The 115343-nt window shown below is 71.9% G+C and carries 96 protein-coding genes, 1 pseudogene and 1 riboswitch (1 of these 98 only partly in view); of the genes and pseudogenes, 34 read left to right on the top strand and 63 right to left on the bottom strand.

What is annotated here, in order from left to right; all coding sequences use genetic code 11:
- The 3 genes from IO20_RS0110980 to IO20_RS0110970 all read right to left on the bottom strand — a co-directional run.
- Positions 1-13, bottom strand: partial view of an alpha/beta fold hydrolase gene (locus IO20_RS0110980; RefSeq protein ID WP_030548394.1) — the beginning only. The gene continues 821 nt to the left of window position 1, outside the view; the window shows 13 of its 834 coding nt (coding positions 1-13); it begins with the start codon at positions 11-13; its stop codon lies off the left edge, out of view.
- 304 nt (positions 14-317) lie between these two features.
- On the bottom strand, positions 318-1154 hold the full coding sequence (locus tag IO20_RS0110975; RefSeq protein ID WP_030548393.1) for an alpha/beta fold hydrolase: 837 nt from the start codon (positions 1152-1154) through the stop codon (positions 318-320).
- A gap of 792 nt (positions 1155-1946) precedes the next feature.
- Positions 1947-2825 carry an SGNH/GDSL hydrolase family protein gene (locus IO20_RS0110970; protein ID WP_030548391.1) on the bottom strand — a complete coding sequence of 293 codons (879 nt, stop codon included), beginning with the start codon at positions 2823-2825 and terminating at the stop codon, positions 1947-1949.
- Positions 2826-3509: 684 nt separating this feature from the next.
- Here IO20_RS0110970 and IO20_RS41285 point away from each other — a divergent pair.
- The 5 genes from IO20_RS41285 (at position 3510) to IO20_RS0110950 (ending at position 7349) form a co-directional block, all read left to right on the top strand.
- On the top strand, positions 3510-3806 hold the full coding sequence (locus tag IO20_RS41285; RefSeq protein WP_245684924.1) for an AfsR/SARP family transcriptional regulator: 297 nt from the start codon (positions 3510-3512) through the stop codon (positions 3804-3806).
- Positions 3785-4411 carry an AfsR/SARP family transcriptional regulator gene (locus IO20_RS42320; protein ID WP_051874351.1) on the top strand — a complete coding sequence of 209 codons (627 nt, stop codon included), beginning with the start codon at positions 3785-3787 and terminating at the stop codon, positions 4409-4411. Before IO20_RS41285 ends, IO20_RS42320 begins: the two co-directional genes overlap by 22 nt.
- A gap of 732 nt (positions 4412-5143) precedes the next feature.
- A complete protein-coding gene (locus IO20_RS42525; protein ID WP_483855134.1) occupies positions 5144-6037 on the top strand; it encodes a tetratricopeptide repeat protein in 894 nt (297 codons plus the stop codon).
- 45 nt (positions 6038-6082) lie between these two features.
- Positions 6083-6358, top strand: coding sequence for a hypothetical protein (locus IO20_RS41275; RefSeq protein ID WP_051874349.1), 276 nt, complete (start codon positions 6083-6085; stop codon positions 6356-6358).
- 409 nt (positions 6359-6767) lie between these two features.
- Positions 6768-7349, top strand: a complete 582-nt coding sequence (locus IO20_RS0110950; RefSeq protein ID WP_030548387.1) for a sigma-70 family RNA polymerase sigma factor — start codon at positions 6768-6770, stop codon at positions 7347-7349.
- Between the two features lie 816 nt (positions 7350-8165).
- On the opposite strand, the gene IO20_RS0110945 is transcribed toward IO20_RS0110950, so the two are convergent.
- From IO20_RS0110945 to IO20_RS0110935, 3 genes are all read right to left on the bottom strand, one after another.
- Positions 8166-8639: a Dps family protein gene (locus tag IO20_RS0110945; RefSeq protein ID WP_030548384.1), complete on the bottom strand. Its 474-nt coding sequence runs from the start codon at positions 8637-8639 to the stop codon at positions 8166-8168.
- A 631-nt stretch (positions 8640-9270) separates the two neighbouring features.
- Complete coding sequence (locus IO20_RS0110940) at positions 9271-10602, bottom strand: class I SAM-dependent RNA methyltransferase (RefSeq protein WP_030548382.1); 1332 nt, start codon at positions 10600-10602, stop codon at positions 9271-9273.
- Positions 10603-10715: 113 nt separating this feature from the next.
- Positions 10716-12764, bottom strand: a complete 2049-nt coding sequence (locus tag IO20_RS0110935) for an APC family permease (RefSeq protein ID WP_030548380.1) — start codon at positions 12762-12764, stop codon at positions 10716-10718.
- Positions 12765-12998: 234 nt separating this feature from the next.
- On the opposite strand from IO20_RS0110935, the gene IO20_RS0110930 reads away from it, so the two are divergent.
- Together IO20_RS0110930 and IO20_RS0110925 are read left to right on the top strand one after the other, a co-directional pair.
- Positions 12999-13667 (top strand): potassium channel family protein, encoded by a 669-nt coding sequence (locus IO20_RS0110930; protein WP_030548378.1) that lies wholly within the window; start codon positions 12999-13001, stop codon positions 13665-13667.
- Entirely contained in the window at positions 13667-14344 is a 678-nt protein-coding gene (locus IO20_RS0110925; RefSeq protein ID WP_030548376.1) for a potassium channel family protein, read from the top strand. Before IO20_RS0110930 ends, IO20_RS0110925 begins: the two co-directional genes overlap by 1 nt.
- 269 nt (positions 14345-14613) lie before the next feature.
- Here IO20_RS0110925 and IO20_RS0110920 read toward each other — a convergent pair whose 3' ends face one another.
- The 8 genes from IO20_RS0110920 to IO20_RS0110885 all read right to left on the bottom strand — a co-directional run bounded on the left by IO20_RS0110920 (position 14614) and on the right by IO20_RS0110885 (position 22194).
- Positions 14614-15399: a DUF3159 domain-containing protein gene (locus IO20_RS0110920; protein WP_030548373.1), complete on the bottom strand. Its 786-nt coding sequence runs from the start codon at positions 15397-15399 to the stop codon at positions 14614-14616.
- Positions 15400-15402: 3 nt separating this feature from the next.
- Entirely contained in the window at positions 15403-15801 is a 399-nt protein-coding gene (locus tag IO20_RS0110915; protein ID WP_078623332.1) for an OB-fold nucleic acid binding domain-containing protein, read from the bottom strand.
- A 58-nt stretch (positions 15802-15859) separates the two neighbouring features.
- Positions 15860-16546 carry a response regulator gene (locus IO20_RS0110910; RefSeq protein ID WP_030146949.1) on the bottom strand — a complete coding sequence of 229 codons (687 nt, stop codon included), beginning with the start codon at positions 16544-16546 and terminating at the stop codon, positions 15860-15862.
- A gap of 148 nt (positions 16547-16694) precedes the next feature.
- The gene (locus IO20_RS0110905; RefSeq protein ID WP_030548370.1) at positions 16695-19241 is read right to left on the bottom strand and encodes a sensor histidine kinase; all 2547 of its coding nucleotides are present in this window, start codon (positions 19239-19241) and stop codon (positions 16695-16697) included.
- A gap of 154 nt (positions 19242-19395) precedes the next feature.
- Positions 19396-20124, bottom strand: coding sequence for an ABC transporter ATP-binding protein (locus tag IO20_RS0110900; RefSeq protein WP_030548368.1), 729 nt, complete (start codon positions 20122-20124; stop codon positions 19396-19398).
- Between the two features lie 198 nt (positions 20125-20322).
- Positions 20323-21096 (bottom strand): DUF3710 domain-containing protein, encoded by a 774-nt coding sequence (locus tag IO20_RS0110895; RefSeq protein WP_030548366.1) that lies wholly within the window; start codon positions 21094-21096, stop codon positions 20323-20325.
- 1 nt (position 21097) lies between these two features.
- Positions 21098-21610: a dUTP diphosphatase gene (gene dut, locus IO20_RS0110890; protein ID WP_030548363.1), complete on the bottom strand. Its 513-nt coding sequence runs from the start codon at positions 21608-21610 to the stop codon at positions 21098-21100.
- Positions 21610-22194, bottom strand: a complete 585-nt coding sequence (locus IO20_RS0110885; RefSeq protein WP_030548361.1) for a PaaI family thioesterase — start codon at positions 22192-22194, stop codon at positions 21610-21612. The genes dut and IO20_RS0110885 overlap by 1 nt, the downstream gene beginning before the upstream one ends.
- Positions 22195-22252: 58 nt before the next feature.
- Between IO20_RS0110885 and IO20_RS0110880 the strand changes: the two genes are divergently transcribed.
- Positions 22253-22756, top strand: a complete 504-nt coding sequence (locus IO20_RS0110880; RefSeq protein WP_051874348.1) for a DUF3093 domain-containing protein — start codon at positions 22253-22255, stop codon at positions 22754-22756.
- 92 nt (positions 22757-22848) lie between these two features.
- On the opposite strand, the gene IO20_RS0110875 is transcribed toward IO20_RS0110880, so the two are convergent.
- The 4 genes from IO20_RS0110875 to IO20_RS0110860 all read right to left on the bottom strand — a co-directional run bounded on the left by IO20_RS0110875 (position 22849) and on the right by IO20_RS0110860 (position 26492).
- Entirely contained in the window at positions 22849-23889 is a 1041-nt protein-coding gene (locus tag IO20_RS0110875; RefSeq protein WP_030548357.1) for a hypothetical protein, read from the bottom strand.
- A 12-nt stretch (positions 23890-23901) separates the two neighbouring features.
- Positions 23902-24198, bottom strand: coding sequence for a DUF4193 domain-containing protein (locus IO20_RS0110870; protein ID WP_003955561.1), 297 nt, complete (start codon positions 24196-24198; stop codon positions 23902-23904).
- A gap of 397 nt (positions 24199-24595) precedes the next feature.
- Positions 24596-25834: a sensor histidine kinase gene (locus tag IO20_RS0110865; protein WP_030548354.1), complete on the bottom strand. Its 1239-nt coding sequence runs from the start codon at positions 25832-25834 to the stop codon at positions 24596-24598.
- Positions 25835-25838: 4 nt separating this feature from the next.
- Positions 25839-26492, bottom strand: a complete 654-nt coding sequence (locus IO20_RS0110860; protein WP_030146958.1) for a response regulator transcription factor — start codon at positions 26490-26492, stop codon at positions 25839-25841.
- Between the two features lie 376 nt (positions 26493-26868).
- Here IO20_RS0110860 and IO20_RS40695 point away from each other — a divergent pair, with 376 nt between their 5' ends.
- Complete coding sequence (locus IO20_RS40695; RefSeq protein WP_169749507.1) at positions 26869-27042, top strand: hypothetical protein; 174 nt, start codon at positions 26869-26871, stop codon at positions 27040-27042.
- 156 nt (positions 27043-27198) lie between these two features.
- On the opposite strand, the gene IO20_RS0110850 is transcribed toward IO20_RS40695, so the two are convergent.
- Positions 27199-27999, bottom strand: a complete 801-nt coding sequence (locus IO20_RS0110850) for an inositol monophosphatase family protein (protein WP_030548351.1) — start codon at positions 27997-27999, stop codon at positions 27199-27201.
- A 36-nt stretch (positions 28000-28035) separates the two neighbouring features.
- Complete coding sequence (locus IO20_RS0110845) at positions 28036-29163, bottom strand: ferrochelatase (RefSeq protein ID WP_030548349.1); 1128 nt, start codon at positions 29161-29163, stop codon at positions 28036-28038.
- A 151-nt stretch (positions 29164-29314) separates the two neighbouring features.
- On the opposite strand from IO20_RS0110845, the gene IO20_RS0110840 reads away from it, so the two are divergent.
- Both IO20_RS0110840 and IO20_RS0110835 read left to right on the top strand, forming a co-directional pair.
- On the top strand, positions 29315-30577 hold the full coding sequence (locus IO20_RS0110840; protein WP_030548347.1) for an MFS transporter: 1263 nt from the start codon (positions 29315-29317) through the stop codon (positions 30575-30577).
- Positions 30519-31856, top strand: a complete 1338-nt coding sequence (locus IO20_RS0110835) for a D-arabinono-1,4-lactone oxidase (protein WP_030548345.1) — start codon at positions 30519-30521, stop codon at positions 31854-31856. Before IO20_RS0110840 ends, IO20_RS0110835 begins: the two co-directional genes overlap by 59 nt.
- 3 nt (positions 31857-31859) lie before the next feature.
- Here the strand turns inward: IO20_RS0110835 and IO20_RS0110830 are convergent, their stop codons facing one another.
- The gene (locus IO20_RS0110830; protein ID WP_063761384.1) at positions 31860-32741 is read right to left on the bottom strand and encodes a hypothetical protein; all 882 of its coding nucleotides are present in this window, start codon (positions 32739-32741) and stop codon (positions 31860-31862) included.
- Positions 32742-33227: 486 nt separating this feature from the next.
- On the opposite strand from IO20_RS0110830, the gene sepH reads away from it, so the two are divergent.
- Positions 33228-34268: a septation protein SepH gene (sepH, locus tag IO20_RS0110825; RefSeq protein WP_030548341.1), complete on the top strand. Its 1041-nt coding sequence runs from the start codon at positions 33228-33230 to the stop codon at positions 34266-34268.
- 74 nt (positions 34269-34342) lie between these two features.
- On the opposite strand, the gene IO20_RS0110820 is transcribed toward sepH, so the two are convergent.
- On the bottom strand, positions 34343-35170 hold the full coding sequence (locus IO20_RS0110820) for a sulfurtransferase (protein WP_030548338.1): 828 nt from the start codon (positions 35168-35170) through the stop codon (positions 34343-34345).
- Positions 35171-35343: 173 nt separating this feature from the next.
- Between IO20_RS0110820 and IO20_RS0110815 the strand changes: the two genes are divergently transcribed.
- Positions 35344-36138, top strand: a complete 795-nt coding sequence (locus IO20_RS0110815) for a VOC family protein (RefSeq protein WP_037635140.1) — start codon at positions 35344-35346, stop codon at positions 36136-36138.
- Positions 36139-36157: 19 nt separating this feature from the next.
- Here IO20_RS0110815 and IO20_RS0110810 read toward each other — a convergent pair whose 3' ends face one another.
- The 4 genes from IO20_RS0110810 to IO20_RS0110795 all read right to left on the bottom strand — a co-directional run bounded on the left by IO20_RS0110810 (position 36158) and on the right by IO20_RS0110795 (position 42032).
- Complete coding sequence (locus tag IO20_RS0110810) at positions 36158-37555, bottom strand: polysialyltransferase family glycosyltransferase (protein ID WP_051874347.1); 1398 nt, start codon at positions 37553-37555, stop codon at positions 36158-36160.
- A 3-nt stretch (positions 37556-37558) separates the two neighbouring features.
- Positions 37559-38524, bottom strand: coding sequence for a glycosyltransferase family 2 protein (locus IO20_RS0110805; protein WP_030548332.1), 966 nt, complete (start codon positions 38522-38524; stop codon positions 37559-37561).
- Positions 38525-38677: 153 nt separating this feature from the next.
- Entirely contained in the window at positions 38678-41221 is a 2544-nt protein-coding gene (locus IO20_RS0110800; RefSeq protein ID WP_030548330.1) for a YfhO family protein, read from the bottom strand.
- Positions 41222-41402: 181 nt separating this feature from the next.
- The gene (locus IO20_RS0110795) at positions 41403-42032 is read right to left on the bottom strand and encodes an isochorismatase family protein (RefSeq protein ID WP_030548329.1); all 630 of its coding nucleotides are present in this window, start codon (positions 42030-42032) and stop codon (positions 41403-41405) included.
- Positions 42033-42165: 133 nt separating this feature from the next.
- On the opposite strand from IO20_RS0110795, the gene IO20_RS0110790 reads away from it, so the two are divergent.
- Entirely contained in the window at positions 42166-42888 is a 723-nt protein-coding gene (locus IO20_RS0110790) for a TetR/AcrR family transcriptional regulator (protein ID WP_245684921.1), read from the top strand.
- 30 nt (positions 42889-42918) lie between these two features.
- On the opposite strand, the gene IO20_RS0110785 is transcribed toward IO20_RS0110790, so the two are convergent.
- From IO20_RS0110785 to pgfA, 9 genes are all read right to left on the bottom strand, one after another.
- Positions 42919-44091 carry a twin-arginine translocation signal domain-containing protein gene (locus tag IO20_RS0110785; protein WP_051874346.1) on the bottom strand — a complete coding sequence of 391 codons (1173 nt, stop codon included), beginning with the start codon at positions 44089-44091 and terminating at the stop codon, positions 42919-42921.
- 137 nt (positions 44092-44228) lie between these two features.
- On the bottom strand, positions 44229-44435 hold the full coding sequence (locus tag IO20_RS0110780; protein WP_030548322.1) for a Trm112 family protein: 207 nt from the start codon (positions 44433-44435) through the stop codon (positions 44229-44231).
- Positions 44432-45337 carry a DMT family transporter gene (locus IO20_RS0110775; RefSeq protein ID WP_030548320.1) on the bottom strand — a complete coding sequence of 302 codons (906 nt, stop codon included), beginning with the start codon at positions 45335-45337 and terminating at the stop codon, positions 44432-44434. Before IO20_RS0110775 ends, IO20_RS0110780 begins: the two co-directional genes overlap by 4 nt.
- A 3-nt stretch (positions 45338-45340) precedes the next feature.
- On the bottom strand, positions 45341-46177 hold the full coding sequence (locus tag IO20_RS0110770) for a class I SAM-dependent methyltransferase (protein WP_245684920.1): 837 nt from the start codon (positions 46175-46177) through the stop codon (positions 45341-45343).
- Positions 46174-47541: a condensation protein gene (locus tag IO20_RS0110765; protein ID WP_245684919.1), complete on the bottom strand. Its 1368-nt coding sequence runs from the start codon at positions 47539-47541 to the stop codon at positions 46174-46176. The genes IO20_RS0110770 and IO20_RS0110765 overlap by 4 nt, the downstream gene beginning before the upstream one ends.
- A gap of 152 nt (positions 47542-47693) precedes the next feature.
- Positions 47694-52034, bottom strand: a complete 4341-nt coding sequence (locus tag IO20_RS0110760; protein WP_030548314.1) for an alpha-(1->3)-arabinofuranosyltransferase domain-containing protein — start codon at positions 52032-52034, stop codon at positions 47694-47696.
- A 22-nt stretch (positions 52035-52056) separates the two neighbouring features.
- Complete coding sequence (locus IO20_RS0110755; protein WP_051874361.1) at positions 52057-52734, bottom strand: class I SAM-dependent methyltransferase; 678 nt, start codon at positions 52732-52734, stop codon at positions 52057-52059.
- A 136-nt stretch (positions 52735-52870) separates the two neighbouring features.
- A complete protein-coding gene (locus tag IO20_RS0110750) occupies positions 52871-54097 on the bottom strand; it encodes a glycosyltransferase family 4 protein (protein ID WP_030548312.1) in 1227 nt (408 codons plus the stop codon).
- Between the two features lie 324 nt (positions 54098-54421).
- On the bottom strand, positions 54422-55378 hold the full coding sequence (pgfA, locus tag IO20_RS0110745; protein WP_030548311.1) for a cell envelope lipid trafficking protein PgfA: 957 nt from the start codon (positions 55376-55378) through the stop codon (positions 54422-54424).
- Positions 55379-55615: 237 nt separating this feature from the next.
- Between pgfA and IO20_RS0110740 the strand changes: the two genes are divergently transcribed.
- The 11 genes from IO20_RS0110740 to IO20_RS0110690 all read left to right on the top strand — a co-directional run bounded on the left by IO20_RS0110740 (position 55616) and on the right by IO20_RS0110690 (position 71339).
- Positions 55616-55798, top strand: a complete 183-nt coding sequence (locus tag IO20_RS0110740; protein ID WP_030548309.1) for a hypothetical protein — start codon at positions 55616-55618, stop codon at positions 55796-55798.
- Positions 55799-55899: 101 nt separating this feature from the next.
- A complete protein-coding gene (locus IO20_RS0110735) occupies positions 55900-57165 on the top strand; it encodes a PucR family transcriptional regulator (protein ID WP_245684918.1) in 1266 nt (421 codons plus the stop codon).
- Positions 57166-57601: 436 nt separating this feature from the next.
- Complete coding sequence (locus tag IO20_RS0110730) at positions 57602-57772, top strand: plantaricin C family lantibiotic (RefSeq protein ID WP_030548305.1); 171 nt, start codon at positions 57602-57604, stop codon at positions 57770-57772.
- Between the two features lie 102 nt (positions 57773-57874).
- On the top strand, positions 57875-60877 hold the full coding sequence (locus IO20_RS0110725; protein WP_030548303.1) for a type 2 lanthipeptide synthetase LanM family protein: 3003 nt from the start codon (positions 57875-57877) through the stop codon (positions 60875-60877).
- Positions 60874-63015: a peptidase domain-containing ABC transporter gene (locus IO20_RS0110720; protein WP_030548301.1), complete on the top strand. Its 2142-nt coding sequence runs from the start codon at positions 60874-60876 to the stop codon at positions 63013-63015. The genes IO20_RS0110725 and IO20_RS0110720 overlap by 4 nt, the downstream gene beginning before the upstream one ends.
- Before the next feature lie 55 nt (positions 63016-63070).
- Positions 63071-63985, top strand: coding sequence for an ABC transporter ATP-binding protein (locus IO20_RS0110715; RefSeq protein ID WP_030548299.1), 915 nt, complete (start codon positions 63071-63073; stop codon positions 63983-63985).
- An 11-nt stretch (positions 63986-63996) separates the two neighbouring features.
- Positions 63997-64722, top strand: coding sequence for an ABC-2 transporter permease (locus tag IO20_RS0110710; protein ID WP_157850762.1), 726 nt, complete (start codon positions 63997-63999; stop codon positions 64720-64722).
- Positions 64723-64953: 231 nt separating this feature from the next.
- The gene (locus tag IO20_RS40690) at positions 64954-65115 is read left to right on the top strand and encodes a class II lanthipeptide, LchA2/BrtA2 family (protein ID WP_169749506.1); all 162 of its coding nucleotides are present in this window, start codon (positions 64954-64956) and stop codon (positions 65113-65115) included.
- 234 nt (positions 65116-65349) lie between these two features.
- A complete protein-coding gene (locus tag IO20_RS0110700; protein WP_030548295.1) occupies positions 65350-67515 on the top strand; it encodes a peptidase domain-containing ABC transporter in 2166 nt (721 codons plus the stop codon).
- Entirely contained in the window at positions 67512-70331 is a 2820-nt protein-coding gene (gene lanM, locus IO20_RS0110695) for a type 2 lanthipeptide synthetase LanM (protein ID WP_078945915.1), read from the top strand. The genes IO20_RS0110700 and lanM overlap by 4 nt, the downstream gene beginning before the upstream one ends.
- A 51-nt stretch (positions 70332-70382) precedes the next feature.
- Positions 70383-71339: an LLM class flavin-dependent oxidoreductase gene (locus tag IO20_RS0110690; protein ID WP_030548290.1), complete on the top strand. Its 957-nt coding sequence runs from the start codon at positions 70383-70385 to the stop codon at positions 71337-71339.
- Positions 71340-71348: 9 nt separating this feature from the next.
- Here IO20_RS0110690 and IO20_RS0110685 read toward each other — a convergent pair whose 3' ends face one another.
- Positions 71349-71912 (bottom strand): hypothetical protein, encoded by a 564-nt coding sequence (locus IO20_RS0110685; protein ID WP_245684917.1) that lies wholly within the window; start codon positions 71910-71912, stop codon positions 71349-71351.
- Positions 71909-72694: an AfsR/SARP family transcriptional regulator gene (locus IO20_RS0110680; protein ID WP_030548286.1), complete on the bottom strand. Its 786-nt coding sequence runs from the start codon at positions 72692-72694 to the stop codon at positions 71909-71911. Before IO20_RS0110680 ends, IO20_RS0110685 begins: the two co-directional genes overlap by 4 nt.
- A 346-nt stretch (positions 72695-73040) precedes the next feature.
- Here IO20_RS0110680 and IO20_RS0110675 point away from each other — a divergent pair, with 346 nt between their 5' ends.
- The gene (locus tag IO20_RS0110675) at positions 73041-74036 is read left to right on the top strand and encodes a helix-turn-helix domain-containing protein (RefSeq protein ID WP_245684926.1); all 996 of its coding nucleotides are present in this window, start codon (positions 73041-73043) and stop codon (positions 74034-74036) included.
- An 86-nt stretch (positions 74037-74122) separates the two neighbouring features.
- On the opposite strand, the gene IO20_RS0110670 is transcribed toward IO20_RS0110675, so the two are convergent.
- The 6 genes from IO20_RS0110670 to IO20_RS0110645 form a co-directional block, all read right to left on the bottom strand.
- A complete protein-coding gene (locus tag IO20_RS0110670) occupies positions 74123-74920 on the bottom strand; it encodes a phospholipase D-like domain-containing protein (RefSeq protein ID WP_051874345.1) in 798 nt (265 codons plus the stop codon).
- Positions 74921-75034: 114 nt separating this feature from the next.
- Positions 75035-75235: a hypothetical protein gene (locus IO20_RS0110665; RefSeq protein WP_030548279.1), complete on the bottom strand. Its 201-nt coding sequence runs from the start codon at positions 75233-75235 to the stop codon at positions 75035-75037.
- Positions 75236-75415: 180 nt separating this feature from the next.
- Positions 75416-76066 (bottom strand): thymidine kinase, encoded by a 651-nt coding sequence (locus IO20_RS0110660; protein ID WP_030548277.1) that lies wholly within the window; start codon positions 76064-76066, stop codon positions 75416-75418.
- Between the two features lie 48 nt (positions 76067-76114).
- Positions 76115-77320: an alkaline phosphatase family protein gene (locus IO20_RS0110655; RefSeq protein WP_030548275.1), complete on the bottom strand. Its 1206-nt coding sequence runs from the start codon at positions 77318-77320 to the stop codon at positions 76115-76117.
- Positions 77320-77916 (bottom strand): DUF5998 family protein, encoded by a 597-nt coding sequence (locus IO20_RS0110650; RefSeq protein WP_030211761.1) that lies wholly within the window; start codon positions 77914-77916, stop codon positions 77320-77322. Before IO20_RS0110650 ends, IO20_RS0110655 begins: the two co-directional genes overlap by 1 nt.
- A 31-nt stretch (positions 77917-77947) precedes the next feature.
- A complete protein-coding gene (locus IO20_RS0110645) occupies positions 77948-80902 on the bottom strand; it encodes a bifunctional acetate--CoA ligase family protein/GNAT family N-acetyltransferase (protein ID WP_078945914.1) in 2955 nt (984 codons plus the stop codon).
- Positions 80903-81139: 237 nt separating this feature from the next.
- On the opposite strand from IO20_RS0110645, the gene IO20_RS0110640 reads away from it, so the two are divergent.
- Positions 81140-81421, top strand: coding sequence for an HPr family phosphocarrier protein (locus tag IO20_RS0110640; RefSeq protein ID WP_030222698.1), 282 nt, complete (start codon positions 81140-81142; stop codon positions 81419-81421).
- Positions 81422-81565: 144 nt separating this feature from the next.
- Here the strand turns inward: IO20_RS0110640 and IO20_RS0110635 are convergent, their stop codons facing one another.
- The 4 genes from IO20_RS0110635 to IO20_RS0110620 form a co-directional block, all read right to left on the bottom strand.
- Complete coding sequence (locus IO20_RS0110635; protein WP_030548270.1) at positions 81566-82249, bottom strand: GntR family transcriptional regulator; 684 nt, start codon at positions 82247-82249, stop codon at positions 81566-81568.
- 183 nt (positions 82250-82432) lie between these two features.
- Positions 82433-83203 (bottom strand): M23 family metallopeptidase, encoded by a 771-nt coding sequence (locus IO20_RS0110630; RefSeq protein ID WP_030548268.1) that lies wholly within the window; start codon positions 83201-83203, stop codon positions 82433-82435.
- 12 nt (positions 83204-83215) lie between these two features.
- Positions 83216-83381: riboswitch (cyclic di-AMP (ydaO/yuaA leader) on the bottom strand.
- A gap of 203 nt (positions 83382-83584) precedes the next feature.
- Positions 83585-84952 carry a M16 family metallopeptidase gene (locus tag IO20_RS0110625; protein ID WP_030548265.1) on the bottom strand — a complete coding sequence of 456 codons (1368 nt, stop codon included), beginning with the start codon at positions 84950-84952 and terminating at the stop codon, positions 83585-83587.
- 26 nt (positions 84953-84978) lie between these two features.
- Complete coding sequence (locus IO20_RS0110620) at positions 84979-86334, bottom strand: M16 family metallopeptidase (RefSeq protein WP_030548263.1); 1356 nt, start codon at positions 86332-86334, stop codon at positions 84979-84981.
- Positions 86335-86515: 181 nt separating this feature from the next.
- On the opposite strand from IO20_RS0110620, the gene IO20_RS0110615 reads away from it, so the two are divergent.
- On the top strand, positions 86516-88972 hold the full coding sequence (locus IO20_RS0110615) for a DNA gyrase/topoisomerase IV subunit A (protein WP_030548260.1): 2457 nt from the start codon (positions 86516-86518) through the stop codon (positions 88970-88972).
- 28 nt (positions 88973-89000) lie between these two features.
- On the opposite strand, the gene IO20_RS0110610 is transcribed toward IO20_RS0110615, so the two are convergent.
- The gene (locus IO20_RS0110610) at positions 89001-90050 is read right to left on the bottom strand and encodes a CobW family GTP-binding protein (RefSeq protein WP_037635131.1); all 1050 of its coding nucleotides are present in this window, start codon (positions 90048-90050) and stop codon (positions 89001-89003) included.
- Between the two features lie 133 nt (positions 90051-90183).
- On the opposite strand from IO20_RS0110610, the gene IO20_RS0110605 reads away from it, so the two are divergent.
- Both IO20_RS0110605 and IO20_RS0110600 read left to right on the top strand, forming a co-directional pair.
- Entirely contained in the window at positions 90184-91854 is a 1671-nt protein-coding gene (locus tag IO20_RS0110605) for a sensor histidine kinase (RefSeq protein WP_030548256.1), read from the top strand.
- Entirely contained in the window at positions 91851-92555 is a 705-nt protein-coding gene (locus IO20_RS0110600) for a DUF7342 family protein (protein ID WP_030548254.1), read from the top strand. Before IO20_RS0110605 ends, IO20_RS0110600 begins: the two co-directional genes overlap by 4 nt.
- A 170-nt stretch (positions 92556-92725) precedes the next feature.
- Here IO20_RS0110600 and IO20_RS0110595 read toward each other — a convergent pair whose 3' ends face one another.
- The 5 genes from IO20_RS0110595 to IO20_RS0110575 all read right to left on the bottom strand — a co-directional run bounded on the left by IO20_RS0110595 (position 92726) and on the right by IO20_RS0110575 (position 99111).
- Complete coding sequence (locus IO20_RS0110595; RefSeq protein WP_030548252.1) at positions 92726-94318, bottom strand: solute symporter family protein; 1593 nt, start codon at positions 94316-94318, stop codon at positions 92726-92728.
- Positions 94315-94758, bottom strand: a complete 444-nt coding sequence (locus IO20_RS0110590) for a DUF485 domain-containing protein (RefSeq protein ID WP_106978547.1) — start codon at positions 94756-94758, stop codon at positions 94315-94317. Before IO20_RS0110590 ends, IO20_RS0110595 begins: the two co-directional genes overlap by 4 nt.
- Positions 94759-94896: 138 nt before the next feature.
- A complete protein-coding gene (locus tag IO20_RS0110585; protein ID WP_051874358.1) occupies positions 94897-95649 on the bottom strand; it encodes a response regulator in 753 nt (250 codons plus the stop codon).
- A 29-nt stretch (positions 95650-95678) separates the two neighbouring features.
- Positions 95679-96896, bottom strand: coding sequence for a sensor histidine kinase (locus tag IO20_RS0110580; protein ID WP_030548246.1), 1218 nt, complete (start codon positions 96894-96896; stop codon positions 95679-95681).
- Between the two features lie 97 nt (positions 96897-96993).
- Positions 96994-99111: a DNA gyrase/topoisomerase IV subunit B gene (locus tag IO20_RS0110575; protein ID WP_030548244.1), complete on the bottom strand. Its 2118-nt coding sequence runs from the start codon at positions 99109-99111 to the stop codon at positions 96994-96996.
- 433 nt (positions 99112-99544) lie between these two features.
- Between IO20_RS0110575 and IO20_RS0110570 the strand changes: the two genes are divergently transcribed.
- The gene (locus IO20_RS0110570; protein ID WP_030211728.1) at positions 99545-99775 is read left to right on the top strand and encodes a DUF7455 domain-containing protein; all 231 of its coding nucleotides are present in this window, start codon (positions 99545-99547) and stop codon (positions 99773-99775) included.
- Between the two features lie 113 nt (positions 99776-99888).
- On the opposite strand, the gene IO20_RS0110565 is transcribed toward IO20_RS0110570, so the two are convergent.
- The 9 genes from IO20_RS0110565 to IO20_RS41265 all read right to left on the bottom strand — a co-directional run bounded on the left by IO20_RS0110565 (position 99889) and on the right by IO20_RS41265 (position 111083).
- The gene (locus IO20_RS0110565; RefSeq protein ID WP_030548241.1) at positions 99889-100710 is read right to left on the bottom strand and encodes a serine protease; all 822 of its coding nucleotides are present in this window, start codon (positions 100708-100710) and stop codon (positions 99889-99891) included.
- A gap of 157 nt (positions 100711-100867) precedes the next feature.
- Positions 100868-102415 (bottom strand): RNA polymerase sigma factor, encoded by a 1548-nt coding sequence (locus IO20_RS0110560; RefSeq protein ID WP_030548239.1) that lies wholly within the window; start codon positions 102413-102415, stop codon positions 100868-100870.
- 371 nt (positions 102416-102786) lie between these two features.
- Positions 102787-103674 (bottom strand): FadR/GntR family transcriptional regulator, encoded by an 888-nt coding sequence (locus IO20_RS0110550; RefSeq protein WP_063761383.1) that lies wholly within the window; start codon positions 103672-103674, stop codon positions 102787-102789.
- A 159-nt stretch (positions 103675-103833) separates the two neighbouring features.
- Positions 103834-105633: an ABC transporter ATP-binding protein gene (locus tag IO20_RS0110545; RefSeq protein WP_030548235.1), complete on the bottom strand. Its 1800-nt coding sequence runs from the start codon at positions 105631-105633 to the stop codon at positions 103834-103836.
- A 121-nt stretch (positions 105634-105754) separates the two neighbouring features.
- Positions 105755-106651 carry an NUDIX hydrolase gene (locus tag IO20_RS0110540; protein ID WP_030548233.1) on the bottom strand — a complete coding sequence of 299 codons (897 nt, stop codon included), beginning with the start codon at positions 106649-106651 and terminating at the stop codon, positions 105755-105757.
- Between the two features lie 109 nt (positions 106652-106760).
- Positions 106761-108845: an amylo-alpha-1,6-glucosidase gene (locus IO20_RS0110535; RefSeq protein WP_030548231.1), complete on the bottom strand. Its 2085-nt coding sequence runs from the start codon at positions 108843-108845 to the stop codon at positions 106761-106763.
- A gap of 115 nt (positions 108846-108960) precedes the next feature.
- Positions 108961-110367 (bottom strand): DUF4192 domain-containing protein, encoded by a 1407-nt coding sequence (locus tag IO20_RS0110530; RefSeq protein WP_030548229.1) that lies wholly within the window; start codon positions 110365-110367, stop codon positions 108961-108963.
- Positions 110368-110544: 177 nt separating this feature from the next.
- Positions 110545-110748, bottom strand: a complete 204-nt coding sequence (locus IO20_RS41270; RefSeq protein ID WP_245684916.1) for a hypothetical protein — start codon at positions 110746-110748, stop codon at positions 110545-110547.
- The gene (locus IO20_RS41265) at positions 110745-111083 is read right to left on the bottom strand and encodes a hypothetical protein (protein WP_245684915.1); all 339 of its coding nucleotides are present in this window, start codon (positions 111081-111083) and stop codon (positions 110745-110747) included. Before IO20_RS41265 ends, IO20_RS41270 begins: the two co-directional genes overlap by 4 nt.
- A 123-nt stretch (positions 111084-111206) precedes the next feature.
- On the opposite strand from IO20_RS41265, the pseudogene IO20_RS42315 reads away from it, so the two are divergent.
- The 3 genes and pseudogenes from IO20_RS42315 to IO20_RS37510 all read left to right on the top strand — a co-directional run.
- Positions 111207-111437: pseudogene (locus tag IO20_RS42315) on the top strand (RHS repeat-associated core domain-containing protein); the annotation flags it as partial.
- Positions 111438-111976: 539 nt separating this feature from the next.
- A complete protein-coding gene (locus IO20_RS0110515) occupies positions 111977-112228 on the top strand; it encodes a hypothetical protein (protein ID WP_030548225.1) in 252 nt (83 codons plus the stop codon).
- Between the two features lie 47 nt (positions 112229-112275).
- Positions 112276-112818 carry an SMI1/KNR4 family protein gene (locus IO20_RS37510; protein WP_030548223.1) on the top strand — a complete coding sequence of 181 codons (543 nt, stop codon included), beginning with the start codon at positions 112276-112278 and terminating at the stop codon, positions 112816-112818.
- A gap of 109 nt (positions 112819-112927) precedes the next feature.
- Here the strand turns inward: IO20_RS37510 and IO20_RS0110505 are convergent, their stop codons facing one another.
- A complete protein-coding gene (locus IO20_RS0110505; RefSeq protein WP_030548221.1) occupies positions 112928-115087 on the bottom strand; it encodes a RecQ family ATP-dependent DNA helicase in 2160 nt (719 codons plus the stop codon).
- Between the last annotated feature and the right edge of the window lie 256 nt (positions 115088-115343).

The following is a 115343-nucleotide window of genomic DNA, read 5'->3' as shown; positions in this document are numbered from 1 at the left end:
TGATGAACGACATGGTGGTTTCTGCCTCTCGATGTGGGTTGTGGTGCGAGGTGGTGGCTCGGGGCGGTCGGCGGTCCATACAGGCCCCGACCTGGGGTGTCCGATGTCGGCGCCTCGTCACCTGGGAAACGGTGACGGGGTGAGCGCGGTTCACCGTCTGGCCGAAAGGGACTACTGACGCGGCCGGAGGGCAAGGGGTGTGGGTGACCTCCTGGGTGCGGATCCGCAGCGGGCCGTGCGTGGCGTGCTCGGCCGGGTGCTCGGCCTGCGGAAGCGCCCGTCGGAGCGGCTCCCCTGCCTGGATCGACAGGTCCCGGTCAGCGGACCGTACGGGCCGCCTTCTCCACGATGCGGGCGACGGCGTCGGGACGCGAGACGGTCACCGCGTGCGAGGCGTCGATCTCAGTCGTGCGGGCGTGTGCCCTGGCCGACATGAAGCGCTGGGCCGCCACGGGGATGTTCCGGTCTTCGGTGGTGACCAGCGACCAGGAGGGAATCGCCTTCCAGGCGGCACGGGTGGAGTTCTCCTCCAGCGCGGCGGCGGCGATCGGACGCTGTCCGGTGGCCATGAGCCTCGCCTTGTCCGCAGGGCCGTCCGCGGCGAACTGCTGGTGGAACTTGTCCGGCTTGATGAAGACGTCAGCTCCCGAGGCTCCGTCGGGAAGCGTGTAGTTCACCGGGACGATGACCTGGCCAAGGGTGCTGCCGGGGAACTTGTTCGTCAGCCCCAGCGAGCTCTCACCCGTGTCGGGCAGGAACGCGGCGATGTAGACGAGAGCCTTGACCTTTTCCCCCAGGCCCGTGGCGGCCTGGCTGATGACGGTGCCTCCGTAGGAATGGCCGACCAGGACCACCGGGCCGTCGATGTGCTCGACGACGCTGCGCAGGTAGGCGGCGTCGACGGCCGGTCCGCGCAGCGGGTTGGCGGCGGCCACCACCGGGTAGCCGGCCCGCTGCAGCCGCTCGACGACTCCGTCCCAGCTGGAGGCGTCGGCGAACGCCCCGTGCTCCAGCACGATCGTCGGCCGGACCGGCTGGCGGGGCGTCGCGTCGGCCGTGCCGGGCAGGGTGACGGCCGTGACGGAAAGGCCCACGGCTGCGACGCCGAGCAGGGTGACCAGACGGGCGGGCCTGGTCGGTCGGGTGATACGCATCTTCAATGTCCTTCTTCATGAGGGTTGACGCCCTGATGTGGCGGGGCCGGCAAGGCGAACCCGGCTCCGACGAGAAACACAGCCCAGTGTTGAGTTGCAATCAATTGAATTGCGTGCAACTGAAATTGCCATGAGGCCCCGCCTTGACTGATCGAACGGTGGCGGCCCGGGGCACGAACGGCTCTGCCGCCCTGCCGGCTGCCGCCACAACAGCCGACAGGGCTGACGTCCGGTCAGGGCTCTCATGTGCCCGGACGTCACTGCTTCCTACGAGGAATCCCGCACTGCGGTTCACCGACGGTGGTGAACTCGACCCCTGTTCCGGTCCGAGTGGTCATGAGGGGAACTCGGCGGAGCAAGGAGCCTCCGCGCCCGGGCGCGCGAGGACCCTCCGGCCGTCAGCCCTGCCGCATGTCGTGTCGGCGACCGGCAGGCCGGCCGGGCCGACCCTCGGATCCGCCCGACCCGCTTCCTCCCGGGCCACCGCTCTCCGGGCGGCACGGGCACGGGACGGAGTCATCAGGCGCCGAGGGTCAACGGGTGACGTCGAGCGTGGCCGCACGGGGAACGAACTTCGTGCCGCCGTCCTTCTCGTGGCGATCCTCGTCGCCGGGACGGTGACGGCTGCGCTCTGCCTGCGCCGTTCGAAACCGGTGACCGCCCTCGTCGGCCCCATGCTCGGCACCGCCTGTCGCCGAACTGCCGCAACGGCCGTTCCGTAGGTACAGGCTCGGCGCCCATGTCCCGATCTCCGGGGCCCGGAGAGACGCTCCGACCCCGGAGGGGCGATGACTACTTCTTGAGCCTCTCGTACACCTCGACGGCTGTCATCAGGTGGCCGACGGCGTTGGGGTGGGCGGATCCGGACGTCCGCGGCAGCAGCGGGTTGATCCACTGCCCGGACGGGGGCCGGCACATGTCGTGACCCCGGAACACCGAGGAGGTGTCGACGAACTCGACCTGCCTCAGGAGGGCCGACATCTCCAGCATGAGGTTCAGCCGGTTCGTGGTCTGGTGGAGCCAGGTGACGTCACCCTTGGCCAGCGGCACCGAGGAACCGCAGGCGCTCCCGTCGACGGGGAACGGGTTGGGGTAGCCGACCACGACGACACGCGCCCGGGGGCTGCGCCGCTTGATGTCGGTGAGCATGTCGGGCAGACGCGTGCTCAGCCTCGCGAAGCCCGCGTCGACCTCCTTGGCCGCCACGTCCCGGCAAGGAGTTCCCTCCCGGGTGGTGAGACCGACCAGGACGCATCTGGTGAGCACGTCGGAGAAGCCGAGGTCGTTGCCGCCGAGCGTGACGGTCACCAGGTCGGTGTCCTGGGTGAGGGCATGGACCTGGGGTGCGGCCGACCCCTCGTTGTTCCACAACGAGCGCGTGGTCGCTCCACCGCACGTGACGTCCTTGAAGACGGCGGGCTTGTACGTCTCGGCGATCCACGCCGGGTAGCTGCCCGTGGAGCGCATGCACGTCGCGTCCGTCTGCCCGGGCAGGCCCGTTCCTGCGGCGTAGGAGTCACCGAGGGCGACGTAGTGCTTGAGGGCTCCCTGCCCGGAGACGTCGGTCGCGGCGGCCGGAGCAGCCCCGGACGTCAGCAGCGAGACGGCGAGGGCAGCGGCCGTGGCTACCCCCCCTCTACGGATCTTCGAGTACGGGTGAGAATGAGCCATGAAGTCCCCTTGAGGTGGAAAGAGGCCGCACGAGTCGGCGGCCCGTCCTTGGGCACGCGACGCGTACGGACGTGTCCTTCGCCTCTACGACCGCGGCACGCACCGGGTTCAGGTCTGGCGAACTCCCTCCGCCACTACGTCCTTCTCCGCCAACAGCCACCCCGGGTAAGGCCGTTCTCCAAGAAATCACCTGCTGCCAGACCCTGGCCGGCGCCTTTCATGATCCGCTTCGGTTCGGCACGGCACCCGGCGATCCTGCGGCCGGCAACCGGACGCACGGCATCCGACCAGCGGCGGACGTGCTCCTCCGTGTACCGGTGGGCCCGGTGGTGTAGGCGCTACGGCCGGAGGCGGCGTCCGCCGCAGCGCTGAATCGTCCTGCCCACGCAGTCCTTCAGGCCGGTTGACGCCCTGCTAATGTCCCGATCGGTAGGCGGGAGGTGGACGACGGGGTCCTCCGCTCCGATCACCCGCACCGCTCCTCGTTCTCCGTTCCGGCGAACTGCGCGGACGCGGCAGAGGTGGCAGCGGTCGCGCGGGGCGCGGACGGGGTGGCGTCCGGTGTGGGTCATCGAGCCCACGGCGCATCTGTCCGCGCGGGAGCGGACCGCTCATGTGCCTACGGACATGTGCGTGTGAGGAGCGCCGCCGTCGGGCGGCTCTTCCGGGAGTACGGTGACCGCTGTGGGGGAGTCGCTTGACTTCGCGGTGCTGGGTCCGCTGGTGGTGCGGCGGGCGGGCGCGGTGCTGGACATGGGGCGGCGCAGGCAGCGACTGCTGCTGATCCGACTCCTGCTCGCCGAAGGCCACACGGTCGCTCCCGAGACGCTGTGCGAGGAGTTGTGGCCACAGCCGTCAGGGCGGGAACCGGGTGGGGCGATGGCGTCCCTGCACGCCCACGTCAGCAAGGTCCGCGCGATTCTGGAACCCGGCATCTGCGCGGGCGGCGCTCGTTCGAAGTGCTGGTCACCGAGCCCCTGAGCTACGCCCTGCACATCCCGCCGGACAGCCGGGACACCGTACGCTTCGAGCGAGAGCCCTGGCCCAGGCGCGCCGGTCGATGGACCGGGGCCGGTCCTCGCGCGTCGTGGAGGACCGAAAGGGCTCTGGAGATGTGGCGCGGTGCCGCGCTCGCCGACGCCGCCCCCTATCTGTTCGCCACTCCTGAGGCCGCCCGCTTGGAGGAACTGCTACAGACCGCCCGGGAGCTCCGCACCACCGCCCTGCTCCTGGACGGACAGACGCAGAAGGCCGTGGACGCCGCGCGGGAACTGACGACGCAGCATCCTTTGCGGGAGACCGGCTGGGATCTGCTGTTGCGTGCCCTGTACCTGGCCGAACACGACGGGCACGGCGACCGCCCTCGCGGGCAGCCGTGGTTCGGGTCATCCGGCCGGGGCCGCGGCCGTGGACGACCCAGACGAGACGGCATCCGTCGGCGCACCGCAGTCAGGCGCGGTCCACGATGTCACGCGGTCCGGGCCGAACACCGGTGTGACACCGTCCGGTGCGAGGAGAGATCCGGTCGCGGGCGACGGCAGGAGCAGGTCTCCACGGGCTGTACGTCCGGCGCAGTTGCCCGGTGATCTGGCGGTTTTCGCGGGGCGGGAGACGGAGGGCGCCTGGCTGTCCGCCGTGAGCGGAGACCCAGGTCCGACCGGTGCTCCCGTCGTCGTCATCGGCGGTGCTCCTGGTGTCGGCAAGACCACCTTCGCAGTCCACCACGCCCACCAGATCGCCTCCTCCTTCCCCGACGGACAGCTCTTCGTCAACCTGTGCGGGTTCCACCCCCACGCACCCGCCGTCGAACCCGGTGACGCCCTGCACGGCTTCCTCACCGCCCTCGGCGTCCCCGCCCAGGACATCCTTGAGGACATCCCCGGCCGCAGCACCCTCTTCCGCAGCCTCCTCGCCGACCGGCGGATCCTCCTCGTCCTGGACAACGCCCGCGACGAACAGCAGATCCGTCCCCTGCTGCCCGCCTGCGACGGCTGCTTCACCCTGATCACCAGCCGCAACCGACTCACCGGCCTGATCGCGTCGGAAGGCGCCAAACCCCTCACCCTCCCCCTGCCCTCTCAGTCCGAGGCCCACGAGACGCTGGCACGGCGGCTGGGGACGGAACGGCTCGCCGCCGAGCCCGCCGCCGCGGCCGACATCATCCGCCTGTGCGGACGACTGCCCCTGGCACTGGCCGTGGCCGCCGCCCACGCCGAGTACGAACCCGCCTTCCCCCTCCGCGCCATCGCCGACGATCTGCGGGCGCACAGCGGCCTGGACGCGTTCACCGCCTCCGCGCCACCACCGACGTCCGCACCGTGTTCTCCTGGTCCTACCGGCCCCTGGACGGACCCGCCGCACGCCTCTTCCGCCTCCTCGCCCTCCACCCCGGCCCCCACATCACCGCCCCGGCCGCCGCCGGCCTCACCGCACTCCCCCTCCACCGGACACGCCGTCTCCTCGCCGACCTGACCCGGTCCTGCCTCGTCGAACAGCCGCTGCCCGGCCGCTACACCCTCCACGACCTGCTGCGCGGCTACGCCACCGAACTCACCCACACCCACGACGACACCGACAAACGCCACGCCGCCACCCTCCGGGTCCTGTACCACCACATGTTCACGGCCTACGAAGCCAACCTGCTGTTCAAGCAGGACTCGCTGCCCGGACTCGACCTCGGCTCCCCCGCCACGGGCGTCGTCCCGGAGACGTTCGCCACCATCGAACAGGCACGCCGATGGTTCACCGCCGAACACCGGTTACTGGCCGGCTTGCTGCAGACCGCCGTCAGCCAGAAGCTGGACCACCGGGTCACAGGCCTCGCGTGGACGAGGCGGGCTCTGGATCACCTGGAACGCGCTTCCGCCCTCTTCGAGGAACTCGGCGTGGCCGGCGAACAGGTTCGCGCCCTGTTCGTGACGGCCATGGCGCTGTTCCGATTCGGCCGACACCGGGAGGCGTTGGCTCCCGCCGAGCAAGGACTCGCGCTGGCCCGATCTACGGGGAACAAGCTGTGGACGGCCGAGTGCCTCAACGGGCTCTCCTGGCTGCACTCCAACCTGGGGCGGCCCGGGAGAGGCCTCGTGTACGGCGAGGAGGGCATCGCCCTCTACCAGCGCCTGGACGCCCCGTGGCAGGAGGCCCAGTGCTGGGACAGCGTGGGCTACGCCCTCCATCGACTCGGCCGGTACGAGGAGGCGGCAGCCACCTAGCGGCGGGCGCTGGACGCCTTCGAGGAACTGGAGGACCACAGGAACGTGGTCGGCTCGCTGATGCGACGGGGCAACACCCGTCTGGCCATGGGCGACCGGGAGGCCGCACGCACGGACTGGGTCAACGCGCTCGCCGATGCCGAACGACAGGATCTGTCCCACAGCGCCCGGGAGATCCGAGACCGGCTCACCGCCCTAGACATGGATGCGGGCTCCGTACCCGTCCCGCCGCAGAAGGACGTCGGCAATCGCACGGCGCCGGTTCCGACAGGCGCTGATTCTGCGCACCAGTCACCCGGGGCGGAGATTCACCGGCAGTAGGAGCTGTCTCCGTCCGAACTCGGCGAGCCATCGCTTCACCAGGTTCAGCCAGCAGGACACCGTCGGCGCGGAATGCCGAGGGGAATCCGGAAGACCGGTGTGTCCTCTCACGACTACCTGTTCTCGGCGGACGCGCAGGACGTCATCGACGCCGAACTCGTCGGCTCGCGACGCGAACGCCCTGATCCGGTCGTTCCCGTCGGGTCCGAGAGGCCTACGCGCCGTCGGCGCCGCGGAGCGCCCCCTGGCGGACACGAGGACGTGCCGGGAGCGGGCGGCATGGGTCGGCAAGCGGCGCGACAAGGAGACGACAAGGTTTGGCGAAGGGGTCCCGCCGAGTGTTGAGCCACTCACCCGCGCAAGTGGGAGAGCACGCCACGGAACACTCGAACAGAATTGAGCACCACCCATGAACGGGACCATGGAGGCGGGGGCGGCCACCCTCGCCTCGACTCGGGCACATGCCCGGCACGTCGCTTCGGACACCGACTGCGACGCCTTCATACGAGACATCTACGAGCAGTACGGCCCTCTGCTCATCCGGTACGCCGCGCGGCTGCTGGACGGCGACTGGCACAGGGCTGAGGACATCCTCCAGGAGACCGCGGCGCGCGCCTGGAAACACGCCCGGCTCTTGAGCACCCGCGGCGAACACATCCGGCCGTGGCTGTTCACCGTGGCCAGGAACCTGGTCATCGACCACCACCGGGCCCGGCAGGTCCGGCCACTGGATCTGATGGCGGTCGAGGATCTGGACGCCTCCTGGGACGGCACGGAGTCCACGATCACCTCCCACGCGGTGCTGGAGGCACTGCGGGAGCTGAAGGAACAGCACCGGACCGTCATCCGCCTCATGTACTCCCTGGAATGCAGCGTGGCCCAGGTGGCCGAGCACCTCGGCATCCCGCCCGGCACAGTCAAGAGCCGTGCCTTCTACGCCGTGCGGGCGCTGCGCAGGTCCTTGGAGAAGCAGGGCGTACTCGGCGTGTAGTCACGGCACGGACGGGCGATGCGGGCCCGGTCATCCACGGTCCGCGGCGCCGCCGGATGGGTCCTGACGTCACCGTCCCGTCCGGTGCCGCTCCCCGGGCGGTTCCGCTCGGCCCCGGGGTGTCGGCATGTCGGGGATGGTCCGTCGCCACCGAAGTCGAGGGGAGGAACCCGGAGAGTCCGGTCTCACGACGATGGCGCATGAACTCGTCAGGCACCGCTGCCGGGCTCCACCCACCTGGTGGGAATCGTGAACCGCCCCCGGAGGGTTCTGCTCGGAAAGCAGTGACACCCAGGCACTCAAACGCCCTTGTCGTCTTGCCCTGCTTCTGTCCGGAGCCGTTCGAACGACATGGGCGTCTCGATGATCAGCCCCACTACGGATCGACTCGCGACCAGCGGCGCACGAGGTCGCCACGGACCCGATACACGCCCGTCGTCTTCTTCGCTCGCCCTCGCCAGAGAGGTCGTGATCGCCTCACCCTGCCCCCGGACCCCGCGGAACCGGATGGTCGGGAGTGATCTCCGGACTCGTTGCCGAGGAAAGCCCGCTGCGGCAGGAACGGCACGGGACAAACTGCGTCCCGGCCCCGGACCGCCCCCTGCCGCCACCTCTCCGTGCCGAGTGGATGCCGGTCCCCAGGCCTTTCGCGATCACCGAGCTCCGCCTCGTCCAGGAAGGACCGCTCAGCCTCTTGGCGACAGCTCCTCGGCCGCCGTTCTCATCCGGCAGCCAGCCCGTCCCTGCGGATACCGCAAGCCTCCAGTGACACCGCAGTCGGCGGTCACCCCATCCGACAGCACGAGTCCAACCTCGTCAGGCCCTGTTCTCCGCCTGGAACATCCACGCATGCTTCTCCAGTTCGGCCGTCAGCCCGATGAGGAGATCCTGGCTCACGGCGTCCACCGGACCAGTCTCCTCGATCCGCTGCCGCACCCTCCCGATGACCGCGGAGAACGTACGCACCAGGGCATCGACAGCGTCGCCGTCCTTCGTCCAGCCTGACGGGAAAGCAGGCACGCCGCTGGTGCCCGCGATGGTGACCGCCCGTCCGTCCGGACTCACTCCCAGCGCAGCCGCGCGTTCGGCCACCGTGTCCGCGTGGTCACGTGCGATCGAGGCAACCTCGTCGAGCTGGACGTGGACTGATCGAAAACGCGGGCCGTACAGGTTCCAGTGCGCCTGCTTGGCCACCAGGGACAGGTCGAGCAGGTCGACCAGGGTCGCCTGGAGGGCCGCGCCGGCGATCTCGCGGTCGCCCTCCGGCAGCGGGCTGTTGATCATCGTCATAGGTCTGTGGTCCTTCGGGAATGGCGCTGGCATCCTGGCAAGGAGGCCGACGGGTTGCCGTCTAGATGAACCGGCCATCGCACGCACCCGTCTGGAGCTCCGATGGCCTCGACGCTATGTACGGCCGCAGGCCCCGAGGGGTTCAGCTCCTCCGGCATACGGTCGTGCATGTCGCACGACGCCCGGTCATCACCGATGCCGCCGGACCGACCGGCGCGCGCTCCACCGCTGCGGCCACGCAGCACCGATCACGAGTCCGGCCGTGCTCGAGAACCGCCCTCCGCCCCATCGGGAGCGGCGACGACCTCAAGCCTTTTCACGAGCGCCGGAGCCATGGCGGCCCCTGACACAACACGCACCGGACACCCCACCTAGCGTCACGGAACGTCACTACCGAGAAGCGGATGGGGCAGGGGCAGCTGCCAGCTCGGCAGCCAGCGCCCCAGCCACCGCAACGTGCCTACGACCACACGCCCGAGGGGCCCATTCGGCGGTCGCCAATCACGCATGACGACCCATCAGAAACCATGCCGTTCGTGCGTCAAACATGCGCCGCGCACGTCGAACATGCGTCAAGATATCGCACCTAACGCATGTAACGCCCATAACGCACACTCGAAGAAACAGCAGCTCAGGCGTCCTTCTTCACCGGCTCCAGGATCGCCACGCACTCCACGTGGTGCGTCATCGGGAACAGGTCGAACGCCCTCAGGGTCCGGACCTTGTAGCCGCGGTCCGCGAAGTAGGCCAGGTCTCGGGCCAGGGCTGCCGGGTCGCAGGCCACGTAGGCGATGCGGCGGGCGCCGAGGCCGGCGAGGTGGTGGACGGTCTGCTTGCCGGCGCCGGCGCGGGGCGGGTCGAGGACGATGAGGTCGACCTCGGTGATGCCCGTGCGCGGGAGGACCGATTCGACCTTGCCCTGTTCGATGCGGACGCGCGGGAAGGCGGCCAGGTTGTGGCGGGCGTCCTCCACCGCGCGCTTGCCGGATTCGATGCCGAGGACCGCGCCCTGGTCGCCGACGCGGTCGGCGAGGGCGCCCGCGAAGAGGCCGACGCCGCAGTAGAGGTCGAGGGCCGTTTCGCCCTTGCGGGGCGTCAGGCCCTGCATGACGGCGAGCATGAGGGTCTGGGCGGCCTTGGGGTGGACCTGCCAGAAGCCGCCGCTGCCGACGCGGTAGGTGCGCTCGTCGGCGCGCTCGCGGACGAAGGCGCGGCCGTGGACGCGGTGGACGCCGCCGTCCTTCTCGTCGACCCGCATCACCGAGACCGGCTTGTCCAGCTCGACCAGCGGGAGGCGCGCGCCGGGGCGCGGCGTCAGGATGACCTGGCGGTCGCCGGAGCCGGAGGCGGCGATGGCCTCGATGGAGGCCATGCCCTCCCAGCTGCGCTTCTCGATGCCGAGTTCCGAGACGCCCTGGGCGGCGATCATGCAGTGGTCGATGTTCTCGACCTCGTGGGAGCGGTGCTTGCGCAGGCCCGCGTTGCCCTCGGCGTCGACCGCGTACTGCACGCGGGTGCGCCACTGCGGGACCTCGCCCGGCGGGAGCTTGTCGCCCTCGGCGGGCATGACCGTGCCGTCCCAGCCCGCCTCCTCCGGGGTGAGTCCGGCGAGCCGCAGGAGCTGCTCGGCGATGACCTCGCCCTTGAGGCGGCGCTGGGCGCCGGGCTTGGCGTGCTGCCAGTCGCAGCCGCCGCACTTGCCGGGTCCCGCGAAGGGGCAGGGCGCTTCGACGCGGTCCTTGGACGGGTCGAGGATCGTGACCGCGTCGGCGCGCAGGAAGCGGGAGGTCTCCTCGCCCTCGGTGACGCGGGCGACGACCTTCTCGCCGGGGAGCGCGTGGCGGACGAAGAGGACGCGGCCCTCCTCGGTGCGGGCGATGCAGTGGCCGCCGTGGGCGACCGGTCCGACCTCGACCTCGTACTCCTCCCCGATGAGCGACGACTCAGGTGCGTTCTGCTGCATGACGGGGAGGCTCCAGAGGATGTGAGGGACGGAGGATGCGAGAGGTGGGCTGCCGCACCGCGGCAGCCCACCAGTCTACGTGCCGGTCGGGGCGGAATGCGCCTTCAGCGGCCTCAGCCCTTGGCCGCCGGTTCCTTCTGGCGCTTCTCGACGGGGCCCCGGCGGACCGAGCCCGGCGCGTTCCAGTCCTGGCGCTTGCGGGCCCGCTTCTTCGCGGCCTCGGAGGACCGGAGCTGGTACGGGACGGAGGTCACCATGACGCCCGGGGTGAAGAGCAGCCGGCCCTTGAGCCGCAGGGCGCTCTGGTTGTGGAGCAGGTGCTCGTACCAGTGGCCGACGACGTACTCCGGGATGTAGACGGAGACGGCGTCGCGCGGGCTCTCGCGGCGGATGTTCTTGACGTACTCGACGACCGGGCGGGTGATCTCGCGGTACGGCGAGTCGAGGATCTTGAGCGGGACGTTGATGCCGCGCCGGGTCCACTCCTCCTTGAGCGCCTTGGTCTCGGCCGGGTCGACGCTGACGGTGAGCGCCTCCAGCTCGCTGGCGTGGAGCAGCTTGGCGTACGCGAGGGCGCGCAGGGTCGGCTTGTGGAGCCGGGAGACCAGGACGACGGAGCGGACCCGGGAGGGGCGTACGTACTCGTCGGGCCGTTCCTCCGCGGCGGCGATCTCGGCGGCGACCGAGTCGTAGTGCTTACGGATCGCGGTCATCGTCCCGTAGAAGATCACCATGCCGAGCAGGGCGACCCAGGCGCCGTGCGTGAACTTGGTGGCGAGGACGACGACGAGGACGAGGCCGGTGAAGAAGGCGCCGAAGGCGTTGATCGCGCGGGAGCGGATCATGTGGCGGCGCTTGGCCGGGTTCCGCTCCGTCTTCAGGTGCCGGTTCCAGTGCCGGACCATGCCGGTCTGGCTGAGCGTGAAGGAGACGAAGACGCCGACGATGTACAGCTGGATCAGCTTGGTCGAGTCGGCTCCGTAGACCCAGACGAGGAGGGCGGCTGCGCCGGCGAGGAGCACGATGCCGTTGGAGAAGGTCAGGCGGTCGCCGCGGGTGTGCAGCTGGCGCGGCAGGTACCGGTCCTGGGCGAGGATCGAGCCGAGGAGCGGGAAGCCGTTGTACGCGGTGTTTGCGGCCAGGAAGAGGACGAGCGCGGTGGCGGCGGCGAGGACGATGAAGAAGAACGTTCCGTCGCCGAAGACGGCGGCCGCGACCTGGGAGATGACCGGGTCCTGGACGTAGCTCTCGCCGACCGGCACGCCGTTGAGGAGCAGGTCGTGGGCGGGCTTCTCGGCCATCCGGACGTCGGTGGCCATGGCCAGGAAGATGATGCCGCAGAACATGGTGACGGCGAGGCCGCCCATGAGGGCGAGCGTGGTGGCGGCGTTCTTCGACTTCGGCTTGCGGAAGGCGGGGACGCCGTTGGAGATGGCCTCGACTCCGGTGAGTGCGGCACAGCCGGAGGAGAACGCGCGGAGCAGCAGGAAGACCAGCGCGAAACCGGCCAGGCCCTGGTGCTTGGGCTTGATCTCGAAGTCCGCGGTGGGGGCCTTCATCGTCTCGTCGAGGACGATCCCCTTGTACGCGCCCCAGGCGATCATGAGGAAGACGCCGGCGACGAAGACGTACGTCGGGATCGCGAAGAGGGAGCCCGACTCCTTCACCCCGCGCAGGTTCATGACGGTGAGCAGCACGATGACGCCGACCGCGCAGGCCACCTTGTGCTCGACGACGAACGGGATGGCCGAGCCGAGGTTCTCGATGCCCGAGGAGATGGAGACGGCGACGGTCAGGACGTAGTCGACGAGCAGGGCGCTCGCCACGGTGAGTCCGGCCTTCGGCCCGAGGTTGGTGTTGGCGACCTCGTAGTCGCCGCCGCCGCTCGGGTACGCGTGGACGTTCTGCCGGTAGGACGCGACCACCGTGAACATCAGGACGACGACCGCGAGCGCGATCCAGGGGCTGAAGTGGTACGCCGACAGACCGGCGACGGAGAGAACGAGCAGCACCTCGCCGGGTGCGTACGCCACCGAGGACAGCGGGTCGGAGGCGAACACGGGGAGGGCGATCCGCTTCGAGAGGAGGGTCTCTCCCAGCTTGTCGCTGCGCAGAGCCCGCCCGATCAGGATCCGTTTGGGCACGTCGGTCAGTTTGGACACGGAGAGGATCGTAAGCGTTCGAAAAGAGCCAAGCTCACCGCGACCCCCTATCCATACGGAATCTTTCCGTCTACCACCTCTGATGCGGTCCCGTTCGGGGTTGCCGCTTAAGCTCGGACCGGGTGACCCGGCAGGGCGTCGCCCGCCGCGACCCGGGCGCATCGGGTGGAGAAAGTTGTGAGCAGGGTGTTTTCGCAGGTCAGCAGGGCGATCAGGAGTGCGGGGTAAGGGGACGTGCACATCGTCATCATGGGCTGCGGGCGAGTGGGAGCCGCTCTCGCGCAGACCCTGGAGCAGCAGGGGCACACCGTCGCGGTCGTGGACCAGGACCCGACGGCGTTCCGTCGTCTGGGGTCGGGTTTCGGCGGTCGGCGCGTCACGGGCGTGGGCTTCGACCAGGACACGCTGCGTGAGGCGGGCATCGAGGACGCCGGCGCCTTCGCCGCGGTGAGCAGCGGCGACAACTCGAACATCATCGCCGCGCGGGTCGCGCGCGAGATGTTCGGCATCGAGAACGTGGCGGCGCGGATCTACGACCCGCGCCGTGCCGAGGTCTACCAGCGTCTCGGCATCCCGACGGTCGCGACGGTCCGCTGGACCGCCGACCAGATGCTGCGACGGCTGCTGCCCTCGGGTGCGGAGCCCCTGTGGACGGACCCGAGCGGTGGGGTGCAGCTCGCCGAGGTGCACACCTCGCCGGCCTGGATCGGCCACAAGATCAGCCGGCTGCAGGACGAGACCGGGGTGCGCGTCGCGTTCCTGACCCGGCTCGGCGAGGCGGTCATCCCCACGTCGCAGACGGTGCTCCAAGAGGGCGACCTGGTGCACGTGATGATGCGTACGGACGAGATCGCGAAGGTCGAGGAGGCCTTCGCCGAGGGTCCCGAGGAGGGCGGTCACTGATGCGTGTCGCTATTGCGGGCGCGGGTGCGGTGGGCCGTTCCATCGCGGGCGAGCTCCTGGAGAACGGGCACGAGGTCCTGCTCGTCGACAAGGCGCCGACCGCCATCTCGGTGGAGCGGGTGCCGCAGGCGGAGTGGCTGCTCGCCGACGCGTGCGAGATCACGTCGCTCGACGAGGCGGCGCTCCAGCGCTGCAACGTGGTGATCGCGGCGACCGGCGACGACAAGGTGAACCTCGTCGTCTCGCTGCTCGCCAAGACCGAGTACGGCGTGCCGCGGGTCGTCGCCCGGGTGAACAACCCGAAGAACGAGTGGCTGTTCACCGAGGCCTGGGGCGTGGACGTCGCCGTGTCGACGCCGCGCCTGATGTCGGCCCTGGTGGAGGAGGCGGTGAGCGTCGGCGACCTGGTCCGGCTGCTCCGCTTCAGTCATGGCGACGCGAACCTGGTCGAGCTGACCCTTCCGCCGGAGTCGGCGCTCGCCGGCACCTCGGTCGGGGACGTGGCCTGGCCGCAGGACACCTCGCTCGTGACGATCATCCGCGGTTCGCGGGTGCTCACGCCGAGCGCCGAGGAGACCCTGGAGGCGGGCGACGAGCTGCTGTTCGTGGCCGCGCAGGCCCGCGAGGAGCAGTTGGAGGACCTGCTGCAGGTCCGCCGCGAGGACGCGGACTCCTAGGGTCTTTCGTTCGGATCAGGCCGGATCAGGGAGCGGGTCCGGTGCATGGGGTCTCCCCAGGCCCGCAGGGGCCAGGGGACGCCTCCCAGGCGGAGGAGGGCGTCATGGCGGAGCCGTGGCAACCGACGACGACGCGGCGAGGTGCGGCACCAGACCCCACGAGCCCGGCATGATCCAAACGAGAGGCCGTGGTTCCGCAGCACTCCGTACGGGGAAGGGCCCGGACCTGTTCGTCAGGTCCGGGCCCTTCCGCGTGCCGTCCTCGGGCCTCAGGCCTCAGGGTTGCTCTGCCGGGCGGCGGCGGCCGCCTTGCGCTCCTTCTCGGCGCGCTCCTCGGCCTCCATCTCGGCGAAGACGTCGATCGGCGGCGGAGCCTTCGCGAGGAACATCCAGGTGAGGTACACCGCGAGCAGGAACGGCGGGATCTTGAGCGCGACGAGGACCCAGCCGAACTTGGTCGTGTCGGCCCACCAGTACATCGGGAAGAGGATCGCGCACTTGCCGAGCAGGATCAGGCCCCAGGCCCAGCTGGCCTTCGCGTACGCCTTCTTCCGGCCCGGGTTACGGGTGCGCCAGGAGAGGTTCTCCTTGAAGACCGGGCCCAGGATCAGACCGATCAGCGGGACCCCGGCGATCGTGGTGATGATGTACGCGAGGGCGAGGCCGAGCGTGTAGAGCATGCCCGGCAGGTAGAAGTCCTTGGCGTTGCCGGTCATCATCGCGAAGACCACGCCGAAGGCGACACCGAAGACCCCGCTGAACGCGTGCTTGACGGTGTCCCGCCGGATCAGCCGGACGGCGACCAGGACCAGCGAGACCGCGAGCGCGGCGATCGCCGAGATGTGCAGGTTCTTGTTGATCGTGAAGATCGTGACGAACAGCAGGCCGGGCAGGACCGTCTCGACCATGCCCCGCAGACCGCCGAAGGCCTCGAACAGCGCGGCCTCGGTGACCTCCTTCGCGGCCCTGGCGTCCTGGTCGGCGACCGGGCCGACCTGGCCGGCGGTCGCGCCGTCCTGGTCCGTGGTCGTGGTCGGCTTGTCGAGGGACGTCACCGGCTACTCCTGTCCGAGCGGTCGGAGCTCGTATTTGGGGTTGAAGAGGACCCGCCGGCCATGACTCATGGAGACGCGGCCGGAGGCGATCAGCTTGCGGCCCGGCTCGATGCCCACGATGGAGCGCCGTCCGAGCCACACGACGTCGAGCGGTGCCGTGCCGTCGAAGAGTTCGGCCTCCAGCGCGGGCACACCGGCCCGGGGGCGCAGCGTGACCGTGCGCAAGGTACCAGTCACCTTGACTATCTGGCGGTCGGAGCAGTCGCAGATGCGCGTGCACCCCGAGGCTTCGGCGTCCTCCTGGAGCTCCTCCGACTCCAGGTCCTCCGGGGAGGAGGAGAGCCGGTCGAGCATCCGGCGGAACCTACCGGCCGGCTTCTCTGTACGCGGTGCAGCACTCATACAGAAAGCGTACCGGCCACCACTGCCACCGAGACCGGTCCTCCGTACGGCATTCGGTTCAGCGTTCGAAGCGGTAACCCATGCCCGGTTCGGTGACGAAGTGGCGCGGGTGCGAGGGGTCGGTCTCCAGCTTGCGCCGCAGCTGTGCCATGTACACCCGCAGGTAGTTGGTCTCCGTGCCGTACGAGGGTCCCCAGACCTCCTGGAGCAGCTGCTTCTGGCTCACCAGACGCCCGCAGTTGCGCACCAGGACTTCGAGGAGGTGCCACTCGGTGGGGGTGAGCCGGACGTCCCGGCCGTCGCGGTGGACCTTCTTCGCCGCCAGGTCGACGGTGAAGCCCGCGGTCTCGACGACCACCACCCCGTCCTCGGCGCCACCGACCGGCTCGGCACGGCGCACGGCCGCGCGCAGCCGGGCGAGCAGCTCGTCCATGCCGAAGGGCTTGGTGACGTAGTCGTCGGCGCCCGCGTCGAGCGCCTCGACCTTCTCGTCGGAGGTCTGCCGGGCCGAGAGGACCAGGATCGGCACCCGCGTCCAGCCGCGCAGGCCCTTGATGACCTCGACGCCGTCCATGTCGGGCAGGCCGAGGTCGAGGACGACGACGTCGGGGTGGCGTTCGGCGGCGAGCCGGAGGGCGGTGGCACCGTCGGGCGCGGCGTCGACCTCGTACTTCCGCGCCTTGAGGTTGATCACCAGGGCGCGCACGATCTGCGGCTCGTCGTCGACCACGAGGACCCGGGTCATGGAGGGGGCCTTCCTTCTGCTGGGGTGCCGGGACTGCCGGCGCCGCTGGGACTGGCGTACGGGACGGGGAGCGGACGGCGGAGGTACGGGGACGGGGACGGGCGGGCGTACGGCCGCGGGGGCGGCGTACGGCGGGCCGGCGCGGCGGTCAGGTCACGGCGTGGGCCGGGAGTTCGGCGGCCGGTGCCGGGGAGCCGCCCGGCGCGGCGCGGAGGGTGAGCACCATGGTCAGTCCGCCGCCCGGGGTGTCCTCGGCGCCCAGCGTGCCGCCCATGGCCTCGACGAAGCCGCGGGCCACCGCGAGGCCGAGGCCGACGCCGGACCCGCGCGGGGCGTCGCCGAACCGCTGGAAGGGCTCGAAGATGCCGTCCTTGGCCTCGTCGGGCACGCCCGGCCCGCGGTCCACGACCCGGACTTCGACCCGGTCCCCCAGGGTGCTGGCGGCGACGGCCACCGGCACGCCCTCGGGGCTGTACTTGACGGCGTTCTCCACGATGTTGGCGACGGCCCGCTCCAGGAGGCCCTTGTCGACCTCGACCATCGGCAGCGTCTCGGGGATGTCGAGTTCGGCGCTGCCGTCGGGCACTCCCCCGAGCGCCATGGGGACGACCTCGTCGAGGTCGACGACCCGGATCAGGGGTGTGACCGTGCCGGTCTGGAGCCGGGACATGTCGAGGAGGTTCCCGACGAGGTGGTCGAGGCGATCGGCGCCGGCCTCGATGCCCTCCAGGAGTTCGGCGCGGTCCTGCTCGGACCATTCGACGTCGTCGGAGCGGAGGGAGGAGACGGAGGCCTTGATGCTCGCGAGCGGGGTCCGCAGGTCGTGGCTGACGGCGGCCAGCAGCGAGGTCCGGATCTTGTTGCCCTCGGCCTGCTTCCGGGCCTCCTCCGCCTCGCCCACGAGCCGCTGGCGGTCGAGGACGACCGCGGCCTGGGCGGCGAAGGCGCCGAGGACCCGGCGGTCCTCGGCGGGCAGGACCCGGCCGGACAGCGCGAGGGCCAGGTGGTCGCCGACCGGCATGTCCACGTCCGCGTCCTCGGGCCGGGCCGCCGGGTGGGGTCCCACGCTCGCCGCCCGCGTCCAGGGCTCGATGCCGTCCGCCCGCTCCAGGAGGGCCACGGACTCCATGGAGAAGGTCTCGCGGACCCGTTCGAGGAGTGCGTCGAGGCTGGTCTCGCCGCGCAGCACGCTGCCGGCCAGGTAGGAGAGCACCTCGGACTCGGCGCGGAGCCGGGCGGCCTGGTGGGTGCGCCGGGCCGCCAGGTCCACCACCGAGGCGACCGCCATGGCGACCCCGAGGAAGACGGCTATGGCGACGATGTTCTTGGGGTCGGCGATGGTGATCCGGTGGACGGGCGGGGTGAAGAACCAGTTGAGGAGGAGGGAGCCCGCGGCGGCGGAGGCGAGCGCCGGCAGGAATCCGCCGAGCAGGGCCGCGGCCACGGTCAGGGCGAGGAAGAGCAGCATGTCGTTGGCGAGCCCGAGGTCGGCGTCGACATGGGTGAGGAGGAGGGCGAGGGTGGCCGGCCCCCCGACGCCGACCGCCCAGCCGCCGATGATCCGGGAGCGGCCGAGGCGGGCGCCGCGGGCGACGGGCAGACCGCGCCCCTTGGCGACCTCGTCGTGGGTGACGATGTGGACGTCGAGGTCGGTCCCGGAGTCGCGGGCCACGGTCTGGCCGACGCCGGGGCCGAGGACGTACTGCCAGGCGCGGCGGCGGCTGGAGCCGAGGACGATCTGGGTGGCGTTGACCCCGCGGGCGAACTCCAGGAGCGCGGAGGGGATGTCGTCGCCGATGACGTGGTGGAACGTTCCGCCGAGGTCCTCGACCAGGGTGCGCTGGACGGCCAGCTCCTTCGGCGAGGCGGCGGTGAGGCCGTCGCTGCGGGCTATGTAGACCGCGAGGACCTCGCCGCCCGCGCCCTTCTCGGCGAGCCGGGTGGCGCGCCGTATGAGGGTGCGGCCCTCGGGGCCGCCGGTCAGACCGACGACGATGCGCTCGCGGGCCTGCCAGGTGGAGCGGATGTTGTGCTCGCCCCGGTACTGCCGGAGGTACTCGTCGACCCGGTCGGCGGTCCAGAGCAGCGCCAGCTCGCGCAGGGCGGTGAGGTTGCCGGGACGGAAGTAGTTCGACAGGGACGCGTCGATCCTGTCCGGCTTGTAGATGTTGCCGTGCGCCATCCGGCGGCGCAGGGCCTCCGGGGACATGTCGACCAGCTCGATCTGGTCCGCCCGGCGCACGACCTCGTCGGGGACGGTCTCCCGCTGCCGTACGCCCGTGATCGCCTCGACGACGTCGCCGAGCGACTCCAGGTGCTGGATGTTGACGGTGGAGATGACGTCGATCCCAGCCGCGAGCAGCTCGGCGACGTCCTGCCACCGCTTGGGGTTGCGGGAGCCGGGGACGTTCGTGTGGGCCAGCTCGTCGACGAGGGCTACGGCGGGGCGGCGGGCCAGGACGGCGTCGATGTCCATCTCGGTGAAGGTGGCGCCCCGGTGCTCCAGGGTGCGGCGCGGCAGCTGCTCCAGGCCGTGCAGCATGACCTCCGTGCGCGGCCGCTCGTGGTGCTCCACGAACGCCACGACGCAGTCCGTGCCGCGCTCCACCCGGCGGTGCCCTTCGGAGAGCATCGCGTAGGTCTTGCCGACGCCCGGCGCAGCGCCGAGGTAGATCCGAAGCTTGCCGCGTCCCATGGGACGACCATACGTCCAGCCAATCGGACATTCCGTACGCGGGGAGAGGGGCCGGGGTGGTCTTGACGTGATTCTGATGTCAGGACCCGCCGGGTCCGCGGCCCCGGCCCGACGGCGCGCGGACGCCCGGTCCCACCCGGCCCGTACGTCGCCGTCAGTGCTCGACGATCTCGCCGTCGCTCAGTTCGAGGACCCGGTCCGCCAGGCCCACCAGCTGCGGGTCGTGGGTGGCGACCAGGGCCGTGCACCCCTCGCTGCGCACCACCGCGCGCAGCAGCTGCATGACGGCGAGGCCGGTCTCCGCGTCCAGCTGGCCGGTGGGCTCGTCGGCTATCAGCAGCGCCGGCCGGTTGGCGAGGGCGCGGGCGATGGCGACCCGCTGCTGCTGGCCGCCGGAGAGCTCGCCGGGCCGCTGGGCCGCGTGGTCGGCGAGGCCCACGAGGCCGAGGAGCAGGGCCACCCGCTCCTCGCGCTCCTTGGGGTCCGCCTTGCGCAGGCGCATGGGTACGCCGACGTTCTCGGCGGCGGAGAGGATCGGAAGGAGTCCGAAGGACTGGAAGATGAAGCCGATCCGGTCGCGGCGCAGTTCGAGGAGACCGCTCTCACCGAGGGTGGCGAGGTCGACGCCGTCGATGACGATCGAGCCGCCGTCCGCGGTGTCGAGGCCGCCCACCAGGTTGAGCAGCGTCGTCTTGCCGGAGCCCGAGCGGCCCTTGAGGGCCACGAGCTCGCCGCGCGGGATGTCGAAGGAGACGCCGCGCAGGGCGTGGACGGCGGCCTCCCCCGTGCCGTACGAGCGGCGCAGGTCCCGGACGCTGACCATCGCGGGGGCCGCGGGGTCCTCGGCGACGGCCGTCGCGGACCTCGTGCTGCTCTCACTCATCCGGTGCTCCCCCTCCTCGAACATGTGAGCCGTCAGTATGGTCCGCGGCCCGGCCACGAGGCCAGAGCCCGCCGCCGCACCTGTGGAAAACGGCCCCTGGGCCCGCTGCCCGTACCTGTGGAGAACGGCCGGTGGGCCGCCCCCGGGCGTACGGGAAGCGGCCCACCGGCCGTTCGTGCCTGCGACGGCACCGTCGGGTCAGCGGATCTCGGAGATCTCCGGACCGCGCTGGAGCTGGCCCATGCCACCGGAGAAGCGGGAGTTCTCCTGCTCCTCCTGCTGGACGCCGTCCGGCACCATCTGCGCGTCGTTCGGCAGCTTGAGGACGATCGGGTCGCGCGGGGCCATCGGCCCGTCGCCGCGGACGACCACGGTGTCCCGGACGATCTGCTCCAGGAGCCCGGCGGCCTCGGGCTGGACCGCACCCTGCCCGGAGATCACTCCGCGCAGGAACCAGCGGGGTCCGTCGACACCGACGAAGCGGACCAGCTGCACGCCGCGGTTGCCGTCCGGCAGCTGCACGGGGACCTGGGCACGCAGCTCCCAGCCCAGCGGGCCCTCGACCTCGTCGATGACGCCGCCCTGCTGGGTGATGCCCGTGGCGATCTCGTCGCGGACCTCGCCCCAGATGCCCTCGTTCTTGGGGGCGGCGAACGCCTGGAGCTGTACGGCGCTGTCGCGCAGGACGACGGTGGCCGCGACGATCGCGTCGCCCGCCACCTCGACCCGCAGCTCCATGCCCTCGACTCCGGGCACGAAGACGCCGCCCAGGTCCACGCGGCCCTCGTCGGGCCTGGTGACCTCGGAGACGTCCCAGGGTCCGTCGGGCCGGGGCGCCGGCGGAAGGTTCATCCGGCGCGGAGCCGCGTCGTCCGCGTCCTCGCCGTCCACCGCGTCGACGACCTGCTCGGCCTCGCCCGCCGCGTCCGCCGCGCCTTCAGCGGAACCACTCTTCTTGCGACGTCCGAACACGTCACTGTCCTTCCCGGTCGGATACGACCGAAGCGTATCGATTCCCACCCGTTGTGCCGTCCACCTCGGCGTGACCGCCGGTGGACCCGAAGCCCCCCTCGGCCCGCGCCGAGCCGGGAAGCTCCGCCACCTCGTGGAAGCGCACCTTCTCGACCTGTTGGACGACAAGTTGGGCGATCCGGTCGAATCGTTCGAACCGCACGCTCTCGCGCGGGTCGAGATTGACCACGATCACCTTGATCTCTCCACGGTACCCGGCATCCACCGTCCCCGGGGCATTCACGAGCGCCACTCCGCAACGGGCGGCGAGTCCCGAACGCGGGTGCACGAAGGCCGCGTACCCGTCCGGGAGGGCGATGGAGACCCCGGTGGGGAGCACGGCGCGCTCCCCGGGGGCCAGTACGGCGGCCTCGGTGGTCACGAGGTCCGCTCCGGCGTCGCCGGGGTGTCCGTAGGCCGGGATCGGCACGTCCGGGTCCACTCGCCGGATGAGTACGTCGACAGGGTTGGGCATCAGGGGTTCACCTCGAAGGCGCGGGCGCGCCGGACCTGGTCGGGGTCGGACATGGCGGCCTGGATCTCCTCCGGGCGGCCGTTGTCGATGAAGTGGTCGACCTTGACCTCGACGAAGAGGGCGTCGGCGCGGACGGCGACGGGGCCCTCGGGCCCGCCGATCCGGCCGACGGCGGTCGAGAAGATCTTGCGGCCGTGGACGGCGGTGACCTCGGCCTCCAGGTGGAGCACGGTGCCCACCGGGACGGGCCGGACGAAGTCGGTCTCCAGGCGTCCGGTCACGGCGATGACCCGCAGCAGCCAGTTCAGGGAGCCGAGGGTCTCGTCGAGCGCCGTGGCGAGCACGCCGCCGTGCGCGAGGCCGGGGGCGCCCTGATGGTCGGGGGTCACCGTGAACTCGGCGGTGACGGTCACGCCCTCGCCCGCGCGCGCCTCCAGGTGGAGGCCGTGGGGCTGCCCGCCGCCGCATCCGAAGCAGTACGCGTAGTGCGCGCCGAGCAGCTCGCCGGGAGCCGGGGCTTCGGGGTGGCGTACCGGCGGTATGGCGTCGGCCGGCGGGGTGAGGGCGGCAGATGTTGCAGTCACAGGCGCAGACCTTACCCGCGCGGATGGGCGCAGGTCGCGCCGTGCCAAGCTTGGACGCATGCAGCCTTCCGTACCGTCGCCCGACGCCGCCCCCGTGCCCTCCGCCGTAGCCTCCGCCGCGCCGCGGTTCGACGAGCGGCTGACGGCGCCCCGGTCGTGGTGGGTCATCGTGTGCCTGCTGGGTCTTTCCGGCGGCCTGGTCATGTTCCCGCTGGGTACGGTCCCGACGCTCGGCGGTCTGGTCGTGGCGGCGGTGCTCGCCGGCGCGGCGGTCTCCTCGTACGGCTCCGCACGGATCCGGGTGGTGGCCGGTTCGCTGGTGGCCGGTGACGCCAGGATCCCGGTCTCGGCCCTCGGCGCGGTCGAGGTGCTCGACGCGGAGGAGGCGCGCGCCTGGCGCACGCACAAGGCCGACCCGCGCGCCTTCATGCTGATGCGCAGCTATGTGCCGCGGGCGGTGCGGGTCGTGGTGACGGATCCCGCGGACCCGACGCCGTACGTGTACCTGTCCAGCCGCGAGCCGGAGGCGCTGGCGGCCGCCCTGGGGGCCGAGCGCGCCTGACCGGCACGCGCCGGGGGGCAGACCCGAGAAGCGTCGCGGGCTGAGGGCCCGGAACGCCGGGGGGGAGGCCGTGGAAGCGCCGGAGTCAGGCCCTAGAAGCCCAGTTCCTTCGGGTTCTCGGGCTGGTCCAGTGGGGGAAGTTCCCCGAGGGTGTCCCAGGGGACCTGGCGGCGGCGCAGGTCCGCGCGGATGTGCGCGGCGAGCTTCTTGGTGTCGCGGCGGTTCATGACCGCGCCGACGGCGGCGCCCACCATGAAGGGCATGAGGTTCGGCAGGTTGCGCACCATGCGTTTCATGATCTGCTGGCGCAGCTCGCGCTTGAGCTGCCCGCCGAGCGCCGCGTTGACGGTGGTGGGCCTGGTGGGGTCGACGCCCCGCTCCTCGGCCCAGGAGGTCAGGTAGGCCGTCGAACGCTGGGTGAGCCGGCCGGGGGGCCGCAGCCCGTAGACCTCGTGCAGTTCGGCGATGAGTTTGAGTTCCACGGCGGCGACACCGGTGATCTCGGCCGCGAGCTCCGCCGGCATGGCCGGGGGTACGGGGAGCATGGCGGCGGCGCCGACGCCCGCGCCCACGGTGGAACTCGCGTTCGCCGCGCCGGCGACGAGTTTGTCGGCGATCTCCTCGGGGCCGAGCCCGGGGAAGTGTCTGCGGAGGGTCGCCAGGTCGCGGACGGGGATCCGCGGGGCGAGGTCGATCAACCGGTCGGCCAGGTGGCCGATGCCCGCCTTCGCGCTGTCTCCGCCGCGCTTCACGCCCTGACGGACGCCCTGCGCGACGCCGCGCCGGACGGCGTCGATCCGGTCGGAGTCGATCTTGATCTTGTCGAGCTGGGCACGCGCCGGGTTGGCAAGCCGCCTGACGGCGCCGAAGCGCCCGTCCTGCCGTGCCCGGGCCGGCACGTCCCCCTCTCCCGCCTCCACCGGCAGGTACGCCGGGTCCGGCTCGGTGACCGCATCGAGCGAGGCCGGGAGGCCCCGCTCGTCGTCACGTGCGCCGGGGGAGGGCAGGGAGGCGGTGTGCTCGGCTTCAGGAGCCTCCTGGGCACCCTCTGCCGGGCCTGAGTCGCCCTTGTGCGTCCAGGGGCTCCCGGGGAGCCTCGGACGCCGCTTCCGGGACGGTGTGTCGCCTGCCACGGCCGTGCGTTCTCAGTCGCAGTCGCGGCAGATCGGCTGGCCGTTCTTCTCCCTGGCCAGCTGGCTGCGGTGGTGCACGAGGAAGCAGCTCATGCAGGTGAACTCATCGGCCTGCTTGGGCAGGACCCGGACGGCCAGCTCCTCGTTCGAGAGGTCTGCACCGGGAAGCTCCAGGCCTTCGGCGGCCTCGAACTCGTCGACGTCGACGGTCGAGGTCGACTTGTCGTTCCGGCGGGCCTTCAGTTCTTCAAGGCTGTCCGAATCGACGTCGTCGTCGGTCTTGCGTGGGGTGTCGTAATCCGTTGCCATGTCGCTCTCCCCCTCTGGGTGGTTGCGGTGTCTCCAGCGCACGTAACGCGTGAGAGGTCGGACTTGTGCCCGACCTGAGGCGGAGATTTTGCCTCACATCAAGGTCTGTTACTCAATCGACACCCGTCCTGTCCTCTCGCGAGGTGATCGGCTTGGGGTGGCGAACCGGACCGTACACGGTCCTGGGGGCATCCCTTGCAGGCGCCACCCCGTGTACTTCCCGTCATCACGGGTCCCGGAAACCCGGACTTTTCCGGGTTTTCGGAGGGATTTCCCGGTCACGGAGAGTGGAGGCCGGGACACCCTCCCCTGTGATCGATCACACAGGAGCGTCTCAGAATCAGGGCCCCGGAATTCCGCGCAAAGCGAACGGAACCGGGTCGGCTCAAGCAGTCTGTCAGATCGGCAGAGTGACGCGCATCACGAGACCTCCGCCCTCACGGGGCTCCGCGATGATACGGCCGCCGTGGGCGCGGGCCACGGACCGGGCGATCGACAGGCCGAGACCGACACCCTTGTCGCTGCCGGTCCGCTCCTGCCTGAGCCGCCGGAACGGCTCGAAGAGGTTGTCGATCTCGTACGCGGGGACCACAGGACCTGTGTTCGACACCACCAGGACCGCCTGACCGTCCTTGGTCTCGGTCGTGACCTCCACCCAGCCGCCCTCCGGCACGTTGTACCGGACGGCGTTCTGGAGCAGGTTCAGGGCGATCCGCTCGAGCAGGACGCCGTTGCCCTGGACGACCGCCGGAGCGCGCTCGCCCCGGATCTCGACGCCCTTGGCCTCGGCCTCGGCGTGCACCTGGTCCACGCCCCGCGAGGCGACCTCGGCCAGGTCGACGGGTTTGCGCTCGATGATCTGGTTGTCACTGCGGGCGAGCAGCAGCAGGCCCTCGACGAGCTGCTCGCTGCGCTCGTTGGTGGCGAGCAGGGTCCTGCCGAGCTGCTGGAGCTCCACCGGCGCCCCGGGGTCCGAGAGGTGCACCTCCAGGAGGGTCCGGTTGATCGCGAGCGGGGTCCGCAGCTCGTGCGAGGCGTTCGCGACGAACCTCTGCTGGGCGGTGAAGGCCCGCTCCAGGCGGTCCAGCATCTCGTCGAAGGTGTCGGCGAGCTCCTTGAGCTCGTCGTCGGGGCCGTCCAGCTCGATCCGCCGGGACAGGTCGGAGCCGGCCACCTGGCGGGCGGTCCGGGTGATCCGGCCGAGCGGGGAGAGCACCCGCCCCGCCATGGCGTAGCCGAAGGCGAAGGCGATGATGCTCAGGCCGAGGAGGGCGAAGAGCGAGCGGCGCAGCAGGTCGTCGAGGGCCAGGTCGCTCTGCTTGCGCAGGCAGACCGAGACGGCGTCGTTGAGCTGCTCCCCGGTGCCCTGGACCGGCAGCTGACACCAGTGGGTGGTGGGCTGGACCTTGCCCTCGACGACCTTGAACGGCAGTTCGGAGACGCTGTGGGTGAGCGCCTGCGCCGTGAAGAGGTAGATGATCGAGAGCAGCAGGATGCCCGCGATCAGGAACATGCCGCCGTACAGCAGCGTGAGGCGTATCCGGATGGTCGGGCGCAGCAGGGGACGGACCGGGTCCCTGGGGTCCCAGGTCGGCTTCGGTGGCGCCTGGGGGTGGGGCGCGGGGGTGGTGGCCATCAGGTCAGATCCGGTACCCGGAGCCGGGGACCGTGACGATGACCGGCGGCTCGCCGAGCTTGCGGCGCAGGGTCATCACCGTGACGCGCACGACGTTGGTGAACGGGTCGGTGTTCTCGTCCCAGGCCTTCTCCAGGAGCTGCTCGGCCGAGACGACGGCCCCCTCGCTGCGCATGAGGACCTCGAGGACGGCGAACTCCTTGGGGGCGAGCTGGACCTCCTTGCCCTCCCGGAAGACCTCGCGGCGGTTGGGGTCGAGCTTGATGCCGGCGCGCTCCAGGACGGGCGGGAGGGGCACGCTCGTGCGACGGCCGAGGGCGCGTACGCGCGCGGTGAGCTCGGTGAAGGCGAAGGGCTTGGGCAGGTAGTCGTCCGCCCCGAGCTCCAGGCCCTCGACGCGGTCGCTGACGTCACCCGACGCGGTGAGCATCAGGACGCGGGTGGGCATGCCCAGCTCCACGATCTTCCGGCAGACGTCGTCGCCGTGGACGAGGGGCAGGTCGCGGTCGAGGACGACGACGTCGTAGTCGTTGACTCCCACGCGCTCCAGGGCCGCGGCGCCGTCGTACACGACGTCGACGGCCATGGCCTCCCGGCGCAGTCCGGTGGCCACCGCATCGGCGAGCAGCTGCTCGTCCTCGACGACGAGTACGCGCACGTCGTACTTCCTTCCCGTTGAGCCTCGGTCCGGGGTGGAGCGGGCTGAAGACCTGAGCACTGACTGTGCGTGTCCATCCTGCCCCGTACGCGCGTAAACCGGCTGTAAGGCGGCGGTGCGGGGGTGGGGGCGGGCAGGTGGTGAGCCGGGGGGCGCGGGGCGGGGCGCGGGGCGGGAGCCGAAGAATTCACCGGATTCACGGGCCAGTTGAGGTTTCTGTGAGGAAAGGGCTGGGGAGGACGACTGCACACCCCGTGATCACGCCCTGTATGTGGCGCGCCACCTACCGCTCTCCGTCTCCGGGAGACCGCAGTGCGTGATCCACCCACCCTCGGCACACCCCCGTGCCACCGGACCCATGACGAGGGGGCGCACGATGGACGCTTTCACCGCTGGCCTGCTGCACCGCATCAGGACCACACAGACGGACCTCACGCGGGCTCGTGAGACCGGCGACGACTACCTGGCGGAGGTGGAGCAGGCGGAGCTGGAGGACCTGCACCGGCTTGCCGCCGAGCACGGCGTGGAAGTCGCCGCGCAGGGCGTCTGACCCGTCCCGACCGCGCACGACCCGAACGACCCGTACGACCGGCAGGACCCGCACGGCCCGTACGACCCGCACCATCCCACCCGCCCGACCGACCCCGTACACGTGCGAGGGCCCCGGCGCCGTCCCGGCACCGGGGCCCTCGCGTGTCCCGACCCGTCAGTCGTGCCAGGCGCCCAGGTCCTCCAGGAGCTCCTGGAGGGGCCCGAAGAGGCCCGGAGAGGCCGCCAGGGTCAGTTCACCCGACTCCGGCTCCCCGGGGCGCCCTCCGGTGAGCCCGCCGGCCTCGCGGGCGATCAGGGCGCCCGCCGCGAGGTCCCAGGGGTTGAGACCGCGCTCGTAGTACGCGTCGAGGCGGCCGGCGGCGACGTCGCAGAGGTCGATGGCGGCCGAGCCGCCGCGGCGGATGTCGCGGACCCGCGGGATCACCCGCTGGGCGACGTCCGCCTGGCGGGCCCGCCGGGACTGCACGTAACCGAAGCCCGTACCGAGGAGGGCCTGGTCGAGGGCGGGCGAGGGCCGGACGGCGAGGCGCCGGTCCCCCTCGTGGGCTCCGCCGCCGAGGACGGCACGGTACGTCTCGCCACGCATCGGTGCCTCGACGACGCCGACCACGGTCTCGCCGTCCCGTTCGGCGGCGATCGAGACGGCCCAGGTGGGCAGCCCGTAGAGGTAGTTCACGGTGCCGTCGAGCGGGTCGATGACCCAGCGGACTCCGCTCGTGCCGGGGCTGGAGGCGCCCTCCTCGCCGAGAACGCCGTCATGGGGTCGGTGCTCGGCGAGGAAGCCGGTGATCAGCTTCTCGGCGGCGATGTCCATCTCGGTGACCACGTCGATGGCGCTCGACTTGGTCCTCGCCACGGTCAGGTCGTCCGGCCTGCCGTCGCGCAGCAGCGCTCCGGCCCGCCGCGCGGCCTCCAGGGCGAGGTCGAGCAGTTCGGTGAGAAGCGGGTCCGTCACAGGGTCTCCTTGGGCGTACGGGGGCGTACGTACGGGTCAGGCGTACGGGCTGTCGGCGCCGGCTGCCGCGGGGCGTTCCGCCCTGGCCGGGCAGCAGCCGATCGGGCACAGGTCGTGGGAGGGCCCGAGCGCCCCCAGGGCGCACCGTTCGGTCCTGGTCCCCCGCTCGCGCGCGGCCCGTTCCAGGAGGAGCTCGCGGACGGCGGCGGCGAACCGGGGGTCGGCGCCCACGGTCGCCGAGCGCCGGACGGGCAGTCCGAGCTCGGCCGCCTTGGCCGTGGCCTCGGTGTCGAGGTCGTAGAGGACCTCCATGTGGTCGGACACGAAGCCGATCGGGACCATGACGACCGCGGGCACCCCCGCGCCGTGCAGCGTCTCCAGGTGGTCGCAGATGTCCGGCTCAAGCCACGGGATGTGGGGGGCGCCGCTGCGGGACTGGTAGACGAGCTGCCAGGGGTGGTCGGTCCCGGTGGCCTCGCGGACCGCGTCGGCGATCACCCGTGCCACGTCGAGGTGCTGCCGGACGTACGCCCCGCCCTCGCCGTGTTCGGTGACGGGTCCTGAGGAGTCGGCGGCGGACTCGGGGATGGAGTGGGTGGTGAAGGCGAGGTGGGCCCCGTCCCGTACCGAGGGGTCGAGGTCGGCGAGGGAGGCGAGGACGCCCTCGACCATGGGCTCGACGAAGCCGGGGTGGTTGAAGTAGTGCCGGAGCTTGTCGACCCGGGGCAGCGGGAGCCCCTCGGCCTCCAGGGTGGCGAGCGCGTCGGCGAGGTTCTCGCGGTACTGGCGGCAGCCGGAGTAGGAGGCGTACGCGCTGGTGGTGAGGACGGCGATGTGGCGACGGCCGTCGGTGATCATCTCGCGGAGGGTGTCGGTGAGGTACGGCGCCCAGTTCCGGTTTCCCCAGTAGACGGGCAGCCGCAGGCCGGCGTCGGCGAAGTCCGTCCGCAGCGCGCCGAGGAGCGCGCGGTTCTGGTCGTTGATCGGCGAGACACCGCCGAAGAGGAAGTAGTGCTGCCCCACTTCCTTGAGCCGTTCCTTCGGGATGCCTCGGCCGCGCGTCACGTTCTCCAGGAACGGGACCACGTCGTCCGGGCCCTCGGGGCCGCCGAACGAGAGCAGCAGCAGGGCGTCGTACGGGGCGGGATCGTGCTGATCGGACATGGCACCGATCCTCCCACCCGCGCCTGACAGCGGAGGGCGCGCCCCGTCCGTCGCCCGGCCGTCCGAAAGGTGACGGAAAAGGGGGATGACCGATCGAGTTCAACACCGTAGGCTTTAGTAGTTAATTACACGTGTTGACCAAGGACGCCTCTTGCCCAGTCCCTACCGCGCGATCTTCAAGGCGCCCGGCACAGTCCTGTTCTCCGTCGCCGGGTTCTTCGGCCGGATGCCCCTGTCCATGATGGGCATCGGCATCGTGACCATGATTTCGCAGGTCACCGGCCGGTACGGGCTCGCAGGCGCGCTCGCGGCGACGCTCGCGATGTCCGCCGCGGCCCTCGGCCCCCTGGTCTCCCGCCTGGTCGACCGGCACGGACAGCGCCGGGTACTCCGCCCGGTGACCCTCATCTCGCTCGCGGCGGCCGCGGGGCTCCTCCTCTGCGTCCAGCAGGAGGCCCCCGACTGGACACTCTTCGCGTTCACGGCCGTGATCGGCTGCGTGCCGAGCGTCGGCGCCATGACCCGGGCCCGCTGGGCGGAGATCTACCGGGGCGAGGAACGGCCGCTGCACACGGCGTACTCGTGGGAGTCGATCGTCGACGAGATCTGCTTCATCTTCGGCCCGATCATCTCGATCGGTCTGTCGACGACCTGGTTCCCCGAGGCGGGCCCGCTGTTCGCCGGGGTGTTCCTGGCCATCGGCGTCTTCTGGCTGACCTCCCAGCGCGCCACCGAGCCGCGACCGCACCCCCGGGAGGCCGACGACCGGAGCGGCTCCGTGCTCCGCTCCCCCGGCCTGCGGGTCCTGACCCTCGCCTTCGTCGCCACCGGCGCCATCTTCGGCTCGGTGGACGTGGTGACCGTGGCCTTCGCGGAGGAGCAGGGACACAAGGCCGCCGCCAGCCTCGTCCTGGCCGTCTACGCGCTGGGTTCCTGCCTCGCGGGCGCCGTCTTCGGGCTGATGCACGTCAAGGGCGAGCCGTCCCGCCGATGGCTTCTGGGTGTCTGTGCGATGGCCGTGAGTATGATCCCCCTCCTACTGGCCGGGAACTTGCCGTTGCTGGCCGTGGCGCTCTTTGTCGCGGGCCTGTCCATCGCACCGACGATGGTGACCACCATGGCCCTCGTCGAAGCGCACGTACCGCGCACCAAGCTGACCGAGGGCATGACCTGGACGGGTACCGGGCTCGCGATCGGCGTGGCGCTCGGCTCTTCGGCCGCCGGCTGGGTGGTCGACGCGTCGGGGGCCGAGGCGGGGTACGTGGTGCCCGTCGTCTCGGGTGCGCTCGCGGTCGCGGTGGGTCTCCTCGGACACCGCCGGCTCCGCAGGCCGGCGCCGAACCGGGAGGGGCAGCGTGAGCAGGACGACAGCGGGATCGGGGAGCGCCAGGACGGCGGACAGCCCGTGGCGTAACTGGGCGGGGAACGTCACCTCCCGCCCCGTACGGGAGGTGAGCCCGGCCTCGGCCGAGGAGCTCGCCGAGGCGGTGCGCCGGGCGGCCGAGGACGGCCTGCGGGTGAAGACGGTCGGCGCCGGTCACTCGTTCACCTCGATCGCGGCCACCGACGGCGTCCTCGTCCGGCCGGGCCTGCTGACCGGGATCCGGCGGATCGACCGCGCCTCGATGACCGTGACGGCCGAGGCGGGCACCCCGCTGAAGCGGCTCAACGTGGCGCTGGCCCGGGAGGGCCTGTCGCTCACGAACATGGGCGACATCATGGAGCAGACCGTGGCAGGGGCCGTCTCCACGGGCACGCACGGTACGGGCCGCGAGTCGGCCTCGATCGCCGCGCAGATCCGCGCAATCGAGCTGGTGACGGCCTCGGGCGAACTGCTGACCTGTTCGGAGAAGGAGAACCCGGAGGTCTTCGCGGCGGCCAGGATCGGGCTGGGCGCCCTCGGCGTGATCACGGCGATCACCTTCGCGGTGGAACCGGTCTTCCTGCTCACCGCGCGCGAGGAGCCGATGACCTTCGACCGGGTCACCTCCGACTTCGACGCGCTGCACGCGGAGAACGAGCACTTCGAGTTCTACTGGTTCCCCCACACGGACAACTGCAACACCAAGCGCAACAACCGCAGCGCGGGGCCCGCCGCTCCCGCCGGTCGGGTCAGCGGCTGGATCGAGGACGAACTCCTCTCCAACGGGCTCTTCCAGGTGGCCTGCTCGCTGGGCAGGGCGGTGCCGCCGGTCATCCCCTCGATCGCCAGGGTCTCCAGCCGGGCCCTGTCGGCCCGTACGTACACCGACATCCCGTACAAGGTCTTCACCTCGCCGCGCCGGGTGCGCTTCATGGAGATGGAGTACGCCCTTCCGCGCGAGGCCGCGGTCACGGCGCTGCGCGAGGTCAAGGCGATGGTCGAGCGGTCACCGCTCAAGGTCAGCTTCCCCGTGGAGGTGCGGACGGCTCCGGCGGACGACATCACGCTGTCCACGGCCTCCGGGCGCGAGACCGCGTACATCGCCGTGCACCTCTACAGGGGAACGCCCCACCGCGCGTACTTCACCGCGGTGGAGCGGATCATGACGGCGCACGGGGGCCGCCCCCACTGGGGCAAGATCCACACCCGCGACGCCGCCTACTTCTCGGAGGTCTACCCGCGCTTCGCCGAGTTCACGGCGCTGCGCGACCGGCTCGACCCGGACCGCCTGTTCGGGAACGACTACCTCCGCCGCGTGCTGGGCGACTGACGGTCATTCGGCTGCCGTGTCGGCCGGCGGCGTGACCGCCGGGGTCTCCGGTGCCCCGGACTCCGTGGGCGGCAACGGGGCCGGGGCCGTCGGGGCCGTCGTCGGGTCGGTCGGTGCCGGCGTCGGGGTGGGGGTCGACCCGCCGTCGGTGGCGCCGGAGGGGGTCGGCTCCGGCGAGGGGGTCGCGGTGCCGCTCGGCCCGGTGCCCTGCTCGCCCGGGGACGGGGTGGCGCCCCTCGGGGGACTGCCCGCGCCGTCCTCGGGCCGCCCGGTGCCCTCGGCGGATCCGGACGGCGCGGGTGCGGGGTCCTCGTCCCCCACCGGCGCGCCGCCCCCCGTGCCGCCGCTGCCGCTGCCGCTGACGACGGAGCCGAAGGTGGTGGTCCCCTGCCTCCCGCTGAAGTCCTGCCCCGAGACGAGTTCGTAGGCGGTGATGCCGCCCATCGTGACGCCGAAGACCAGGGCGGCCGCGATGGCCGGGCGCTTCCAGCCCCGGACACGGGTGCCGTGGGTGGTCGCCGTGCCGAAGTCCTCGTCGTACGGGAGCGGGGCCCGGACCGTGCCGAGCATCAGGGTGCGGTCGTCCCCGGACCCTGCGACCGGGACCTGACGGGGCTTCGGCCTGGCGGCGGAGGTCGCGTCGCGCACCTGCTCGCCGGTGCGCCGGAAGAGGTGCTGGAAGAGGGGGCCGCCGCAGGTCGCGATGACGCTGATCACACCGGCGCCGACGATCGTGCCGTACACGCCGAGGGTGGAGGCGAGTTTGGCGGCGATGACCGCGGCGAGCGCGCTGCCCGAGACCTGAGCCACACTCAGGTCGATCCTTCTCCTGCCGCTCTCCTTCTCCTCCGGCTCGTCCGTGTCGGTTTCCGGCCTGTGGCGCATCTCCAGCCCCTGACGACTTATCCGTTCGCCTTGCACCCAGAAGGGACATATGGGCGAAGCGAATAGTTCCGTTTCTGGTGATTCTGTGAAGAGCGCCACGTATGGGGGAAGATCACGGAGACTCAACTCCCGTACCGCCCGAGAAGTTGGGCGGCGCGCCGGTCCACCCAAGTGGCCCGAATGGAGTACATTGACGAACCCTGGGTCCGGACGCCTTCACGGGTGCCCGAGATCAAGGGGAGGGGGCCGGACACGGCGCTCGAACCGGCGGCGCCGCGGCGACGCACGGGGATCGACTGCACAGAGTGACCGCCTGTCACTCCGGGTAGCCAACAGGTCACCGTGTCATAACGGCGTTCCAGGGTCCACGCCCGACACGCCGGGCAACTCGGCAAGGTAGTGGCAGGCTGCACCCGGGCAGGCCACACTCGACTAGCGGAAGCAGCGACGCACGTGACGTCGGCAGGCACCACCCGGGAGGTCCCCATGCCCGAACTGCGTGTCGTGGCCGTCTCCAACGACGGCACACGACTGGTGCTGAAGGCTGCTGACAGCACGGAGTACACACTTCCGATCGACGAGCGGCTCCGCGCCGCCGTGCGCAACGACCGCGCGCGCCTCGGCCAGATCGAGATCGAGGTGGAGAGCCACCTCCGCCCCCGCGACATCCAGGCGCGGATACGAGCCGGTGCCTCCGCCGAGGAGGTCGCCCAGCTCGCCGGCATCCCCGTCGACCGCGTACGCCGCTTCGAGGGCCCCGTGCTCGCGGAGCGCGCCTTCATGGCCGAACGGGCCCGCAAGACCCCGGTCCGCAGGCCCGGCGAGAACAGCGGCCCGCAGCTCGGCGAGGCGGTGCAGGAGCGGCTGCTGCTGCGCGGCGCCGAGAAGGACACCACGCAGTGGGACTCCTGGCGGCGCGACGACGGCACCTGGGAGGTGCTGCTCGTCTACCGCGTCGCGGGCGAGGTCCACACGGCCAGCTGGACGTACGACCCGCCGCGGCGGCTCGTCCAGGCCGTGGACGACGAGGCGCGTGCCCTGATCGGCGAGACGGACGACACGATCGCCGCCGCTCCGGAACCGAGCTTCCCCTTCGTGCCGCGCATCGCCCGGCTCCCCAGGGACAGGCCGCTCGACCGCGCCCTGGACCGCCAGATCGACCGGTCGGACCGCCAGCTGGAGCGGGCGCACGCGGCCGTCGAGCCGGAGGACGAGCGGGACTCGCTGACCAGCCTCCTGGAGGCCGTGCCGAGCTTCCGCGGCGACATGATCGTGCCCGACCAGCCGGACTCGGAGCCCTCGGAAGAGGTCGAGGCGGAGGAGCCGCCGGCCCCGGCCGCCTCGGCGGGCGCCGGATCCGCGTACGCCGACGTCCTGATGCCGCGCGCGGTCTCGGGTCACCGCGACCGGCTCACCGGCACGACCGACCGCCAGGCGGAGGCGGACGGCGTCCGTCCGGGCCGTCGCGCGGCGGTGCCGAGCTGGGACGAGATCGTCTTCGGCACGCGAAGGAAGAAGCAGGACTGACGCCAGCCGTACGGGGGACGTCAGCCGTACGGGAACGGGCCCGCGCCGGATCGGTGCGGGCCCCGTCCGTACCGCTACTGCGGATCCGGGCCCGTGGCCACCGGGCGGCCGGGGTCGGCTGACCACTCCGACCAGGAGCCCGCGTAGAGAGCCGCGGGGATGCCCGCGACCTCCAGGGCCAGGACCTCGTGGGCGCCGGAGACGCCCGAGCCGCAGTAGACGGCCACCGGGGTCCCCTCGGCCGCGCCCAGGGCGGTGAAACGGTCCCGCAGAGCGCCGACGTCCAGGAAGCGCCCCTCCGCGTCCACGTTCTCCGTGGTCGGGGCCGACACCGCGCCCGGGATGTGGCCGCCGACCCGGTCGATCGGCTCCACGTCCCCCCGGTAGCGCTCGGCCGCCCGGGCGTCCAGGAGCAGCCCCGCGCGCGCGTGCGCCGCCGCCCCGTCGGCGTCGAGGAGCCCGAGCGCCCCCGGCTCCGGCCGGAAGTCGCCCGGCTCCGGCACGACGACCTTCTCCGTGAGCTCCCCCGGCCACGCCGCCAGGCCCCCGTCCAGGACCCGTACGTCCCTGTGTCCGGCCCAGCGGAGCAGCCACCAGGCGCGGGCCGCGCCCCAGCCGAGACCGCCGTCGTAGACGACGACCGGGGTGTCCGCCGAGACGCCCGCGCGGCGCATCACGGCCCCGAAGGCCTCCGGGTCGGGCAGCGGGTGGCGGCCGCCACCGCCCGCCGGTCCCGCCAGTTCCGTGTCCAGGTCGACGTAGACCGCGCCGGGGAGGTGCCCGGCCTCGTACGCGGGCCGTCCGGGCGGACCGCCCAGCGTCCAGCGGACGTCCAGGAGGACCGGCGGCCGGGCCCCGGCCGACTCGCTCTGCAGTTCGCTTGCGGAGATGATGGGCTTCATGGGTGCCATCCTCGCGCAGCCGCTCGGCCGCGGAGGACGAACCCGGCGTCCTCCCCGCGTCACCGCCGCGGGACAGCGCCACTCGTTGGTGCGACCGGGGCGCGCCGCGGCCCCTTCGGTGTCACCATCGGACGGGGGCACGGGCACGACGACGGTCCGAGGAGAGAGTCACGATGACCGAGGCGACTCGGCGCACACCCGGCACACCTTGTTGGGTGAGCTTGATGGTGCACGGGCTTGACGCCACGCTTGAGTTCTACAACGCGCTCTTCGGCTGGGACTTCGTCCCCGGTCCGCAGCAGCTGGGGCCGTATGTGCGCGCGCTGCTCGACGGCAAGGAGGTGGCGGGCATCGGCCGGCTGCCGCCCGACCGGCACCTGCGCATCGCCTGGACCCCCTACCTGGCCACCGCCGACGCCGACGAGACCGCCGAGAGCATCCGCGGCTGCGGCGGCACGGTGGCGGTGGGCCCGCTGGACGCGGGCGAGGCCGGCCGCCTCGCGATCTGCTCCGACCCCGCGGGCGCGGTCTTCGGCGTCTGGCAGGCGGAGGCGCACCACGGCACGGCCACGGCGGGATCGCCCGGGACCCCGGTGTGGAACGAGCTCATCACGTACGAGACGTCGATCGGCAAGTTCTACCGGTCGGTCTTCGGCTACGAGCTGGAGCCGGTGGAGTCCTTCGACCGGGCGGACTACGCGACGCTCCATGTGGAAGGGGCCCCGGTGGCCTCCGTGCACGGCGTCGGCAACGCGGTGCCCCGGGACCGGGGCCCGCACTGGATGACGTACTTCGAGGTCGCCGACACGGACGCGGCCGCGCGGCTCGTCGTGGAGCTCGGCGGCCAGGTGCTGCGCCCGCCGCGCGACGGCACGGCGGGACGGCTCGCCCTGGTGACGGACGCGGAGGGCGCGGTCTTCACCCTCGTCAGATCCACCGGCCGCGCCCCGGAGGCGCGGCCTGACTGACCGGGGTGGGCGGGCCCGCTCAGCCGCGCCGGGAGCGCACGAGGCTCCGGCGGAGGCGGAACGACGTGGCGGCCGTCGCCGGAGCCGCCGTCGCCCCCGGAAGGCCGAGCTGGGTCAGCCGTTCGGCCGAGAAGTGGTGGGCTACGGCGGGATCGGCGTGGTGCGCGTCCAGGTAGCGGGTGGCCTCCTCCCGCATCCCCGGATGGCTCTTGTGCCGCATGCAGTAGCCGACGGCGCGGACCAGGGGCGTGAGGGAGTCGGGTGCCGGTCCGGGGACGGCGGGCTCCTCACCGCCTTCGAGGTCCGCGACCAGGTGGTCGGCGACGGTGAGCGGGATCCGGTTGCTGTTCTCGAAGGGGGTCAGCCGTTCGAGGACCTCGGCGGTGCCCACGCGCGCGATGGGGATGCCGTAGTGGACGGCGGCGGTGAACATCGCCGTGGAGAAGCAGCCGACGACGAGCCGGGGCCCGCACCGCTCGTAGAAGGTCTCGGCGAGCAGCGGTCCGTCGAGGACGGTGAGCCGTACGCCGGACCGTTCCGCCTCCTCCTGGAGGACCTGGGAGTAGCCGGCCGGGGCACTGGGGTGCGGCTTGAAGACGATCGAGCGGTGTCCGGCCGCGGCCGCCCCGCGCAGCATCCGCACGTGGAGCTCCTCTTCCTCCTCCGCGGTGAGCAGGTTGAGGGCGGCGAGGTACTGGCCGAGGAGCAGTGCCGTGGGTTCGGCGGCGGCCGCCCGCGCGATGTCCGGGTCGTCGGCCGCCTCCTCGGCGATCTCGGCCAGGACCGCGCGGAAGGCGCTGTCGGGGACGAGTTCGGGCTCGACGCCGTACTCGCTCAGGAGGAGGGGTCGCAGGCCGGGGACCAGGTCGAGGTGGAGGACGCGCCGGACGCGGCAGGCGATCGACTGGGCGAGGTCGGAGCGGGTCGGGCCGTAGCTCATGAGGCCGTCCGCGTAGACGTGCACGGCGCTCTCGGGGAAGGTGCCGGCCAGCGCCTTGGCGGGGTTGACCTGGATGGATTCGACGATCAGCTCCACCGGGGCGGTGCCCAGGTCCCAGGCCGTGCGCAGCACCCGCTGCCAGAGGGGCGCCTCCTCGGGGCGGGGGGCCCAGGCGGCGGGGTGGTACGGGTGGATGGTCTCGTTCCAGTCGAGGATCCCGTCGAAGCGGGCGGCGATCCGCTCGTACCCGGTCATGGTCTCCAGGCGCAGCGCCGTCTCCGGGATCTCGGCGTTGCGTGAGATCAGCAGGAACCGGCGGGCGTCCGCGCGGGGGCCGAACTGTCCGGCGTCCAGGGAGGCGGCGAGGGTGGCCGCCCCGTACAGGGTGGACACCTGGAAGATCTGGACCGGCCGGAGGTCGGGGGCCGCCGGGTCGGGGGCCTGGGCGGCGGGCGCGGGGGCCTTGTCGGGGGCCATGGGTCAGGCGGTCCTTCCGGTGTCGCGCAGGCTCCGGAGGAGGGTGCTGCGGGCGGTGTCCATGGTGGCCAGGGTCTCGTCGAGGACCTGCTGCGGCATCCGGTGCAGCGCGTCGGCGACATCGGCCCGGAGCCGGGTGGCGACGGCGGGCTCGTACTTGCCGACCTTGCCCATGTGGAAGGCGATCATCGCGCAGTACGTGCGGACCGCCTTGGGAAGGAACCGGTCCGCCTCCGCGTCCCGGGACACGTCGTCGAGCAGGGTGTCGTACGACGGAATGAAGTCCAGCTGCCGGTTGTCGGTGATCTGGGTGAGCGAGGTGGTGACGCCCCGCCGGTAGAAGACGCCGTGCAGGGAAAGCGCCGCGAAAGTCCGGGCCTTGAGGTGGAGCCGCCAGATCCAGAGACGGTCCTCGGCCGTTCTCAGGGAGGTCTCGAAACGCGACGCGCCGTTCTCGAAGAGCCGGGCGCTGTAAATGCCGAAGGGGACGAACGGATAGTCCACCATCGTCACCATGCTGGCGGGCGAGATTCCGTCCCTGGGGTCCATCACCGTGTCGCGGCGCGCGGCGGGGGCGTAACGGATCTGCCGTTTCCTGCCCTCCGAGAGGACGTGGTCGGTGCGGGCGAAATCGCAGCCCAGCCGCTCGATTCCGGCGACCGTGGCGGCGAGGTGGCCGGGCGCGTACCAGTCGTCGCCGTCGAGGAAGGTGAGGTAGTCGCCGCGCGCCGCGTCCATGCCCGTGTTGCGTGCCTGGGCGACGCCGAGATTCGTCTCGTGCCGGATGACGGTGGCGTTCGGCAGTCGGTCGCGCCAGCGGTCGAGGATTTCCGGGGTGTCGTCCGTCGAGCAGTCGTCGATCAGCAGGAACTCGAATTCCGGATCCGCGTTGTTCGCGAGACTGCGCAGGGTGTCGGGCGCGTATGGCCCGACATTGTGGAACGGTACGACGACGGACAGTTTCGGCACTCGGAATCCCCATACTGAATCGAACAATTAAACGCCGCTACGGCGGGCACAGTAACGCTCCCCCTTTCCGGGCGAACGATCCGCGCGTGCACTCCGGGTGAACTCTTGTCGTCCCCCGCGGAAAGTCCGTGGGGAGGCGGGGGCCCGGTCGGCTCACCGGCGGGACCGCCGGTGCAGGAGTCCGGTCGCCGCCAGGGCGAGGAGCGCGGCCAGGCCGACGGCGCCGCCGAGGCGCAGCCCCGGGGGTTGGAAGGAGCACGTGACCGTGCTCGCCCGGCCGTCGAGGGGAACGGCGATGAGCCCCTCGTACGCGCGCGCGGGCCGTGGTTCCGCCGCGCCGGCGGCGCAGCGCCAGCCGGAGACGCGGGGGACGGCGAGCACGGCGAAGCCCCGGCTGCCCGGGGGGAGTTGGGCCGTGACCGTGTGTCCGGTGGTGTGGACGCGGGTGGCGCCGGTGGCGGTCAACTGCCGTACGGCGGAGTCGAGCCGGTCCTGGACCAGACAGCCGACGGGTCGGCGGGGCAGCCGCGGCCCGGCCTCCGGGGTGAGCTCCACCCGCACGTCCCCGGACGCGGGCACGGTGCCGAGGGCCTGCATGGGGGCGCGGACGGCGGGCGGCCTGCCGTCGAAGTCCACCGACCACTCCCCCAGGAGCGCCGCCGTGCCCTTGTACTCGGGCGCCCAGAACCAGACCTGGGAGCCCGCCGGGCAGCGGGCGGTGAGGGTGCGTCCGGTACGGACGACGGGCGGCAGCTCGTACACCTCGGCGCCGAGGAGGCGTTCCTGCTCCGCGAAGGCCGAGTCGCCGGGGCGTGTGCCCCGGCGGTCAGGGGCACGGACGGTGACCAGCGGCGGTACGGGGGTGGTGGTGACGGAGACCGTGGCGCGGGGCGCGGCGTCCCGCCGTACCGGCTCGGTGGGCCGCGAGCGGACGCGGGTTCCGATGGAGAACAGCGCGTCGGTCACCGGGTTGTCGAGGGTGACCGGGTGCCGGCCCTTGGCGTAGTAGCCGAAGCCGAGGGAGGCCAGGGTGCCGGCGGTGACCTCGGAGGTGAGACTGCTGTAGTAGTCGGCGCCCTGCCCTCCGACGAGGAGCACGTCGTTGCCGCCGGGGACCTCTCCGGGCTCCGTACGGTGCCGGGGCCAGCCGTCCGCGCGGGCCACCGCGTCGGCCACGGCCGTGTGCCAGGGGCCGATCCGAGCGGACCAGGCGAGCTTCTCGCGCTGTTGCTCCTCGACCCGCTTCCCGGTGACGGCCGTCTCGCCCGCCTGGGCGACGACGAGCAGGGTCACGGCCAGAACCGGCAGTACGCGCGCGGGGATCCGGCGGCCGTTCGGCAGCGCGCGGAGGACGGCGGCGGCGAGCACCAGGACCGCCGACACGGCGAGGACGGGATAGGTCCACCGGTCGATGTCGGGACTCCCCCGGCCCGCCCAGGCCAGGAGTCCGAGCAGCGCGCCGCCCGCGAGAAGCGCGACCGGGCGGGGCATCCCCGGCGCCGCGGAGAACCAGGCGGCGATCAGCAGCAACCCGCACAGGACGAAGGCCTGACGGTACGGATTGCCGTTGGGCGAGGCTCCGGCGTGCCAGAGGAGATGGGTCGGCTCCCACTGGAGGGACAGCGCCACCAGGACGACCGCGGCCGACCAGCCGGCCCGGACGCGCGGCGGGACGGCGCGGTGGAACGGCAGGGTGAGGGCGAGGGCGAGCGCGGGCGTACCGATGAACAGGGCGGGACTGTCCACGCTCTCGGTGGCGGGGAGGAGCCGGGCGAGGAGGTCCGTCCAGGCGGCGGGCGCGAACGTGGTCTCCGGGGTGGGGTCGGCGACGCGGGTGGCGAGGAAGACGACCACGACGAGCGGTGCGGCGAGCCCGACGCCGATGAGGACGGCACGGGCGGCGCGCAGCGCCCCGGCGAGGCGCTGTCGGGCCCCGGCCGTCTCGTCGGCGGCCAGGAGCCGTACGACGAGGACGACGACGGCGCCGACGGTGGCCATGTACGCCGTGTAGAAGTTGGCGGTCCAGGCGAGCGCGACGACGAGGGGCCCGAGGACGGGGCGGCGTCCGGTGCGGGCCCACTCCCCGACCAGGCAGAGCAGCGGGAAGGCGACGAGCCCGTCGAGCCACATCGGGACGTCGGCGCCGGAGCCGAAGGTCCAGCCGGAGAGGGCGTACGCGGCGCCGAGCACGGCGGCGACGGTCCAGGGACCGGGCCGCAGCCGCAGGAGCAGCAGCGCCATGGCCGCGGCGGCCGCGGCGATCTTGACGGCGGTGACGACGTACAGGGCGAGTTCGACGCGGTCCGCGGGGAAGAGCACGACGAGCAGGCTGAACGGGCTGCTCAGGTACGTGCCGATGTCGCCGAGGAAGTTGGCGCCGAAGCCGGAGTTCCAGTTGAGGAAGGCGTCTCCGCGCGTCTCGCCGAGGAGGAAGGAGCGCCAGTAGGCGTGGTACGGCAGGTACTGCTGGCCGAGGTCGACGACGTTCCTGGTCATCGGCCCGAAGGGGTGGCTCCGGGAGAGCCGGGTCGCGAGGCAGAACACCACGGCGGAGAGCAGGGCGGCGGAGAGCGGACCGACGACGGCCGGGCGGCGCATGCCGGAGGGAGCGTTCGGAGGGGCCGGAGCCGCTGGTGCGCCGCCCTCGCCCTCCTCCCCGTCGACCTCGTCGCGCACGGTCTCGGCGGCGGGTGGCACACGTCCTCCAGGGGGCGCACGTACGGGAACGCCCGGGCTGATGTCACGGGCCGACCGCCATTACCGCCGAGCCGTGCGACCCGCAACCGATCATCAGAGGGTCTTTCGGCGCACCTCGGGTGAACTCCCGGTGTCGGGGGCCGGACGGAACGCCCCCCCGGGTCCGGGCGCCGTCGGCGGGTCAGCTCACCGGCGTCGCGGCGAGGAGCTCGTCGACCGTGCGGGCGACCGTTCCGAACAGGTCGGAGACCGTCGTCAGGCTCGCGTCCCGCAGTACGTCCGACGGGAGGACGGAGCCGTCCGGCGCGGCGAGGGGGCGGGTCGCGGTGGCTTCGGCGACCACGGTCGGGCGGTAGCCGCGGTTGAAGGCGCCCTGGGCGGTGAAGAGGACGCACATGTGCGTCATGAAGCCGGCGATGACCAGGTCTCCGCCGAGACCGACGCCGACGCCGAGGTCCTTCAGGGTGTCGGCGAGGTCGGTGGCGTGGAAGGCGTCGGGGAACTGCTTCACGACCACCTTCTCCCCCTCGGCCGGGGCGACTTCGGGGCTGATCTCGCCGATCTCCGCCCGGATGTCGTACGGCGTGCCCTCACCGCCGTCGTTGACGACGTGGACGACGGGGGCGCCCGCGGCACGGGCGGCGGCGAGCAGGCGCGCGCCGGCGGCGACGGCCTCCTCGGCCCCTTCGAGCCGCATCACGCCGGTGCGGTAGGTGTTCTGGAAGTCGATCATGATCAGTGCCGACTCGCCCAGGCGCGGCAGCTCCTGGGGCAGTCCGATCACGTCGCGCAGGGTCGTGGACGCGGGCATGGCGGTTCCTTTCACGGAAGGGCCGGGAGGCGGTCCGACCCCCGGCTGTTCACAACGCTAACATGGTTAGTAATCGTTGATAACGAGCTGAGGGGTCAGGTGTGAGCGCTGCTAACGTGAGAGCCAGGGCGGCATGGGAGGCGAAGCGGGCATGGGCGGCACCGGAGACACGTCGACGGCGCGGGAGCGCATCCTGCGGGCCACCGAGGAACTCCTCGCCGGCAAGGACGCGCTCGCGATCTCCACCCGCGCCATCTGCGACCGGGCCAAGGTCGGCATGCCCGAGATCTACCGTCAGTTCGGCGACAAGCAGGGGCTGCTCACGGCGGTCGCCGACCTCGGATTCGAGCGCTTCCTCGCCGCCAAGCGGCGCAATCCCCTCACCGACGATCCCGTGGCGGACCTGCGGACGGCCTGGGACAGCCACGTCGCCTTCGCGCTCCGCAACCCCTACCTCTACCGCCTGATGTTCACGCCGACGGGCGAGGACAAGCCGCAGGCCATCAAGGAGGCGCAGGCGATCCTCCTGAAGGCCGTGGAGCGCTGCCGCGACGCCGGCCGCCTGCGGATGTCCCCGGAGCTCGCGGGCCGGTCGATCCTCTCCGCCAACGTGGGCGTCTGCATGATGGCGCTGTCGTTCCCCGACCTGTTCGGGGACTCCGAGACCTCACCGGCGGTACGTGACGCGGTGATCGGAAAGGTCACCGGGGACGAGCGGGAGGACAGCCGGATCGGCATGGCGACCGTGCTCGCCCAGGCGCTCGTCGGCACCCTCACCGGGGCACCGACGAGCACCGGCGACCTCGACCGGCTGACCCGCGCGCTGCGACCGCCGGGGGCGGACTCGGGGGCGTGACCAGAGGCGCATTCGGGGGCGTAACCGGCCTCAGAGGTCGTGCGCCGTAGCGCCCTGCGGAGAAGCCGCGCCCCGTCGGTTGACGGGGCATGCGCCCCTCCCGGCCCCGGCAGTCGCGGAGTGCGCCGCCGCGCCGGGCGTCGCCGCACCGAGCTGGTCCAGGATCTCGTCGGCCAGCAGATCCTGCGGGCCCTTGAGCGCGTCGGCGGCCGCCCGGTCCGCGGGGAAGACCAACTCGGCCGCGATGTTGTCCTGCACGATCCGGGCGAGGTTGTCCAGGGCCACGAGGACCGGGTCCGAGAGCGGCTCGGCGGCCGGCAGGTCGATCAGATGGGTGGCCACCTTCGCCGGGTTCATGCACGGCCTGATGATGATCGAGTTCTGGTTCAGCTCGGACGTGGCCCACTGGGACAGCACGACCGTGTACAGGTCCCGCCAGGCCTCCTCGCCGATCCGGGACCGCCACGTCCGCAGGACGCCCTGCACGCCCGCGATCTGGGCCTCGGCCGCGTGCCTCATGTTGGTTCGGATGCCCGCGTACACGCCGTGGGAGAAGTCCTCGAACGACCTGATGTCGAAGGACCCGGCCGCGGTGGAGACCTCGATGAACGCGAGCGCGCCGTCGAGCACTTGCGCGCACGAGACCACCATCTCTGGTGGGATGCCGGCCTGGTCCAACTGCTGCCTGGCCGCCGTCAGCGTGTCGCCGTACCGTCGGAGCGGTGTGATCCAGTCGGTGGTCGCGGTGCCCTTGAAGGCGACCATGCGGAGGTCGTGCGGATCGATGCGGTCCGCACCGGGGATGTTCGGAACCCTGTCGCTCAGGTGGGGCGCGATGATCGAGAAGACGCCCAGCGGCACATGACTGACGGACTTCGCCAGCTCGAACACCTCCCCGACGGGATGCAACGACTCCTGCGTGCCGTCGTGGACGAGGGTGAACCTTCCGCCCCTGGCGTCGTTCTGGACCACGAGGACGGGATCGAGCCGCGCGATCAGATCCGACTTGAGCACGGCGTAGTGCGACCGCATGCCGCTGTTGACGGCCACGATCGCGTCGCGGGCCCGGCCGCGCCGAACGGCCCGGTCGCCGGCGAGTGCCCCGCTCCCGCCGCCGTCCGACGCCGCCGCCGGTGAGGCCGCGAGGCCCGCCATGGCACCGGCCGCGGTGGTACGGCCGAGGAAGCTCCTGCGTGTGGTCATTCTCCGCCTTCCGTAAGGGCGGCGCGCGGCCCGCCCTCCTGCGCGGAAGGCACCGACGCGCCGGTGTTCCCGGCAGACGGACAACGACCCCGGGCCCCCGCGCGCATCGGGTTGTCGCGCATCGGGCCGGGAGAACCTCACACGTCGCGCGCGCTCTCGACGGCGGGCTCGTCGGCGGCGGCCGGCACACCCGAGGAAGGCAGCAGCTGCGGGATGCCGTCGACGATCGGATAGCTCCGGCGCAGGCGCGGGTTGTAGAGCGCGCCCCCGGCTTCGTCCAGGATCAACGGCCCCTTGTCGAGCGGGCAGGCGAGAATCTTCAGCAGCGGGCTGTCGGGCTTCATGACCGGGTTCCTTCGGGTGTGGGGGTGTTCGCCTCGTGTCGCGGCAGGGTGAGCAGGACCGTCAGCGCCAGCACGGTGCCGCCGAGACGCAATAACAGCCGCAACGGGTCGTCGGGCAGCGGCTCGTCGAACGCGATCGTGCCGCTCACGATGGAGAACACGCAGCTCACCGTCGAGCACACCGGGACGATCAGGGACGCCCGGCAGCGCTGCAGGGCGGTCTGCGACAGCACCAGTCCGCTGACGCCCGTCAGCAACAGGAGGTACGGGTACGGGGAGGCGAGCACGGCGGGCACCGAGCCCGGGAGGTCCTCGGTGTCCAGGTGCCCGGAGACGCCCTTGATCGCGAGCGAACTGACGCCGTAGATCAGACCGACGGCGACCGCGTAGGCCACTCCGGTGGTCGGCTGTCGATGCCGTCGCCGGGCGCGCCGCTCCGCGGCCGCGTAGAGCACGAGACCGGCCGCGAGCGTCGGCAGGCACAGGGCCAACAGGATTCCGGTGGGAGCGGTACGGCTGATCTCCTCGCTGGTCTCGTACAGCGAGGCCACCACCATCACGAGCGCCAGTCCGATGACGGCCACCGCACGCCGCTCGCGGCCGGAGGGCCGCTCGCCGAGCACCACCGACGAGAGCACGAGCAGGAGGACGAGACCGGACAGGAACAGGCCCTGGGCGGCGGCGATCGGCAGGGTGCGGTAGACGGCCAGCTGCGCGGCGAACCCCAGGGCGAGGGCCACGGCGCCGCAGATCCACAAGGGCCGGCCGGCCAGCAGCAGGAGGGCCCGGCCCGGCTGTGCGGCACTCAGCGGCGGCATGCCGGCCAGCGCCCGCTTCTCCAGGACGAAGCCGGTGCTGTACAGGACGTTCGCCACCAGCGCGGCGACCACACCCCACACCACGGGCTACACCTTTCTCGCATGCACGAGGAGGATGGACGCGAGCGACGGCGCCCCGCAGGCCAGCCGGTCCAGCGGCCGGAGCGGGCGCGGGACTCCGTGGAACGGCGCACCGGCGAGCTTCACCACCTCGAACCCGGACGCCGCCACGAACTCGCGCAAGGCGCGTGCCGTGTAGAGCCGCAGATGGCCCACGACCTCGCTGCCCGGGCGGCCGTGGATGCGCCGCAGACTCACCTCGGAGAACACCGGCTGGACTCCGGCGAGCAGCAGCGCGCGGTTGTACCAGGCGGCGAGGTTCGGTGTGGAGAGCATGAGGTGCCCGCCGGGGCGCAGGACCCTGCGCAGTTCGTCGAGGGCGCTGTCGGGGTCGACCAGGTGCTCGACGACCTCGCTGAACAGGACGGCGTCGGCACTGTCGGAGGCGAACGGCAGCCCGCTGCCGGTCAGCTCGCCGCGGACGACCTGGCTCAGGCGCGGGGCCGCCCGGCGCAGGGCGTCCTGCGACCAGTCGATCCCCACGACGCGGTGCCCGCCGAGCACGCGGGCCGCGATCGCGCCCGCCGAGCCGTCACCGCAGCCGACGTCGAGGACGGTCGCGGCCGGGCGGCCTGGCCCCACCGGGCCGAGCGCGTCGGCCAGCATCCGGGCCTGCCGCAGTGTCCGGGCCTCCCCGGAGGCGACGGGAACGGTGGGGTTCTCGTAGAAGTCCCGCAGCCCGGGGGTGCGCGGGGCCGGCGAAGCCGCCTCCGTCTCGGGCGACTTGCTGGTTGCTTCCGAGCCGGTGGCTGCCGGCTCGGTGGCCGCTGTTTCGGTGGCTGACGCTTCGGCTGAGGTGGTCATGACGGCCTCTTGTGGTTGTCCTGGGTGGAGCGGGTTCCCACCGGTGTCGCGTCCGGACGCGGTGTGTCGTCCCCGGCCGGAGCGAGAGACGTCGTCGACAGCGACTCCGCGAACAGGCCCGCGAGTTCCGCGCCCGCCGTGTCACCGAGCAGCGCCCGTGACCAGCGCAACGTCACATGCAGTCGCCCGCCGGTGGAAGCCGCCGCCACGCTCAGCCCGCGCGGCATCCGCGCCGGTGCGGAGAACCACACGGCCGTCGCCCGTCCCGCGTCGCCGAAGTCCAGTGCGTACGGCACGCGTCCGACGTTGGTGACCAGCGCCGTCGACGTCCAGGACGCCGCCGCCCGCCGTGCGCCACGGGTGAGCACGCCCCGGACACCGACCGGGAGCAGTGGTGCGGTCAGCAGGCTCGCCCCCGCGCCCATGGGGGCGCCGTCGGCGGACTTCAGCGCGCGGGTGCGCCGGGCGGTGGTGCGCAGCAGCCGGGCCACGGCCTCCGGGTCCGGCCGGTCACGGAGCAGCAGCTCCGTGTCGCGCGGGTCCTCGGAGGTCATGGCCACCTCGACGAGCCGGGTTCCGTTGCCCATCGGCATGTCCGTGCCGCGCGGACGGTCGTCCACGGGCATCGTGAGCCGTACCGGACCGGCCGGCCGGCCCCGCGAGACGTTCCAGCGCCCCACCATCAGTGAGGTGGCGACGAGGAGTCGGTCGTTGACGGTCCAGGACGGTTGGTCTCCGTTCCGCGCCGCACGCCGCGGAACGGGCAGGTCCGCCTGGACCATGCCGTTGCCCACCGCACGCGCGCGTACCGGCGCGGGCCGGGAGTCCGGCGCGACCCGTACGGGCCTGGCCCGTACGGTGCGGCCGGTGGCACCTGTCCCGCTCGGAGCCGGACCCGAGCGCTCCGGCCGGACCCGCCCGGGAACCGGGAGGGCTGCCGTGCCGCCGTACTGCTCTGCGGTCGTGGCGAGCACCCGCAGCCCCGACGGGGCGTCGAGAGCGGTGTGATGCAGCGTCAGCAGCAGCACGGTCCCGCCCTCGTCCGACGGGACGACTTCCAGACGCATCGGCGGCGCCAGGGTGAGCGGCGGACAGTCCGTCAGGGCGCGGGCCCGGGCCTGCGCCAAGGCGTCAGGTCCCGGCCCCGCGAAAACCACCGGATCGCCGTCCGGCCGACCGGTCAGCTCCCACGCGAAGGACCGCCGGTGCCCACGCCCGGGCACTTCTCTTGCCAGCACCCGGGGGTGTGTGAGCAGCGCCTGCCGGAACGCGGCCCGCAGCCGTGCCGGGTCCGGCGTGCCGGGCAGATGGACCTCGATGTGGACGCTCTCCGGTTCGTCGTCGCTGAGGCAGTGCCGCGACACCTCGTCGACGGTCGGAAAGGGAATCCGGACCCGGCCGGGAGGGGAAGCGGTCCCCCTCCCGACAGCGGTCTCCTTCTCGGGGGCGGTCCCCGTCCCGACAGCGGTCTCCTTCTCGGGGGCGGTCCCCGTCCCGGCCGCGGTCCACGGCTCGGTCACGAGGGGCCACCGCCCTCCGGCCGCCAGAGGGGCTGCTCGGGCCGGTGCCCGTCGCCGGTGCCGCGCGGCCTGGCCGTGACCACCGGACCGGCTTCCGGCGCGGCGGAACCACCGTCGCCTTCACGCCCGTCTCCCTCGTGCCCGTCACCGTCTGCCCAGCCGTCGTCGCCTCCGTACCCGTCCGCGCCCCCGCGCCCGGCGGCCGCGGCCGTCGGCCGTACCGCCGTCACCAGCGCGGCGGACAGGGCCACCAGCGTGAGCACCTGCGCCAGGCCGCTGAACGCGCCCGTCCCTTCGGCGACCGGATCCCCGGCGCCCAGGGCCGCGACGAGTCCGGCGCCGCCCATCGCCACCGCCGCTGTCGGCACCAGCACACCCGGCCGGAACCGGGCCGCCACGGCGAGTACGGGCACGACCAGGGCCAGCGGCCCCGCCGCCACCGCGACGACCGCGGTCAGCACCAGCGTTCCGAGGAGCATTCCGGGGGCCGCCGGTTCGGGCGGCGTCTCGTCGGTGCCATCGTCGTCGCGCCGACGGCCCACGAAGGCCAGGGCGGCCAGGGCGACGAGCGCCAGCGCACCGCCGGCCAGGGCCGTCCGGTACGAGCCGGAGGGCTCGAACTCCATGGTCACCGTGCCGGAGGCGCCGGCCGGGATCACCCACGCCTGCTGCCAGCCGTCGAGGCGCACCGGCTCGAGCTCCGTGCCGTCCAGCGTGGCCTTCCAGCCGTCGTTGGCGTTCTCGAAGGTCCGCAGGTAGGCGGCCTCGCCCGCGCCCGCCGACACCGAGACGGTCCGGCTGTCGTCGGCCCACCTGGTGACGGTGGCCTCACGGCCCGCCGCTCCGTCCATGGCCCGCGGGGTGCCGCGGGTCAGCGTGACGTCGGTGATCGCCAGCGGGCCCGCGTCACTCGCCTCCACCTCGTGGTCGCCGGACGGGAGTTCCAGGGTGCCGTCCTTCTCGTCGCCCGCGCAGAGGGTGACGGTGACGGGGCGCCGCTCGGTGAGGTCCCGGACGAGTCCGGAGGCCTTCGTCTTGTGCAGGGTGCCGCCCACGGCGAGGTCCGGGCCCTCGCCGCACGCCAGCGAGAAGCGCGCGGACGGCTTCGGCCGCGGCACCCGCAGGTCGGCGAGGGCGGGAACGTGCACCTCGCTCAGCCCGACGGGCAGCTGCAGCTGCGCGCCCGCCACCGGGTTGTGGACGGTGAGCGGCGCGACCCTGGTGATGGTGATGTCGAGCCGGTTCGTCTCGATCGCCGGGAAGCGGACCCGCCCGTTCTCGTCCACGTCGGCCACCGCGGCGCCGTGCGGGGAGCTGATCATCACCTGCTCGGGCCGGGTGGAGACCCCGCCCGCCGGCGCGAGGATGACCTCGTCGATCTTCGTCATCGCGGGCCAGTTCAGGTGGACGACCGGCCGGTCGCCCGCGATCCAGGCGGTCGTCAGATCGCCGTCGACCAGGTTGCGGGCGCCGAGTGACGTGCCGTTGCGGCTGATGGAGTCCACGGCGGCCGTCAGCCGGTTCTTCGATCCGGGGGCCGAGCGGTCGAGCAGTCCGTCCAGCGCGCCGCCGGGTACGGCGACGGCTCGCGCCGACACCCGGTACTCGCCGGACTCCTTGGTGCTGAACTGCCGGTGCAGTCCCACCTCGACCGAGGAGGGCGACAGGCCGCCCGCGTCGGTGCCGCGGTGCAGGGAGTACACGGTCGCCTCCGCGTCGGTGTTCTCCGCGTCGGCGGGCAGCTGCAGAAGGCGCGTCACCTGCACGTCCGGGATCGACACCTCGGAGAATCCGGCGCCGGAGAGCCCCGGGCGCGCCTGCTGCGCGGCGAGGACGGTGATCTTCATCCAGGAGGCCTCGCCGGCGGGAGCCTTGACGGTCTGCGGCAGGCCGTCGGTCCGCAGGGGGCTGTCGGCCGAACCGCGGTCGGTCTCGACCCGCACCTGGGTGGGCGCCGCGCGCATGGCGTCACCCGGCAGGGGCGTCAGCTGGATCGAGGCCGGGATGTCGGTCGGCCGGGAGAAGTCCACCCGGAGCCACTGTCCGACCGGCTCGCCGGGGCTGCCCTCGGCCCACGCGGTGTCCGGGTTGCCGTCGAAGGCGTTCACCGGGTCGTACTGCGGCAGGTGGAACAGCCAGTTGCCGCTGCTGGAGGCCGTCACGGCCTGGGCGCCGCGCAGCACCGCCGTCGTCTGGTGACCGGTGCCGTCCGACGGCAGGATCTGCTTGGGCTGCTCGCCCGGGTTCTGCAGGCTGCCGGAGTGGTTGCGCTCGTCCGCGGTGTAGGTGTACGAGGTGTTGTTGTTGACCAGGCCGAACCGGGTGTCGGCCCGGCGCAGCCCGTCCGCGACCGCCTTCACCGGTGCGACGACGCCCTTGGGAAGCGTGTCCCCGGCCAGTACGGCCGGACGGCCGGTCATCGAGGGATCGGCGGACAGCTGGAGCAGCGACTCGGGTCCGCCACTGACCACGGCCGTGTCGGCCACGGACGAGACGCCGACCCTGTCGGGCCGCCCGGTGTCCCGCGGCTGGTAGATCTCCACGGCCTGGAGCCGCGGGTAGAGCCCCTGCACCTGGAGCGGGGTGCCTGCGGCGATGCGTCCGCCGGTCACCAGCGGGCCGAATCCGGTGACCTTGCGGTAGCCGGACGACTCCAGGGTCCGCTTCACCGTCTGCGGCGGGACGTAGCCGATCTGGTCGGGGTCGAGGTCGTTGCGGACGACCACCTCGTGCATGCCGGCCCGTGCGAGGTAGGCCCGGAGGCCCGGGACCTCGGCGCCGGACAGCAGCGCCTGCTCGACGGCGTCCGTCATACGGCGTGCTCCGGGGGTGCCGAAGGGGACGAAGTCCCGCTGTGCCCAGGGGGTGTCGGCCAGCACGTCGAAGGGCTGGTCGATGGGGGAACCCCAGGTGTAGATGCCGTGCGCCGTCGCGGGGACGACCAGGGCCCTGCTGTCCCGGGCGTTGTCCTTGAGCCAGCCGGCGGCCTTCTCCCAGTGGGTGGGCAGCTTGGTGAACGCCCCGGGCTGGAGGATCGAGCCGTTGACGTACGGGAGCGCCAGACCGGGCAGGACGAGCACGGCCGCGGTCGCGGGCACCCAGCGGCGCCCGTGGAGCCGGAGTGCGCGAGAGCCTCTGCTCTCGGACAGCACGGCCGTCAGATGGGCGAGTCCGAGGACGAGCGCGAGGGCCAGTCCCGGCTGGAACTTGTAGATGTTGCGGAACGGCTTCAGCGGGCCGTTCAGCCAGTCCTGGACGGCGCCGTGGAAGGGACCGCCGAAGGATCCGGCGTACCCGGCGAGCGCGATCAGGACGACGGCCAGGACGGTCAGGAGCAGCCAGCGGCGCTCCGGCAGGTCCCGCCGTGCCAGGCCCGCGAGGCCGAGCGCCGCGGCGAACGCCGAGCCGAGGACGGTGACGACGGAGGTCGCGACGGTCCAGCCGGCCGGCAGCCACGCCTCGCCGAAGTTCAGGTAGGCCACCCAGTTTCCGGCGCCGCGCAGCAGCTCGGTAGCGGACATGGTGGCGGTGGTGGTGTCGGCCTGCTCGACGTACGGCATGAAGTTCTCGCCGTACGCGCCGAGCAGGAGCAGCGGGACCACCCACCACACGGTGGCGAGGAAGACGCCGGGTATCCACCAGCCGAGCAGCGCGCGGCGGCGCCGGCCGGGCGGGCGGCTGAGGAGGTAGAGGCCCACGGGCAGCAGCGCGGCCAGTGTCGAGGCGGCGTTCACGCCGCCCATGAAGGGGATCAGCAGGGCCGAGCGCGCGGCGGCCTTCCGGGGGCTGTACGCCGCGGAGGTCAGCGGCAGCAGCACCCAGGGCAGCAGGGCACCGGGCAGCGCGGCGGCGGAGGTCGACCCGATGACGATCGTGAAGGTGGGCCACAGCGCGTAGGCCACGGCGCCGAGGACCCGGGACGCGGGCGTCCCCACGCGCAGCCGTTCGGCGAGCCGGAGCGCGCCCCAGAAGGCGGCGGTCACGATGAGCGACAGCCAGAGCCGTTCGGCCAGCCAGACCGGCACCTGCAGCAGGTCCATGAGCCCGTAGTACGGGAGTGCCGGGAAGGCGTAGCCGACGTACTGGTTGGCTATGCCGCCGAGGCCGACGTTCCCGTTCCACAGCGAGCCGAGGTCGCCGAGGAAGCGCCACGGGTCGAGGGCGACGCCGAGTTTCGTCTCGAACGTCATCTTGCCTGGTGACACGGCGAGGAACGCCACCAGGACGAGGGCCCAGAAGCCGAACAGCAGGCGCCGTCCGCGCGGTTCGCCGGAGGCCTCCGCCGGCGTCGGGCCGGGCTGCGGCACCCCGGGGGGTGCCTGGACCGTAGTGGTCATGACCGTTCCTCGCTTCGCATGCTCATGGGCTTCGCCTGAGAATCAGCAGCAGATTCCAGGTGGCGATCTCGCGGAGTCCCGGCACCCGGGTGATCGTGCTCGCGAGGAACGGCCAGTAGCGTGACCGCGCGGTCACGACCTGCACGTCGTCGCGACCGCGGACGTGCCGCAGGGTGGAACCGATGTGGACGGGGAAGAGGTTCTCCCCGAGTGTGTGCTTGGCCGCGCGGCCGGTGCGGCGTTCGTAGCGCGCGCGGGCCCGCTCCGCCCCGAGGTAGTGCCACGGCGCGGTCTCGTGACCTCCCCAGGGCGAGAGCCAGTTGGTGAACGACAGGTAGATCAGCCCGCCGGGGCGGGTGACCCGGGCCATCTCGCTGATGAACGTCTGCGGGTCCGACACGTGCTCGAGCACGTTGGACGAGAAGCACACGTCCGCGACGCCGTCGGCGAGCGGCAGCAGGTATCCGTCGGCGAGGACCGCGTCCTCGGTGGTCCGGCCTCGTGCGTTCAGCTCCCGCGGGTCGGGCTCGAAGAGGTAGCTCTGCGCGCCGCGGCGGCGGAACTCCTCGGTGAAGTGGCCGCTGCCGCCGCCGACGTCGACGACGATCTTGCCGGCCAGGTCGACATGGCGTGCCACCTGGGCGACCGAGTCACGGGCCAGCAGGGTGTAGCACCGCTCGGGATCGCTGGGTTCACGCATGAACGCCCGGAAGAGGGCGGCCGATCGCCTCAACGACGGGTCCTTGAAGCCGCGTTCGCTGCCGTCGGCCGACGTGTCCTCGGCACCGTGTTCGGTGTCGTCGGCCGATGGAGCTCTGTGCTCGCGCTCGGTGGTCTCAGCCATGGACGCTCCTGCCGCGTCCCGTGGACGCGGTGCGGGCCACGGCCTCGGCGGCGACCGCCTGGAACTGCCGGACCGTCGCGCTCCAGCGGAAGCGCTTGGCGCGCAGCACCGCGGCACGTCCCATGGCCGCGCGCCGTTCGGCGCTGAGGGACAGGGCGCACCACGCGGCGGCGAACGAGCTCTCGCCCCGGGCGAGCACCCCGGTCTCCCCGTCCTCGACGGAGTCGCGCAGGCCGGGTATGTCGAATCCGATCGCGGGGGTGGCCCGCGCGGCCGCCTCGGTGACGACCAGGCCCCAGCCCTCGACGAGGGAGGGGTGCAGCAGCAGCCACGCCTCGCACATCAGCCGGTGTTTCTCGGCTTCCGACACCCGGCCGGCGAACGTCACGGAGGGGCCGGCCATGGCTTCGAGCCGCTCCCGCTCGGGGCCGTCCCCGACGATGACGAGCCGGCCTCCGGTGACGGGGCGCACCCGCTCCCACAGCCGCAGGAGGAGGTCGACGCGCTTGTACTCCACCAGCCGGCCGACGGCCAGGAACAGCGGTTCCTTCGCCTCGGGCAGCAGGGGGGCGGGCTCTTCGACGCCGTTGTTGACGATCCGGATGCGGTCCGGTGCCACGCCGATGGCACGCAGCTCGGCGGCGGTCGACTCGGAGACGGCCACCATCAGGTTGTCGCGATGGGTGCCGGCCAGCGCCCAGTGCTCCAGCCTGCGGCCGAGCCGTGCCGCCGGGCCCGGGTAACGCATCTCCCAGAGGTCGGTGTGTACGTGGTTGACCAGGCACAGGGTGGGTCCGCGGTGCCACAGCGGCGCCAGGTACGGCATGCCGTTGCACACTTCGACCAGCAGGTCGCAGTCGCCGACCTCGCGGGCGACGGTCGACCGGGCGTGCAGGAAGTGACTCGCGTCGCCTCCCGCGGAGACCACCCGGTAGTCGCGTGCGGCGGCCGGGCCGCCGCACACGAGCGTGACGTCGTGGCCGCCGGCGGTCAGACCGTCGGCTATCCGGTCGATGAGCAGTTCCGATCCGCCGGCGGCCCGGTTGGCCAGGTCGCGGCGGGCGAGGAAGGTGATCCGGCGCGGCACGGGCGTCCCGGGGGACGCGGTGTGCGGGTCGAGGGCGAGCGAGTCGGTGACGTGGCTGCCGGTGCGTGCTTGAGCGGGGACGGAACGGGAGTCCTTCTGGCCGGGGGCCAGAGCGGACGAGCGCTGGGGCATAGAGGTGCTCCAACTCGGCGGCTGCGGGTGGGATGCGCATGGGGATGCGCATGAGGGTGTGCCGGGCTTCCGGGGATGAAGCGCTGGGCTGGCTCGTACGGGGTGTTGCGGGTACGGGTCGGGTTACTGCGGGCACGGGTACTGCGGGATACAGGAACTGCTGGTACGGGCACTGCGGTTACCCCGGCGGCAGGCGGCCGAGGGTGGCGGCCGGTTCAAGGAAACATTGGCCTTACCGCGGGGTAACATCAGTGTTCGTTCAAGCATTCGTTCCGGCTACTCACGCCGATGACAATTTCGGGACTTTGGCCGGGCCCGTTTTACTCACTCTGCTGAGTCTTCGCCCCGCCGGGGGCCACGGATCAGCAGCACGGCACCGGCGACGGCCAGCAGACCGCCCGCCACACCGCCCAAGAGCGGCGCGGTCTCGCCGAGGAGCTCCAGCCGGCCGCTGTCGTCGGAGGCCAGCGCGACCTGCTGGCGCCGGGTCTCCTCCGTGAACTCCAGCCCGTCACTGGCCAGCAGGGTGACCGCGTCCTTCTGCGAACCAGGGGCCCGCAGCGTCTTCTTCGGCGCGATCAGCGCGTTCATGATCCGGCCCGTGCGCTGGTCCACGGTCAGCTCGATCCTCGGGTTGGAGTACCACTCCTCCGCCAGGATCTGACCGCCCTTCGAGCTGCCCACCAGCACGCCGGGCACCAGGCGGGTGCCGGTCGGGGTGGCCTCGACCTTGCCGACGAAGCGGTAGCCCTCGCGCCCGTTGACCTTCGCGACCTTGTCGAACTCCAGCGGCACGGTGGCGCCCAGGGTGCTGTCCCACCAGGAGTAGGCGCGCTTCTCGACGTCGAACGGGAACTTCAGGTAGGCCTCGCCCTCGAACTCGGGCTTCTCCTCGCAGCAGCGCACCGGCCGGTTCGTCCTGCGGTCGGTCACCCAGCGTTCGGTGGTCCACTGCAGGGATTTGCGCGGGTCGCGCAGCGCGAGCGTCTTCGGCGAGTCGATCTGCGTCGACACGTCCCAGATCGCGTTTCCGCTGCGCTCACCCGCGGCGACGTCCCCCAGGACACGGCGGGTGATCGTGAGCGTCTGGCCGTCCACCGCGGAGACCGACCCGGTGTCGAAGTAGCTGCCCTGACCACTGAAGACCGTCGTGGAGTCCACATCGGTCGGTGTGCGCTTGGCGCGCGGCTCCACGTACCAGACGAGCAGCTGGGTGAGCACCAGCAGGAAGACTCCGACACCCAGCAGAATCAGGGACAAAGGCGATATTGAACGACGCATACGGGTACTCCAATACGGGCGCGACGCGCGAGGGCTCGTGGGCCGTGTGGGGAAGGAGGCGCACACACGGGGTGCAGCCTGACCGGGGCGAGAGTGCGTACCCGGGAGTAACAGTCCTGTGGCGGCGAAATTAGGCGGCTCTTGACCACCTGTCAATGCGCCTCTCATACTGGCGGCGCCGGACCGGGCCGGCGCGCTGGGTGACAGACCTCGATGACCGAGAGGCCGATCATCCCCATGCCCAGACTGCTTGCCGCCTTCCTGACCTGCGTCGCCGCCGCCCTCCTGGCCGCGGGCGCCGCCTTCGGAATCGTCACCGCTCTCGACGCCACACCCGAGCAGCAGAATGTGCCGCTCGTCACGTTCCCCGAACCGCCCGCGGCCGACGCGTCCAGCACGGCCGGCTCCGACGAGGGCTAGGGTCTTTCGTTCGGATCAGGGCCTGACAGGCCCCAGGACAGCCTGCCGTTCGGATCAGCCGAGCCCGGCATGATCCGAACGACAGGACCTAGGGTGGGAACATGCGGCCCGCAGACCGAGCGCGTACGGACCGGACGCCCAGGAGCGGTGTGGTGGAAACGTCGTCAGCGTGGCACGACGTGCCACGAGAACGGATTCAGCAGTTCGCCGACCGCGCCTTGGAGCAGGTCCCCGAACTGGCCCAGGACATCCTCGCCGAGATCCGGCGGGAGTATCCGGGCCTGGTGCTCCTCCCCGACGAGTCCGGAGAGCCGAAGGCCCTGGTGGCCATCCGGCACGCCCTCGAACTCTTCGTGGAACAGATGACCACGGGGTCGGACCGTCCGCGCGCCCTCCCGGAGCTGTTCCGGGACTTCGGGCGCGGCGAGGTCTCCCAGGGGCGCAGCCTGGACTCCCTGCAGGGGATCTACCGGCTGGGCGTCCGCCTGTCCTGGCGACGCATGGCGGAGGTCGGCCAGCAGGTCGACATCCCGCCTTCGGCCATGTACGAACTCGCCGAATCGGCGTTCGAGTACCTCGACGTCATGGTGGCCCAGTCGGTACGCGGCTACGCCGAAGCCGTCGCCCGCCAGGCCGGGGAGCGGCTGCGCCTGCAACGGCTGCTCGTCGATCTCCTGCTCACCGAACACCGTACGGATCCGACCGCCGTGCTCGCCGACCGCGCGGCCGACCTGGGCTGGCAGCTGCCCGGGAAGGTGGCGGTGGCGGTGCTGCTCCGCCCCGCCCAGGAGGCCGTCGCCCCTGCCGTGGGCGACGAGATGCTGCTCGACATGGAGGGCACGCGACCGCGTCTGGTCGTACCGGACCCGGACGCCCCCGGGCGCGCGGAGCTGCTGCACCGGGCGGTGACCGGCTGGTCCGGCGCGATCGGCCCGTCGGTCCCCCTGGCGGAGGCCGTCACGTCACTGCGCTGGGCGGAGGCCGCCGTCGGAATGATCGAGCAGGGTCTGCTGCCCCGAGGGCGGCTCCTGCACTGCGGCGAGCACGTCGAAGCCCTGGTGCTGCTGCCCGCCGGTGAACTGATCGACGATCTGGCGCGCCGACGCCTTGCGCAGCTGGACGAGGCCGGGGGCCCGGCGCACGCCCAACGGCTCGCCGAGACACTGCTGGCCTGGCTGGAGACGAGGGGGGGCGCTCCCGAGGTGGCCGCCCGGCTCGGAGTCCACCCGCAGACCGTGCGCTACCGCCTGAGGCAGCTCCGTGAGCTGTGGGGCGACGACCTGGACGACCCGGACCGCCGCTTCGAGCTGGAACTGGCGCTCCGCACACGGCGGCTGCGCGGAGATCTCGCCCCACCGCCCGACTGACCCCGGGACGGCGAAGGCGCGAAGCGGGCTGCCCGCGATCCCCCGCACGAGGAGCGCCGCTACGTCCACGAAAGCATCGCGAGCGGAAATTGGCCGATCGCATTCGGCCCCCTATTCGCCGCGCATATCCAGTGCATCCGGTCGCGCATACGACCGCGCGCGAATCCGTCGGGAAATGAGCTGCACCAAGTTGCCAGGACCCTGGCAGGATTCGGCCACATGACATCGAAGCCGCAGCTCAGCGGCGTCATCGGGGGCTCCCGCAGCATCAGCGGAAACATATTTCAGTGATCCGGCCGGCGACCGATGGGTTGTGGACCGGCCAATGGTGCGCATAGCTTTCCCTCGTCGCTCAGCCTGGCGACGAACCATGGGCCGGAGTTTTTCCGCAGAATGGCCCATCGGATATATGCGGTCGGATTGGATGTGAATTCACATGAACAACTTCGACGGTGACATCTCGCTCATCGAGGAGATCGCGGAGCAGGACTTCGACGGCGTCGCCTACGGCGCGTGCTCGACCAACACGTTCTCGCTGTCCGACTTCCTCGGCAACCAGGGCGGCTGGTGCACGCTGACCAAGGAGTGCCAGCCCAACTGCAGCTGAGCCCGAACGGCCGGGCACGGACCGGGGGCGGGGAGCGGCTCATGCTCCCCGCCCCCGGCGCAACGTGGAAATCTATCATCGTCCGCGCAGGGAGCCGGAGCATTGATCTCGCCCGCGAATCTTTACCCAGAACTCGACAGCGTCGAAATCCGCGAAACCATCGAGCCCCTCGGCGTTTTCGCGCCCGCCGTCCACGTCAAGCTCTCGGCTCCGTCCGACGTCGCTCCCGAGGCCCCCTCGCCGGCCGCGCTCGCCTGGTCGCTGGAGCCCGAGGCGTATCCGTTCCAGCGCGTGATCCGGCGGCTGGCACTGCCGGCGGCCGACCGGCTCCTCCCCGAGGAGCTCACGGAGGCCGTCGCGGACCTGGACGCCTTCACGCTCCAGGTACTCGGCCGGGCCGAGGCCCGGCTCCGCGACGTGGCGACCCGTACCCTGGTCGCCGCGGTCAACAAGGCCTCCACCGAAGGGCTGTTGCGGGGGGAGACCCCGCACGAGCGCTACCAGGACTTCGTCACCCGGGCGTGGAGAGACGCCCTGGAGCCGTTCCCGGTGCTCCACTCCGAGGCCGGCCATGTGGTGCGCAACGCCCGCGAGGCCGCGCGCGAACTGGTCCGGCGCCTCCACGCCGACCGGGACGAGGTCTTCCGGTTCTCCCGCATCGACCCCGACGACCCGCTGCTGTCCATCGGCGGGGCCGACGGCGACTCGCACGCCCACGGCAGGGCCGTGAGCATCCTGACGTTCGCCTCGGGGGCCCGCCTGGTCTACAAGCCCCGGGACGTCTCGTGCGAGGCGGCCTTCGAGACCGTCGTCGAGCGCGTCAACGCGGAGGCCGACTGCGCACTGCCCGCCGCCCGCACCCTGGTGCGCGACGGTTACGGGTACGTCGAGTACGTCGAGCAGGAGGACGTCGGCGGCCTCAGCGTGCCGTTCATGCGGGCCTGCGGCCAACTGGCGGCCGTGTTCTACCTGCTGGACGCGCGGGACATGCACTTCGAGAACATCCTGCCCACCCGCCTGGGCCCGGTGGCCATCGATCTCGAGACGCTGCTGCACCCCTCCCGGGTGCACGCCGGCCCCACGCGGGAGGCCGAGGGCAACGCGTACGACGAGATCGGCCGCAGCGTCTACGGCATCGGGATCCTCCCGCTGGTCCTGGCCGGCAAGAACGAGGACTCCGGCTACGTCGACCTCGGCTTCCTCGGCGGCGACAACCAGGGCGTCTCCCCCTTCAAGACCATGGTCTTCGAGGACCCCTTCACCGACCGGATCCGGGTACACCTCCAGGCCCGCCCGTCCGAGCAGCGCTCCACCGTGGTCCGGGAGAGCACCGAACAGGAGATCCACGGGCTCGCCGGACAGATGGCCGACGGGTTCCGGCAGGTGTGCGACGCGGTGATGCGCCGGCCCTCCTGGTGGACCACCCTCCTTGAACGGCTCGCTCCGGCCATGCGCCTCCGCTACATCCACAACCCGACCTCGCAGTACGCGCAGATCCTGCGGATGGCGGCCTCCGCCGCCGCGATGGCCGACCCGGCGCTCGCCCAGGCCCTGCTCCACAGGATCGCCATCCCCTCCCGGTTCTCCGACCGCAGGCTGGTCGGCTCGGAGCTGCGGCAGATGGCAGAACGCGACGTCCCCTACTTCACCGTGCCCGCCACCGGCACCACCGTCCACGACTGCGACGGCGAGGACACCGGCGTCCGGCTCGACCGCACCCCGCTCTCCCGGGCCCTTGCCAAGGTCGCGGCGCTCGACGAGCAGGCGGTGCGGCGGCAGCTCCGGCTGCTCCACTCGGCCTTCTGCTCCCGCTTCCCCGACAACCACCTCTCGGGCGGGACCGCCTGGAACGGCCGGACCTCCACCGGAGAGCGCACCGGCCTGGAGCGGCTGGCCCGGTCGCTGGCCGACGGCCTGACGGCGGGCAGCCTCCCCGACCAGTACGGTCATCTTCCCGCCACCTGGATCGGCCCGCTGGCCTCCGCGCAGGCCGCCCGGCCCTGGCCCTCCGGCGTCCTGGGGTACGACCTGTACACCGGACGCACCGGCCCCGCCCTGGCCCTGGCCGCGGCCGCGGCCCACTTCGGCGACGAACGCTACGAGCGGGTGGCACGCCAGGTCTTCGAGCGCAGCGCCGGCATCCTCACCGACGGCGTCTACGAGCTCCGCAGCATCCGGCAGAGCGGCGCCGGCGCCTACACCGGAACCACCGGCCTGCTGTTCGCCCTGTGCGAGGCCGGACGCATCCTGGGGGAGCCGGGCTGGGTCGAGGCGGCACAGGACGCCGTGCCGCTGGTCGTGGAGCAGCTCGGTCCCGAGAACACGCCGGAGGTGATCTCCGGGATCTCCGGCATCGCCACGATGGTCGCCTCGATCGGCGGCGACCACAGCCTCAAGGCGCTGGACGGGCTCACCGGCCGGCTGCTGCGCCACGTGGAGGAGCCGTCGGGCTCCTGGTGGGAGCAGTCGGGCTTCGCGCACGGCGTCGCGGGAGTCCTGCACGCCCTCGCCACCCTGCCCGACCGCACCGGGTACCGCGCCGTTCACCCCACCGGTCACGACACCGCTCACGACACCGCTCACCCCACCGGACACCGCGTCGACGCCGCCATCGGCGTCCTGACGGAACGTCTGGAGTCCTTCTACGTGCCGCAGGAGCGGAACTGGTCCACCAACTCCGCCTTCCCGGGCCGGTTCTCGACCGGCTGGTGCCACGGCGCCGCCGGCATCGCCATGGCGCTTTCCGCCGTGACCGCCCGGACAGCGGACGAACGGGCCGCCGAGCGCCTGGAGGCGGCCCTCGACAACACCTTCCGGCAGGGCTTCGGACGCAACCTCACCTGGTGCCACGGCGACCTCGGCAACATCGACGTGGTCCGCCGGATCGCCGGCGACGACCGGAAGCTGCTGGAGCGGGCCGCCGCCGTCGAGGCGCGCCGGCTGGGTCCTGACGTGGTCGCGGAGAAGCTCGCCGACACCGGCTCCCGCTACGCGCACACCGACAGCGCCATGGTGGGCTCCTCGGGGGTGCTGCTGCACCTGCTCGGCCGCCTCGACGACGCGCGGCCCCGGGTGTCGCCGATCTGGCACGGGGCCCTCCGATGAGCCTCCGGGTTCCCTCCGTCACCCAGGTCACCCAGACGGAGTGCGGGCTGTGCTGCTGCGTCGCGGTGATGGCGTACCACGGGCGCACCGAGGACTTCCGGACCGTACGGGAGGACCTGGAGGCCGGCCGGGACGGTCTCGGCACCAAGCAGCTCGCGGACTTCCTGCGCTCGCGCGGCATGCAGGTCAAGGCGTTCCGGGCCCGGAGCGTGGAGGCCCTGCGGGGCTTCACCGAGCCGGTGATCCTCTTCTGGGAGGACTACCACTTCCTGGTCCTGGAGCGCTTCGACGGTACGACGGCCTGGGTGATGGACCCGGCCGTGGGCCGCAAGCGCCTCACCCGCGACGAGCTGGAGGCCGGCTTCTCCCAGGTGGTGATCGCGGCCTCCCCCGGCCAGGACTTCGTCCGGCAGTCCCTCCCCGCCTTCCGGCACTGGCGGTCGCTGCCGCTGGTCCCTGCCCGGGCGGGCCGCCGGATCGCCCTGGTCGCCCTGCTGTCGCTGGGCTCCTACGCGGCGGTGCTGGGCATACCGGCGCTGACGAAATGGGCCGTCGACCGGGACGACGCCTGGAGCGACCTGTCCCAGACGGGGCTGATCGCGGGGGCGGTGGCGGGGGCCGCGATCGGCTACCTGCTGCTGTGGATGCTGCGCACCGCCGCCCTCGCTGGGCTGATCGCCGTGACGGGCCATCACCTGATGAGCCATGTCTTCAGGAGACTGCTCTCCCTGCCCTTCAAGTTCTTCGCCACCCGGCAGCCCGGCGAGCTGCTGTTCCGTCTGAACACCGTCAACAGCGTCCGGGACCTGCTCTCCTCGCGGATCGCCCAGGGTGTCCTGGACGTGGGGACCCTGGCCTGCATCGGCGTCTACCTGTTCGTCACCGAGTGGCGCATCGGCTTGCTGGCGCTCGCGCTGTTCCTGCTGAACGGCGGCTTCCTGTGGCTGAGCCGGCACCGGGTGAAAGAGGTGACGGACACCGAGCTCGCGCTGCTCTCCCGGTCCCAGTCCACGCAGCTCGACGCCATCGTGTCCGTCCCCACCATCAAGATGGGCGGCTACGCAGGCCGGTTCGCGGACGAATGGGAGACGACCTACCGCGCCTCGCTGGACGCGATGCGCACCCGGATGCGGATCCAGCAGGGCTGGATCTCCGGAATGGCCGCCACCACGCAGATGTTCGGTCCGCTGGCGCTGCTCCTCGCCGGCCTGCACTTCGTGTCGCGGGGGACGGTGACCATCGGCTCGGCCATCGCCGTGCAGGCCGTGGCGGGCACCTTCTTCGCCCTGAGCACTTCCGTCTTCCAGATGCTGACGGAGATCACCGAGACCTCCCGCTACGTGAGCCGGCTGAGCGACATCACGGCGCACGAGAGCGAGCCGGAGGGCGGTCCCCTCACGGAACTCCCCGACACCTCGATACGCCTGAGGGAGGTGTCGTTCCGCTACACCCGGCACAGCAGGCCCGTGCTGGAAAACCTGTCGCTGGAGATCCCGGCCGGCGCGAAGGTGGCGTTCGTCGGCGCGTCGGGTTCGGGCAAGTCCACCGTCGGGCGCGTCGTCTGCGGGCTGCACCAGCCGACCGGAGGGGCGGTGGAGTTCTGCGGCCGCCCCATGAGCGCCTACCGGACCGACTTCCTGCGCGGGCAGATCGGGTACGTCCCGCAGGAGGTGCACCTCCACAACCGGACCGTCCTGGAGAACCTGACCCTGGGTCAGGACATCGACGAGGCCACGGTCCGGGAGTACTGCGCGGCCGTGGGGATCCTCGACTTCGTCGAGGAACTGCCGATGGGGCTGCGGACCCTGGTGTCCGAGATGGGCTCCAACTTCTCCGGCGGGCAGCGGCAGCGGCTGGCCATCGTGCGGACGCTGCTGCAACGGCCGCGGGTCATCGTCCTGGACGAGGCGACCGCCTCGCTGGACACGGCCAACGAGCGGCGGGTCTCCCGGATCATCGCGGAGACCGGCGCCACGCAGATCGTCATCGCGCACCGGCTGGCGACGATCCAGGACGCGGACCTGATCCACGTCCTGGACCGCGGCCGGATCGTGGAGCGGGGGACGCACGAGGAGTTGCTGGCCCTGGGCGGGGTGTACGCGGGGCTGTACGCGGAGCCGGTGGCGGGGGCCGTATGAGGGCCGGTGGGCATGGCCGTCCGGTCGCCAATGTTCAAGGACGAGAGGTGCTGTGATGATCGAGGTCGAGAACCTCACGAAACGGTACGGCGCGAAGGTCGCCGTCGACGGTCTGTCGTTCTCCGTGACTCCGGGGAAGGTCACCGGATTCCTCGGCCCCAACGGCGCCGGCAAGTCCACCACCCTGCGCATGATCCTCGGTCTGGACGAGCCCACCGCCGGCCGGGCCAGCGTCTTCGGCGTCCCCTACCGGAGCCTGGCACGCCCGCTGACCCGGGTGGGAGCGCTGCTCGACACCAGGGCCGTGCACCCGGGCCGCAGTGCCCGGAACCACCTGCGCGTGCTTGCCGCCTCCCACGGCCTGCCCGCCACCCGGGCCGACGAGGTCCTGGACCGGGTCGGCCTGCTCGCGGTGGCCCGGCAGCGGGTGCGCGGATTCTCCCTCGGCATGGGGCAGCGGCTCGGCGTCGCGGCGGCGCTGCTCGGCGACCCCGAGGTGTTGCTGTTCGACGAGCCGGTCAACGGGCTCGACCCCGAGGGTGTCCGGTGGATCCGGGAGCTGATGCGGGGGCTGGCCACGGAGGGGCGGACGGTGCTGGTCTCCTCCCACCTGATGAACGAGATGGCGGTGACCGCCGACCATCTGGTGGTCGTCGCCCGGGGCCGGCTGCTCGCGGACACCCCCGTGGACGCGTTCATCGCCGCGCACTCGGACAGGACCGTGCTGGCCCGGGTGGCCGATCCGGAGGGGATGCGGCGGGCGCTGCGGGAGCGGGGCATCGAGTCCGTGCGGCAGGACGACGCGACGCTGGCGGTGAGCGGGGCGTCCGTGGAGAAGGTCGGGCTCGTCGCGAGCGCGGAGAGCATCGCTGTTTTCGAGCTGACCGCTTCCGCGGGTTCACTCGAGGAGGCCTTTATGAGGCTGACCCAGGAACACGCTGAATACCGGGCTTCGACGGGGGGCTTCTGATGAGGTACGCCGTGGCCGCGGAATGGGTCAAATTGACGACGCTGCGGTCTCCGAAATGGTCGCCGGCGGTTTATCTCGCCCTGATGATCGGACTTGCTTTCGTCTACGGGATGGTTCCCGGCGAAAGGCAGCTGACGGCGCCGGGGTTCGACCCGGTCGCGCTCGGCCTGTCGGCCGTACCGCTCGGCATGATCGTTCTGGTGGTCATGGGGATTCTCGCGGTGACGGGCGAGTACGCGTCGGGGTCGATCAGGAGCAGTCTGCTGGCCGTCCCCGACCGGGCCCGGTTCTACTACGCCAAGGTGGGTCTTGTCAGTCTGGTCAGCGGGGTGCTGGCGGTGGTGGGCGTGGTGCCGGCCTTCCTGATAGTGCAGAGCGGCATCGGGGAGCACCGGGCACCGACGGGACTCGTCACGGCGGGGCATGTGGCGGGGGCGGTGCTCTACACGGTGCTGCTTGTGGCGTTCTCCATGGGGGTGGCGACACTGCTGCGGTCGGGGGCGGCGGCGCTGTCCGTCCTGCTTCCGCTGTTCTTCATGCTCTCCACGATCCTGAGCAACATACCGGGGGTCGGGGAGGTGGCACGGTTCCTGCCCGACGTGGCCGGCGGGATGGTGCTGCGCGGCTCAGGGGGCGACGAGGTGCTGGGAGCGTGGTCCGGGCTTGGAGTGCTCGCCGTATGGACGGTGGGGGCGGTGGCGCTCGGCCATTGGATGACGGTACGGCGGGATGTCTGAGGGGGCGACGACCTCACACCCCGCGAACGGGCCCCCACACGAATGTGTGGGGGCCCGGCCTATTTTCCGGTGCATTTCAGCGTGTGCGTACAAAGGCGTCAGGTCTATGCGCTCGACGAATTGAGGGCGGACAGACTGGGAGCGTCCTCCGAAGGCGGAGGGCACGCGTTCCGTATTTCGCCCGACGAATTCCGGGCGCGTGTCGGAAGAAAACCGAGAAGGAGAAAGACCATGGAGAAGATGCAGGCCGACGTCCTCGGCGGCTACGACGAGTTCGAGCTCGTCGAGATGGGCGAGGCGGACGTGTACGGCGGTACCACCTGGAGCTGCGCCATCGTCACCCTGGTGTCCGCCGTCGCCTGCCCGACCACCAAGTGCACCAGCCAGTGCTGAAGCCCTTGACGGCTCTGATACGCGCGGCCCGCTGAACCGGACCGCCGCGTCGGTCACGACGGACGGGGTGGGGGAGGGCCGGACCGAGGTCCGACGGTCCGCGCCGGGCTTCCCGGTCTCCCGCCCCGTCCGACGTCCCGTCAACGCAATCCCCTCTTCCTGCCCGAAGTCCCACAACCCGGAGGTGCGGTAGCCATGGGCACTCGCCCGGAATCACGTCGGACCGCGCGCCGCGTGCCGGCCGTCACCCAGGTCGCCCAGACCGAGTGCGGTCTGTGCTGCTGCGTGGCCGTGCTCCGCTACTACGGGCGGGACGAAGGCATCTCCGAGGTCCGCGAGGACATGGACGCGGGACGGGACGGCCTGAGCGCCCGGCAGCTCGCGCGGTTCCTGGAGTCCCGCGGCATGCGGAGCCGGCTGCTGAGCGCCCGGAGCGTCGCCGCGCTCACCCGGTTCGACTCCCCCGTGATCCTTTTCTGGGACGATCACCACTTCGTGGTCCTGGAGAGCTTCGACGGCGATCAGGCCGTCGTCATGGACCCGTCCGTCGGCCGCCGCCGGGTGACCTCGGACGAACTCGCCCAGCACTTCAGCGGTGTGGTCGTCACCGCCGAGCCCGGGCCCGCGTTCCGCCGGCTGCGCCGCCGGCCCTTCGCCGACTGGCGGACGATGCCCCTGCTGCCCGAGGGCGCGGGGCGCCGGATGGCCGGTGTCGGCGCGCTGTCGCTGGCCGCCTACGCCGCGGTGCTGGGGATCCCGCTGCTCACCGAGTGGTCCGTGGACCGCTTCTCCGGCTGGAAGGAGCTCGGCGACCATCTGTGGGTCATCGGCATGGTGGTCGGCGCCGCGGCCGGTTACTACCTGCTGCATCTCCTGAGGATCCTGCTGCTGTCCTCGCTCGTGTCGGTGCTCGGACGCCATCTGATGGACCACGCGTTCACCCGGCTGCTGTCGCTGCCGTACCGGTTCTTCACCACCCGTCAGCCCGGCGAGCTGCTCTTCCGGCTCGGCAGCGTCAACGCCGTCCGCGACATGCTCTCCTCCCGGGTCGCCCAGGGCGTGCTGGACGTCGGCACCTTGGCCTGCGTCACCGGCTACCTGATGTACGCGGAATGGCGGCTCGGGCTGATGGCGCTCGCCCTGGTGCTGGCCAACGCCGGCTATCTGGCCGCCACCCGATCGCGGGTCCTCGAGGCGGTCGACATGGAGATCACCCACCTCGGCAGGAGCCAGTCGCTGCAGCTGGACGCCATCGTCTCCATCCCGACCATCAAGATGGGCGGCTACGCCGACGAGTACCTGGACACCTGGCGCGAGACGTACGCCGCCTCGCTGGAGGCGATGAAGGCGCGGATGCGGCTGCAGCAGGGCCGGGTGTCCGGTGTGGCGGCCACCATCCAGATGTTCGGGCCGCTGCTGCTGCTGCTCGCCAGCCTCTACTTCGTCGGCCAGGGAACCATCACCATCGGCGGGGCGATCGCGGTGCAGACCGTCGCCGCCACCTATTTCGCGATCTCCACCTCGGTGTTCCAGGCGTACGCGGAGTTCACCGAGACCAGCCGCTACATGTCCCGCCTGAGCGACATCACCCGCGCCGAACCCGAGGGCCCCGGCGGCGAGCGCAAGGAGCTGGCGGCCGCTTCCGTCCGCCTGGACCAGGTGTCCTTCCGCTACACCCGGCACAGCGAACCGGTGGTCCGCGAGGTCACCATGGACATCCCGGCCGGCGCCCGCGTCGCCCTGGTGGGCGCCTCCGGGTCGGGCAAGAGCACCCTGGCCCGGATCGTCTGCGGCCTGCACGAACCCACCTCCGGCTCGGTCCTCTTCGGCGGCCGGGACGCCGCCGAGTACGACCGGGACTCCCTGCGCCGGGTGATCGGCTACATCCCGCAGGAGGTCCACCTGCACAACCGGTCGATCCTGGAGAACCTCACCCTGGGCCAGGACATCCCCGAGGAGACCGTCCGGGAGTTCTGCCGCGAGGCCGGCATCCTGGACTTCCTCGACGACCTGCCGATGGGTCTGCACACCCTGGTCGCCGAGATGGGCTCCAACTTCTCCGGGGGGCAGCGGCAGCGGTTGGCGATCGTGCGCACCCTCCTGCAGCGGCCTTCCATCCTCGTCATGGACGAGGCCACCGCCTCCCTGGACACGGTCAACGAACGCCGGGTGACCCGGCTGATCGAGGGAATCGGCGCCACCCAGATCGTCATCGCGCACCGTCTGTCGACGATCGAGTCCGCCGACCTCATCTACGTGTTCGACCAGGGACGGATCGTCGAGCAAGGAACACATTCAGAACTCATGGACGGAGGCAGCGTGTACCGGGATCTGTACGCGGCGACAGCCGATGGGGCCGGCCCGACGGCCGAACTGCTGGTGGGGGGTGCCGGGGCATGAGCGAGAGCACGGTGGCCATCGGGGCCTTCCTCCCCTTCTACTCCCATGTGGTCCTCCGGTCCGCGGTCGAGAAGGAGCTGCGGGAGCCGCTGCTGCGGGCCGCCGTCCCGGACCGCCGCGACAGTGTGCTGGACCAGGTCCACGGGGCCCTGCTGAAAATGGTGGAGACGCAGGCCTACCGGATGCTCATCGGCGAGTTCCACGCCTTCCGCGAGCAGTTGGGCCTGCCGATGGAGACCGGTGGCGACACCGCCCTGCGCCGCTTCACGGCCCGTCTGGAGGAGCCCGGCTTCCCGGACGCCCTCCTTGAGAAGTACCCGGTGCTGCGGCTGCGACTGACCTCGATGCTTTCCCACTCCCTGGACGCCTATCGCGAGTTCCTCACCGCCTTCGCCGACGACCACCCGCTGCTTGCGGAGGCCGGACTGCTCGGCGAGTCGGGCGGCGACGGCCGGCTGCTGTCCGCGATCTCGCCCAGCGGCTCCGACCTGCACAACGACAACCGTCTGGTACACATTCTCCACCTGGCCAACGGAACTCGGCTGGTGTTCAAGCCGCGGCCGCTCACCGCGGACGACTTCGTCCGCGACCTCTACCGGGCGGTCGGCCCGTACTTGGAGCACTCGCTGTCCCGCTGCGTTCCCCGTTCGTTCACCGTGGGCACGCACGGCTGGCAGGAGTTCACCGTGCCGGCCGCCATGGAACAGGCGGACCAGCCCGACCGCTACTTCTACCGGATCGGCGCGCTGGCGGTGCTGTTCGGCGCCATCGGCGCCACCGACCTGCACGACGAGAACCTGCTGGCCTGCGGCGAGCACCCCTGCGTCATCGACACCGAGACCATGCTCCGGCCGGACGCCGGGGTGGGCGATGACTCACTCCCCGACGTGCTGATGAACCACACCAAGCTGTCCGTCGCCTCCACCATGCTGGTGCCGATGGTGAACCCGACCTCGCCGGTCGACTTCATCATGGCGGGCGTCGGGGTGGCGGGCGACCAGCCGTCGTCCATGACCAGCGCCGTGATCCGCGACCCGGGAACGGACGCCATCGCGGTGTCACGGGAGCCCTTCAACTACCGGCATGGCGACAACGTGCCCCGGCTGGGCGAGACGCACCTGATCGCCACCGAGTGGTTCGACGCCATCCTGGCCGGCTGCCGTGCGGCCCTGACGGCCCTGCGGGACGGCGCCGTCACCCGCGTCCTGGAGGCCCATCCCGAGGTGCCGGCGCGGCTGCTGCTGCGCTCCACCATGATCTACGGTCGCTTCATCGACGCGTCCACCCACCCGAAGTACCTGGTGGACCCCCAGGAGGCCGAGCGGCTGTTCGGACTCCTGAAGATGCACCAGGACTACCTGTCCCCGGAGGCGGAGCGCTTCGCGGCGGACGCGGAGCGCGCCTCGCTGCACGGCGGCAACGTGCCGTACTTCGTCACCCGGGGCGACTCCGACGCGCTCGGCACGGTCAACGGTTCCACACCCGGGGTGTATTCGGCGACCGCACTGGACTTCGCCCGGCGCGGCATCGCCCACAACGCGGCCCGCACCGACGCCTACCACCACTTCCTCCTCGAGGAGTGCTTCGGCGAGCTGTGCGGCGAGGACACGCCCGGCGGGCTCTCGGCCTCCGGGGTCTTCGGGGGGCAGCTGCTGGCCAGGGCCCGTCCCGGCGACTGGTGGCGGGCGATCGCCGGCCGGATCGCCGAGATACGGGTTCCGGTGACCGCTCCCGGCGGGCAGGAGGAGTGCGGATGGGTCGGCGGCATCGGCCCGGACCGCGACGCCTCCACCATCACCCCGGGCAACTTCGTCTCCTTCCACGACACGGCCGGCGTGGTCACCTTCCTCAACCGCGCCGCCGTCCGCGACGAGAGCCTGAGCGGTCCGGCCGGCAGCGCCGACCGGGGGCTCACCACCCTGCTCGCCGAGTACGGCGAGGCACTGCTGCAGCGCCCCGAGTCGGTGTTCACCGGGGCCGCCTCCCTGCTGCTGGTCCGCCCCGAGGAGCAGGAGACCGCGTCCGCCCGGCTGGCCGCCCTGCTCAGGGCCCTCCAGGACCGCGCGACGGAAGACGTCCTCGAGACCGACCTCTCCAACGGCCCGGCCGGACTGCTGATGGTCCTGCTCGACCGGCTCCGCCGCGACGGCACCTCCTTCCCCGCCGACGCCACGACGGTCGAGCGGCTCACCGACCTGGCTTTGTCCCACCTGGGCAGGGAGCGGGACACCCCCTGGTCGGACCTGGCCCACGGCGAACTGGGACTGCGCTGGGCGGCCGCCCGGACCGGCTCCGTTCTGGGCCTTGACCGCACCGCCAAGGAGGCGGCGGACTGGCTGATCGGCCGCTGGGAGCGGGACGGCGTCCCGGCGGAGCACGGCTGGTGCAAGGGCGCCGCCGGCCTCCTGCTCGCCGGATCGGAGATCCTCGTCGCGGCGGGCCGGGAGGACTGGCTGACCGAGTCCCGGCTGTCCGACGTGGTCGGCCGGGCGACCGCCCTGGCGCCCGGGCGCGCGGTGGACCTCTCCGTCTGCCACGGCAGCAGCGGCGTCGTCCAGTGCCTGATCGGCGCGGGCCGCACCCTGGGACGCGCGGACCTGTTCGAGCGGGCCGTCGCCCATCAGACCGAGGTCCTCGACCGGATCCGCGAGGACGGCTACTTCACCGGCGCGGCCGGCCGGACCTCACTGATCGGCTACATGCTCGGCTGGGCCGGCGTGGGCGACACCGACCTGATGGTCGACGCCCTGCTCGGCGGCGCGGACCCGGCCGGTCTGCGCCTCCCGCTGGAGCTGTCCGCGCCCTCCCTTCCCTGAGCTGACCGCCCGCCTGTCATCGCTCCACCACTCGTCGAAAGGGCTGCCGGGATGCGGCACTCGATCCTCCTCCCCGTCAACGCCACCCGCCCCGAGCAGGTGATCCCCTTCGCCAATCTCGTCAAATGGGGTGGCGCGGCCCGGCTGTGGCAGGGCCAGGGCCTCGTTCTGGACAGCCATCAGATCGTGAGCTGGCTGGCCGGCTCCGGCATCAGGGTGCCCGCCGGTTTCGGGGTGTCGCTGATGCCGTACCGCTCGCCGTACAACGCGGCGATCGAGGCCCGGTCGGCGGCGCTGGCCACCGGGCACGAGGTGGTGGCCGGCTACGGTCCGGGCTCGCTCGCCGCGCAGACCTGCGCCATGGGACGGCCCTACGCCAGTCAGCTCACCGCCTGCCGGGAGTACGTCACCATCGTCCGGGACCTGCTTGACGGCGGGATCAGCGACCGCGAGGGGGAGATCTTCTCCGCCAAGGCGCAGCTCATGCCGTTCCACAAGCCGGAGGTGTCGCTGGGCCTCGGCGTCCTGCGGGAGCGGATGGCCGAACTCGCCGGGGAACTCGCCGACGTGGCCATCACCTGGATGGCCTCGGCGGCGTACCTCGAGGAGTTCCTGATCCCGGCCCTGCGGAGCGCGAAGGAGCGGCGTCCGGAGCAGCCGGTCAAGGTCACCGCCTACGTTCCGGTGGCACTGGCCGGCCCCGACCGGGACATGGCGAAGCTGCTGCGGGCGACCTGCGGGGGGCACATCCAGTTCCCGCACTACCAGGCCGTCCTGCGCCGGGCCGGGATCCAGGTCACCGGCGACGGCGGGCCCGACGACGTCCGCGCCCTGGTGGACGGCGGCATCTTCCTCTACGGGACGGCCGAGGAGATCCACCAGCGGCTCGACGCCTACCGGGCGCTCGGCGTGGACGAGGTGGTCCTCAACGTCACCGGGGTCGGCGCGGTGCACGGACCCCGGGCCGCCGCGTCCGACCTCTACGAGATCCTGAAGGCCGCGCCGTGACCGGGCCGGTCACCCTTCGCCCGGGACGTCAGGAGCGCCTGGCCCGTCGGCGGACGGCCGGCCGGTCCCGAGCTTCCGGGCCCGCTCCAGGTCTCGGGCCAGATGTGCCCGGCGCCGTCCGTTCCTGCGGCGGCTGCGCCGGTCCTCGGGGGTGTCGTACATCAGCTGGGTGTGGAAGTAGTTGACGTGCTCCAGGACGGCGAAGAGCGTGAAGAGCAGGCCCGGGATGGTCCCCGACCCGGGGTCGTCGGCCACCGCGAGAGCGGTGAGCGGCACGCCGAGCCCGAGCAGCAGCAGGTTGACCACCCGGGCGGCGGCGAACACCGCCGCCCCTGGGAGCGGCGCGCCGCCACCGGCGGACAGGGCACGGAGCTTGACCGTCCAGTACGCGGCGCCCTCCAGCAGGAGCAGGGCGACAAGGGCGAACCCGAGGATGTTGGCGGTGGTCGCCGGCACGCCGACCACGCCGAACCAGATGGCCGCCTGCAACGGGACGTTGACCAGTTCCCCCACCGCGAGCGACCGGAGCCGCCGCCGGACCCGCGCCCCGGCCGACCGGATGCCCGCCGTCACTGGCGCGCCATCTCGGCCACCAGGCGGTGCGCCCGCGCTGTGTCCCAGGTGAGGGCGGCGGCCCGGATGGCCTCGACGCCGGGAGGGACGTCCAGGCCCAGTTCGTCGGCGAAGACGGTCCTACATCGCTCGATCACGCCCAGCGCGCCGGCCACGTCGCCCTGCGCGCAGTAGGTGGCGGCGAGTAACTGCCACAGCCGCTGCCGGTAGGGGGCCTCGGCCAGCACGGTCTCGATGCGGTACGACAGCATCTCGGTCCGATGGGTCAGGAGGCAGGCGGTGAAGAAGTCCTGGCAGGCCTCGAAGCGGGTGTTGCTGAGGCCCACGGTATGCGCGTGGAACCACCGGGTGGCCGGGAGCCGTTGGCCGAACGGGCCGCGCCAGAGGGCGAGGGCCTCGTCCAGGTGTGTGACCGCGGCCCGGTGGTCGCCCGCGGCGAGCAGTTCCCTGCCCTGCCGGGCGAGCTTCAGGAAGCAGGACAGGTCGAGTTCGTCCGCGTCGACGCTGAGGGCGTACCCGGTCTCCGCGCCGCGGCTGGTGGTCAGCCGCTCGCTCAGTCCCGGCTGCGCGGAGTCCAGGCCGCGGCGGAGTCCCGTGAGGTGGCTCCTGATGTTGGCCACCGCCGAGCTCGGCGGGTCGTCCCACAGCAGCTCGGTCAGCTCGCCCATGCCGACGAACTGTCCCCGGCGCAGGAGCAGCGCGGTGAGCAGCGCGCGGCGGGCCGCCGACTGCATCTCGGCGCCGCCCGCGATTCTCACAGGCCCCAGCAGTCGGAAAAGCATCTGGCTCTGCCCCCTCTCGTGTGGAGTGCTGAGGCAGGTGCCGGACCCGGGCCACAAGGGCCGCCGGCGGCGTGTCCCCCCTCGCGTCGTGTGGCCGGCACCACGCCTCCCTCCCGACCGAATATGGCAGCGCCCGAGACGGCGAGGAACAAGGCCTGTTGGCCAGATATGGCCAACCCGATGCAGGATCCGGCCTGATCGTTCCTGAACCGGAAATCCTACTGCCGAGTCACCAGGGGCTCCTGGTGAAACCTTTACCCTTCGGGCACCTCCCTTCTACAATTCCGACAACACACGCCGGCCGGATCCTTCCCGATGTCCTCTCCCACGGGAGTGCCTCTTGCTCGTGCACCACATGGCGGTCCTTGGTCTCACTGCGGCGGAAGAGGAGCTCTACCGGCACCTGCTGCGCAACCCCGGCGTCGAACTCGACGAGGTGCACGTCCTGTTGCGACAGGAGCCCCTCACCCTGGACGCGGCGGTGCGTCGGCTGCGGGAACTGCACGTCATCCGCGAGGACGACGGCAAGGCATGGCCGCACAAGCCGGACCTGGTGGTGAACCGGCTGGCCCAGCAGCGCCTGGAGGAGTTCTACAGCACCATCCGCACGCTGTCCGACCTGAGACCCATCGTGGACTCCCTGACCCGTGACGCGCGCGACCAGGGCCCGGACTCCGAACACGCCCCGGTGGAACGGCTGATGGGGCTGCCGGCCATACGCGAACGACTGGACGAACTGGCGTTCTTCGCCCGTAAGGAAGTGCTGGCCTCCGAGCCCTACGACGCGCTCACCCCGGAGAACATCAAGCACTCCCGCCCGCTCGACCTGCGCTGCCTGCGCCGTGGCGTCGTCCTGCGCAGCCTGGTCCGCGCCTCCGCGGTGGCGGACGACACCACGCGGGCCTACCTCCAGGAACTGACCACCGCCGGGGCCCGGATCCGGGTGGTCGAGGACCTGAGCGAGCTGATGATCGTGTACGACCACCACACCACGCTGGTGCCGGTGGACCCGAAGAACACCTCCAAGGGCGCCCTCTGTTCGAGCGAGGAGGGGATCGTCACCACCGTCGTCAACAATTTCGAGCGTCTGTGGGCGGGGGCCGAGGAGTTCGCCGACCTGGTCGGGCAGGGGGACGACGCGTCGGGCGAACCCGAACTGACCGATCTGCAGGTCCAGGTGCTGCGGGCGATGTGCACGGTCGGCAAGGACGAGACCGGCGCCCGCCAGGTGGGCACCGCACTGCGCACCTACCGCCGCCACATATCGGAGCTGATGCGGCTCCTCGGCGCGGAGAACCGCGCCCATGCGGCGTTGCTGGCCCGCGAACGAGGGTGGGTCTGACAGCCGGACGGGGCCGGCAGTCGACGGGGTTGGCGGCCGGCGGGCCTGACGGCCGGCGGTGCTGACAGCCGGGGCGTGACCGGCCGTCAGCCGTCCCCGAGTTCCCGGGCGTCCGCCCAGAGCCGCTCGAAGTGGTTGACGACCGTGCTCACCATGCCGGGTTCAGCCGTCACGAACGCGCCCTTGGCGATGTCCGAGGGCTCGACCGGCACCAGCGCGGTCGCGCCGTCGCACACCGCCATCGGGCTGTCCGAGGAGGGCAGCACCCGTACCCGCGCGCCGGCGTCGGCCAGTTGGCGCAGGTGGGTGACGACCACCGGGTCGGCGAGCATGGACTGCCACACCAGGAGCCGCACGGTGACGCCGCGGCCCAGCATCCGCAGGCCCAGCGGCAAGGTCAGCCGAAGGACCCGGCTGTCGACCTCCTCGCAGAGCCCGCCCGCCAGGACCTCGGAGCGGGTGTTCAGGGCGAGGGCCTCGACCCTCGCCCGCAGCTCGACGGGATCGGTGATCCGCTCCACCAGTCGGCTGTCCGGCGGAGGCGTGTCACCCTCCTCGGCCCGGCCGGCGACGGCCGCCTCGTCCTCCAGGGAGCGCACCACCGTGTAGACCTGGGCGAGGCTGCGGGTGATGGTGTGCAGCTCGGCCAGCAGCCGCTCGGCCAGCAGGGCCACCACCGCCTTCGGCTCCTCCGGCCACAGCGCTCCGTCCCGCTCGACCACGGCGCCCAGAGCCTTCAGCCGCCCCACGGCGGCCTCACCGGTCCCGGACGGGTGCCACGGCGCGGCGACGATCTCCCCGACGCCGCTGCCGGGATGCCTCAGCAGGTGGCGGTACGTCTCCTCCTCCGCAGGGGTGATTCCCAGGATCTGCATGCGGTGCATCGGCGGTGCTCCACGGTCGGTCGGTGACGAGGAACTGGAAAAGCGGTGGTCCGCGCGTCGTGCTCGGCACCCGGACCGCTGGACCCACCCCCGTGGCGGGCTCGCCCGACAGGGTCAGGTGCCCGGCTTCTCCTGCCAGCCGTTGACCCAGCACGCGCTCTGCGGGTCGAGACAGCCGCCCGCCACGACGACGGCGTCGCCGCTCGCCGGCGCGGCGCTCCCCACGACGGCGGTGAACGCCCCTGCCGTCGCCAGTGCGGTCAGCATCACCGCCGCGATCCCCCGGGCAGCCCTGCTGGTGGCGGTACGCATCATGGTTCTTCCCCTCCCGGCGCCCCGGCGCCGTGCCTCAGAGGTGCCCGGGACGAGATCCCGACCACATCAGAAGCATCGCAGCGAACCCCCTCCACCACAGGACTCCGCGGTGGCATGCTCCTGCCTCGGCACCGTGCACGATCCTGCCACCGCCGGTGGGACGGTGGCGCCCGGGAGCCGTCAGGTGTGGTTGACCGGGAGGACGTCCGGGGAAAGAGCGCCGGCCTGTGAGGAGGCCGACGTCATCCGCTTGCGGTGGTGGCGGCGGCAGAGCACCTCGTAACCGATCTCCTCGGCCGGCCGGTTCACGTCCCCGACGACGACCTGCTCGCCCTCGACGACCATCTCTCCGCCGACCGTACGGGCGTTGTGCGTGGCCCGGGCACCGCACCAGCACAGCGCCTCGACCTGGAGCTGCTCGATCCGGTCCGCCAGCTCGATCAGCCGCTGCGAACCGGGGAACAGCTTCGTACGGAAGTCCGTGGTGATCCCGAAGGCGAAGACGTCGAGACCGAGGTCGTCGACGACCCGCGCGAGCTGGTCGATCTGCTCGGGGGCCAGGAACTGCGCCTCGTCCACGATCACGTAGTCCGCCTTGCCGCCCTGCGAGAGCTGGGCCACGAGGTACGCGTACACGTCCATGCCCTGAGGAGCCTCGACCGCCTCCGTCACCAGACCGAGCCGGGAGGACAGCTTGCCCTCCCCCGCCCGGTCGTCACGGGTGAAGATCACGCCCTGCAGACCCCGCGCGTCACGGTTGTGGGCGATCTGGAGCGCCAGGGTGCTCTTCCCGCAATCCATGGTTCCGGAGAAGAAGACCAGCTCGGGCATGACGGGTCGGGGACCTTTCAGGTCGTGGGGGGCGTGTGGCGCGGGGGGTCAGGAACGGACTTCGAGCAGCGGGACGAGCTGCTCCGCGGGGGTCATCGACCCGTGCATGCCGACCATCGCCGACTCGTGGGGCTCGTTGACGGAGGCGGTGATCGCCACGTCGTCGTGGGCCGCGGCGACGACGTCGCCGATCCGGCCGTACACGCGGTCGTCGACCTCGTCGCCGAACCAGCCGAGGGAGACGGCCTCGTCGCGGCTCGCCACCCAGAACTGCTCGCCGATCACCTCGCGCCAGCAGGTGAGGACGTCCGCCTCGGCGCCCGGTACGGCGTAGACGTGGCGGGCGCGCCCCTCGCCGCCGAGGAGGGCGACGCCGGCGCGCAGCTCCCAGTCCTCGTCGAAGTCGATGCGGTGCTGCTCGTCGAAGGGGATGTCGACCATGCCGTGGTCCGCCGTGACGTACAGGGCGGAGCGGGGCGGCAGCTGCTCGGCGAGCCGCTGCACCAGCCGGTCGACGAACATCAGCTGGCCGCGCCAGGCGTCGGAGTCGATGCCGAAGCGGTGTCCGGCACCGTCGAGTTCGCTGTAGTACGTGTAGACCAGCGAACGGTCTCCTGCGGCCAGCTGCTCGGCGGCGAAGTCCATGCGTTCCTCGCCCGAGAGCCGCCCGTGGAACGTTCCGCCGCTGAGCGCGACCTTGGTGAGCGGGGTCTGCTCGAAGATCGGGGAGGACACCTGGGCGGTGTGGATCCCGGCGTCGTGCGCGAGCTGGAAGACGGTGGGGTACGGCTGCCAGACGTGCGGCGCGGTCCACGGCTTCCAGCGCAGCTGGTTCATCAGCTCGCCGGTCGCGGGGTTGCGCACGGTGTAGCCGGGCAGGCCGTGCGTACCGGGGTAGCGGCCGGTGCCGACGGAGGCCAGCGAGGTCGCCGTGGTGGCGGGGAAGCCGGCGGTGACCGGGCGGCCCGTGCCACCCCGCGAGGAGCCGAGGAGCGAGGTCAGATAGGGGGCCTCGTCGGGGTGCGCCGCGATCTGCTCCCAGCCGAGCCCGTCGATCAGGAAGACGCAGTTCCGGTCGGCGGGGGCCAGCTCGGCGATGCGCGGTGTGAAACCGGGCACGCCCTGACCGGCGACGAGCGTCGGCAGCAGGTCGCCGAGGGAGCCGAAGGTGTACTCGGGGACCGGTGCGGTCTCCAGCGCGAGCGGGACCGGATCGTCGGGCCAGCCATGGGTCACGGCGGCGGGCTGCACCATCAGCGGGTGGGGGCGGCGGTGGCCGCGATGGCTTCGGAGAGGGCCTGGGCGAAGACCAGGGTCTGCCGCACGGTGTCCGGGCCGTCACCGGCCTCGCTCACCCGCAGGCTCAGGTCGTCGGCGGTGGCGTTGCCCGTGTAGCCGTGGTCGGCGTCACAGTTGGAGTCGCCGCAGGCGGCGGGCTCCAGGTCGATCCGGGAGACGGCGCCCCAGCCGATGGTGAGGACCACCTCGCGGGGCAGCGTGCCCGGGGTGTACGACTCCGGGTTGGCGACGACGCGGCTGACGACGACGGACGAGATCCGGTCGAGCTTCACGGACTCGGTGGACGTCGTGGCGTACGGCGTCGGGGAGCTGGTGTCGGCGGCCTGCTCGTCGGTGTGGCTGACGATGAAGCGGTGCGGGGTCAGGACGAGCACGGTGACGTGGCGCCGGACCTCGTTCGCGTCGAAGGTGGTCTCCTGGTGCACCACGTACGACGCGACGGCCTCGCCGCCGACGGCGGCCTCCACCGCCTCGGCCACGAGGGCCGGGTAGTAGCCGCTGCGCTCGATCGCCGCGCGCAGCCCCTGGGTCGTCGTACCGGTCTTCGCCATGGACTCCATCCTACGGGGCGGTGGGGCCCCCTCAGGCCCTTGAGTAGCTCGGCAGGCTGCGGGGGCCCAGGTCGGTTCGGGGCGGTGGCGGGGCCAGTCGGACGGTGGCGCCGAGCACCGAGAGGCCGCGTGGTGCCACGACCACCGGCTCCAGGGAGACGGCGACCACCTCGGGGTGGTCGTCGACGAGCCGGGAGACCCGGAGCAGGACCTCCTCCAGGGCCGGGGTGTCGACGGGGGCGGAGCCGCGCCAGCCGAAGAGCAGCGGGGCGGTGCGGAGGGAACGGACCAGTTCCGCGACGTCCCGGTCCGTGGCCGGAACCAGTCGGTGGGCCGTGTCGCCGAGCAGCTCGGACGCGGCGCCCGCGAGGCCGAAGGAGAGGACGGCCCCGACGGCCGGGTCGATGGCGGAGCGGACGACGGTGTCGACGCCCCGGGGAACCATGGCCTGCACGACCGGCTGGAGTTCCTCCGGGGTGCCGAGGACCTCGGTCAGCTCGGCGTACGCCGTGCGCAGCTGTTCCTCGGTCGCCAGGTCGAGCCGTACGCCGCCGAGGTCGGGGCGGTGGCGGAGGTGGGGGGCGGTCGTCTTGAGGGCGACCGGGTAGCCGAGCCGGCCGGCGGCGGCGACGGCGGCGCCCGGCGTGGGAGCGGGCAGGGTCGGCAGTACGGCGATCCCGTACCGAGCGAGCAGCTCCTGGGTCTGGTCGGTGTCGAGGGTCACACCGCGCGGGTCGGCTTCGTCGCCCGCGCCGAGCACCCGCTCGATGAGCGCGGCGGCCCCGGCCTCGTCGATGTCCTCGTACTCGGGCACCCGCCCGGGGTCGGCGGCCTGGCGCCGCCACTGCCCGTACCGCACGGCCTCGGCCAGCGCCCGGACGGCCCGTTCGGCGGCGGGGTAGGCGGGAATGGTCGTCGACGGCGCGCGGTCGGCGGCCTTGGGCCCCTGCGCCGGCTCCGCCTGGCTCCCGGACGTGCCGGACGTGCCGGGCGCGACGGGCGCGACGGGCGCCGCCGCGGTGGGCCGGGAGCCCCGCCCCCGGATCGCCGGGCGCGTGCTCGTCGCGACCGCGAGGGCCTCCGCGAGGCCGCCCATCTCGACGTGGACGACGACGACCGGCTTCGTGGGGGCGGGGGCGGCGGCGACCGCCTCGCGCAGGGAGGCCGCGAGGACCTCGCCGTCGCCGAACTCGGTGGCGCCGTTCTCGCCCACCCACGGGATCGCGGTCACGACGACCGCGTCCGACGTCTCGTCCGCGAGGGCCGCCGCCAGCGCGTCCCGGAAGTCGGCCGGCTCGGCCGCCGTCGTCAGGTCGAGCGGCCGCAGCGGGCGCAGCCCTTCGGTCAGGCAGGCGTCGTACGTGAGGAGGCCGAGCGACTCGGAGTTGCCCAGGATCGCGACCCGGGGCCCGGCGGGCAGGGGCTGGGCGGCCAGGAGCAGCCCCGCGTCGACGAGTTCGGTGACGGTGTCGACCCGGATCACTCCCGCCTGCCGGAGCAGCGCGGACACCGTGGCGTGCGGGATGCGGGTGACCGGCACCCGGTGGCCGGGCGGGGCGCTGCCGCTGTGGCGGGCGCCCTTGACCACGACGACCGGCTTGACGGCGGCGGTCCGGCGGGCCAGCCGGGTGAACTTCCGGGGGTTGCCGATGGACTCCAGGTAGAGGAGGACGACGTCGGTCCCCGGGTCGTCGTACCAGTGCTGGAGGAAGTCGTTGCCGGAGACGTCGGCGCGGTTGCCGGCGGAGATGAAGGAGGAGAGCCCGGCGCCCCGTCGGTGCAGCCCGGCGAGGAGGGCGATGCCGATGGCACCGGACTGGGTGAAGAGCCCGATGCGTCCGGCGGCCGGCATCTGCGGCGCGAGGGAGGCGTTGAGCCGGACGTCGTCGGTGGTGTTGATGATCCCGAAGGCGTTGGGGCCGATGATCCGCATCCCGTACGAGCGCGCCTGGCGGACGAGCTGGCGCTGCCGCTCGCGGCCGGTGGCTCCGCTCTCCGCGTATCCGGCGGAGAGGACGACGAGGCCCCGTACCCCGTGTTCGCCGCAGTCCGCGACGGCTTCGGGCACCCGCTCGGCGGGGACGGCGACGACGGCGAGGTCGACGGGTTCCCCGATGGCGCCGACGGAGGGGTACGCGGCGACGCCGTCCAGCTCCGCCGCCTCGCCGGCGGGGAGCGCGGCGTTGACCGCGTACACCCGGCCCGCGAAGCCGGCCCCGAGAAGGTTGCGCAGGACGGTGCGGCCGACGCCGCCCGGCGCCCGCCCGGCCCCGACGACCGCGACGGACCGGGGGGTGAGGAGGCGTTGCACGGAGCGGGCTTCGGCCCGCTGCTCCCGGGCGCGCTGGACGGCGAGGGAACGGTCGGTGGGTTCGAGGTCGAGGTGGAGCCGTACGGAGCCGTCCTCGAAGCTGCGCTTCTGGGTGTAGCCCGCGTCCGTGAAGACCTTGATCATCTTGTTGTTGGCGGGGAGGACCTCGGCGGCGAAGCGCCGGATGTCCCGTTCCCGCGCGACCGCCGCGATGTGTTCGAGCAGGGCGGAGGCGACTCCGCGCCCCTGGTGGGCGTCCTGGACGAGGAAGGCGACCTCGGCCTCGTCGGCCGGGGCGGAGGCGGGCAGGCCGCGTTCGTCGATGCGGTCGTAACGGACGGTGGCGATGAACTCGCCGCCCACGGTCGCCGCGAGTCCGACCCGGTCGACGAAGTCGTGGTGGGTGAAGCGGTGGACGTCCTTCGCCGAGAGCCGGGGGTAGGGGGCGAAGAAGCGGTAGTACTTCGACTCGTCCGAGACCTGCTCGTAGAAGCTGACCAGGCGGTCGGCGTCGTCGGCGGTGATGGGCCTGATGCGCGCGGTGCCGCCGTCGCGGAGCACCACGTCCGCTTCCCAGTGGTCGGGATAGTCGTGATGGTCGGGGTGATCAGGGTCCCGTGGCTCCTGGCGGGCCGGTCGTTCCGCCGCTCCCGACTGCTCCGACGCGCTTCGCATGGGGCCAGCCTACGGCCGCGACACGACCGTGGCACCGGTCGCGTGACGGGTGTACGCCGTGCAAGGTAGGGGCACCCCCGTACGACGCGGGGGAACCTCCGTGCGCAGGGGGGAGCGCGCCGCCGTGACGGGTGAGGGCCGAACGGCGGTCCGATCCGGGCCGAGGGTCGGCGTGAGCACGGAGCATCCCGTGAGAGACTGGTCTAGACAACCGCTTAAGACTTGAAGGGCAACACCATGGCTGAGCGCCGCGTCAACGTCGGCTGGGCCGAGGGCCTCCACGCCCGCCCCGCGTCCATCTTCGTCCGTGCCGCCACGGCTTCCGGCGTTCCGGTGACGATCGCCAAGTCCGACGGCACCCCGGTGAACGCCGCCTCCATGCTCGCGGTGCTCGGCCTGGGCGCGCAGGGCGGCGAGGAGATCGTCCTCGCTTCGGACGCCGAGGGCGCCGAGGCCGCTCTGGACCGTCTGGCGAAGCTGGTCGCCGAGGGCCTCGACGAGCTTCCCGAGACCGTCTGATCCGGTTCGACCTTCCCGTATCGACGAAAGACCGTGCCTGCCGCAATTCCGGCGGTCACGGTCTTTCGCATTTCCGTCGCCCACTTTCCGGGCAGCACGAACACACCACCGCTGAATTCCTATTCTTTGTATACGGTGCTCGCGTTAATTCCGGGCACTCGCCGTGTTGACTACATGTTGCGAAACCCTCACACGACCGCGCTCCGGCCTTTTGAGTCGGTGCAGCGACAGCGAGCGTTCCGCGTGCAGCGAGGTCAGCGCCCTCGCGCGCTCGGCGTCCCCGCGCGCCACGGCGTCCACGATCGCGCCGTGCTCCGCCCACGCCTCCACCGGCTGGGAGGGCTGCTCGACCGCGTACATCCAGGCGATCTTGTGCCGTAGCTGGGTCAGCAGCGCCGTCAGCGCCGGGCTGCCGGAGGCCTGCGCGAGCGTCTCGTGGAACCAGCCGCCCAGTGAGCGCAGATCCTCGCCCTGCCCCCGCCTGGCCCGCTCCTGCCCCAGCCTGACCAGGCCGCGCAGCACCTTGAGATGGGCCTCCGTGCGCCGCTGGGCCGCGCGCGCCGCGCCGAGCGGTTCGAGCAGCGCCCGCATGTCGAGCAGGTCGGCCGCCTCCTGCTCGGTGGGCTCGGCGACATGCGCGCCCGCGTGGCGGCGGGTGACGACGAAGCCCTCGGACTCCAGGGTGCGCAGGGCCTCGCGGATCGGGACACGGGAGACCCCGTAGCGGCGGGCCAGCTGGTCCTCGGTCAGCCGGCTGCCCCGCTCGAAGACGCCGGAGACGATGTCGTCCCGGATCGCCGTGCATACCGAGTGCGCGGGAATACGCATGTCCGACCTCCGCCTTGGTCTGCGCGAGACAATTCTTACGGCGCCTGTTCTGCGCCCGATCTGCGACTCTATTGCAGCGCGCCGGAATTTCCGATGCCTCAGCGGAATATGGATGTCTTTTGACCGACGAAAAGCCCCGGCTCAGGACGAGCCGGGGCTTTTGCGATGCGCGGGGCGCAGGCGTCAGACGTTGACGCCGCGGGCGCGGAGGTAGGCGACCGGGTTGATGTCGGAGCCGTACTCGGCGGTCGTCCGGGCCTCGAAGTGGAGGTGCGGGCCGGTCGAGTTGCCGGTCGAGCCGGAGATGCCTATCCGCTCGCCGGGCTCGACGGTCTGGCCGACGTAGACGCCGATGGAGGAGAGGTGACCGTACTGGGTGTACGTGCCGTCGTTCATCCGGATGACGACGTTGTTGCCGTACGCGCCACCCCAGCCGGCCTCGACGACGGTGCCGGAGCCGACGGAGACGACGCTGCTGCCGTAGGCCGCGTGGAAGTCGACACCGGAGTGGCTGCCGGAGGACCAGAGCGAGCCACCGGTCTTGTAGCCGGTGGACACGTACGAGCCGGCGACGGGGAGCTGGAAGGAGTTCAGACGGCGGCGCTCGGCCTCACGGGCGGCGCGCTGCTCGGCCTCGCGGATCTCCTTGGCGCGGGCCTCGGCCTTGCGCTTCGCCTCGGCCTGGGCCTTCGCCTTGGCGGCGGCCTCGAAGGCCTCCTGCTCCTGCGCGGCGGCCTGGGCGTTGAGCCGGTCCGCGAGCGAGTCCTCGGTGATCACCTTGGTGAGGCCGGTGTCCTCGACGGAGCGGTTGTCCGTCTCGGCGGCGAGCGCCGGGGAGGCGAGGGTGCCGATGACGCCGGTGGTGGCGAGGGTCGCGGCGCCGGCGATGCCTACGCTGCGGCGCGCCATACGGCTCGGACCACGATGCTTCCCGGTGGCACGGGTGAACGCCATGTAGTGGCTGATCCTTTCCTTCCCTCTCGCCTACCGGGTTAGCTGACGGGTTCGGAGCAGGAAGGTCTCCTACGAGCCCCTCCGTACGAGACGAAGGCGCCCGATTCACCCCAGGGACTACGTGTGGGTCCCCGGCTCCCCAGGCTCGCGCCTGACGGGGACTCGGCGATGACTGTCCGGATGCCGCGGGTGCGGCACGTGCAACTGCCGGACAGACGCACCGACGCTATGCGGATCGTCTTTCAATCACCAACCGGACCCGCCAGTTTGTAAGACATGCCACAGGCCATAGAGCCACTCAAGCCATCAATACGGACAAAGGGGAGGGCTCCGACGAAACAGGTCGTCGGAGCCCTCCCCCTGCCGGATCGGCAGCCGGAATCAGCCGGTCACGACGGTGACTTCACCGATGCCGAGCGCGCGCACCGGGTCCGCGATCTGCGCCGCGTCGCCCACCAGGACGGTGACGAGCCGGTCCACCGGGAAGGCGTTGACCACGGCCGCGGTGGCCTCGACCGTGCCGGTCTCGGCAAGACGCGCGTACAACTGGGCCTGGTAGTCGTCCGGAAGGTGCTGCTCGACCTGGTCGGCGAGCGTCCCGGCGACGGAGGCGGCCGTCTCGTACTTGAGCGGCGCGACCCCCACCAGGTTCTGCACGGCGGTCTCGCGCTCGGCGTCCGTCAGACCCTCGGCGGCCAGGGTGCGCAGCACCTTCCACAGGTCGTCAAGCGCCGGGCCCGTGTTGGGGGTGTCGATGGAGCCGCTGATGGCGAGCATCGCGGCGCCGTTCCCCTGGGCGTCCGAGCGGAGCACCTGCCCGAAGGCCCGCACCCCGTAGGTGTAGCCCTTCTCCTCGCGCAGGACCCGGTCCAGACGCGAGGTCAGGGTGCCGCCGAGGCAGTACGTGCCGAGGACCTGGGCCGGCCAGACACGGTCGTGCCGGTCGGCGCCGATCCGGCCGATCAGCAACTGGGTCTGAACGGCGCCCGGCCGGTCCACGATGACGACCCGTCCGGTGTCGTCGGCCGTGATCGGCGGCATCGGGAGCGGCTCGGCCGGCTCGCCCGTCCAGGCGCCCAGGGTCTCGGCGAGGACCTTGTCGAGGTCGACGCCGGTCAGGTCGCCGACGACCACGGCGGTCGCCGTGGCGGGCCGGACGTACGCCTCGTAGAAGGCGCGGACGGCGGCGGCGTCGATCGCGGAGACGGTCGCCTCGGTGCCCTGTCGCGGCCGGGACATCCGCGCCTCGGCCGGGAACAGCTCCTTGGAGAGCTGCTTGGCCGCGCGGCGGGCCGGGTTGGCCGTCTCGTGCGGGATCTCGTCGAGCCGGTTGCGCACCAGTCGCTCGATCTCGGTCTCGAGGAACGCCGGGGCGATCAGGGCCTCGGACAGCAGCCCGAGCGCCTTGGGCAGCCGGGAGACCGGAACCTCCAGGGAGACCCGTACGCCCGGGTGGTCGGCGTGCGCGTCGAGCGTGGCGCCGCAGCGCTCCAGCTCGGCCGCGAACTCCTCGGCACTGCGCTGGTCCGTGCCCTCGGAGAGCGCGCGGGCCATGATGGTGGCGACGCCGTCGAGACCGGCGGGCTCGGCGTCGAGCGGGACCGGCAGGAAGATCTCCACGGCCACGACCTGCTGGCCGGGGCGGTGACTGGTCAGCAGCGTCAGGCCGTTGTCCAGCTTCCCGCGGTCGGGGGCCGGGAAGGCCCAGGGCCTGGCGACGCCCGGCTCCGGCTGCGGGTGGAAGTCCATGCTCGTCAAAGACACGGCGGCGTCGGTCACTGGTCCGCTCCCTCTTCGTCATCGCCGTCGGCGTTGTCGTTCTGCTCGGTCGCCACGGGCTCGTAGACGAGGACCGCGCGGTTGTCGGGCCGCAGCCTGGCCGCGGCGGCCGCCCGCACCTCGTCGGCGGTGATGTCGAGCACACGGTCGACGGCCGACAGGGCGAGCTGCGGGTCGCCGAACAGCACGGCGAACCGGCACAGTTCGTCGGCGCGGCCCGCGACGGTGCCGAGGCGGTCGAGCCACTCGCGCTCCAGCTGGGCCTGCGCGCGCTCCATCTCCTCCGGCGTGGGGCCGTCGGCCGCGAACCGGGCGAGCTCCTCGTCGACGGCCGCCTCGATCTGCGGGACCTCGACACCGCCGGAGGTCTTGACGTCCAGCCAGCCGAGCGAGGGCGCTCCGGCGAGCCGCAGCAGCCCGAAGCCGGCGGCGACGGCCGTGCGGTCGCGGCGGACCAGGCGGTTGTGCAGACGGGAGGACTCACCGCCGCCGAGGACCGTCAGGGCCAGGTCGGCGGCGTCGCACTCGCGCGTGCCGTCGTGCGGCAGCCGGTAGGCGGCCATCAGCGCGCGGGCCGGGACCTCCTCCTCGACGACCTCGCGCAGCTGCTCGCCGATGACCTCGGGAAGGTCGCCGGGGCGCGGCTCGGGCTTGCCGTCGTGGCCGGGGATGGAGCCGAAGTACTTCTCGACCCAGGCGAGGGTCTGCTCCGGGTCGATGTCGCCGACGACGGAAAGCACCGCGTTGTTCGGGGCGTAGTACGTGCGGAAGAAGTTCCGCGCGTCCTCCAGGGTGGCCGCGTCCAGGTCGGCCATGGAGCCGATCGGCGTGTGGTGGTACGGGTGGCCCTCCGGGTACGCGAGGGCGGTCAGCTTCTCGAAGGCGGTGCCGTACGGCACGTTGTCGTAGCGCTGGCGGCGCTCGTTCTTGACGACGTCGCGCTGGTTCTCCATGGACTCGTCGTCCAGGGCGGCCAGCAGCGAGCCCATGCGGTCGGCCTCCAGCCAGAGAGCGAGCTCCAGCTGGTGTGTGGGCATGGTCTCGAAGTAGTTGGTGCGCTCGAAGCTCGTCGTGCCGTTGAGCGAGCCGCCCGCACCCTGCACCAGCTCGAAGTGCCCGTTCCCGTGGACCTGCTTCGAGCCCTGGAACATCAGGTGCTCGAAGAGGTGCGCGAGCCCCGTGCGGCCGGGAACCTCGTGACGCGAGCCGACGTCGTACCAGAGGCAGACCGCGGCGACCGGGGTCAGGTGGTCCTCCGAGAGCACCACACGCAGGCCGTTCGCCAGCCGGTGCTCGGTCGCTGTGAGGCCGCCGGAGCCGGCCTCGGCCGTGGCCGTGTGACCCATGGGCATGTACGTCCCTTCGATCGCGATGTGAAAAAGTCCTGCCACTGTATGCAAGCGCGCCGACACCTCGCGAAGTTCCCGCCCCTTCCAGATGTCCCTCTTCCGGGTCGCGGTCGGCGTTGTCGGTGGCACGGTCCACAATGGTCCGCGTCAGATCAACCATGTTGGTGAAGGAGCCGCAGCCGCGATGGCCCGCCGCAGCACGAAGACACCGCCGCCGGACGACGCGTTCGAGGAGCGAATCCTCGACATCGACGTCGTCGACGAGATGCAGGGCTCCTTCCTCGAGTACGCGTACTCGGTGATCTACTCGCGTGCCCTCCCCGACGCCCGCGACGGCATGAAGCCCGTCCAGCGCCGCATCGTCTACCAGATGGGCGAGATGGGGCTCCGGCCCGACCGCGGCTTCGTCAAGTGCGCCCGTGTCGTCGGCGAGGTGATGGGCAAGCTCCACCCGCACGGCGACGCGTCGATCTACGACGCCATGGTCCGCATGGCACAGCCCTTCTCCATGCGCCTCCCCCTCGTCGACGGCCACGGGAACTTCGGGTCCCTCGGCAACGACGACCCGCCCGCCGCCATGCGGTACACCGAGTCGCGGATGGCCCCGGCCGCGCTGCTCATGACCGAGTCCATCGACGAGGACACGGTCGACTTCACGCCGAACTACGACGGCCAGGAGCGGGAGCCGGTGGCACTCCCCGCCGCCTACCCGAACCTGCTGGTCAACGGCGCGTCCGGCATCGCGGTCGGCATGGCGACGAACATGCCGCCGCACAACCTCGGCGAGGTCATCGCCGCCGCCCGGCATCTCATCCGCCACCCGGGCGCCGACCTCGAGACGCTGATGCGTTTCGTGCCGGGACCCGACCTGCCGACCGGTGGCCGGATCGTCGGCCTCTCCGGCATCAAGGACGCGTACGAATCGGGCCGCGGCTCGTTCAAGATCCGCGCCACGACGAGCGTCGAGACCGTCACGGCCCGCCGCAAGGGCATCGTCGTGACCGAGCTGCCCTTCACGGTCGGCCCCGAGAAGGTCATCTCCAAGATCAAGGACCTGGTCGGCTCCAAGAAGCTCCAGGGCATCGCGGACGTCAAGGACCTCACCGACCGCAACCACGGGCTGCGCCTGGTCATCGAGATCAAGAACGGCTTCGTGCCGGAGGCGGTCCTGGAGCAGCTCTACAAGCTGACGCCGATGGAGGAGTCCTTCGGCATCAACAACGTCGCACTGGTCGACGGCCAGCCGCTCACCCTCGGCCTCAAGGAGCTCCTGGAGGTCTACCTCGACCACCGCTTCGAGGTCGTCCGGCGCCGCTCCGAATTCCGCAGGACCAAGAAGCGCGACCGGCTCCACCTGGTGCTCGGCCTCCTCATCGCGCTGCTCGACATCGACGAGGTCATCCGCCTCATCCGGGAGAGCGACAACTCCGCACAGGCCAAGGACCGCCTGATGGAGCGCTTCTCGCTGAGCGAGATCCAGACGCAGTACATCCTGGACACCCCGCTGCGCCGCCTCACCCGGTTCGACCGCATGGAACTGGAGAGCGAGCGCGACCGCCTCAACGGCGAGATCGACGAGCTGACCGGGATCCTGGACTCCGACGCCGAGCTGCGCAAGCTGGTCTCCGCGGAGCTGGCCGCGGTCGCCAAGAAGTTCGCCACCGACCGGCGGACGGTCCTGCTGGAGTCGGCGGGCGCGCCCGTCGCGTCCGTGTCCCTGGAGGTCGCGGACGACCCGTGCCGGGTCCTGCTGTCCTCCACCGGCCTGCTCGCCCGTACGGCGACGGCGGACCTGCCCGAGGCCGACCCGGACGCGACCCGCGTGAAGCACGACGTGATCCTTTCGTCGGTGGCCGCCACCCAGCGCGGCGACATCGGCGCCGTGACCTCGGACGGGCGGCTGCTGCGGATCGCGGTGATCGACCTGCCGCAGCTCCCCGACACCGCGAGCGCCCCGAACCTGGCGGGGGGCGCGCCGCTGTCCGAGTTCCTGTCCCTGGAGGCCGACGAGACGGTGGTCTGCCTCACCACGCTCGACGAGTCCTCGCCGGGGCTCGCCCTCGGCACGCTCCAGGGCGTGGTGAAGCGCGTGGTCCCGGACTACCCGGCGAACAAGGACGAGCTGGAGGTCATCACCCTCAAGGACGGCGACCGGATCGTCGGCGCGACCGAGCTGCGTACGGGCGAGGAGGACCTGGTCTTCATCACCTCCGACGCACAGCTGCTCCGCTTCCAGGCCTCGCAGGTACGGCCCCAGGGCCGACCTGCCGGCGGCATGGCGGGCGTCAAGCTGACGGCGGGCGCCGAGGTGATCTCGTTCACCGCCGTCGACCCGGCCGCCGACGCCGTGGTCTTCACCGTCGCCGGGTCCACGGGCACCCTGGACTCCTCGGGTACGTCGGCGAAGGTGACGCCCTTCGACCAGTACCCGCGCAAGGGCCGCGCGACCGGCGGTGTCCGCTGCCAGCGCTTCCTGAAGGGCGAGGACGTCCTGATCCTGGCCTGGGCAGGCGCCACCCCGGCCCGTGCCGCCCAGAAGAACGGCACCCCGGTGGTGCTCCCGGACGTGGACCCGCGCCGCGACGGCTCGGGCACGCCACTCCCCCAGCCGGTGGACGTGGTGGCGGGCCCCGCGTACTAGGAGGTTCCGGAGGCGTCCTGGGAGCTTCCTAGGACGCCTCCGGCTCCTCCTCGGTCTGCTGGACGTACCGCAGGACGCCCCACATGCTGTGCTCGTCGGGTGCGTCCTGCGGGCCGTTCTGCTCGCACTCCGCGAGTTCCTTGCGCAGGCCGGCCGCGTCGATGCCGGAGCCGATCAGGACGAGCTGGGTGAGCCGTTCCTCGCCCTCGGGCCACCGCTCGGGGTAGAAGCGCAGGAAACGGCCGACGGCGTGCACGCTGTAGCGGTTGTCCGGGTCGGCGGCGCCGAAGTCGACGAAGCCCTTGATCCGGTAGAGGCCTTCCGGCCGTGCGTCCAGGAAGGCCATGAGCCGGCGCGGATGGAGCGGGGCAGCGGCCGTCAGGGACACGGTCTCGTAGCCGGTGTGCGGGTGGGCGTGCGGCTCGTCCTCGCCGTACAGGATGTCCTCGATGGACAGCTGTCCCTCGATCTCCCCCTCGGGGACCACCCGGTCGAAGAGCAGCTCCGGGTCGATCCGGCCGTGCACGGCCTCCACCACGACGGCCTTCCCCGCGAGACCGGCCACCGTCTCGCGGACGGCGAGCAGTTCGGCCCCGGAGACCCGGTCGGCCTTGTTCACGACGACGAGGTCGGCGATCGGCAGATGCCGGTCGGTCTCGGGGTGCCGCTGCCGGGTCGCGGAGAACTCGGCCGCGTCGACGACCTGGACGAGCCCCCCGTACACGGTCCGCTCGTTCTCGCTGGCGAGCACCATCCGGACGAGTTCCTGCGGCTCGGCGAGGCCGCTCGCCTCGATCACGATCACGTCGAGCCGCGACTCGGGGCGGGTGAGGACCTCCAGGTACTCGTCGAGCTCGCTCGCGTCGACGGCACAGCACAGGCAGCCGTTGCCGAGGGAGACGGTCGAGCCCACCTGTCCGGCGACGCTCATCGCGTCGATGCCGATGTCTCCGAAGTCGTTGACCATGACCCCGATACGGGTGCCCCGGGTGCCGCGCAGCAGATGGTTGAGGAGCGTGGTCTTCCCGGCCCCGAGAAACCCGGCCAGGACGACGACGGGGATCTGCTGCGTGGTCAAGGGACGTGCCTCCGGTTCCTTCGTCTCCCACGGCTGCGGGAGACCCCTTCCCACGGCTGTGGGAAATCCCAGAATAGGCAACCGCTCCGCCGCCATTTCCGGTCCCGGGGCGTGGCCCCGTACCGTTTCCGGCATGAACCCCGCACAGACCGGCCCCTCGCGCCCCCTCGCGCGCCGACGGCGGTTCGGGTGGCCCCAGCGGGTGTTCTCGCAGGTCCTGCTGATGCAGCTGGCCATCGCGACCGGTGTCACCGTCCTCGCCACGGGGCTCTTCCTCGCCCCGCTCAGCGCTCAGCTCGACGACCAGGCCATGCGGCGGGCCCTGGCCATCGCCGGGACCACGGCGTCACCCCGGCTGGCCGCGGACCTCACCGGCACCCTGCCGTCCGCGAGCGGCCCGGTGCAGCGGGAGGCCGAGCGGATACGGACCTCCACGGGCGCCGAGTACGTGGTGGTCATGGACACGCGTGGAGTGCGCTGGTCGCACACCGACCCCGCCGAGATCGGCAGGCGCGTCTCCACGGACCCGAGCACCGTCCTCGCCGGGCGCGAGGTGATGGAGATCGACAGCGGCACCCTGGGCCGCTCGGCGCGCGGCAAGACGCCGCTGCGGGACGCGGACGGGCGGATCGTCGGCGCCGTCTCGGTCGGCATCGAGTACGACAGCGTCCGCGACCGGCTCCTCGGCGCGATTCCGGGCCTCCTCGCCTACGCGGGCGGCGCGCTGGCGGCCGGGGCCCTGGCCGCGTACCTGATCTCCCGGCGCCTGCAGCGCCAGACCCACGACCTGGCCTTCTCCGACATCTCCGCGCTGCTCGCCGAACGCGAGGCCATGCTCCACGGCATCCGCGAAGGCGTCGTGGCCCTGGACCGCAACGGCTCCGTGCGGCTGATGAACGACGAGGCGCAGCGACTCCTCGGTCTCGGCCCCGAGGCGGCCGGCCGACCGCTCGACGAGGTCCTCGGCCGGGGCCGCACCGCCGACGTCCTCGCGGGCCGGGTGACCGGCGAGGACCTGGTCACCGTGCGGGGCCACCGGGTCCTGATCGCCAACAGGATGCCGACCGACGACGGCGGCGCCGTGGCGACCCTCCGCGACCGCACCGAGCTGGAGCGGCTCGGGCGCGAGCTGGACTCGACCCGCGGCCTGATCGACGCGCTCCGCGCGCAGGACCACGAACACGCCAATCGGATGCACACCCTCCTCGGCCTCCTGGAGCTGGAGATGCACGAGGAGGCGGTCGAGTTCGTCACCGAGGTGGTCGGCGTGCACCGGGCGACCGCCGAACAGGTCACGGAGAAGGTCCACGACCCGCTGCTCGCCGCGCTCCTGGTCGGCAAGGCCACCGTCGCCGCCGAGCGGGGCGTCTCGCTGCGGATCGCCCCGGGCTCGCTGCTCCCCGACCGGCTCGTCGACCCGCGTGAACTGGTCACCGTCGTCGGCAACCTGGTCGACAACGCCCTGGACGCCGTCGCCGGCACCCCCGGCGCCCGCATCGACGTCTCCTTCCGCACCGAGGGCCGTACGGTCGTGCTGCGCGTCACGGACAGCGGCACCGGGGTTCCGGAGGAGCACCGTGAGCTGATCTTCACCGAGGGATGGTCGACGAAGGCGCTTCCGTCCCACGGCAAGCGGGGGCTCGGTCTCGCGCTCGTACGCCGGCTCGCCGAACGGCGGGGCGGTACCGCCCGCGTCGCCGACGGTCCCGAGGGAGGTGCCGAGTTCACCGTCGTCCTGCCGGACGCCCTGACGGAACCGGAACCGGACGCGCCCTCCCTGGAGCCCGCGGAGGAGGTCCGATGATCGACGTCCTCGTCGTGGACGACGACGTGCTGGTGGCGCGGATCAACGCCGCCTACGTCGCCAAGGTCCCCGGCTTCCGGGTCGTCGCCACCGCCCACTCGACCTCCGAGGCCCTCGCCGCCCTGGACGAGCGACCGGTGGACCTGATCCTCCTCGACCACTACCTGCCGGACGAGAACGGGCTCGCGGCCGTACGGGAGCTCCGCACGCGCGGCCACCAGTGCGACGTGATCATGGTGACGGCGGCCCGGGACGTGGCCACGGTGCAGGCGGCGATGCGACACGGAGCCCTGCAGTACCTGGTCAAGCCGTTCAACTTCGCCGGTCTGCGCTCCAAGCTGGAGGCGTACGCGACGCTCCGCAGCACCCTGGCGAGCGGGGGCGAGGCGGAGCAGGCCGAGGTGGACCGCATCTTCGGGGTCCTGTCGGCCGGTTCCGTCGCCCCCGACCTGCCCAAGGGGCACTCCCCCACCACCGCCGAGCTGGTCCGGCAGGTCCTGCTCGCCGCGGACGGGCCGCTGTCCACGCAGGAGATCGCCGAGCGGGCCGGCGTCAGCCGTCAGACGGCGCAGCGCTACCTCAAGCTCCTCGAACGCACCGGCCGAGTCCGTCTCTCGCTCCGGTACGGCGAGACCGGCCGCCCCGAACACCGCTACGCCTGGGCGAGCTCAGCCCGGCATGATCCGAACGACACCCCCTAGGGCCTTTCGTTTGGATCAGGCCGGATCAGGGAGCGGGGTCTGGTGCCGTGGTTCGCAAGGCGGAGGAGGGCGCCATGGCGGAGCCATGGCAACCGACGACAACGCGGCGAGGTGCGGTGCCAGGGCCCGCGAGCCCGGCATGATCCAAACGAGAGGCCCTAGGTCCTCCGTCAGACGGCTCCCGCGCCGGTCAGCGCCCTGACCTCGGCCTCCGCGTGCCGCGCTTCGTCGGGCGGTTCGGTCGAGGTGACGGTGCCGAACCAGCCCGCGAGGAAGCCGAGCGGGATGGAGACCACCCCCGGGTTCTGCAGCGGGAAGAGGTGGAAGTCGACGCCGGGGAACAGCGCCTCGGGACTCCCCGAGACGACCGGCGACACCAGCACCAGCAGCACCGCGGGGATCAGACCCCCGTACACCGACCAGACCGCACCCCTGGTGGTGAACTTCCGCCAGAACAGCGAGTAGAGCAGCACCGGCAGGTTCGCGGAGGCCGCGACCGCGAAGGCCAGTCCGACGAGGAAGGCCACGTTGAGGTCGCGGGCGAGCAGCCCCAGACCGATCGCGGCCGCTCCGATGCCCGCCGCGGCGATCCGGGCCACGGTCACCTCGCTGTACTGCTTCGCGTGCCGGCGGCGCAGCGAGGCGTACAGGTCGTGGGCGACCGAGGCCGAGGACGCGAGGGTGATCCCCGCGACGACGGCGAGGATCGTCGCGAAGGCGATGGCGGCGACGATCGCGAAGAGCACCGTGCCGCCGGTGGAGCCCGCTCCTCCGCCGAGGTCGAGGGCGAGCAGCGGTACCGCGGTGTTGCCGGAGGCGTTGGACGCGCGGACCTCGTCCGGACCGATCAGGGCCGCCGCGCCGAACCCGAGCACGATGGTCATCAGGTAGAAGCTCCCGATGAGCCCGATGGACCAGACGACGGACCGACGGGCGGCCCTGGCGGTCGGGACGGTGTAGAAGCGCGACAGGATGTGGGGCAGTCCCGCCGTGCCCAGGACCAGGGCGATCCCGAGGCTGATGAAGTCGAGGCGGGCCGTCCAGTCCCCGCCGTAGCGGAGCCCGGGGGCGAGGAAGTCCAGACCGTGGCCGCTGCGTTCGGCCGCGGTGGAGAGCAGGTCGTTCACATCGCCGTGGAACCGGAGCAGCACGAGAACGGTGAGCGCGATGGTCCCCGCCATGAGCAGGACCGCTTTGACGATCTGGATCCAGGTGGTGGCCCGCATGCCGCCGAGCGACACGTAGATCACCATCAGCGCGCCCACACCGATGACCGTCCACGAGCGGGCCGCCTCGCTGGTACCCCCGAGGAGCAGCGCGACCAGGCTTCCGGCGCCGACCATCTGGGCCACGAGGTACAGCACGGAGACGGCCACCGAGGACGTTCCGGCCGCGATCCGCACGGGACGCTCGGACATCCGCGCGGCGACGACGTCAGCGAGGGTGAACCGGCCGCAGTTGCGGACCAGTTCGGCCACGAGCAGCAGCACGACCAGCCAGGCGACGAGGAATCCGACGGAGTACAGCATGCCGTCGTAGCCGTAGAGCGCGATCAGTCCGGAGATGCCGAGGAAGGAAGCCGCGGACATGTAGTCGCCCGCGATGGCGAAACCGTTCTCCATGGGCGAGAACAGCCTGCCCCCGGCGTAGAACTCCTCCGCCGAGCCGCGCCGGTTGCGGCTCACCCAGGTGGTGATCCCCAGGGTGACGGCGACGAAGACGCTGAACAGCACCAGCGCCAGGGTCTGGTGGTCTCCCGTCACGGCTGCACCACCCCTCGGGTCATCTCCTGGGTGTCCCAGCGCAGTTCCAGCGCGGCACGGTCCCTGCGCAGCCGCGCGTGGCGTGCGTAGGCCCAGGTCAGCAAGAAGGTGGTGAGGAACTGCCCGAGCCCCGCGACCATCGCCACGTTCACCACTCCGGCGACCGGCCGGGCCATGAGGCCGGGCGCGGCGGTGGCCGCCACGACGTAGGCCAGGTACCAGAGGAGGAACGCGAGCGCGGCCGGGAAGACGAACCTTCGGTAGCGGCTGCGCACTTCCTGGAAGGCGGGGCTCCGCTGCACTTCCAGATAGATGTCCGCCGCGCCGTGGACCCGCTGCCGCACCACCGCGTCGGGACGACCGTCGCCGGGCGCCCCGGCCTCCGTCCGCTCCCCCCGGCCGGAGCCCGTCGCCTCGTACCAGGGGTCGTCGACCGCCATCGCCGAAGCGTCGCGCCCCTCCTGCTTGTCCACCTTCTCCACCGGCCAACTCCTTGTCAGCGAACCGTTTCGGCCGCGTGCCCAAGGATGGACAGAGCGGGAAGATCCCGGACTCTTCTCCCCTCTCTGTTCACCCCATCAGGTGACGCTTCTCCCAGGAGCCCTGACCAGTCCGTGCTGATATGCGTACCGCACGGCCTGCGCGCGGTCCCGCACCCCCGTCTTGGCGAAGAGATTGTTGATATGCGTCTTCACCGTGGCCGTGGAGATCCGCAGCCGACCGGCGATCTCCTGGTTGGAGAGCCCGTCCGCGACCAGCACGAGCACCTCCGTCTCCCGCTCCGTGAGCCCGTCGGCCTGTGGTGCGCCAGGGGCACCGGGACCGTCCGTGCCCTCCGGCCCCGCGCCCAGCAGCTGCTCCAGCAGTCGCCTCTGCACGGACGGGGACAGCCCCGCTCGCCCGTCGGTCACGTCCCGCAGAGCCCGTACGATCTCCTCCCCGCCGGCGTCCTTGGTCAGGTACCCCCGCGCTCCGGCCCGCAACGCCGGGAACAGCGAGTCGTCGTCGGCATACGTGGTCAGTACGACGACCTCCGTCCCGGGGTGCCGCTCGCGGATCCGGCGGGTGGCCTCGGCGCCGTCGCACCGGGGCATCCGCAGATCCATCAGGACCACGTCGGGCGCGAGTTCCGCGGTGAGCGCCACCGCCTCCTCCCCGTCCCGTGCCGCCCCGACGACCTCGACCCCGGGAAGGAGCCCGAGCAGCATCACGATCCCCTCACGCACCGCGGCCTGGTCGTCGGCGACCACCACCCTCAGGGCTCGGCCCCCCTCGGTCGCTCGACCACCTTCCTGGCCGCCGGTCTCCTCCCTGCCGCTCACGCCACTCATGCCGTCACTCATGCCACTCACGCCGCCGCTCATGCCGGCACCCGCAGCCGCACCGTGAACCCCCGTCCCTCGGGCCCGGCCTCCAGGCTGCCGCCGAGCAGGTCGGCCCGTTCCTTCATGCCGAGCAGCCCGTACCCGGCGCCGGAGGAACCGAGCCCGTCCCCCTCTCGGACGCCCTCGGCCGTCGGAGGCGGCCCGGAGTCGCGTATCTCCAGGGAGATCCCGTCCGCCTCGTAGGCGAAGTTGATGCGCGTCCGGGCACCCGGGGCGTGCTTGCGCACGTTCGTCAGAGCTTCCTGCGCGACCCGCCGCACCGCCTGTGAGGCCTCGGCAGGGAGCTGCCGGCGCTCGCCGGTGACGTCGACCTCGGCGCGGCTCTCCCGCGCCAGGTCCTTCAGGTAGTCCTCCACCGGCACCATGTCACCGCGCAGCGCCGACAGCGCGTGACGGGTCTCGGCGAGTCCCTCCCTGGCCATGGAGCGGGCCGAGGTCACGAGCTTGAGGATCTCCGCCCGGTCCGCCCCCGCCTCGATCTGGAGCCGCGCGACCTCCAGGTGCACCATCTGGGCGGAGAGGCTGTGAGCGAGCACGTCGTGTATCTCCCGGGCGATTCTGGCCCGCTCGGCGAGCGCCGCCGACGCGGCCTCGGCCTCCCGGGCGAGCCGCTCCTGGGCGAGCAGCTGGAACCCCGCACCGCGCGCCTGGGCGTCCAGCCTGAGCGAGTAGCCCGCGAGCAGCACGGCCGCCGTGGTCAGGGCGGCCCCGAGCATCCCGGTCTCGTCGGCCTCCGCGAACCCCGGGACGAGTACCGCCACGGTGGCCAGGCCGGCGGGGAGCGGCAGCCGCTCCATCGCCATGATCGCGATGACTATCCACATCACCGTCGCGGGCGTGGGGGCTCCGGCCGCGTAGGCCCCGAGTCCGCAGAGCGCCATCACGCCGAGCAGCCCGAGCGACGCCGCCGCCCGGTGGTCGAGCGTCGTGTGGTGGTAGCCCAGGGCCGCCGCCGCACAGAGCCCGAATCCGAGCGGGGGCAGCGCCGCGTACCACCCGCCGAACGCCCCCGAGGTGTAACAGCCGGCCAGCACCCAGACGCTCAGGGCGATGATCATGCTGTAGTCGATGACGACCCTGCCCCGGGGCACCCCGAGGCGGGTGAGCGCCTCCCGCGAAGGCCAGGCGCCCCTGGAACCCTGCTGGGGCGCACCCCCACCCGTCCCACGCGCTCGGTCGCGCTTCTCGCCCATGCCCGTCCCCCTCCGTCATCTCGATGCTACGGAGAGTCCGGGGCCGTGTGATCGGCCCGTGGGTGGAGCAGATGGCTCCACCCACGGGTGGAGCGCCTCAGGCGTCGATGCGCGAGCGGTCGAGGGTGGCCGCGGAGCCGGTGATGAACTCCTTACGGGGAGCCACGTCGTTGCCCATGAGGAGGTCGAAGACCTGCTCGGCCGCGTCCAGGTCGCCGATGTTGATCCGGCGCAGGGTGCGGTGGCGCGGGTCCATCGTGGTCTCCGCGAGCTGGTCGGCGTCCATCTCGCCAAGACCCTTGTACCGCTGGATGGCGTCCTTGTAGCGGACCCCCTTGCGCTGGTACTCCAGCAGGGTCTGGCGCAGCTCGTTGTCCGAGTACGTGTAGACGTACTTGTCCTGGCCCTTCTTGGGCTGGACGAGTTCGATCCGGTGCAGCGGCGGCACGGCGGCGAAGACCCGTCCCGCCTCCACCATCGGCCGCATGTAGCGCTGGAACAGCGTCAGCAGCAGGCAGCGGATGTGGGCACCGTCGACGTCGGCGTCGACCAGGAGGACGATCTTCCCGTAGCGGGCCGCGTCGATGTCGAAGGTGCGGCCCGAGCCCGCTCCTATGACCTGGATGATCGCCCCGCACTCGGCGTTCTTCAGCATGTCCGAGACGGACGACTTCTGAACGTTGAGGATCTTGCCCCGGATGGGCAGCAGGGCCTGGAACTCGCTGTTGCGGGCGAGCTTGGCCGTACCGAGGGCCGAGTCGCCCTCGACGATGAACAGCTCGCTGCGCTCCACGTCGTCGCTGCGGCAGTCGGCGAGCTTGGCCGGAAGCGAGGAGGACTCGAGGGCGGTCTTCCGCCGCTGGGCCTCCTTGTGCTGCCTGGCGGCGATCCGGGTACGGGCCGCGGCGACGGCCTTGTCCAGGACGGCTCGCGCCTGCGCCTTGGCGTCCCGCTTGGTGGAGGTGAGGAAGGCCTTGAGCTCCTTGGCGACCACGGTCGCCACGATCCGGCGGGCCGCGGACGTGCCGAGGACCTCCTTGGTCTGGCCCTCGAACTGAGGCTCGGCGAGGCGGACCGTCACGACGGCCGTGAGCCCTTCGAGGGCGTCGTCCTTGACGACGTCGTCCTCGGCGACGCGCAGCATCTTCGTGGAGCGCAGGACCTCGTTCACCGTCTTGGTGATGGCCTGCTCGAAGCCCGAGACGTGGGTGCCGCCCTTCGGGGTGGCGATGATGTTGACGAAGGACTTGACCGTGGTGTCGTAGCCGGTGCCCCAGCGCAGGGCGACGTCGACGACGAGCTCGCGGGTGACCTCGGTCGGGGTCATGTGGCCGCGCTCGTCGAGGACGGGGACGGTCTCCTTGAAGGTGCCCTGTCCGGTGAGGCGCTGGATGTCGCAGACGGCCTTGTCCTGGGCGAGGTATTCGCAGAACTCGCTGATGCCGCCGTCGAAGCGGAACGTCTCCTCGCTCTTGCCGACCCCCTCCAGGTCCCGCTCGTCGCGGACGACGATGGTGAGGCCGGGCACGAGGAAGGCGGTCTGCCGGGCACGCTGGTGCAGCGTCTCCAGGGAGAGCTTGGCGTCCTTGAGGAAGATCTGGCGGTCCGCCCAGTAGCGGACGCGGGTGCCGGTGCGGTTCTTGGGGACGCGCTTGCCCTTGAGGAGGCCGTTGGCCGGATCGAAGGGGCTGTCGGGGCCCTGCTCGGTGAAGATGCCCGGGACGCCCCGGCGGAAGCTGATCGAGTGCGTGGCGCTGTTCCGGTCGACCTCGACGTCGAGACGGGCCGACAGGGCGTTGACCACGGAGGCGCCGACGCCGTGCAGACCGCCGGAGGCCGCGTACGATCCACCGCCGAACTTTCCGCCGGCGTGCAGCTTCGTCATGACGACCTCGACTCCGGAGAGTCCGGTCTTCGGCTCGACGTCGACCGGGATGCCCCGGCCGTTGTCCCGTACCTCCACGGAACCGTCGTGGTGGAGGATCACCTCGATGTGGTCGCAGTAGCCACCCAGGGCCTCGTCGACCGAGTTGTCGATGATTTCCCAGATGCAGTGCATCAGGCCGCGGCTGTCGGTGGACCCGATGTACATACCGGGGCGCTTGCGGACCGCTTCGAGCCCTTCGAGTACGAGCAGGTGCCGCGCGGTGTAGTTGGAAGCGTCACGGTCTGCGGTCAGCAGCGCACTGGACGGCACGGACGTTTCGGCGGTCACGCGGTTCGCTCCTCGCTGAATTTGAAAACTGGCCCGGTGGGGTAAGGCCCGGCGTCGGTCACCGGTCAGAGGGTACCGATGCCTGGTAGAGCCGTTGTAACGCCACCCTCCCCGATTCCTCATGCTAGTCCAGGGTCGTATGGATGTTCGATCCCTCGATGGGGTGACGCGAACATCACGTTCCCTTCCAGGCATGAACCATTTAGGCTCCGGGCACGTCCTCATGAACAACCGGCAACCACGCCGGGAGGGCCGACCGAGACAAGCAACGCGAAATCCGTAGAGCGAAGCAATACGGCTCATTCGCCGCCAACCGGCAGCAGACAGCCACCTTGGGAAGAAGTTTCAAGGAAAAGCCACGAGCGGGAACGTTTTCGGCCTGGTTGGATGTTGACCCTGGTACGACAGCTCGTCGAGCTAGAGAAGAGGCGACGTGACTACTGTTCTGACCCCTGCGAGCCCCCTGACGGCCGCTGACCGCTGCGACCGCTGCGGCGCCCAGGCGTACCTGCGCGTCGTCCTGACCAGCGGAGGTGACTTGCTCTTCTGCGCCCACCACGGACGCAAGTTCGAGCCGGAACTCAAGAAGATCGCCGTTGAGATACAGGATGAGACGGACCGGCTGACGGACGTGCCGGCGCGCACGGTGGGCGACGAGCACTGACGCCTCGCATCCACGACGAGCCCAGTTCCGGCCAATGACCGGACGGCGGGCGGTCACCCCCGCGTTTCAAGGGGGGTGACCGCCCGCACTCGTATCCGCAGCGCGATCCGACGTCAGAAGCGGGCCGGCAGCACCGCCGAGACGCGGGTGTAGACACCCGGGTTCTCCGCCTGCCCGCAGCCACTGCCCCAGGACACCAGGCCGACAAGAAGCCCCTTGGCCACGAGCGGTCCCCCGCTGTCGCCCTGGCACGCGTCCTTGCCGCCCTGCGGGTCGCCCGCGCACAGCATCGTGTCGCCCTGGTACGGGGCGCCGAAGCCGCCGCCGGGATAGGCCTGCTCGCACGTACTGTCCGGCAGTACCTGCACGCGCGCCGTCCGCAGCGTGGACGCGTAGGTCCCGTTGCCTGTGGTGTCACCCCAGCCGAACACGTCCGCCTCCGTGCCCGGCGTGAGCGCCGCGTCACCTTCCCGGGCGACGCCGATCACCGAGGACTGCGGCAGCGCGCTCACCAGCGTCAGCACCGCGAGATCACCCGCGTTGGTCGTCGGGTCGTAGTCGGGGTTCACCCAGGTGTCCGAGACGCGCACCTCCTGCCCTCCCTGGCCGCGCAGCGCGGCGCGGCCCGCGATGACCACGAAGTCGCGCACCTCCCACGGCTCACCGCCCAGCACTTCCCGCCCCAGGCAGTGGGCCGCCGTGAGCACCTTGGTCGGCGCCACGACCACTCCCCCGCAGAACTGCCCCGCGCGCGTACCCCCGAACCGGTCACGGCTGGACAGCGCCACGACCCACGGCGCGTCCGCGATCCGGGCCGGACGCCCACCCACGACGACGCTGTCGGCGGCTACAGGAGCGGCGGTGACGGCTTGCCCCGCCGCTGCGGCGATCAAGCCCATAGCACCCGTCAATGCTCGGGTGAGGGAACCACGCATGGAGCCTCCTGACTCTCCGGTGATGTCGGTTCACCCAGCGTCCAGCACGCGCACGCGCCGTGCACCCGCGCCACACAGCCGGAGGGCCCGGCTCCCCCTGGGGGAACCGGGCCCTTCCGCGTAGTGCTCCGCGCCGCGTCTGCGCGGCTCGTACGGATCAGTCGAGGTAGTCGCGAAGCACCTGGGAACGCGACGGGTGACGCAGCTTCGACATCGTCTTCGACTCGATCTGGCGGATCCGCTCACGGGTCACGCCGTAGACCTTGCCGATCTCGTCCAGCGTCTTCGGCTGGCCGTCGGTGAGACCGAAGCGCATCGAGACGACGCCGGCCTCACGCTCGGAGAGCGTGTCGAGCACGGAGTGCAGCTGCTCCTGGAGGAGCGTGAAGCTCACCGCGTCGGCCGGAACGACCGCCTCGGAGTCCTCGATCAGGTCGCCGAACTCGCTGTCGCCGTCCTCACCCAGCGGGGTGTGGAGGGAGATCGGCTCACGGCCGTACTTCTGGACCTCGATGACCTTCTCAGGGGTCATGTCGAGTTCCTTGGCCAGCTCCTCCGGGGTGGGCTCACGGCCCAGGTCCTGGAGCATCTGACGCTGCACACGCGCGAGCTTGTTGATGACCTCGACCATGTGCACCGGGATACGGATGGTGCGGGCCTGGTCGGCCATGGCGCGGGTGATCGCCTGTCGGATCCACCAGGTGGCGTACGTGGAGAACTTGTAGCCCTTGGTGTAGTCGAACTTCTCGACGGCACGGATCAGACCCAGGTTGCCCTCCTGGATCAGGTCCAGGAAGAGCATGCCGCGGCCGGTGTAGCGCTTGGCCAGGGAGACCACCAGGCGGAGGTTGGCCTCCAGGAGGTGGTTCTTGGCCCGGCGGCCGTCCTCGGCGATGATCTCCAGCTCGCGCTTGAGCTTCGGCGCGAGCTTGTCCGAGTTCGCGAGCTTGTCCTCGGCGAACAGACCGGCCTCGATGCGCTTGGCGAGCTCGACCTCCTGCTCGGCGTTGAGGAGGGGGACCTTGCCGATCTGCTTCAGGTAGTCCTTGACCGGGTCGGCGGTGGCACCGGCGACGGCGACCTGCTGCGCCGGAGCGTCGTCCTCGTCCTCGTCGGACAGGACGAAGCCCTTGCTCTCGCCCTCGGTCTCTTCTTCCTCGCCCTTGCCGGGCGCGACGTCCTCGAGCAGCTCTTCGCCCTCGGCGAGGTCGTCGGCGTCCTTCTTGGACGTGGTCTTCTTGGCCGCCGTCTTCTTGGCGACGGTCTTCTTCGCCACCGCCTTCTTGGCGACGGTCTTCTTCGCAGCCGCCTTCTTGGCAGCGGATCCGGTCTCGTCGGCCGGGTCTGCGTCCTCGGCCGCGGAGGCCGCGGCAGCCGTGACGCTGCTCTTCGTCACGGTCGACCTGGCGGTGACGGTCTTGGTGGCGGTGCGCTTGGCCGGGCTCTTCGCTGCGACGCTCTTGCGGGCGCGCTTCGGCGACTCCGCTGCACTGACCATCAGCGTCACACCCTCTTCCTCGAGGATCTGATTGAGGCTGCGCAGAACATTCTTCCACTGGGTTGGCGGAATCTGGTCAGCCTCGAAGGCCCGACGCACGTCATCGCCGGCGATCTGCCCATCAGCCTTTCCCCGCTCGATGAGCGCCATCACAGACTCGGACTCGGCGATCTCCGGCGGGAGCGTACGGGATGTGCTGGCCGACACGAACAACCTCTCGGAACGATGGAAACGGCTTCCGGCCCCGCCCTGGATCGGGCTGGAGCCGACGACCGTCGACGGGGAATGTGCCGACGGCGCGGGCTGGACCGGGGAACTGGACAGCGCCTCCATCGGCTGCTGTATTCCTTCCTCGGCGGTCACCTCTTAAGTCATCGCACGGCTCGGAGGAGTGTTACGCCCAATCTTCGTGGCCCGAGTCACACCTCATGTGCGACGAAGCAACCCAGAGGGGTAGATAAGGGTACATTCGCGCCGCCGGAACCCTGGAGCCACCCGGGGAACCCAGCCCCGGGTGCCGCTCGGATCCGGCGGCGCGCGATGCCCGCGCCTCCGCGCTGCCGCTCACGGCCCGCGGGTCAGTGTTCGCGCGGGGCGGGAACGACGCGCTCCACCTCGGGGTGGACCGTCAGGAGCTGCCGCATGGCGGTCTCGGCGCCGTTCGCGTCCCCCGCGGCGAGCGCGTCCGCGATCCGGGCGTGGTGCCCGACACAGGTCTCGCTCGGTCGGTCGCAGCTCGTGACGGGGCCGCCGGACACCTGGAGCGCCGCGGCGACGATGCCGGAGAGGTGCTCCAGCATCCGGTTGCCGGCGAGCTGGATGAGGAGCGAGTGGAACTCGGTGTCGGCACGGGAGAACGTGATGCCGTCGCCCTGGGCGAACGCGTGCCCCATGATCTCGACCATGTCCGCGAGACGCTGCTGGACGTCCTCCCGACCGTGCCCCGCGGCGAGGCGGGCGGCCAGGGGCTCGATCGTCCAGCGCAGTTCGTGCAGCTCGCGCCGCTGGTCGTCGCGCTGCGGGCCGAAGGCGCGCCACTCGATGATGTCGGGATCGAGGAGGTTCCAGTCACTGACGGGCCTGACGCGGGTGCCGACGTTCGGGCGGGCGCTGACCAGCCCCTTGGCCTCCAGCACGCGCAGCGACTCGCGAACGACGGTGCGCGAGACCTCGAACCGCTGGCCGATCTCTTCGGGGACGAGCGGGCGGTCGGCGCCGAGATCACCCGAGACGATCATCTGGCCGAGCTGCTGGACGAGCTGCCCGTGCAGACCGCGGCCCCGGTTGCCGGTGCTCCGGCGACCGACGCGGCCCAGGTCGGTGTCCACTCCCTCCCAGGAGGACGGGCCCACGCGGCCGGCGGCGGGCGCCTCCGCGTAGGGGTAGCGGTCGAGATCGCCCGGGGCGCCGAGGCCTGAGTCGACGGAGCGGGCGGCGGTCATCATGGTGTGCGCAAGGGTACTCACGCATCATTTGTCGGCGTTGCTTCCGTGGCCCTTGAGGTCTTTGGTGAAAAGCACACGAAAGGGTGATCGGCACCCGCTACACAATTGACGATTAATCGGACATTCTTGGCAGTTTCAAGGAAGTTGGCGACGAACCGGAAGGATCTCGTCCACAAGTGATCACCAACGCGCCTTACGACGAAGGCCGGTGAACACATAGGCGCAGAGCAACCCGGTCAACGTCAGCGAAAGAGCCACTCCCGCGGGCTGCCCGATCACCCGCAGCCCCCCTGTCAGCCAACGGTCCACCGCCGGAGACCACTGCGGGCCGGCGAACTCGCGCAGCCGCGCGGGGAGTCCGGCGGCCGAACGCACGGACGGTCCGGTCAGCACCTTCTGCAGCAGCGGGACGAAGGCGACCGGCACCGCGAGGACCGCCGCCACCCCGGCCGCCGCGGCCCGGAAGACGCCGGCGCCGAGCACCCCGGCCCAGGCGCATCCGACGAGCAGGCCGAACCAACTCACGCAGAGCGAGGGCCAGTTCCGCGGCACGCTGATCAACTCGCCGCCGTACACGAACCGCAGGGCCTCCAGGTCGATCACGACCACGACCGCCCCGAGCAGCAGGGCGACGGCCGCGGCCACGGCCAGTTTCGCGAGCAGCAGGCCGGGCCTTCGCGGCACGGTTCCCCGGCCGGTGGTGAGCGCGGGATAGCGGTACTCCTCGCCGAAGGAGAAGGCCCCGAGGAGTCCCGCCCCGAGCGCCGCGGGCGGCAGCGGGGAGATCCCGGGCCAGCCCGCCAGCACGGCGGGCAGCGCGGCACGGCCGCCCCGCCCCAGCAGCAGCGCGAGGGTCACGGAACCGAGCAGGACGGCCGCCGCGACGAGCGGGGTGGACGGCACCCCCAGGAGCCGATGGATCTCGTACCGCAGCGGACGCAGGGGCGAGCGGGCCGGCCTCCGGACACCGCCGGTCCGCCCCGCAGAGGCCTCGCGCGCCCCGTCGGCGGACGGCACCCCTTCGCCAGTCGGCGGCGCGGTGCCGGGAGAGGCAGAGCCGGCCGGGCGCCGCCCCGGCGCCCCGCTCTCCGGAGTACGCGGCACGGGCCCGCTGTCGCCGGTCTCGGCGGCGAGCCGGTGGATCGGGACGCCGTGGCGGAACGCCGTGTCGCCGACGGCGGCGCAGTCGCTCCCGTAGACGGAAAGCCGGTTCCCGTTCTCGGCGACCACCTCGACCGGGCGGCGGGCGGCCCTCGCCTCCTGGGTCACGGCCGCGGCGAGCCTCGCGGCCTGCGGAGTGCGGACGGCGACCCGGGGACGCAGCCGGGTACGGGCGAACTCGGTGACGTCCTGGTCGGCGACGAGCCGACCGCCGTCGAGCGTGACGACCCGGTCCGCGTTGCGGGCCGCGTCCTTGGGGTCCTCCGTGGCGTAGAGCACGGTTCCCCCGTCGGCCGCGTGCGCGCGCAGGAGCTCGTACAGCCACGCGCTCTCGGGTACGGAGAGTCCGGCGCCCGGCTCGTCGAGGAGCAGGGTGTGGGGGGCGCCCAACAGAGCGGAGGCGACGCCGAGTCTGCGGTCGGCCCCGATCGGAAGGGTGCCGATCCGCCGGCGCTCCAGGCCGGCGAGGCCCACCGCCCTCGTCAGCTCCTCGGCCCGTGAGGCGGGAACCCCGGTGGCGGCGCAGAGCATCCGCAGCTGCCCCCGGAGGGTGCGGGAGGGATGCCCGGGGATGTCGCCGAGGAGCACGCCGACCTCGCGGGGAGGGTGGGCGATGCGGTGGAGCGGCCGGCCCCGGAAGTAGGTGATCCCACGGCCCGGTTCGAGTTCGAGCATGAGCCGGAGGGCGGTGGTCTTGCCGGAGCCCCGGGAGCCGAGGAGCGCGGTCACGGCGCCCGGTCGGGCCTCGAAGGTCAGATCGTCCACGGCGGGCGGGCGATCGCGGCGGGGAGTGCTGGTCAGTCCGATTGCCTGGAGCATCGCTTCTCTCGCGGTAGGTGACACCGCTCCGCGGCAGGGCGGCGCTATCGCAGCAAGATAACGCTACATTTCGGACTTTCAGCGCAGGGTCGGCGCCCTGGAGGCCGGATGCACCGGCCCGTCAGACCTCGGGGCGCAGCATCGGCGGGTTGAGGAGAGTGGCCCCACCTGCCCTGAAGAGCTGGGCAGGGCGCCCGCCCTGACGGGTCGTGGTCCCGCCGGCCGGGACGAGGAAGCCGGGCGTGCCGGTCACCTTCCGGTGGAAGTTGCGCGGGTCCAGGGTCACCCCCCAGACGGCTTCGTAGACGCGCCGCAGCTCTCCGACCGTGAACTCCGGCGGGCAGAAAGCCGTGGCGAGGGAGGAGTACTCGATCTTCGAGCGGGCCCGCTCCACCCCGTCGGCGAGGATCCGGGCGTGGTCGAAGGCGAGCGCCCCAGGCCCTCCGTCCTTCTCCTCGCCGTCGGTGTCATCGCCCGCTCCGGCGACCAGGCCGGCCCCGGACTCCTCCGCGGTCCCGGCGGTCGACGCGGTCCCGACGGTCGACGCGGTCCCGGCGGTCCCGGCGGGGCTCGTCGCCGCCCCGGCGATCGCGTCCTCGGCGAGCAGTTCCTCCACCGGGGCCCAGCGGGCGCTGTTCGCGTCGCCACCGGCCCTCGGCGCCGGAAGGTCCGGGGCCAGCGCGAGGTGCGCGACGCTGACCACCCGCATGCGCGGGTCCCGGTCGGGAGCGCCGTAGGTCGCCAGCTGCTCCAAGTGTGCGCCGTTGCTGGGTACGGGCGACGGGGCGGCCGGATCGTGGGCACAGAGCCCTGTCTCCTCGACCAGCTCGCGCGCCGCCGCGGCACCGAGGTCCTCCTCGGCGCGCACGAAGCCACCGGGCAGCGCCCAGCGCCCCTGGTACGGCGCTTCTCCCCGCCGTACGACCAAGGTGCAGAGCGCGTGTCTGCGCACGGTGAGCACGACCAGATCGACGGTGACGGCGAAGGGCGGGAAGGCCGACGGGTCGTAGGGAGGCATGCCGCGATCATAGTCGTCTTCCTGACGATAAACACGCCCCTCGGAAGGATCCGCGACGACTTCCCCTCGGCGCCGCGACGCTTCCCTCGTGATCGTGCCCGGCATCGCGTCACACCCCGAGCTGAAGGCCTTCCGCGGCCTCCTCGACCATGCCGAGACCGAGCCTGCCGACCCGCACGGCGAACGGCTCACCCGCGACCACGAGTCCCGAGAACCGGATCGCGCCGAGCGGTGCCGACCGCAGGGGGTGCGCCGACACGGAGCGGCCGGGGGCGTCGGGCCGGACGCCGGCGAGGGCGAGCAGTGCGTGCACGGCTCCGGCGGCGGCGACGGCCGCCGGTCGGCACGCGGCCGGGTGCGGTACCGGGCGTCCGCCGGCCGTGCGCTGTTCCCCCGCGTACATCTCGGGCAGCCGGTGGTCGAAGGCCGCCGCCGCGTCGAGCAGTCCGCGCAGCAGCGCCGAGGCCTCCTTCTCGTGCCCCGCGGCCGAGAGTCCGGCCACTGCGACCGCCGTCTCGTGCACGCGCACCGCGCCCGCCCGGTGGCCGAAGGGGTTGTGTCCCGGTTCCTTGGCGCCGAGGCCGCGCAGCCCCCAGCCGGAGTCGAGGGCCGGGGTCCCGAGCAGCCTCGCCACCTGTTCGGTCTCCGCCCTGTCCAGCAGGCCCTGTGCGTAGCGGCCCCCGCCCAGCAGTCCGGTGTCGAGCAGGTGCGCGGCCCAGCCGCCCAGGTGGGGCCAGGTCCGTCCGTCCTGTCCGCGAGCGACGGCGGGGCGGCCCCCCGCACGGTCGTCGAGCCAGAACTCCCGCCGGAAACGCTCGCGCAGTGTTCGGGCGGTGTCCCGCAGCGCGTCTCCCCCCGGCCGCCCGCAGGCGTCGAGCAGATCCGCTCCGAGCAGCGCCGCGCGGTGCGCGTGTGCCTGCGTCTCGGCCCGCCAGGGTCCGGCGGGCCCCGGGTCCGGCAGGAGGCCGTTCCCGTTCGCTCCGGCCGCCCGGCGGAGCCAGCCGAGGCTGCGTTCCGCCACGGGGAGCAGCTCCTCAAGGTCCGCCGTCGGCAGTCCCCAACGGCGGGCCTCGGCGAGCACGACCGGAAAGGCGAGGGTGGCCTCGATACCGGTGCAGCGGGGCGGGAGGTGCGGGCCCGCGTCCCTGAGGGGCCCCGGGATGCGTCCGGACTCGGTTCCGGCCCCGGAGAGTTGGGTACGGCCGAGGGCGCGCAGGGTGGTGACGGCGAGCCGGGTGCCGAGGGGAAGGACCATGCGGGCCGCCCAGAGTGCCTCGGCGGTGACCGGTCCGCAGCGCCAGGGGACGCCTGCCGCGAGGTGGACGTCGGCGGCGTGCGCCGGGTCTCTTCGGAGCAGGGCCCGGAGGTCCTCGACGGACGTACGGAGCAGTTCGCCCGGGCGCGGGTCGTCGCCTTCGGCGTGGGCGTCGGCGAGGAGATGGCCGCCGGGGCGGCCGTTGCCCGCGCTGGACGCGGCGGTGGGACGGGCGGTCGGGTCGTCGTGGACCCGGAGCCGGACCGTGAAGGTGCCTCCGGGCGCGAGTTCCGCCTCCCAGCGCAGTACTCCGGCCGCCGCGAGGGAGTCCATGGGCGGCGGGTCGGCCGTGACGGCGACGGACCGCCCGTCGCCGTTCCAGCGGAGTCCGGTGCCGTGGACGCTCGCGGTGAGTTCGGGTCCTGCCCGGCCGGACGCCACCGCGCCCAGGTCCGCGAGATCCGTGCCCAGAGCGAGTTCCACGGGGAGCCGGAGGGGGCGGGCGACGGCGCTGCGCAGGGTGATTCGTTCGCTTCCGTCGGCGCTCCGCGTGCGCTCGACGGTGAGGCCGGGATCGGGCCCGGAGTCTCCCGGGACACGGAGGGCACCGAGGAACACGGCGCGGTCGGCGGCCGCCATGCGACCCTGGAGGGGGACGGGCTCGCGCCCCGCCACCCGGAGGACACAGCGGGACAGGAGGCGCCGCCCCGCCGCGTACACGCCCTCGGGTCCCTCGCCGGTGAGCTGTCCGTGGTCGGCGCAGACGGCGAGTGCGGGCAGGGCCACGCAGAGGAGCGCGCCGTGAACCGAGGGGAGTTCCGCGGGGCGTGGGGCGCGCGGCGGCGCGACCGCGGTGCCGGCACCCGCCGCCCGCCCGGAGGAGGAACCGAGCGGATGTCCGGTGGGGCGGCCGGGGGCCGGGACGGGGCTGAGGGCCATGGTGGGTACGGGGTGCTCTCTGTGCGAACCGGGCGGCCGGCGATGTGTCGGCGGGACGGCTCTGACGACTCCGCCAGAGAGCTGAACGCGTCCGCGGGCGGCCGGGTCACGGTCGTCATCGGCCACTCCTGGTGCCGCGCTGTCCGCCGGGGCGCGGCGTCTTGCTCCCCGGCTTGGCGGCGGCGGGCCCGCCGGGCCGCACCCCGGCCGTCGGCCGGCCTACCCTTCCGCGGGCCTGGCGGCCGGGCTTCCGCAGGGTCTGCCGGGTGCTCTGCGGGCGGGCGGTGCGCATCCGGACCCGGCGGGACGCGGAGGTGGCTGCCTGTTCCGAGGCGGTCCGGCCGTCCCGCTCCGTCCTCAGGCAGGAGCGGAGCGACTCGGGGTCGAGTCCTTCGTTGCAGGCCTGGTGGAGCAGTCGGGCGAAGACGTACTCGGGGTCGGCGTCGAGGGCAAGACCGAGGGCTACCCGGGCGGTCGGCTCGTCGCCGGTGGACCAGGCCGTCCAGCCCGCGAGGGTGAGGGGTGCGGCGGCGTGCTCCTGGTAGGGGGTGACGCAGCGCCGGGCGAGGACGCGCCAGAGCCGGAGGGCCGCGGTGCCCTCCCATCCCTCCATCCACTCGGCGGCGCGGTCCCTGGTGACCCGGTCCTGGAGACCGAGGATCAGCGCGGCCGCCTCGTCGGTGTCGACCAGGGCGTCGTCGGCGGCGTCGCCGGCGGCCGTCCCCGCGGCGGTCCGTCCGGCGTCCGGCGGGCCCTGCGGGCTCGTCGGGCTCGGCCGCTCCGGGGCGGCGAACCGGCGGAGCACCTCTCGGGCGAGGCGCAGAGTCGTCTCCCGTACCTCCTCCCGCTCCCTGCCTTCGGCGTCTTCCAGGATCCGGGGGACGATCTGGGCCGCGGTCGCGTCGAGTGCGGCGCGCTGCCGCTCCTCGTCGGGGCCACCGGACGGCTTGAACCTGCCTTCCATGTCCCGCAGTGAGCCCCGTACCTGGACTCCCGCGTACGCCGCGGTCGCCGCCATGACCGACGTACCGCTGAGGGCGAGGGGGGTTCCGTCGGGCGGGCAGCAGCGTGCGTCGGGGCAGCAGTAGGAGAAGTAGAGCCCGTCTGAGATGCACAGCGCCTCGTAGACGGGGATGTCGAGGGCTCCGCAGGTGGTACGAAGCCGCTGGGCGAACGGCCGCAGCCGTTCCATGACCCTGCGGCCCGTCTCGCCCGCCTCGGGGTCCTGGCAGAGGAAGACGACGATGCCGTCCGGCCGGGTGCCGTTCCTGGCGCCTCCCTCGACGAGGCATTCGGCGAGGTGGTCGGCGGTGGAGGACCATTCGCCCGGCGAGCGGGGAATGCCGAGCCTGACCCGGCCTCCGAAGCGGCCGCGCTCGCCGTGGAGGGCGACCAGGACGACGGAGTCGGTGGGGTGGAAGCCCAGCATGAACGGGAGGGCGTCGGCCAGTTCCGCCGGGCCGCGCAGGGTGATCTGCTGAGTACGGGAGGGTCCGCTGGTTTCGTGGTGATTCGCGTTCATGGTCAAAACGGTCTCGTGATCTGCCCACATCCGAAACCCCTGTGGATAACCCCCCGGAGCGGGACATCTCCGGCCCGCCGAGTTGTCCACAGGTTCGGCGGCTCGCTCGCGCGCCGCGCCGCACAGGGCCGTAGAGTGCGGCGGTCCGTCCCCGCCCGGGGATCAGCGCCTCGATCCTCAGTCGGCTCGCTGCGCTCCTTCAGCTGCCGCGTCCCCTGAGGGGGCGGCGAGCTCACCTCCGCACGTGGTCCGCCCGAAGGCGCCGGTGGTGGTGGCCCGTTGGACGTGCTTGCCGCGGACCGCCAGGGTGCAGCTGGCCGTGCCGCCCTTCTCGCCGAGGGTGACGTTGACGATCGGGGAGGCCCCGAGCGGGACACTCACCGTCTTCCGCCACGGCAGGCCGACCTGTGTGGCGACGTCCGCCTTGTCGCCGCCGCCCCCCGGTAGGAGATGTCGGCGGCGCCCTCGCCGAGCACCTCGTAGGTCACGTCGTAGATCGCCACGGTGGTGGGCGTCGCCGTCGCGCTCGTGCCGGTGTTCCGGTCCCCGGTGCCGAGGACTCCGTAGGCGACGAACGCGCCGCACGCGAGCAGAAGAGCCGCGGCCACGACCACGCCGCTGCGGTCGGTGCGGCGATCCCGCACGGCCGCGAAATCCCCTGCGGTGTCCGGAATTTCGGGCTCATCCGGTTCCGTCGGCTGTTCGGTCGTCGACATGGCGGCACTGTCTGTCGCAGATGAATGGGCCTGGGTTATACCCCATTCGACAAGACGGAGACCAGGCGACGGCGAAGTCGGACAACGCATCCTCAACCGTCGCGCAACTGTCAGCGAAATGCCGAGGAGTACAACCCCTACCGCTACAACGCCAAGCGCTGGGACGTCGGTTCCGGCACGTACGACGTGGGCTTCCGCGACTACGACCCGGGGCTGAACCGCTTCCCCAGCCGCGACATGTACAACGGGGCCCTGGCCGACATGGGTCTGGGCAGCGACCCCTTCACGGGCAGCTGCTACGCCTTCACCGGCGGCAACCCGATCAGCAACGTCGAGATCGACGGTCACTGGTCCGCGCTCGCCATCCCCGTGGTCGCCGTGGCCTTCGTCGCCGCGGTCGTGGTGACGGTCGCCATCATCGCCGTCGCCGCCGCCGTCGAGTACGTCGTCAACGAGGTACGGGACCGGATCGACGAGGCTTCCCGGACACGGGACGACGCCGACGGCACCCCCGCACCCGCGCCCTCCCCGCGGCCCGTCCCGCGCCCCCAGCCGGATCCCAACAGCGACGACAACCGGTCCGGTTGCGGCGACGGCTGGATCAAGTACGGCGACCGGGACGCGGCCAACGGCAACCGGGCGACGGCAGCGGAGGCGTGCCTGACGAAGGACTACCTGAGCAAGAACAAGGGCACCGCCGTGGGTTCGAACCCGCCGGGATACGAGTGGGCGCAGGACTTCGCCGACAGCAAGGGCCTGGACAAGCAGAGGAACGTCAACGCCTGTCACCTCATCGGCAACAAGCTGGCGGGCAAGGGCGTCCTGGCGAACCTCTCCCCGTGCGCCCGCGGCGCCAACGCCAAGCAGATCGCTCCACGCAGGGCGAAGAGCACATGAGGACGTACGAGAGCATGGTCTACACGGCCGTGATGGCCGGCCAGGACGTCATGTACACCGTGTCGCCGCGCTACGAGGGCAGCAGGACGGTGCCGACCGGGTACGACATGTCGGCGTACGGCATCAACTCCGACGGCTCGGTCGGGATCGACTTCGACGTGTTCATACCGAACGAACTGAGCACCGGAGACAATCTCGGCACACAGAGCAGCGGCGGTGTGCCGGCGCCCACGGGGAGCACCCCATGACGCGGGCCGACGGACACCCCCGAAGGGGGAGACGGAGCGAGGTGCCGATGAGTGAGCCGACCGGCCTGGACGCCCTGCGACGGCTCATGCCGCCGCCGAAGGACGGGGGCACGACGGTCGAGTGGACCGCCCTCGCCGCGACGTGGGGCAAGCCGTTCCCGCCCGACTACCGGCGCTACATGGAGGTCTACGGCGCCGGCGCGCTGCAGAACTACCTGTCGATCGGCAGTCCGGAGCCCAAGGTGCCGCTGGATCAGGCACCGCGGGACGGCATGGTGATCGAGTCTGCGAATGCCGAGGCCGACTGGGAGACGGAGGAGAAGACACCCGAGCTGGAGGGGACTTCTCCGGTCCTGATCACCTGGGGCGTCTCCGCCACCGCCGACATGCTGTGCTGGGACGCGTCGGACGACGATCCCGCCAAGTGGCCGGTCGTCGTCTACCAGCGCAACGGCTCGCTGTGGAGCCGCTACGACTGCGGGATGGTGGAGTTCCTCGTCCGGAACTTCCGCGCCGAATGGCCGGAGAACCCGCTCGGCGGCGCATTCCTCTGGGGCGTGAGCGAGGTGACGTTCCAGCCACGGGGCTGACGTCCCGGTAGTCCGCGGCGCGCCCGGCCGGGTCTCCCCGGCCGGGCGTGCCGCATGCGCGGCCGTGCTTCCGGCGGTCCGCCGGGGCGCGCCGTCGCGATCGGGTCGCTCAGCCCGCCGCCGCGAGCACCAGCGGAAGAACGGGGCCGCTGCCTGCCCTGCGGAGCAGACGGGCAGCGACCGCGAGGGTCCAGCCGGAGTCGGTGCAGTCGTCCACGAGCAGCACCGGGCCTGAGGACTCGGCCAGGGCCGCGGCCAGCTCCTCCGAGACGGTGAAGGCACCGGACAGTGCTCTGAGGCGTTGTGCGGAGTTGCTGCGACGTGCCGCGTGAGCCCCGTCCGGCCCGGTGTAGGTCAGGGTGCCCAGGTACGGCAGACGTCCGATGCTCGCGATCCCCTGGGCGAGGGTGCCGACCAGCTGCGGGCGGGCCAGGGAGGGTACGGCGACGATCCCGACCGGGCGGGCGGAGGCGTCCGCGCTGTCCCGCGCCCAGCCACCCGGTGAGCGGGCCCAGTCCGCGAGGACGGCCACCGCGGCCTTCAGCACGTCGTCGGGGACCGGCCCGTCGGGCGCGGTGTCGGCGAGGAGGGGGCGCAGCCGGTTGCCCCAGCCGATGTCCGAGAGCCGCCCCAGCGCACGCCCGGTGGAGCACTGCTCGCCGGCCGGGATACGCCCCTTGAGGTCGATGCCCAGGGCGGGCATCCCCGTCGGCCACATGCGGCGCGGCTCGACCTCCACACCGGGGCGGTCCAGTTCCTTCGCCGCCCCCGTCAGCGTCTCCGCCGACACGGAGGTGTCGGCCCAGGCGCCCGCGCAGTTGTCGCAGCGACCGCAGGGGGTCGCGCCCTCGTCGTCCAACTGCTGCCGCAGGAACTCCATCCGGCACCGGGTCGTGCTCACGTAGTCGCGCATGGCCTGCTGCTCGGCGGCCCGCTGCCGGGCCACCCAGGCGTAGCGCTCGGAGTCGTACGCCCACGGCGCGCCGGTCGACGTCCAGCCGCCCTTGACCCTCTTCACCGCCCCGTCCACGTCGAGGACCTTGAGCATGGTCTCCAGCCGGGTGCGGCGGAGATCCACCGCGGCCTCCAGGGCGGGCACGGACAGCGGCCGCCCCGCGTCGGCGAGGGCGGTGAGGGTCTGACGGACCTGTGCCTCGGGCGGGAAGGCGGTGTCGGCGAAGTACCGCCAGATGGCCTCGTCCTCCTTCCCGGGCAGCAGCAGGACATCGGCGTGCTCGACGCCGCGACCGGCGCGCCCCACCTGCTGGTAGTACGCGATCGGCGAGGACGGGGAGCCGAGATGGATCACGAAGCCGAGGTCCGGCTTGTCGAATCCCATGCCCAGCGCGGAGGTCGCGACCAGTGCCTTGACCCGGTTCTGCTGGAGGTCGACCTCGGCCTGCAGCCGGTCGGCGTTCTCCGTACGGCCCGTGTACGAGGCCACGTCGAAGCCGCGCTGCCGCAGGAAGGCGGTGGCCTCCTCGGCCGCGGCGACGGTCAGGGCGTAGATGATCCCGGAGCCCTGCAGCTCGTCGAGGTGCTCGGCGAGCCAGGCCAGGCGGTGTGCCGCGTCGGGCAGCCGGACCACGCCCAGCCTGAGGCTCTCCCGCTCCAGGGAGCCGCGCAGCACCAGGGCCTCGCCCGCGCCGGTGCCGAGCTGTTCGGCCACGTCCGCGGTGACGCGCGCGTTGGCGGTCGCGGTGGTGGCGAGGACGGGTACGCCGGGTGCGAGCTCGGCGAGCATGGCCCGCAGGCGGCGGTAGTCGGGGCGGAAGTCGTGTCCCCAGTCGGAGATGCAGTGCGCCTCGTCCACGACGAGGAGACCGGTCGTGACCGCGAGCTTGGGAAGCACCTGCTCGCGGAAGTCCACCGAGTTGAGGCGCTCCGGACTGACGAGGAGGACGTCGGTCTCGCCCCGCTCGACCTCCTCGTAGATCGTGTCCCACTCCTCGGGGTTGGCCGAGTTGATGGTGCGCGCCCGGATGCCGGCCCGCTCCGCCGCCTCGACCTGGTTGCGCATCAGCGCGAGGAGCGGCGAGATGATCACCGTCGGGCCGGAGCCACGACGGCGCAGCAGTGCGGTGGCGACGAAGTAGACCGCCGACTTGCCCCAGCCGGTACGCTGCACCACCAGCGCACGGCGTCGCTCCTCCACCAGGGCGGCCACCGCCTGCCACTGGTCCTCCCGCAGCCGCGCCGAGCCCGCCGGGGCGCCGACGAGTTCAGCGAGGATGGCATCGGCTTCCGCACGGAGCTCCAGGTTGTCCATACCCCCATGCAACCCGATGGCACTGACAATCGGCGAATCCACCGCCGTGACACCGTCCTCGCCGTGGGCGGTCGCCGCGCGCCGCCCCCGCGGTCGGAGTGGAAGGGACGTTTCCGCTGGTGCTCCCCGTCCGGAGGTGAAACAGGAGGGGAAACGGGGAGTGAACAATGGGCAACTGGGCAGGGATATGAGTGGCATACCAACGCATTCCCGTCAGCGGTCCCAATTGCTCGTTGCCGCCCGCGCACGGGCCCGC

It is taken from the genome of Streptomyces exfoliatus, assembly GCF_000725545.1.
GTDB classification, from domain to species: domain Bacteria; phylum Actinomycetota; class Actinomycetes; order Streptomycetales; family Streptomycetaceae; genus Streptomyces; species Streptomyces exfoliatus.
Note: the sequence above shows the minus strand (reverse complement) of the source record. Positions and strands in the feature narration are given on the sequence as shown.

Excerpts from the sequence above, each read along its gene's own strand:
- IO20_RS0110975 (WP_030548393.1), bottom strand. The coding sequence starts at position 1,154 with ATGCGTATCACCCGACCGACCAGGCCCGCCCGTCTGGTCACCCTGCTC.
- IO20_RS0110970 (WP_030548391.1), bottom strand. The coding sequence starts at position 2,825 with ATGGCTCATTCTCACCCGTACTCGAAGATCCGTAGAGGGGGGGTAGCC.
- IO20_RS0110950 (WP_030548387.1), top strand. The coding sequence starts at position 6,768 with ATGAACGGGACCATGGAGGCGGGGGCGGCCACCCTCGCCTCGACTCGG.
- IO20_RS0110945 (WP_030548384.1), bottom strand. The coding sequence starts at position 8,639 with ATGACGATGATCAACAGCCCGCTGCCGGAGGGCGACCGCGAGATCGCC.
- IO20_RS0110940 (WP_030548382.1), bottom strand. The coding sequence starts at position 10,602 with ATGCAGCAGAACGCACCTGAGTCGTCGCTCATCGGGGAGGAGTACGAG.
- IO20_RS0110925 (WP_030548376.1), top strand. The coding sequence starts at position 13,667 with ATGCGTGTCGCTATTGCGGGCGCGGGTGCGGTGGGCCGTTCCATCGCG.
- IO20_RS0110915 (WP_078623332.1), bottom strand. The coding sequence starts at position 15,801 with ATGAGTGCTGCACCGCGTACAGAGAAGCCGGCCGGTAGGTTCCGCCGG.
- IO20_RS0110910 (WP_030146949.1), bottom strand. The coding sequence starts at position 16,546 with ATGACCCGGGTCCTCGTGGTCGACGACGAGCCGCAGATCGTGCGCGCC.
- IO20_RS0110905 (WP_030548370.1), bottom strand. The coding sequence starts at position 19,241 with ATGGGACGCGGCAAGCTTCGGATCTACCTCGGCGCTGCGCCGGGCGTC.
- IO20_RS0110900 (WP_030548368.1), bottom strand. The coding sequence starts at position 20,124 with ATGAGTGAGAGCAGCACGAGGTCCGCGACGGCCGTCGCCGAGGACCCC.
- dut (WP_030548363.1), bottom strand. The coding sequence starts at position 21,610 with ATGCCCAACCCTGTCGACGTACTCATCCGGCGAGTGGACCCGGACGTG.
- IO20_RS0110880 (WP_051874348.1), top strand. The coding sequence starts at position 22,253 with ATGCAGCCTTCCGTACCGTCGCCCGACGCCGCCCCCGTGCCCTCCGCC.
- IO20_RS0110870 (WP_003955561.1), bottom strand. The coding sequence starts at position 24,198 with ATGGCAACGGATTACGACACCCCACGCAAGACCGACGACGACGTCGAT.
- IO20_RS0110865 (WP_030548354.1), bottom strand. The coding sequence starts at position 25,834 with ATGGCCACCACCCCCGCGCCCCACCCCCAGGCGCCACCGAAGCCGACC.
- IO20_RS40695 (WP_169749507.1), top strand. The coding sequence starts at position 26,869 with ATGGACGCTTTCACCGCTGGCCTGCTGCACCGCATCAGGACCACACAG.
- IO20_RS0110845 (WP_030548349.1), bottom strand. The coding sequence starts at position 29,163 with ATGTCCGATCAGCACGATCCCGCCCCGTACGACGCCCTGCTGCTGCTC.
- IO20_RS0110830 (WP_063761384.1), bottom strand. The coding sequence starts at position 32,741 with ATGCGCCACAGGCCGGAAACCGACACGGACGAGCCGGAGGAGAAGGAG.
- sepH (WP_030548341.1), top strand. The coding sequence starts at position 33,228 with ATGCCCGAACTGCGTGTCGTGGCCGTCTCCAACGACGGCACACGACTG.
- IO20_RS0110820 (WP_030548338.1), bottom strand. The coding sequence starts at position 35,170 with ATGAAGCCCATCATCTCCGCAAGCGAACTGCAGAGCGAGTCGGCCGGG.
- IO20_RS0110815 (WP_037635140.1), top strand. The coding sequence starts at position 35,344 with ATGACCGAGGCGACTCGGCGCACACCCGGCACACCTTGTTGGGTGAGC.
- IO20_RS0110810 (WP_051874347.1), bottom strand. The coding sequence starts at position 37,555 with ATGGCCCCCGACAAGGCCCCCGCGCCCGCCGCCCAGGCCCCCGACCCG.
- IO20_RS0110795 (WP_030548329.1), bottom strand. The coding sequence starts at position 42,032 with ATGCCCGCGTCCACGACCCTGCGCGACGTGATCGGACTGCCCCAGGAG.
- IO20_RS0110790 (WP_245684921.1), top strand. The coding sequence starts at position 42,166 with ATGGGAGGCGAAGCGGGCATGGGCGGCACCGGAGACACGTCGACGGCG.
- IO20_RS0110785 (WP_051874346.1), bottom strand. The coding sequence starts at position 44,091 with ATGACCACACGCAGGAGCTTCCTCGGCCGTACCACCGCGGCCGGTGCC.
- IO20_RS0110780 (WP_030548322.1), bottom strand. The coding sequence starts at position 44,435 with ATGAAGCCCGACAGCCCGCTGCTGAAGATTCTCGCCTGCCCGCTCGAC.
- IO20_RS0110770 (WP_245684920.1), bottom strand. The coding sequence starts at position 46,177 with ATGACCACCTCAGCCGAAGCGTCAGCCACCGAAACAGCGGCCACCGAG.
- IO20_RS0110760 (WP_030548314.1), bottom strand. The coding sequence starts at position 52,034 with ATGACCACTACGGTCCAGGCACCCCCCGGGGTGCCGCAGCCCGGCCCG.
- IO20_RS0110755 (WP_051874361.1), bottom strand. The coding sequence starts at position 52,734 with ATGCGTGAACCCAGCGATCCCGAGCGGTGCTACACCCTGCTGGCCCGT.
- IO20_RS0110750 (WP_030548312.1), bottom strand. The coding sequence starts at position 54,097 with ATGCCCCAGCGCTCGTCCGCTCTGGCCCCCGGCCAGAAGGACTCCCGT.
- pgfA (WP_030548311.1), bottom strand. The coding sequence starts at position 55,378 with ATGCGTCGTTCAATATCGCCTTTGTCCCTGATTCTGCTGGGTGTCGGA.
- IO20_RS0110740 (WP_030548309.1), top strand. The coding sequence starts at position 55,616 with ATGCCCAGACTGCTTGCCGCCTTCCTGACCTGCGTCGCCGCCGCCCTC.
- IO20_RS0110735 (WP_245684918.1), top strand. The coding sequence starts at position 55,900 with ATGCGGCCCGCAGACCGAGCGCGTACGGACCGGACGCCCAGGAGCGGT.
- IO20_RS0110730 (WP_030548305.1), top strand. The coding sequence starts at position 57,602 with ATGAACAACTTCGACGGTGACATCTCGCTCATCGAGGAGATCGCGGAG.
- IO20_RS0110720 (WP_030548301.1), top strand. The coding sequence starts at position 60,874 with ATGAGCCTCCGGGTTCCCTCCGTCACCCAGGTCACCCAGACGGAGTGC.
- IO20_RS0110715 (WP_030548299.1), top strand. The coding sequence starts at position 63,071 with ATGATCGAGGTCGAGAACCTCACGAAACGGTACGGCGCGAAGGTCGCC.
- IO20_RS40690 (WP_169749506.1), top strand. The coding sequence starts at position 64,954 with ATGGAGAAGATGCAGGCCGACGTCCTCGGCGGCTACGACGAGTTCGAG.
- lanM (WP_078945915.1), top strand. The coding sequence starts at position 67,512 with ATGAGCGAGAGCACGGTGGCCATCGGGGCCTTCCTCCCCTTCTACTCC.
- IO20_RS0110690 (WP_030548290.1), top strand. The coding sequence starts at position 70,383 with ATGCGGCACTCGATCCTCCTCCCCGTCAACGCCACCCGCCCCGAGCAG.
- IO20_RS0110680 (WP_030548286.1), bottom strand. The coding sequence starts at position 72,694 with ATGCTTTTCCGACTGCTGGGGCCTGTGAGAATCGCGGGCGGCGCCGAG.
- IO20_RS0110670 (WP_051874345.1), bottom strand. The coding sequence starts at position 74,920 with ATGCACCGCATGCAGATCCTGGGAATCACCCCTGCGGAGGAGGAGACG.
- IO20_RS0110665 (WP_030548279.1), bottom strand. The coding sequence starts at position 75,235 with ATGATGCGTACCGCCACCAGCAGGGCTGCCCGGGGGATCGCGGCGGTG.
- IO20_RS0110660 (WP_030548277.1), bottom strand. The coding sequence starts at position 76,066 with ATGCCCGAGCTGGTCTTCTTCTCCGGAACCATGGATTGCGGGAAGAGC.
- IO20_RS0110655 (WP_030548275.1), bottom strand. The coding sequence starts at position 77,320 with ATGGTGCAGCCCGCCGCCGTGACCCATGGCTGGCCCGACGATCCGGTC.
- IO20_RS0110650 (WP_030211761.1), bottom strand. The coding sequence starts at position 77,916 with ATGGCGAAGACCGGTACGACGACCCAGGGGCTGCGCGCGGCGATCGAG.
- IO20_RS0110645 (WP_078945914.1), bottom strand. The coding sequence starts at position 80,902 with ATGCGAAGCGCGTCGGAGCAGTCGGGAGCGGCGGAACGACCGGCCCGC.
- IO20_RS0110640 (WP_030222698.1), top strand. The coding sequence starts at position 81,140 with ATGGCTGAGCGCCGCGTCAACGTCGGCTGGGCCGAGGGCCTCCACGCC.
- IO20_RS0110635 (WP_030548270.1), bottom strand. The coding sequence starts at position 82,249 with ATGCGTATTCCCGCGCACTCGGTATGCACGGCGATCCGGGACGACATC.
- IO20_RS0110630 (WP_030548268.1), bottom strand. The coding sequence starts at position 83,203 with ATGGCGTTCACCCGTGCCACCGGGAAGCATCGTGGTCCGAGCCGTATG.
- IO20_RS0110625 (WP_030548265.1), bottom strand. The coding sequence starts at position 84,952 with ATGGACTTCCACCCGCAGCCGGAGCCGGGCGTCGCCAGGCCCTGGGCC.
- IO20_RS0110620 (WP_030548263.1), bottom strand. The coding sequence starts at position 86,334 with ATGCCCATGGGTCACACGGCCACGGCCGAGGCCGGCTCCGGCGGCCTC.
- IO20_RS0110615 (WP_030548260.1), top strand. The coding sequence starts at position 86,516 with ATGGCCCGCCGCAGCACGAAGACACCGCCGCCGGACGACGCGTTCGAG.
- IO20_RS0110605 (WP_030548256.1), top strand. The coding sequence starts at position 90,184 with ATGAACCCCGCACAGACCGGCCCCTCGCGCCCCCTCGCGCGCCGACGG.
- IO20_RS0110600 (WP_030548254.1), top strand. The coding sequence starts at position 91,851 with ATGATCGACGTCCTCGTCGTGGACGACGACGTGCTGGTGGCGCGGATC.
- IO20_RS0110590 (WP_106978547.1), bottom strand. The coding sequence starts at position 94,758 with ATGGCGGTCGACGACCCCTGGTACGAGGCGACGGGCTCCGGCCGGGGG.
- IO20_RS0110585 (WP_051874358.1), bottom strand. The coding sequence starts at position 95,649 with ATGAGTGGCGTGAGCGGCAGGGAGGAGACCGGCGGCCAGGAAGGTGGT.
- IO20_RS0110580 (WP_030548246.1), bottom strand. The coding sequence starts at position 96,896 with ATGGGCGAGAAGCGCGACCGAGCGCGTGGGACGGGTGGGGGTGCGCCC.
- IO20_RS0110565 (WP_030548241.1), bottom strand. The coding sequence starts at position 100,710 with ATGCGTGGTTCCCTCACCCGAGCATTGACGGGTGCTATGGGCTTGATC.
- IO20_RS0110545 (WP_030548235.1), bottom strand. The coding sequence starts at position 105,633 with ATGCTCCAGGCAATCGGACTGACCAGCACTCCCCGCCGCGATCGCCCG.
- IO20_RS0110540 (WP_030548233.1), bottom strand. The coding sequence starts at position 106,651 with ATGCCTCCCTACGACCCGTCGGCCTTCCCGCCCTTCGCCGTCACCGTC.
- IO20_RS0110535 (WP_030548231.1), bottom strand. The coding sequence starts at position 108,845 with ATGGCCCTCAGCCCCGTCCCGGCCCCCGGCCGCCCCACCGGACATCCG.
- IO20_RS0110530 (WP_030548229.1), bottom strand. The coding sequence starts at position 110,367 with ATGAACGCGAATCACCACGAAACCAGCGGACCCTCCCGTACTCAGCAG.
- IO20_RS41265 (WP_245684915.1), bottom strand. The coding sequence starts at position 111,083 with ATGTCGACGACCGAACAGCCGACGGAACCGGATGAGCCCGAAATTCCG.
- IO20_RS0110515 (WP_030548225.1), top strand. The coding sequence starts at position 111,977 with ATGAGGACGTACGAGAGCATGGTCTACACGGCCGTGATGGCCGGCCAG.
- IO20_RS37510 (WP_030548223.1), top strand. The coding sequence starts at position 112,276 with ATGAGTGAGCCGACCGGCCTGGACGCCCTGCGACGGCTCATGCCGCCG.
- IO20_RS0110505 (WP_030548221.1), bottom strand. The coding sequence starts at position 115,087 with ATGGACAACCTGGAGCTCCGTGCGGAAGCCGATGCCATCCTCGCTGAA.